This is a genomic window from Ekhidna sp., assembly GCF_964218185.1.
Taxonomy (GTDB): domain Bacteria; phylum Bacteroidota; class Bacteroidia; order Cytophagales; family Cyclobacteriaceae; genus Ekhidna.
In genome coordinates, this window is the sequence record NZ_CAXPLV010000008.1 from 403701 (window position 1) to 519043 (window position 115343).

Genomic DNA, 115343 nt, shown 5'->3' on the forward strand with positions numbered 1-115343 from the left:
TCCAATTACCCATTGATTTGAATGACGGGTCTGAACTTAGACTAACAATCTCACGATATTATACACCAAGTGGTCGTAGCATCCAAAAAACCTACACGGGTGGAAAGCTGGATGATTATTATATGGAAGCCTATGAGCGGTATGAAAATGGTGAATTATATTCATCAGATAGCATCAAATTCAATGATTCTTTAGCTTACAAAACCGACAAAGGACGAATAGTTTATGGCGGGGGAGGTATCACTCCTGATTTCTTTGTCCCTCTGGACACGGCACAAAATACTCGCTACATGAATCGATTGTTTAGTACAAATTCTCTGCAAGAATATACCGTGAGATATGCCCAGGAGAATAGAGTGAAGCTGGCAGATATGGGATTCAAGAAATATGAATCTTCTTTCGTAGTGACAGATCAAATGCTCAATGATTTGATCGAAATTGCAAAGGGAAATGGTTTGAAGCTGAACCAGGGTGAATTCAACCGTTCTAAAAATCTTATCAAGCTTTTGACCAAGGCATATATAGCACGAGGAATTTGGGACAATGAAGGATTCTATCCGATCTTTAACCAGCAAGATGAAATTTTTCAAAAAGCCATTCAGTTAATGGATGAGGCTGACGAACTAGCACAGAAATAACATGACGTACTATCACCGATTAGGGGAGATTCCCCCAAAGAGACATACACAATTCAGACAGCCGGACGGAAGTCTGTACGCAGAAGAGCTTGTTTCCTCACGTGGGTTTTCCGGCATCTATTCCAATCTATACCACACCTATCCCCCTACACGTGTGGAAAAGGTTGGGAAGTCTATTCCATGGAAAGAGGAAATCGCCAAAGACTACACCCTGAAGCAAACACACCTCAATACATCAAAAGTTGAAACAACCGGAGATGATTTTCTTGAAGCAAGAAAGGTGCTACTAAAAAATAAAGATGTTTCCATGTCTATATGCCATCCTACATCAAGGAAGATGGATTATTATTATAAAAATGGACAGGAAGATGAGGTGATCTTCATCCACGATGGAAATGGCTACCTGTATTCACAATTTGGTAAGCTGAGGATCAAACAAGGTGACTATGTTGTGATTCCCCGCACTACAATCTATCGATTGGAGTGGGATGAAGGGCCACTTAAACTTTTGATAATTGAATCGACTAACCCGGTAGAAACGGTTAAAAGATACCGAAATGAATTGGGTCAGTTGCTTGAGCATTCACCTTATTGTGAGCGAGACATCAGGCCACCTTCAGAGCTGGTCACCGAAAGTGAAAAAGGTGATTATTTGATGAAGATCAAGCACTCAGACATGCTGCATGATTATCACTATGCTCACTCACCGTTTGATCTGGTAGGCTGGGACGGGTATTTGTATCCGTATGCTTTGTCCATCCATGATTTTGAGCCGATTACCGGAAGAATCCATCAACCACCTCCGGTTCATCAGACATTTCAGGCTCACGGCTATGTGATCTGCTCTTTCGTTCCAAGACTTTTTGACTATCACCCTCAAGCCATCCCTGCACCATATAATCATTCTAATATTGATTCGGACGAGGTGCTTTACTATGTAGAAGGAAATTTCATGAGTCGAAAAGGAATCGATCGTGGGTCATTCACCTTACATCCTGGAGGATTGCCTCATGGACCGCATCCGGGAACTGTAGAGGCCAGCATCGGAGCGAAAGAAACTGAAGAGCTGGCAGTAATGCTGGATACTTTTGGCCCGCTCTACGTGACAGAGACAGGCCTGCAATATGTCGATGACCAATATCCGATGAGCTGGAAGTAATTCCTTAGTCCTTGTAACCATTCCTGCTTACCGCAGTACTTTCTGTACAATTCGGGTGGTCAAATGCGCCTTATAACATTATTTAACTGCATTTAACATCTGGATTCGTAAATTTTGAGAGGTGATGCAACTTTTAGGGGGTTGTGTTCATCCTTAAAGCAAGGTTAGGTTTTCAAAACAAGAAGTGACAGACGCTCATTTAGAAAAAGGACTAAGACTATGAAACCCAAGCTCAATAAACTCATAACGCTACTGCTGCTACTCGGCACTTTTGCTTTCTTAATGGAAGCTGAGGAAAGATTGGCAGTGGTGGCACACAAAGAGCTTTCCAAGTGGGCGTCTTTACTTCCTGTGAAAGAACAACCTCAAGTAAACACAATCAATCCCTACGCACAAAGCGTTTCCATCCTTGAAGTGATCCTTTCAGAGCCATCGAAAAAAGTTAATTCGGCAAACAATTAGGGGAGCGAAAATTCGTACTGTTTTTAAGAAAGTTGTCGATTTTTTAAATCGTCTTATTTTTGTTGAAACTTGTCACCCTTATGAATAATGATTTTTACCTCGATTTCTTAGCCAAGTGGCAGCAAATCGTTTACATCCTCGTCTTTGTAGTACTAGGTATCGGCATATTAAATTATGTCATCTACAAAATTAGCTTCGCCTCTAAGAGCACCTTCAAGGAAAAATTTGACCTTGCCAGTGAAAAGGAGACTAAAAAGCTCCTATCAGGCCATATTTTGGTAGCAATAGCCCTTTTTCTATTCTGCAATACGCTGGAGTATGAAACAATGAAGCTAGATCCACTGTGGTTCTTTATCAGGCTATTTGTATCCATGTGTATTGGTGTCCTTTATGGATATATAGCTCAGCTGATCCTGAAATTTTACTACCCTGGTGTGCTGGAAAAGAAGTTAAAGAAGCTCAGATACACTCCACGTATCAATCCTGAGAACGGGAACAAGATGAAACTTCTGAGTGAAGACGAAGAAGATGCTTACCTGGATGAAGGGATGCAGGCAGAAGAAAATGTGTTCTCGGTAGATTATGATGTATGGATCGATGAAGCCACGGGATACACTAAAATTGAAAAATATAAAGGCCACTTGAGTGCTCATGAGTGCGATAGATGTGGCTTTCAGACACTCAGACTTCAGAAAGAAGAAATTGTGAAAGAAGCTACCAGCACAGAGGATGGTGAGCTTTTGAAAGAATTTAAGTGCTCTTACTGTAATCGTATCAAACGAAAAACAGTAGTACTATCACATAAAATCAAAGATCAGTCTGACGGTGGAAGACTTATTGACGATCCGCTTTCCCATGATGGTAGAATCACAGTTGTGAAAATTGAGATTCATGGAAGCAGGGGTGAAATCAAGGAGTATGACTTCCAGAACCTGGATCAGGCTAAAAATTTCTTAAATGAGTTTGATTTTGAGAAATTGCAGGAAGACTCAGTTTAACCTTCTATTATGATCAGGAAAAGAATTGGGCTCGTTATCGGGCCCTTTTTATTTTGTATCGTATTTTTCAGCAGTCCTTTTGAAGGACTCACCGCTGAGGCAAATGCAGTCTTAGCTTCTACTCTCTGGATCGCTAGTTGGTGGCTTTCGGAGGCCCTGCCAATTTCAGCTACTGCGCTTTTGCCCATTGTTCTTCTCCCATTGACAGGTGGAGCGCCCATTGGACAAACCACAGCCGCTTTCGGGGATAAAATGTTGTATCTTTTTCTAGGTGGATTCATCATTGCCATCGCCATGCAGAAATGGAATCTACATAGAAGAATCGCTATCAGTATAATTTCTGCTGTCGGGACCAACTCGAGACTGATCGTTTTGGGATTTATGCTAGCTACAGGATTGCTGTCCATGTGGATATCCAATACAGCAACCACCCTGATGATGGTGACTATCGGGACAGCCCTCATCGCTGAAGTAAAAGAGCTGACAGGAAAGTCGGGAAAACTATTTTTCAAGGCACTTTTACTGGGAATTGCTTTTTCAGCATCCATTGGAGGTGTGGCCACACTAGTAGGCACACCAACCAATCCTATTTTTGTTTCTATAGCTTCCAAACTCTACAATCAGGAATTCAGCTTCGCCAGTTGGATGTCTTTTGCACTCCCATTTTCATTAATCATGCTATGGTTTTGCTGGGTCGTGCTCACACGCTTGGTGTTTCCACTTCACAAAGTGCAAATTCCAATAGGAAAAGATTTGATCGAGAGGGAGAAGAAAACTCTAGGCAAAATGTCTCAGGAAGAAAAAGCAGTGGCCTTCGTTTTTGTTTTGACAGCCATTCTCTGGATCACAAGATCGTTCGTATTGAGTCAGTTTATACCTGGAATCAACGATACCGTGATTGCTATAGGTGCGGCTCTGACCATGTTTATCATTCCGTCGAAAAAAAGAAATGGAAAGCCTCTGCTAACATGGAATGAAGCCGAGAAGCTTCCCTGGGGTGTAATCATCCTTTTTGGTGGCGGACTCTCCCTGGCCGCCGCATTCCAAAGTTCAGGACTTGCAGAATGGCTCGGGCTTCAACTTGCAGGAGTAAAGGAATTGCCGCTTTTCCTTACCATTCTCATTATAGCACTGGTGGTAAATTTCCTTACAGAAGTCACCTCAAATGTTGCCACTGCATCTATCATGCTGCCCGTTCTTGCTTCTCTTGCAGATGCAATTGGTGTACACCCATTTTTGCTCATGGTTCCGGCCACAATGGCCGCTTCGTGCGCTTTTATGCTGCCAATTGCCACCGGACCAAACGCAATCGTCTTTAGCTCAGGTGAATTAAAAATGAATGATATGGTAAGAGCCGGAGTATGGCTTAACATTGTCTCGAGCTTGCTGATAAGCCTGCTCGTTTACTTGCTTTTACCTGCTTTTTTATAAGCCGCCCGGTTGGTGTTGGCGATATATACTCCAATTCCGACTGCTACCATTCCGATGTAGTGCCACAAGTAAAGTCGCTCACCATCAAGTACTCCCCACATCACTGCAAAAATGGGAATGATGTAGGTGACAGAAGAAGCAAACAATGCGTCTTTCATTTGCAAAACTTTATTGAAAATGATCAAGGCTATGGCTGTACCTAACACGCCTAACAAACAGATATAAAAAGTAGCTATTCCCGTTCCTTCGACATGATTAAACTTTGACCAAAAGTCTGTGAAGCCAAAGAGGTAAATGGTGGCCAATGGGCCTACCAATAACAGAGAAACGCTGGTCACTGTCACAGCATGAACGTCATTCAACTTCTGTTTAATCAAATTGAGATTGGAGGCATAGCAAATGGTCGCAAGCACCACCAATAAAGCGTATGCATTGATACCTGTTAGCGCATTTCCCTCCCCGGCAGTAATCAAAATAGCCGTCCCAATGAAGCCAATAAAAACCCCAACATAAACCTTACTCGTCTGCTTTTGTTTGAAAACCAATAACGCAATCAGAATGGTGAAAATAGGTACCAGCGCATTTAGCACTCCTGTAATAGCACTTGCCAACTGAGTTTGGGCGATAGCGAACAGAAAAGCAGGCACCAGACTTCCCAGCAATCCTACAGAAACAAAGTATGGAATCTTCTTTTTATCAATTGAATTGAACCTCTTAAGTGCAGACGGAAGGAGAAATAATGAAGCTGCAACAATCCTTAAAGACCCCACTTCCTGGGGTGAAAGACCGATCAATCCTTTCTTGATTAGAATAAACGAACTACCCCAGATAAATGCCAAAATGAGCAAAAGTGCCCAGGCTAATAGTGGTGATTTTTGCATGAAGTTGAGCAAATAATTGAGCTACAAAATTGAATAAACAAATCTCGCAAGAATTGATTCATTTTCTTCCTTCCAGCTAATACCGCAATAAATGTCTGGATTTATTTCTTTTAGATTTTGAATGAAGTCCCTTTCCTTACTTGGTGAGATCAGCACCGAACTTTTCTTGAAATCTATTTTTATCCGTTTTAAGGAAACGGCAGGGGAGCTAAGTGGATTATAGCTTCGGTTTATAGAGATTATCTCACCAATGGAAATCGTATAAATTTTGAAAGGACCAATCTTAATAAGCAGACTACCCTCCTTTATTTCATACCTCAAACCAAACCAGAGGATACTAACAAAAGACAAGATGAAAAAGTCCAATAGGCCTAATCTATCCACACCAACATGATAGTAGGAAAATCCAATAATTCCCCATAAAAAAATACCTAGAACCCAACTTCTTCGCGAATAGTAAACCATGATTCCGTTAAGTTAACCTACTTAACTGAAAACCGCAGCTTCCTCGTACATGGCGGGTATTTGGAGTAGAGTGTCTTTTACCTCTTCATAAGATTCTGACTCTACCAATGTTGTTCGTGTTGGCTTAAAGTTTTGGATTCCTCTGAAGTAATTGGTGTAGTGTCTGCGCATTTCGAAAAGACCTAATTTCTCACCTTTCCACTCAATAGAAAAATCAAGATGTTGTACAGCCACTCTCACGCGCTCTTCCAAACTTGGAGCATCCAGATGTTCACCAGTTTTCATGAAGTGCTTGATTTCATTAAAGATCCAGGGATACCCAATGGCGGCTCGGCCAATCATGATGCCATCAACACCATATCTGTTTTTATATTCCATAGCTTTTTCTGGAGAATCAATATCTCCATTTCCAAAAATAGGAATGTGAATACCCGGATCATTTTTTACTTCGGCGATCGGATCCCAATTTGCTTCGCCCTTGTACATCTGCTTTCTGGTTCGCCCATGGATACTCAAAGCTTGAATGCCCACATCTTGAAGACGATGGGCCACCTCTTGTATTTTGATAGTGGAGTCGTCCCAACCCAGACGAGTCTTGACAGTTACAGGCTTGTTCACCTGCTTCACGATCTCCTCCGTCATTTTTTGCATCTTCGGAAGATCAAGTAAAATACCTGCACCAGCTCCCTTGCAAGCCACTTTCTTTACCGGACAACCATAGTTGATGTCAATAATTTCGGGATTCGCCTCCTCTGCAATAGCAGCAGCCTCACGCATGGACTCGATCTTATCACCGAAAATCTGAATGCCTATCGGGCGTTCATAATCATAGATGTCTAACTTCTGCACGCTCTTCTCCGCATGCCGGATCAGCCCCTCAGAAGAGATGAACTCGGTAAACATCAAATCTGCCCCATTTTGCTTGCACACTGCACGGAATGGCGGATCACTCACATCCTCCATGGGAGCAAGTAGCAATGGAAACTCTCCTATTTCTATGTCACTGATTTTAACCACCTTGAACGGTTATATTTGTCCGCAAAGTTAGCCATATGCAGGACATTCTAAGAAATAACCCGAAAGATAAACAGCGATCGCGCGCCTGGATCTTCAGTATCATGCTCACAGCCTACATCTCCATCATGATGTTGCTAGGTAGTGGCGATGCTGATGTCGATACCGATATGATCCTGAATATGAACCCAATCCTGATGCTGTCTATTCAGGGGGTGGCATCCGTTTTTCTTTTCATTGGACTCCCCGCTATTTTCATAGGAGTGGGTCTTAGGATTCCGTTTACAGACTTTTTCCCTAAAATCTCCTGGCACACTGCTGGGCTCACCATTTTAATTTCCATCAGCTTCATGGTAGTCAATAGTGCGATAGGCGAATGGAATATGAACCTTGATTTTGGGGATTCAGATTTTGCAGCATGGGCAAAAAGGTCTGAAGAGCAGCTGAAGGTTTTAACCGAACATCTAACCAATTTTACTTCAACCACGCATTTTATTTTGGCGCTGGTGGTAGTTGCTGTAATACCGGCTATCGGTGAGGAGCTGTTATTTAGAGGGCTAATTCAAAATCTTTTTTCCAAAGCTTTCGCTAATCATCATGTTGCCATCTGGTTGACGGGCTTCATTTTTGCGGCTATACACATGCAATTTTTTGGGGTGATGCCGCGAATGTTTCTTGGTGTCCTTTTTGGATATCTCTATCACTGGAGTGGCAAGCTCAGTGTGGCTATGCTCGGTCATTTATTGAATAATGGGCTTGCACTCATCGCTCTTTACCTCGCTCAAAAGGAAATTGTGGAGGTAAGTCCCGAGCAAATGGAGCAAGCTGCACCCTGGCCTGCAGTTTTAATTTTTGCAATCATTTCTTTTGTGCTTATCCGAATGTTTTACAAAAAATTTCAAAATGCGTGATTGGCAAGCTGTCTACTCCGATGACCAGGAACATCGAGTAGATATCGTAAAAGCTGTTCTGGATGACAAAGGCATGTCACCCGTGAAAATCAACAAGCAAGTTTCCCAGCATGGTTTCGGAAATTTTGAAATCTTTGTGGCACCTGATCATGTGATCAGGGCAATCCGAATTATAAAAGAAGAAATAAAATTTGAGTAAGTATCCCGATCTAATTCCGAGATTTTTCTCTGCCATCATTGGTGGCATGATCATCATTTTATCACTCCTGTGGAGCGAGTGGGGATTTTTTGCCGTATTCCTATCTATCTCGTGCCTTACCATCTGGGAGTTTTATCGGTTGATGAGGTTGCAGAGTTATCTGCCCATTCGTTTTCTGGGAGTAACGATTGGAGCACTGCTCTTCACCATTACCTTTTTCATTGAGTCGGATTTTTTATCAAATCAGCACTACGTCATGCTCTTCCCGCTGGCATCTTTTGTCTTTCTGATCAAGCTTTACAAGAAGAGCGATGTGCATCCTTTCATAAATATTGCGCTGTTCTATCTTGGCATTATGTACGTGGCAGTTCCCTTTGCACTGACCAATCTTCTTGTTTTTCATAGTGGTGAATACTCCTATGAAATAATTCTTGGACTACTCTTCCTAACCTGGGCTAATGATGTCGGGGCTTATTTCACAGGCATCCTTTTCGGGCGTACGAAGCTTTTTGAACGCATCTCCCCAAAAAAATCCTGGGAAGGCAGTATTGGAGGAGCAGCTACGGCTGTTTTGGTAGCCATTGTTATTGGTTTTTATTTCACCGGACTCAATGAAATAGAGTGGATCAGCGTAGCAATAATCGTGGTAATAGCTGGCACCTACGGTGACCTGGTTGAGTCACATTTTAAGCGATCGATTCAAATAAAAGATTCGGGCACCATCATCCCTGGACATGGTGGATTTCTGGATCGTTTTGACAGCCTTTTAATTGCCGTTCCATTTGTCGTAGTTTTCTTGAAATTATTCTAAAGAGAAGTAGAATTCCCCTTAGCTTTGCGGTCAAAATAACAACAGACCCCATTTTATTTTATTCCTATGGCATATATAGAACCCGCGCCAATAAAGGACAGAGATAACCCTTTCGAATCGATGATGTCTCGCTTCCAGATCGCTGCAGAGCATCTTGGTTTGGATCAGCAAGTTTATGATGTATTGAAGACGCCTGCCAAGCAGGTAATCGTCTCTTTGCCGGTAACGATGGACAATGGCTCCATCAAAGTGTTTGAAGGCTATCGCGTGATTCACTCAACCATCTTAGGACCATCCAAAGGTGGGGTGCGCTATGACATGGACGTGAACATTGATGAGGTGAAAGCACTAGCCGCATGGATGACCTGGAAGTGCGCCGTGGTGGATATCCCTTACGGTGGTGCCAAGGGTGGAATCAAATGTAATCCTCGTGAAATGTCTGCCGGTGAAGTAGAACGACTAACTCGTGCATTCACTCAAGCAATGCACGACGTGTTTGGGAAGGATAGAGATATTCCGGCTCCTGATATGGGAACAGGACCAAGAGAAATGGCCTGGATGATGGACCAGTATTCTCGAAACCATGGCATGACTGTAAACTCTGTGGTGACTGGGAAGCCGCTTGTTCTTGGAGGTTCACTTGGCCGCACGGAAGCAACCGGCAGAGGTGTGATGATCTCCGCACTTGCTGCCATGGAGAAACAAAAAATTAATCCTTTCAAAGCTACCTGTGCTATTCAGGGCTTTGGAAATGTGGGCTCATGGGCCGCTCAGCTCCTTGAGGAGCGTGGTGTAAACATCGTAGCTATTAGCGACCTTTCGGGAGCGTACCACAATGCTGAAGGTATCAACATCAAAAAAGCGATGGAGTATCGAGATGCAAACAATGGTAGCTTGGAGGGCTTTGGTGGAGCAGAAAAAATTGATCCGGAAGAGTTACTTCTTTTGGAGGTAGACGTGCTTGTACCAGCTGCCATTGAGGATGTGATCACCAAGGATAATGCTGATAAGATTAAAGCGAAAATGATCGTAGAGGGCGCCAATGGCCCTACATCTGCGAAAGCTGACGCCATCCTAAATGAAAAAGGGATTTTAGCTGTGCCGGATATTCTAGCGAATGCCGGCGGTGTGACTGTTTCTTACTTTGAGTGGGTGCAAAACAGACTTGGATATGGCTGGACACGTGAGCGAGTTAGCCGACGGTCTGACAGAATCATGAAGACCGCATTTGATAAAGTATATGCGACATCAGAAGAATATGGTGTGAGTATGCGTATTGCAGCTTACATCGTGGCAATCGACAAGGTGGCTAAGACTTACAAATATCGAGGTGGCTTCTAGGCCGTGGGACGGCAACCATTATTTTTGTGTCATTCTGGGCAGAGCGAAGAATCTAACTGATGCTTTACTTCGTTCAGCATGACATTCTAAAAAGCAATTAGAAAATGAGGATACACAAGGAAGGTATAAAAATGATCCCTTTGATGGCTGTGCTGACAGGGGGATTGTATGCGCTACTTTATTGGCTTATCCCGATATTCATCATTCAGCTGATCATTGCAGTGATTGCCATCATCTTTATGATTCTGGTGGTGCGATTCTTCCGAAATCCTAACGTGATCACTCCTCCAAAAGACGGAGTTGTCTATGCCCCTGCAGAGGGAAAAGTAGTGGTGATTGAAAAAACTTACGAAGGAGAATATCACAAAGAAGATCGTATTCAGGTTTCGATCTTCATGTCTCCGCTCAATGTGCACGTAAACAGAAGCCCGATCAAAGGAGTGGTGGATTTCTTTAAATATCATCCCGGTAAATTCCTGGTAGCATGGCATCCAAAATCCAGTACGGATAATGAACGAACCTCTGTAGGATTCAAAACTGAAAATGGCGTCACCATCCTCATGAGACAGATTGCGGGTGCAGTAGCGCGACGGATTGCATTCTATCCGAAAGTAGGAGATGCGGTAGAGCAGGGAACATCCGTAGGTTTCATTCGCTTTGGTAGCCGGGTAGATCTATTCCTCCCTCTAGACGCAGACATCAAAGTAAAGATTGGTGACCTGACTAAAGGTGGCGAGACGGAGGTGGCATATTTAGACAAAAGATAAAAGACTTTAGATTTTAGATTGTATTGTCTTTTGTCTAAAGTCTAGCATCTAAAATCTAAGTTTACTTCCTACTATAATTAGGCGCCTCTCTCGTAATATGAATATCGTGCGGGTGGCTTTCCGCCACACCAGCTCCGGAGATTTTCACAAACTTGGCTTCCTGCAAAGCCTCGATAGTTCCGGCACCACAGTAGCCCATACCTGCCTTCAGTCCCCCTACCATCTGGTAAAGAACTTCCTGAACAGATCCTTTGAATGGTACTCGTCCTACGATTCCCTCTGGAACAAGCTTCTTGATATCGTCTTCCGCATCCTGGAAGTAGCGATCTTTAGAGCCTTCCTCCATTGCCTCTACAGATCCCATTCCTCGGTAAGATTTGAATTTTCTTCCTTCGTACAAAATCACTTCACCCGGTGCTTCTTCGGTACCCGCAAGTAGTGATCCAATCATCACTGTATTTCCTCCTCCTGCAATCGCTTTTACCACATCACCTGAGAATCGGATACCGCCATCGGCTACTATTGGTACACCAGAGCCTTTGATGGCTTGTGAAGATTCATATACTGCAGACAGCTGAGGAACACCTACACCGGCGATAACACGTGTGGTACAAATACTACCAGGTCCGACTCCTACTTTGATAGCGTCTGCTCCGGCCTCCACCAGCGCTTTCGCAGCTTCTGCGGTCGCAATGTTTCCAACAATCGTTTCCAGATCTGGAAATACTTTTTTAATTCGCTTAGCCATATCGATCACCCCCTTTGAATGACCATGCGCCGTATCAATAGAAACCAAATCTACACCGGCCTTTACTAGAGCTACGATTCGATCCTCAATGTCAGGCGTCACACCAACAGCCGCACCTACTCTCAACCTGCCATATTCATCCTTACAAGCATTTGGGCGGTCCTTATTTTTAAGAATGTCTTTGTAGGTAATCAGTCCAGTTAGTTTGCCATTTTTATCTACGATTGGGAGCTTCTCAATTTTGTGCTCCTGCAGGATCGCCTCGGCCTCTGTTAAGCCCACTTCTGCTGTTGCTGTGATCAGATTATCCTTGGTCATGATATCCTTTACCGGCTTCTTAGGCTTCTTTTCGAAGCGAAGATCACGGTTGGTTACTATGCCAATCAGCTTACCATCTTTATCAACAACAGGAATCCCTCCAATCTTATTTTCCTTCATGATTGCCTCTGCATCTCCTACAGCTGCATCAATATTCAGGGTAATTGGGTCGAGGATCATTCCACTTTGGGAACGCTTCACCTTCCGCACCTGAATAGCCTGTTGCTCAATTGACATGTTTTTGTGAATAATTCCGATTCCACCCTCAAGCGCCATAGCAATAGCTAGCTTGGCTTCTGTAACTGTATCCATCGCAGCAGATACCAGTGGGATGTTTAAGCGGATATTTCTCGTGATCTGAGCAGATGTGTCAGTGTCTCGGGGAAGTACTTCAGAATAACCTGGAAGGAGAAGCACATCATCATAGGTGAGCGCTTCGAAGAGGAATTTTTCGTTTGTCGTCATGGCAAATAATACTGAACTGTAATGATTATTTGCCGTGCAAAATTATGCTGGTTCCATAGAATAAGTACTATCACAAGACATATTTTTACCGTATGGAAATTTGGAACTCATTTTACGATCAATTACTTGAAACCACCTGGCTGGAGTTTATCGCTGTGATTTGCGGTATCACTAGTGTTTGGTTTAGTAAACAAGAAAATATTCTTGTCTATCCTTTCGGAATTATTAGCGTTGTAATATTTGTATACCTCACTTACGAATACGGGCTCTATGCAGAAACCGGGATCAATGCCTACTATTTTGTGATGAGTGTATATGGCTGGTGGAATTGGAAAAACACGAAAGATATTGCCAGAAGTCAGATTCCAATCACCAAGAGTTCCGGTTGGGGTCATGTTGTAAACATCTCCACTTTCGTTTTTGCTGCTGTATTCATTTATATCATGTTGATCAAGTTCACGGACAGCACCGTGCCAATCATTGATTCCATTACCACAGGTCTAGCGATTACAGGTATGTATCTGATGGCACTAAAGAAAATCGAGCACTGGCTTTTTTGGATAGCGTGTGACCTGATTTCAATTCCATTGTACATCTATAAGGGATTGCCGTTCACGAGCCTTCAGTTTCTAGTTTTCACTGCACTGGCTATCATGGGTTGGATTTCATGGAAATCCAAGTTAGTCATAGAGGAAAGTGATGATTAAACGGGTTGCTGTTATCGGGCCGGAATCTACTGGCAAAAGTGAACTGTGTCAGCACTTGGCCAGGCATTACGATACGGAATGGGTGCCTGAGTATGCACGATTTTACATCGATAGGCTGGATCGGGATTATGAGCAGCACGACTTGAAATCAATCGCGGAAGGACAAATTTCCTGGGAAGATGAGAAAGCAGAGTACGCAAACAAATACCTCATTTGTGACACTAATTTGATTGTGATCAAAATTTGGAGCGATCACAAATATGGGAATACTGATGCTTGGATTGAAGAGCAACTTGAAGGGAGAAAATTTGATTTCTATCTCCTAAATAACATTGACATTCCCTGGACTCCCGACCCACAGCGCGAGCATCCAAAGTTGAGGAAGCATTTTTTCGAGGTTTACAAAAGCTATTTAGAAAACCATAAGCTTCCTTTCGCCATTGTATCCGGCATTGAAGGCGAGCGCAAGGAATGTGCGGTTAATGCAATGGATAATTTCTTTACTAATTAAGAAAGATGCCGGATCAAGTCCGGCATGACATTCTAGTCGGTTTTCAGAATATCCTTAAACTTCTTAGCCACCTTCTCAATTTTTGGTCGCGATACATTTCGTATGTATGGATTGTCCGGATGATTTACCTCATAATTCTGATGATATTCCTCCGCCAAATAAAATCCATCCAATTTGCTCAATTTGGTAACTATCGGCTGGGAAAACTGAGGTGCAAGTTCCTCCATTTTAGCTTCCGAAAGCCTCTTTTGTTCTTCATTATGATAAAATATTTCGGAACGATACTGAGGTCCCACATCCGGCCCCTGCCTATTGAGCTGGGTAGGATCATGAGCCGTAAAGAAAATTTCTAGTAATGTTTCATAGCTAATGATAGATGGATCATAATAGACCTGAACAGCCTCTGCATGAGCGGTCCTTCCGGAACTAACCAACCCATAATCTGCAGTGGATTTATCACCTCCTGCATACCCGGAGACAGCCTCGACCACTCCCTTGATTTGTTCAAAGGAAGCCTCCACACACCAGAAGCATCCGCCAGCAAAAGTGGCCGTATCTAGTTTTTGATAATCAATGACTGAACTTGAATTTTTTGCCTCACTCCGATTATTTCCCTGAGTCTGACAACTGAAAACAAAAATGCTCGCAATTAAAGTGATGTACTTCATGGTTTTCGATTTTAATCAATGTACGACTATACTATATCAATCGATTTATCAATGGACGGAAATGTAGTCGCTCTTGCAATTTAAATATCAAAATTCTATGCGATAGCTCAGGTTAGGAAAGAAACTGATTTGAGAGTCAGATTCAATCCTCCGCTGACCGACATTATAGTATCTGAAAAATTCGTTTTCACGTTGAGTCAAGTTTTGGATGTCAAGGGAGATCACAGATGTGGTTCTCTTCCTGTTTTTTCGGTAGCTGATTCCAAAATCCATCCGGAAATATCCATCAAGCTTAAGCTCGTAGTTTTCTTGATAATTATAAACAGTGTAGCCTTCATTAATAGAAGCTCCAATATCTATTGGAGCTTGTCTTTTACCTCCCGCAAAAATTAGTTTTCCATTTAGACTAAGTGTGTTGTTTCCACTGCTTCCAATCTTGAATTCTTTTCCAGCCAGGAAGTTATAGATGTAACCACCATCAAACTGCGTACTCCTTTCTACCCCATCTGACCCGGTGTAGGTAGATTTGTAAAGAGACGCAGTACTAAGCATGTAAAATCCATTTGTAAGAAATTTCTCAAGTGTCAGTTCTACTCCGTAATTCTTACCCTTTCCATTATTCGCTAATTCTGAGGTCGTATACCCATCAAAGGTGTTTAACGTGGAGAAGGTTAGCTGGCTATAGTTTGATGTGGTGTCATTTGGCCAAATTGGAACATTGAATAGATGTTGATAATACACTTCAGCCTTGAACCTGAGCTTAGGTTGCAGCATTTTTTCATATCCAAGTGCTGAATGAAATGCCTGAGTAAATCCAAGATCTTTATTGTTTTGCACAAAAGAGCCGTCTTCTTGATACTGACGAGCAGTATATAATGCGATTGTTTCCATTCTGCTATGGAATCCAACCCCTCCAGAAAATGCGTGCGACCCCCTATCCCACCTAAAGCCTAGTCTGGGTTCAACATAGGTTTTCCCATTCAGCGCAAAATGTGAAATATGAAGACCAGAATTCAACGTGAATCGATCGCTGGTTCTAAATTGCCAGTTGCCAAATAGTTGATAGAATCCGGCATGGTCATCTTCATCCAGTGGTGTTACAAACTGATCTGCTCGTCTGTCCCAATAGGTATTGTTGAGATTATATCCTAACCTGCTCAATACCGTACCGATCCTCATGGTATGCCTGGCTGAAAATTTATGGTTGAAATAAGTTGAAAATCTCAGCTGTGATTCTATGAAATCGCTTGATTCCAGCGTTAGTACATCTAGAGAATCATAGACGCTTTTTAACTGATTATAGGAACCAGAAATGATTGTTTCAAAAAAAGAATCTTCACCCACATAATAAACATTCGTTATTCCAGCAGCTCCAGTATTTTGTTTTTCGATATCATTCTCCCAGCTTCCCGAGGATTCATTTGGAATAAATTGATAAGTATTTCTACCTCCTAACCCCCAAAGAGAGAATGACCCAAATTTCTTGGTTGGAATGCGAACTTTATATGATAGATCCTGAAAGGTGATGTCTTCTTCTTCGCCCAGAATATCCAAGCCTAATTCAGTCAAAAGTGCGAGTGTGGAGTATCTATAGTTGAGTAGGTATGATGCTCTCCCGTTTTTAGACAAAGGCCCCTCAGATGCAGCAGCAATTCCTAATAACCCGGCTTGAACAGCATGTTCATGGTTATCGAAATTTCCTTGTCTTAGCTGTAAATCAAAAATTCCAGATGTGGCGTTTCCATATTGAGCGGGAAATGCCCCGGTGAAGAAATCAGAATTGGCCAGCATATTATTGCTAAGCATGCTTATTCCACCTGCCGAGGAACCAATAGCTGTAAAATGATTGGGATTAGGGATTTCAACTCCTTCCAACCTCCACAAAATTCCTTTTGGGGAATTCCCTCGAATCACAATTTCGTTCAGCAGATCGTCTCCGCCAGTTTGAACTCCGGCGTATGTCAGAGCGGCTCTTGCAGGGTCATCAAATGTGGCTGGAAATCGACTAATTTCATCCATCCCTAATGATATAGCCGAGATGGTAGCTAATTCATTCCTTGGTTGCCCTTTTTCCTGATTTTCAGAGGTGACCACTACCTCATCAAGTTGCTGAAGGGATTCGATGAGCTTGGCATTCATGACAACCTCTTTACCTGCGCCTATTAATACATCAGGTATTACAATTGACTCATAGCCAAGGTACGAGATACCTAGTGTTTGCCTCCCGATTGGCACTTTTTCAATCTTGTAAAACCCTTCAACATCAGTTATGCCTCCCATTGGAGGGTCGCTTCCTAAAATCTGAACGGTAGCTCCAATAATTGGAGACCCTGATTGTTCGTCCGTTATTTGTCCTTTGATTGTTTGGGTAAGGGATTGAGAATGGGCGATTGCGGATATGATTAGCAACATGCCCGAAGTAAGTTTTTTCATTAATAATTAGCAGTGTTAGTAGTGTGTGTTTGGGATATAGACGACAAAATTTTCGAAAAGCTTCATCCTCATCGATCTTTTTTTAAATGAAAAAGTCAAGATCAATTTTATTTAACACCATTGTAACTTTGAACGATGCTCAAACCCTACTTTCAAAAGGAAAAAATAGAGGCCGGATGTGATGAAGCTGGGCGTGGATGTCTGGCTGGTCCGGTGGTTGCAGCGGCGGTTATTTTACCGAAAAACTATAAGCATAAAGTACTAAATGACTCCAAGCAACTCACAGAGAAGCAACGGATGGAGCTTAGAAAAGAAATCATTAATGATGCCATTGCGTGGGGTGTAGGTGTGGCCTCTCCTGGCGAGATAGATGAGATAAATATCCTAAATGCCAGCTACCTCGCGATGGAACGGGCAGTAGAAAAATTAAAAGTCACTCCTGAACTTCTCCTCATCGATGGCAATCGATTTAAATCAACCATAGACATTCCGTTTGAATGTATCATAAAAGGGGATGGGAAGTTTTATTCCATTGCCGCTGCATCTGTTTTAGCAAAAACGCATCGTGATGATCTTATGCGCCAGCTTGCGATTGATTTTCCTGGATATGGATGGGAAACGAACGTGGGCTATCCTACACGTGAACATAGAGAAGGACTAAAAGAAATGGGATCAACGCCACATCATCGCATGAGCTTTCAGCTACTGCCGAGTCAGTTGGAGCTGTTTCCTGATTGAGCTAGCGTATTTGCAATTTTCTCTCTGTCTAGCGGCTTTTCCAACATGGAAGTCACGTATGGGTTTTCATCAGCTTTTCGCTGGTCAGATGGATCAATCGATGAAGTGAGGATATAAATCTGGTCTCCCCTGTTTTTCAACTGTGGAAATGCATCCAAAAATTCCCACCCATTCATCACTGGCATATTCAAATCCAAAAAGATGATATCTACTGATTGATTCTTCAGGAATTCAATCGCTTCTTCACCATTCATCGCTTTAAATATTTCTATGGATGTCTGCTCCTTCTTTATGGCAAGTTCTGCCAATGTAAGAAAAATAGGATCATCATCTACTAATAGAATTTTATTAGGATTCTGCATTAAAAAATACCTTAAACTTAGTCCCTTGGTTAATCTCGCTTTCCACTTCTATTCGACCTCCTATGGCTTCCACTTGCTGCTTGGTCATATACAACCCCATACCGTGACCGCTCTCTTCATCGGCGTGGAATCTGGACCCAAGCTGAAACATTTTTCCGCCAAACCGCTCCAAATCAATACCCCTTCCCTGGTCTGCCACTGTTAAAAGTACTTCTTTTGAATCTTTTTTTGCGCAAATTGTGATCTTTTGATGCTTTTCCGTTACGCCGTATTTCATCGCATTGGTAATGAGATTATGCAGGATACTTTGTAAATAGGCGGGAAGAATACGCAATGTTAAATCTTCCGGGATATTCATATCAAATTCGATATTTTTTTCATTTGCCGTCTTTCGGTTGAGCAATATCACATCCTTTATCACCTCTTTCAGATTTATCTCATCCTTCTCCAGCATGGAAATATCCTTTTCGAAATTGAGCAAATCATTGATTGCGTCAATGGCCAGGTTGAGCTTCAACGCGGTGGCCTTTAGCATTTCAAAATATTCCTTGTTCCCGGGATCATCTTCGATGATAGTAAGCAACCCCACCAGATTGGCAACCGAAGATCGGAAATTATGCGAGGTGATGTACGAAAAATCTTTAAGACGTTGATTCTGCTCTATGGTCTTGCTAAACAACTTGTGCAGCTCACGTTCATTGTGAGAGCGAATTCGAATATTGACCAGCATTTCAGAGAATAGCTCCAACAATAAGACTTCTTTCTCGCTGGCTTGATGATACTTTCTCACCCAGTCAAAACCAACAAAGCCTACGCACTCCTTGTTGTGTATCATAGGCATAGTCATCAAACTTCTAATCTTTTGAGATTCCAGTAACTCCTTGAAGTCTGGTTTAGTCAATTTTGAGACATCATTTACAATCATCGGCTCACCTTTCAAGTGGGCATTTACCAGCTCTGGCATTATCTCCAGTGGCAGGTTTTGATTGTTATGAATTTCCGGACTAATCCCATTTGCACACCATTCAAATGTATTGTTGCAAATGCCTAGCTCTTTGTTGAAATCAAAAACGTAGGAACGATCTGCGCCCACAAACACGCCCAATTCCCTCAAAGAGTCATTAATTGCCTGCTCCACCTCCTCAAGTGGTAGGTCTATATATTTTGTGGAAAGATTGATAAGGATACGTTGCATTTCAGCATACTTGATCAGTGCTTGCTCGGCTTCTCTCTCCTTTGTTATATTCCTAACTGCACCATCAAAGTATACTTTCCCGTCTACCCCTTCTATCTTGATAGAGTTTAGGTATCCCCAAAAAGTGCTTCCATCTTTTCGCCTGAACTCTACTTCTTTATTTTCAATCGAGCCTTTCTCAAGGACTTCTTTACCCACCTCATCTCGTTGCTCTGGATTCTTATACAAATCCATCGGATCCATGTCCATTATTTCCTGGATAGAATCATAGCCAAACATCTTCACAAATTCATCATTTACATAAATGATCCCTTTTTTGCTTTCGCTCCGATAAATGGCTTCATTGATATTTCGGTTGATGCTTTCAAGCAGTTGCTCCCTGGATCTAATCTTATCTAGAAATTCACGCTCCTTTGTTACATCTCGTATCGCGCCATCCCAGAAAACATTACCGGTTTCATCCGAGTGCATGATCGTACTCACCAGACCTACAAACTCTGACCCATCCTTTCTTCGAAAGGTCACCTCCTCATTTTCATACGAATGATTTGCGTTGAGCTTATTGATCAACCTCATTCGGTCTTTCGGATCCTTATACATATTAGAAATTGCTTGCTTTCTTACCTCCTCCTCAGATGAAAACCCAAACATCTTCACAAAAGCATTGTTGACGTAAATCAAACCGTCCTTATCGCTCCTAAAGACAGCTTCACTGATGTTCTGGTTGACTGATTCCAGAAGTTGGTTAAAATCCATATACGTGGGCAATTAGCTGGTTTACCCTTTTATTATAGTTTGAAGAAATCAGTTTCTTACCATGGTGAGGTTTTTGACAACTTTGATTTCTTCATGGTTAATCTTAAAAATTTGATGCCCGGAATAGTCTAAGACTCCCCAAGCTCCACCTTTGGAAACCAAAACCTGATTCCCAAAATCTTGTAGATGATCATACTCCGATCTCAAAATGAAACGTCCGGCTCCATTTACTAGTCCAAATTGATCATCCATATTTTGCACAATATAATTACCTGTTGGCAATCGGTTGATAGATTTCCAAATAAGTTCAAGAACTTCCTTTCCTTCGGTGTTTATCAGCCCGTATTTGCCATCTATCTGCACTACTGATACGCCATCGTTAAATTTTGTAACCGATTGATAATAGGGTTGTATCACCAAATGCTCCTCTTTGTTAATAAACCCCCATTTTTCCCTCAGTTTGACTGGCGCCATGCCTTCCTGAAAAGTTCTTACATCATCATATCTATTGCTAATTCTCAACCTTCCATGATCATCTACAAATCCCCATCGATTTTCTTTCTTGACAGAAAAATATTCTTCGCTAAAACCAGATACTTCCTGATAGTTTTCCTCAGGCTTCAGAATTATTCTTCCGGTCTTTTCCGCGAGTGAGACTCCTGTGCTATCCCAAAGAGTGAAGTGATCGCCAACCATCTGAATTCTATCATATGAAGGGTAAATCACCATTTCCCCATAGTCGTTGAGCAATCCCATTTTTAATTCCTCTGAAAGCATGAGCGTGAATTCGCCAATCCTGTCAGTAGGCTTAGCGGTGGTTTTGAACTTGAACTCACCTTTGCTAAATACACTATACCCTCTCCCGCGCCTGCCAATTAGAATATCATTATGCTTGAATATTTCTTGAAATGAAGGGCGAATGATCCACTCGGCATTCGTATTCATGGTTCCCCACATATTCAAATAAGAAACAACATAAGCATCTCCATCAGCTACGATACTGTCATATTTAAAGCTGGAAAGCTCGCTTGCATCGGATGTTAAAATGCCCCAATGATCATTCTTTTTGGCTAGAAATTGTCCCTCCACTCCCGGCTTCAGCTCTTGGAATGGAAACCGATTCATCTGCTGACCAGTAGAGTGATGAAGATTCCATCCGGTATGATTTCTAGCACCAAAAAAATCTCCCATGGCGTGTATGGAATCATATTGCTTTATGATGGCAGTTCCATCCTCCAGCAAGACAGACCACTGGCGCGATTTGCTGTTTTGAACAATCATTTTGTCGGTGGAAACTTCCTTTAAGACTAGCTCATGATTGGAAAGTAATGTCTCATTCTTCAAAAGAAAATGGTGAGCGCCGTTCAGGAAAGCGATCAACATACCATTTTCACTCATAGAAAGTGAATCACATTGCCACGAGAGAAATAATGTATCCTTTTGATAGATCTTCCACTCTGGAAAGCTCACGGGCTTGACCTGGGAGTTCTCCAGCCTGAATTTTTTGTAATCAAAATCATAAACAACAGAGCCACTTGAAAGCAAGTATCCGGCATAACCATCTCTATATGCTGTGACACCATCATAAGTGTTGGTAAGAGAGTCCAAACCCAACTGAATTAACTGACCTCCGTTTTTATAAAGGTCAATTTTGCTTCCAGGCTGCTCAGCAATCAAAAGCGAATTTACCTCGCTTACCCGCTTGTATTTGGTAGGTATGACGACTTCATTATTCATGGATACAACTCCAAAAAGCTGACGGTTTCCATCAAAATCACTAACCAGCCAGTTAACGCCGAATGGATCAATCGTGAAGTAGTTAAAACTTACCAGGGTCTTACCCTTTTTATCTAATATTCCGTGAAAAAGTCTGTTGCTGAATTTTCCCTTTATAGAAGCTTTGAAGTAATTGGCTGAAATTGGAACGATTGTGTAGAATTTCTGCTGTGTCAGCGGTTTGTTTCGAACGGTGATCAGCCCCCAAGAGCCATTTTGCTTATAGCCTATGACTCCATTGCGAACCTCTGAAGAGCCATCTGACCAACCTAGTCTTTCATAAACTGCGGGTACGGTAACAGCACCTGATTGATCCTTAATACCATAATAACCGCCCTTTTCAAAAACGGTAAAATCCTCAGCGAACGCCAACGAAATGGAAATAAAAAGTAAGATGGACGATAGTGCGCGCATACTCCCACTGACAAATATAAAGCGGGGCTATTTCTTTTCTATTTCTGCGGCATCAAGGTTAAACAAGTCATTAAGCACCCCTACTAATGTCTCTGCCTCGCCCCGCTTACAAGCTGCTTTCAGTTGAAGAACTGGCAGCTTTATGACCTTTTGGATCATGTTTTTAGTTACAGTTTCCAAAAGCTCAACTTCCTTATCTGATAATTTCTTATGTCTTGCCAACTCCTCTTTTCGGATCTGATCAAGAGCGTTCTTCAATTTTTGGATTGTAGGAGAAACCTCCATTTCACTCCTCCAGCTTTTGAAACCCTTCAGCTCTTCCTCGATGATTTTTTTTACATCAGGGATGGACTTCTCTCTCACTTTCCTGGCTTTTAATGTTCGCTCAGTGAGCTGATCCACATTGTACAATGAAATGCCAGGAACATTGTCTAAATCTGTATCCATACTTCTGGGTACAGATAGATCGATTAAAAGTTTATGAATTGACTTTGAGCTGAAGTTTGATGCTCCGATGATAGGAGTAGAAGTGGAAACTGCTGAAATGATGACATCATTATTCGCTATCACATTGTCCAGATCTGAATAATCACAAACGGAAATATTTCTTCCCTCGGCTAGCTTAATGGCCTTTGACTTGGTCCTGTTTACAAGTGTGATGGATGCCTCTTCTGCGTTTAGGTTGTCGAGAACATTTTGACCTATCTCGCCTAGTCCAATCAGCGCAATTCTTGGATTGGAAATATTTCCAATGAACCCGCCAATTAAATCAACTGCTACAGACGCCACCGATGCAGTTCCATCTTGAAGTCTGGTTTCTTTAACCACTCGCTTGTTGGCAAAGAAGATTGTGTGCATCAGCCTGTGAAGGTGTGGGCCTGCGAGACTTAAGTCTGCACTTTGCTGATATGCACGCTTTACCTGATTGCTGATCTGAATGTCTCCCAAGACCTGCGACTCAAGACCAAGCGCAACATTAAAGAGATGAAGAGATGCCTCATTAGCATCATATCTTATGATGAAGTCTTCCAACTTTTTTGATTCAATCCCTTTAAAACTGGCCATCAATCCCAAAATATCGTCTGATAAATCAGCACCTGAAGAGAAATAAATTTCAGTTCTGTTGCAGGTAGAAACTAGCAGAGCTTCATCAACAGAGAACATCTCTTTTAGCTTTAGCAAAAAGTTTGTTGATTCAACCTCGCTAAAAGCTATTTTCTCCCGAATCTCAATTGGGGTGTTTTTATATGACAGTCCTAAAGCCTTAAATCCTTCCATCTCAATCAATTAGGATCGCAAAAATAACAGCGGGTTGCGTATATTGGTTGTGATAAAAATCAGCTAACCCTTATTTAGAATCATTTTAAATAATGTTGAAGTTCTTAACAGATGCTATCTCACGTGCTTTGGGGTTCACCAAGACGGAAGCCCGTGGAACATTGGTGTTGATTTTGATAATTTCTATTGCGTTGATTGGATCGAGTTACCGCATATCTCATTTGAAAAACAAATCGGAGTTTGTGCCGGATAGCACTGCGATCGAATGGATCAAGGAGGCACAGGCCTCCATTGAGTTGAAGAAAGAAGAGGAGACCGAATTCGACAAAAGTGTTTTCTATCCAACTAAGAAGAATTTCGAACCTAAAAAGAAATTTGCTGGCAAGTCAAAGCCAAAATTGGAACCTCTGCTTGAAAAAATTGAAGTGCTTGATTTGAACCTGGCCACCGCTGAAGAACTCCAAAAGGTAAGAGGAATTGGTCCGGCATATTCTGAGCGAATAGTCAAGTACCGAGACATATTAGGCGGTTTTAGTGATACCACTCAATTGAGAGAGGTCTATGGTTTAAAAGAGGAGACAATCGCAGAACTACTCACTCATTTTGAGATAAAAGCACCAGTTTCGAAAATTGATATCAACTCTGACTCACTCAAAGTACTAGCAAATCATCCCTACATCAGCTATGACCTTGCCAAGATTATTATCAACTACCGAAGAGAACACGGTGATATAGAAACTGCCGACGATCTAAAGAAAATAAAGGCACTGGATGAGCGTACTTTCTTGAGATTAAAGCCATATTTGGAATAAGGCTATGCAAAAAATTCTCAAGTCATATTTACGAAGACTTAGCAATCTTTCTGGGAACAATCGGTCACTCCTGCTTCTCAGATTGCTCAAGGATCAGTTCATTGATATTCATGATTTTGACTATGCAGAAAATGAAGCAAGCTTCGAAATTGTAAAAAAACTCATCGAACAGCAGCGTCGAATTCCACTCTGTAGTGAGGTAGACAGTAGAAGTAAATCAGCAAACGAACTAAGCAAGCGACTCAAAAAAATCAAGCGCATTGAGAAGTTCATATTTGAGGAACGAGGAGCAAAGGATTTGTACATCGGTTGGCCGTTTATAAAAGGGAAGTTTTCCGACGACACACTGGTAAGGTGTCCACTGCTCTTTTTTCCTGTATCGATCGAAAAAGAAGGAAATGACTGGTATCTCTCGCGGCGCGAAGATGTGAATATCACGCTTAACAAAACATTCCTTCTCGCCTACTCCTATTACAATGAAATTCCGCTGGACGAAGAACTGGTAGAAACGGTAATTGACGACTATGATCGAGATGCCACAGTCTTCAGAACTCAACTATACGAGCTTTTGAAAAACAGTGGTGTAGAGATCAATTTCAATCAGGAAAATTTTGCAGATGAGCTTAAAGATTTCACCGATCTCAAAAAATCCCAGCTTGAATCGAGTGAAAAAACCGGAGCATTAAAAATGTTTCCTCAGGCTGTTTTAGGAATTTTTCCTCAGGCAGGATCGTACCTGGTCCCTGACTATGTGAAGCTGCTGGAAGATCAAGAAGATACCGACCTTGAGGAATTCTTTTTTAAGAAAATCCAGAAGGAAAATGAAAATCAGCTGGCACTTTTTGACCGTGTAAATGAGGAGAATACCTTCACACCATTTCCGCTAGATGCTTATCAGGAACATGCACTCAAAGAAATTAAAAAAGGCAATTCGCTTGTTGTACAAGGGCCCCCTGGCACTGGCAAGTCTCAGCTTATTAGCAACCTAATATGTGACTTTGTTGCACGTGGGAAAAATGTCCTTTTAGTGTGCCAGAAAAAAGCCGCTCTCGATGTGGTTTATCAGCGTCTCAAGGAAAAAGAGATGCATGACTTTGTGGCTCTGGTTCACGATTTTAAAAACGATCGCAAACCTATCTACGAGCAAATAGATCAGCAAATTGAGGCTGTTGAGGTTTACGAAAAGAAAAATAATAGCCTGGATGCCATTCAACTAGAGCGTGGTTTCCTTCAGGCCAGCAGGCGAATTGACCAGATTGTAGAGGAGCTGCAGGAGTTTAGAGAAGCTTTATTTGATGAATCTGAATGTGACAAATCTGCCAAGGAGCTTTATTTGACAAGCAGCCCTGATGACCCTAGCTTCAGCATGAATCTGGAATATCGATCTTTTCGATTTTCGAATCTTGGTGAAACGGAGCGGCGATTTAAAACCTATCTTGAGTATTTCAACAAGTTTGAAAAGCGAACACACTTTTGGGCTAAAGGGCCCTCCTTTGCCAACTTTCAAACCAAAGATCTGGTACAACTCAAAAATGTACTCTATGAGGTGCCCGCTTTTAATGAAAAGCTGCTAACAACCTCCAAAAGTTTTTGCTCGCAACCAATCGATTTTGAGACGGGAGAATACCTCTCCAACAAGTTGCCTGAGCTCATGGAAGTGTATGAGGGGCTGAAAGAAGACCCTGTTTACAAGGTATTTCAGCACTTGCACAACGAAAAACCTACGAAGGATCTAAACTGGATTTCTCAAACGGAGCGAACCATGATGGCTTGTTTTAGAGGAGTGGGTATAGAGAAGAGCTTGAAATCTGAAAATCTAGGTCGATTTCAGGAGGTGTTGAGATCTGCAATGAGAGCCAGAAAAAATCCGTTTAGCTGGATCAAGTGGAGTTTATTTTCGAAAGAAAAGACTTTTCTAAAACGTGTCATTGTGGCCAACGATCTCAAAAGCAATAAGCGAGGCTTCAACATACTTGTTGAGCGAATTGATAACCGCTTGAATTTTGAGCACTCACTCTCTCAGGTAATGGATCATTCCTGGTTACAAAATTTCCCAACAGGATTTCGTAAAATCGATCTTCAGGATTGGTTTTACTGGCAAAAAATGGGGCTAAACATTTATACAGTAGCTCAAACTATTCGCTCACTTAATGAATACATTCCTACAGGGAAGTTAGAACACAAAAACTATCAGAAAAGATTGGATCAACTGATTGGTCTGGTACATGAAGTGCCTCAGCAACTTACACTGTGGAGTCGCTATATCAATATTCACCAGATCAGAGCCATCATACTCAAAAAAGAAGATCCGCACAGACTCGAAAAACTGCTAAAGAAGGATTTTGATGCAATCTGTGAGTATCATAAACTCAAAGCAGATCTAAGTTCTGAAGAGGTTAAAGTGTTGGATGAAATCACTTCCAGCAATTCAGATTCTATTGAGGAAGGACTTTTGCTTTTCAAAAACAGCTTATCGCTGGCATGGATTGACCACATCGAATCCAAGTATCCTAACCTGAGAAATGTAGCGTCTGGAAAGCTAGATGCGCTAGCAGATGAGCTAAGGGATGAGATTGAAGCCAAGCGGCAGGCCAGCAAAGAAATTCTTCTGCTTAAATCCAGAGAGAAGACGTATGAAAATATTGAATACAATCGTCTGAAGAATAGAGTGACTTATCGTGATTTGCAGCATCAGGTCACCAAGAAACGCCGCATCTGGCCCATACGAAAAGTGATTTCTGAATTTTCCGATGAGCTATTCACACTCCTGCCTTGCTGGATGTGTTCACCTGAGAGTGCTTCCGCCATCTTTCCGATGAGAGAAATTTTTGATTTGGTCATTTTTGATGAGGCTTCCCAATGTTTTGCCGAGCGTGGCATCCCTGCCATGTATCGAGGGAAGCAAATTGTGGTTACAGGTGACAGCATGCAGCTTCAGCCAAGCGATTTGTACCGAGTGCGGTGGGATGATGAGGATGACGACACACCTGAACTGGCTATTGATTCCTTGCTAGATCTGACCAAGCATTACCTTCCTGAGGTAAGTCTAGCTGGTCATTACCGAAGCAAGTCTTTGGAGCTTATCGACTTTTCAAATGAACACTTCTACAAAGGAAAGCTTCGTCTCCTCCCAGACTATGGCTATGTGAATAAGCAAGAACCGGGGATAGAATTTGTTCAGACCAAAGGAACATGGGATGATGGAGTAAATGAGATTGAGGCTGGAGAGGTGGTGGCTCAAACCTTGTCTCTTCTTCAAAAACAGCCAGATAAAGAGATCGGAATAGTCACATTCAACTACAAACAGCAGGGATTGATATTGGATTTACTGGAAGAAAAGTCAGCAGAGAAAAATGTGATGATACCTGATTCTCTCTTTGTGAAAAACATTGAGAATGTGCAGGGCGATGAACGTGACATTATCATTTTCAGCATTGGGTATGCACCCGATAAAAAGGGGAAGATTAAACTACAATTTGGGAGTCTGAATGCAGAGGGTGGGGAAAACAGGTTGAATGTGGCTGTGACACGTGCAAGAGAAAAAGTGATCATTGTAAGCAGTATTTTGCCACAACTTCTTAAAACTGACGACACCAAGAACGAAGGCCCGAAACTCCTCAAGAAATACCTGGAGTATGCATGGGAAGTGAGTATTGGCAAGTGGAAACCTCATCTGCCTGAATACGAGGAGCATCATGTGGATTGGTTCTTAAGAAATCGAATTCAGGAAAAATCATTTCATGAATTTGAGGGTTTTGAGCTGGCAAAAGAACTGCCTTTTGCCGATTTATCTGTCAAGAAAAATGGCACCTACACCGGATTGATTTTGACGGATGATGAACGCTACTATCAAGCACTTTCACCCAAGCAGATTTATGCTTTTCAGCACTTTCACCTGATTATGAAAAACTGGCCACACGTAAGATTCCATAGTAGGGAATTTTGGCTAGATCCCGAAGGTGCCAAAGAAAAAATGAGAAAGTTTTTGTACTCGAATTAGTTTTTTGAAAACTCAACCCTCGCCCCTACTGATAGAATAAACGGGAGTGTATCTCGTCGCATGTACTGCTCAAAAGATAGCGAGTATTCGCCTGAAGTGGCAAACTGATAGTTTTCTTCCAACACAAAAGAATGATCGAAGAGATCACCCAAACCACTACCCCGAGGCTCTCCTGTTTTTGAATCAAACAATTCCACTTCCTTTAGTTGCTGCTTCAATACCAGTCCATTGGAGTCTGCTAGTGTATACTGAAAGTAAAGATTATAGAAGGGGTATGAGGAAGCATTTCTGAACGTTCCAATCAAGTTGTAAGCTTTGGTGGTGTCAGCTATTTCAAAAGTGAAAGTCTGCACAGAATCTAAATGCCAGAAGGCATCCTCCATATCGTTAAAATCTTCATAAACTCTACTGGAGTCACAGGAGACTAAGGCTAAACATAATCCAAAAATGATGAGATATCTCATGTTAAGATTGTTCTGGTTTTTGCTTCTTCTTGCCGCGAAATTTATTTCGCTTCTTCTTTTTCTTCTTGCCCTTCCCTCCAAATTTTTTATCCATTGCCTCAAGATCACTATTGATGGATGAGGTATCCAAATTATCAACCGCTACCTCATTTTCCATCAACGAAGATGGCTTCTTCCCTTTTTTGTTGAGTGATTGAATTTCTTTCACCCGATTAACATCCACAGCATGCCAGTTGTTGTCGTCATCATACCCAAACCACATGATCTTGCGGAAAATGTCCGTTTTTTGAAGCTTGGCAGCTCCACGCTGAGTAAGCAACGGTGACTCTACTTCCGGAATGTCCTGCAGTGCCTCCATGTAAGTATCTAACTCATAATTGAGGCAGCACTTTAATCGGCCACATTGACCGGAAAGTTTACCCGGATTGAGTGATAGGTTTTGATAGCGAGCGGCTGAGGTAGATACATTTTTAAAGTCTGTAAGCCAGGTAGAACAGCAAAGCTCCCTACCACATACTCCAAGACCACCAATGCGCCCAGCTTCTTGTCTCACACTGATCTGTCGCATTTCCACACGAATCCTAAACTCCCCTGCTAATAACTTGATCAGCTCTCTAAAATCAACACGTCCTTCGGCAGAATAGAAAAAAGTTGCCTTAGTGCCATCAGCCTGAAACTCTACATCTGTGAGCTTCATTTCCAGCTTGGTCTGCTGGATGATTTCCTTGGTACGGTACATTACCGATTCTTCTCTATTCCGAGCCTCATCCCATCGCTCCAAATCTCTAGCTGTAGCCTTACGGTAAATTTCTCTTACACTATCATCGTCTTTGATTCCTTTTTTGGACATCTGTAACCTCACCAACTCCCCTTGCAACGATACATATCCAATGTGATGTCCATTTGGCACATCTACGACAACAGCATCTCCATTTACGATATCCAGCTTCTTGGCATTCCTGAAGAATTCCTTTCGGCCATTTTTAAATCGGATTTCCACTACGTCAAATCGGTGCATACCAGGTACGTCCATGTTTGAAAGCCAATCAAACACATTCAATTTATTGCAGCCTCCCGTGCTGCAATGACCGTTATTTTGACATCCGGCCGAACCACCTGTACCGCAACTAGCGCATCCCATAATTCTGTAATCTAATAGATATCTTCAGGAATTTGAATTTTGGAAAAGGGTAAATCTTACTGACCTAGCTCTTTCAGGTCAAATCCAATATCCTCTCGGAATCTTTTCCCCTCCCAGTTCACCTCACGCCCTCCAGCGTATGATTTACTGAGCGCTTCCCCAAGGTTTTTGCCTAGCCCGGTAAGAGCTATGACACGCCCGCCATTCGTGACCAGCTTGCCATCCTTTATAGTTGTGCCGGCATGAAATGGCAATACGGTTTTCGTATCACCGAGGGTGATTTCATGGCCTTTTTCGTAAAACTCTGGATAGCCTCGACTTACGTACATCACCGTTGAGGCGGTGAAACGCTCATATTCTATTTCTGTATCAATCAAGTTTTTATCAGCTGCAGCAACTAGTAACTCAAGGAAGTCAGATTTTATTCGAGGTAAAACCACCTCTGTTTCCGGATCGCCCATACGCACATTGTACTCAATTACGTACGGATCTCCACCCACGTTGATGAGTCCAAAAAATATGAATCCACAGTAATCAATCTTCTCCTTTTTCAAGCCCTCAATTGTAGGCTTAATGATCTGCTTATTTACCTTCTCCTTAAAAGCTCTATCGGCAAAAACTACGGGGGATACCGCACCCATCCCACCTGTATTTAGTCCGGTATCTTTTTCGCCGATTCGTTTGTAATCCTTCGCTTCCGGTAAAATTCGGTAGTCCTTGCCATCGGTAATTACAAAAAATGAGACCTCAATGCCTTTCAAAAATTGCTCAAGCAATACTTTTTCACTCGCTGCTCCAAACTTTTTATCCTCAATCAAATTGCGAAGTGCCTTTCTTGCCTCCTCCAACTCTTCAGTGATGATTACCCCCTTACCACCTGCCAAACCATCAGCCTTCAAAACATATGGTGGCTCCAGGCGCTCCATGTATTTTATCGTTTCCTCCAGATTTTCTTTGGTGACCGTTCGGGCATCCGCCGTTGGAATTTTATACTTTTTCATAAACTCCTTGGCGTACTCCTTACTCCCCTCCAGTATGGCGCCTTTTGCCGATGGGCCTATGATTCTAAGCTTCTTGAACTCTTTTTTTGACCGAATGTGATCGACTATTCCATTCACCAATGGATCTTCAGGCCCTACGATTAGCATATCAATTTCATACTCTGTGATAGTCTCGCATACCTTATCAAAGTTTTTAAGATCAATCTCAAGATTGGTTCCTACTTTTCCAGTACCACCATTTCCTGGTGCTATGAAAATCTTACCGCACTTTGGGCTTTGCTTTACTTTCCAGGCCAGGGCATGCTCTCTGCCACCTGACCCAAGTATGAGTATGTTCATTTGTGTTGGGTTTGGAAACGAGCAGCTAAGTTCAGCGTATTCGGCCTTTTTTCAAAGAGAAAGGAGACAGGAAAGCTAGTGAGCGTATTCAGACATGAATTTTACACGCATCAGACGCACTTCATCTTCCGAATAATATTCTCCCAACTCCTCCATGGCCACCGATAATTCATCAGTTTCGGCATTTAAGAAATAGTCATAAATATCATCCTGACGGTCATCGTCGAGCAACTGATCTATGTAGTAATCGATGTTGAGTTTGGTTCCTGAATAGCAGATGTTTTCAACTTCGGTAATTACCTCCTCGTACTTCATCCCGCGTGCCTCAGCTATCTCTTCAAAATCCATCTTCTGATCGATGTGCTGGATGATGTAAATCTTATTTTTTGACTTGGTTCCAGAGGTTTTGATCAAGACATCCGAGGCAGTGATGATGTCATTTTCCTCCACATATTCCTCAATCATATCAAGGAATGGTTGCCCAAATTTCTTTGCTTTGCTTTCTCCCACCCCTACGATCTGCTTCAGATCATCCATTGTGGTAGGATAAACCGTACACATTTCCTCCATGGAAGGATCACTGAAAATCACGTACGGAGGAATATCCTCATGATGGGCAATGTCTTTCCTCAGGGCTTTGAGCATCCCGAAAAGGGTCTTGTCATATGCGCTGACATTCACCGGCACCTTATCCATATCATCCTCATTGTCACCATCAGCGGTGTGCTCATGATCTTTTGACAACATATGAGAGTGCGGTGATTTCAGGAATGCTTCTCCCTTTTTAGATACTTTGAAAATGGCAGGATTTTCAATATCCTTTTTGAGAAACTCGTGAAGCAGGGTCTGTCTGATTACTGAGCGCCAGAAGTTCTCATCATCATTGATGGATTTACCCTTCCCAAAAACATCAAGCTTATCATGGTCATAGCTTTTCACATGTTGCGTAGCTTTCCCTACTATCAAAGCTGCCAGGTGATTGATCTCAAACCGAGCATTGGTTTGCTGTACAGCCTTGATCACCAGCTTAATAATTTCCTTACCCTCAAACTGCTCCTTAGGGTGAACACAATTGTCGCACTGGCCACAGTTTTCTTCTGTGAACTCCTCGCCGAAGTAGTGGAGCAACTGCTTTCTTCTACAAATAGCGGAATCCGCATAAGAGGCCATTTCCTCTAATAGGAATCTTGCGTTTTCCCGCTCAGTTACCGCCTTGTCTTTATTGAATTTTTCAAGCTTCAGGATGTCATTGTATGAGTAGAACATCAAACAATCACTATTGATACCATCCCTGCCTGCTCGTCCAGTTTCCTGATAATAACCCTCGATGGATTTGGGTGCATCGTAGTGAACCACAAAGCGAACGTCAGGCTTATCAATCCCCATACCGAAAGCAATTGTTGCCACAATTACATCCACATCCTCATTTAGGAATCCATCCTGATTTTTCATCCGCTCCTTTGCCTCCATTCCAGCATGATATGGAGCGGCATTGATGTCGTTTACTCTCAGAAACTCGGCAATCTCCTCTACTTTTTTTCTACTCAGGCAATAGATGATCCCGCTGGCACCTTTATGATTCTTGATGAATTTGATGAGCTGCTTTTTAGCGTTCTGCTTTGGACGCACCTCATAATACAGATTTGTCCTGTTGAAGGACGATTTGTATAGCTGCGCTCCATCCATGGAAAGATTTTTCTGGATATCCAGCTGAACCTTTGGTGTGGCGGTTGCTGTGAGGGCAATCATTGGTATGCTTCCAAGTTGCGCAATAATGTCTTTGATCCTTCGATACTCAGGTCTGAAATCATGTCCCCACTCTGAGATACAGTGAGCCTCATCAATGGCAACAAATGAAATTTTCGCTTGCTTTAAAAAGGCTACATTTTCCTCTTTGGTCAGAGATTCAGGAGCAACGTATAAGAGCTTAACAGCTCCAGAAATGGTATCCTTTTTTACCTTATTGCTTTCAGATTTTGTCAGTGTGGAATTCAGGAACCGGGCATTCACACCCACAGCATTCATCTGATCCACTTGATTTTTCATGAGTGCAATGAGCGGTGATATGACAATGGCTGTACCTTCCTGTACGATCGCAGGCAGCTGATAACACAGGGATTTCCCTGCACCAGTGGGCATGATCACGAACGTATTTTCTCCAGCAAGAATATTATTGATGATTTCTTCCTGCCTGCCTCTAAATTTATCATACCCAAAAACACGTTTGAGGCTATCTTTCAGGCTCGCTTCCGCAGCTATCTCCATTTCTCGCGATTGATGTAAAGTAAAAAGTTAATCAAATCCTAGATCGCAAACAAATTGTTCCTTTAGGGGGTGAGGGTGATAACAACGCCTTAGGGATGGGCTATATTTGCAATTGTTAATCTTATGCGAATTTCTCACCAAAATTTTATGAGAACAAATATTTATGTAGTGATTATGGCTGGTGGAAGTGGCACACGCTTTTGGCCATACAGTAGGGATGCTAAGCCTAAACAATTTTTGGATGTATTGGGAACTGGCAGATCCTTGTTGCAAATGACTTTTGACCGATTCAAAGAAATCACTACCGAGGATAAAATTTGGGTGGTTTCCAATGAGAAGTACGAGAAACTCATTCATGATCAATTACCAGAACTGGAAAAACATCAGGTACTACTAGAAACAGAAAAGCGTAATACCGCTCCGTGCATTGCGTATGCAGCATACAAGATTATGAAAAAAGATCCGAATGCTGTACTGGTAGTGAGCCCTTCGGACCATGCCATTTTCAAGGAAAAAGAATTTCAGGAAGTAATCAACACTTCAGTAAAAAGTGCAGCAAGTGATGAAAAGCTGATCACCATTGGCATCAGACCAAACAGGCCAGAAACCGGATACGGATACATTCAATATTTAAGTGATCCAGGGGTTCCTGTAAAAAAAGTGAAAACTTTTACAGAAAAGCCTGAAGCAGACCTGGCAGCAAAATTTATTGAGAGTGGAGATTTCCTATGGAACTCCGGAATTTTTGTTTGGTCTATTGATTCAATCATAAAAGCTTTTGAAAAGCATGAAGAAGAAATTGCGAGCCTTTTTGCAGCAGGACTCAATGAATACTACACAGATGGTGAGCGAGCCTTTATTAAAAGCACCTACAGTCAGTGCAAAAACATATCGATAGACTATGCTATCATGGAAAAAGCCGATAACGTCTATGTGGTACCTGGAGATTTTGGGTGGTCAGATCTTGGATCCTGGAATGCACTACACGAAATAAAGGGCAAAGATGAAAACGAAAATGTGATCGAAGGTGCTGTGATGACCTATGAATCCAGAGACAATTATATCAAAGGGAAGAAAGGAAAGGTAACAGTGGTCCATGGATGTGAGGGTATGCTCATAGCCGACTTTGATGACATACTACTGGTGTGCAAAAAAGAAGACTCCTCTGTTTTCAGGGACTTTATCACGGATGTAAAGACAGAAAAAGGAGAAAAATTTGTTTAGGATTTTCTCTGCCGCTGCACTTCATAGAGTGCCATCCCGGCAGCCACGCTCACATTGAGAGACTCAATCGATCCTGACATAGGCACTTTAGCTATTCCATCTGATAAGTCGAGCAGCTCTGACGATATACCTCGTTCCTCTGATCCCATGATGATCGCTGTAGGAGAGGTAAAGTCCATCTGATCCAGAGTCTTCTTGGTTTTCTCCGAGCAAGAAATAACACTGATTCCCGATTCTTTCAAATATCTCGCAGCATCAAGGAGATTTTTTTCACGACAAACCGGAAGGTAATTAAACGCCCCCGCTGAGGTCTTAACAGCATCTTCATTGATCTGAGCACCACCTCGAGAGGGAATCACAACCCCATCCACCCCCAGGCACTCGGCAGTACGAGCTATTGCTCCAAAATTTCTAACATCAGTGATTTCATCCAGAATCAAAAGCAAAGGGTTTTTACCCTGCTCATAAAGCTGAGGAACCAGGTGCTCTAGGGTGTGATACTGCACTGGCGAAATTAGTGCCACCACTCCCTGATGATTTTTTTTGGTAAACTTGTCGATCCGTTCAGGTGGCACTTTGGAAATAGGCGTAGAAGTGCGATGTAGCTCCAGCATGAGCTCCTTATACAGATCTCCCTTGAGACTTTTTTGAATAAACACACGCTCAAGGTGCTGCCCTGACTTCACGGCCTCAATGACCGTGCGAATTCCATAAATGATATCGGATTTCTTATTCATCTAATTTCTTGCCGAAGTGACGCGATTTTGGTGTACCACTGCTCCTCATATTCTTTGCTTCTTCGCAGGGTATACGTTCGGGGTGCAAAGAACGTAGAGATTACTGTGAACTCAAAGGCCTGTCCATCATCGTAGTACCATTCTTCTGAATTTGCAGTGCGATAAACTTCATCCGGTCTACCAAACACCAAATACATCATCCCCCGGTCTGTTTTCCAGCCAGGCTTAAAATCCGTAAATAAAATATTTACCCGCTCTATCCAGTCATAATAGTTTCGAATAGCAGTGCGTGCCCGTCCTTTCGTTGAATAAGTGTTCATCCAAAATGAATCGAAAGATTGCTTAAGGTTTCTTGATTTCAGCATGGCCTTTTTCTCTTGCTCACTGGTGAGGTATAGCATGGCTCCAATCAGTTCTCCAAGTTGCCGATACTCTGGGAAGTAAGGGGACACACGCAGCATAGTGACACCTACAGTAGCCAGCGAATCCTTACTTACCACGTAAAAATGATTTTCCTTGAATTGAACTGAGTCTCCAAAAATAAATGAAGTGTCCATCGCCACCTGTGGAGCTAGTGGTTTCATGTCCGCCATAGGAGGATCTGCCCCGCCAAACTTTTCCTGGTATTGACGAGCCAAAAATGTATCATTGCCCACCCATGAAAACCCAGACCTGTTGATGTACTTCTCTAGAATGGGAAGGCCTGTTGCATTTACAGGGTAGATTGATGGGAACGATAGGCTTCCAATCATAATCTGGATGTCATAGTAAAAGAATCGCTCAGATTTTGAGGATTTAAGGACCAGCAGATTTTCATCTAACTTGGGCAAAAGAATTGCCACCATGACCTGACTAGGTGTCTGCAGTAAAGTGTCCACATTGACCGGTTGAATAGTTCGATGACTCTCTGACTCGTATCCATCCTGAACAAGAAATTCATATTGCCATGTGCTCAAAGAGTCTGAAGATATTCGCAAGAACACCTTCATCCCCTCATCCATTCGAACCACCCGATGAGCCATCCTCAAGTCAAAAGTGGGGTCATATTGCCAGGCTACATTGACCCTGGAAAAGTTGATGGCATTGGCTGAAAAACCAATTAGTATGACAAATACACTCAATAATGGAACATGCTTTCTCATAGGTATCCAAATTAGCTATATAATTGATTTTCTTTGTGCTCTTTAAACAAAAATCATACGATACTTCATACCATGAGTGTGTATACAACCGAAATAGCCTCAGACAAAATTCCTTCGGATAATGTGATCCATCAGCGGCTGTTATCTGCCTATTATCAGGCCAAGCCCTATATCAAAGGTGATCTATTAGAACTGGGATGCGGAGAAGGACGAGGTGTGGAAATATTGGCTCCTCTAGCACATTCATATATAGGAATTGATAAAATCAAATCTGTCATTGAAAATCTGGAAAAGAAATTTTCTAAATATAAATTCTTGAGTGGTGTGTTTCCTCCACTTCCTTTTGAGGACAATTCTTTCGATACGATTATCACCTTTCAGGTAATCGAACATGTGAAGGATGATGAAAACTTTATCAAAGAAATACACCGGGTGTTGATGCCGGGTGGCACAGCGCTAATCACAACACCAAACATCAAGATGACCCTCTCAAGAAACCCCTGGCACGAGCGCGAATACACAGGGGATGAGCTTAAAGCCCTTTGCAAAAAGTATTTTGAAAAAGTGGAGATGAAAGGCATTGCAGGCAATGAGAAAGTACTTGAGTATCATGAAAGAAACCGAGCTTCTGTGCAGCGCATCATGAGGTATGATTTTTTTGATTTGCAGCATAGACTGCCTGCTGGATTATTGAGAATTCCATACGACATTCTCAACCGAATGAATAGAAACAAGCTAAATGAAACAGGTGACGAATTGGTGAAATCGATCACTGTAGAAGACTTTGATTTGAAGCCTCAGGACGAACAAAACCTTGATTTATTCTGTTTATTAACTAAATAGCCGGAGAATCCGGAATGATTTAATTGACAATTAAACAAAAACAGAATATTCATGTCGGAAAAATTAATCACAGAGCTTAACCAATTACTTTCAGATTTTCACATTTACTATCAAAATACCAGAGGAGCCCACTGGAATATCAAAGGCCCTCGATTCTTCGAATTGCATGCCAAATTTGAAGAACTGTATACAGAGGCTCTCGCTAATATTGATGAAATTGCAGAGCGCATTCTGACTATTGGTGGGCGTCCACACCATGCGCTGGAGACTTACCTGGAGCACTCGAATATCAAATCTGTAAAGGACGAATCCAACGATGAGGCACTGGTGAAAATGATAGTTGATAATTTGTCAACACTGATTGCTCAGGAAAATAAAGTGAAAGAACTGGCCGTTGAAGCAGATGACAATGAAACGGAGGACATGATGATTGGGCTTGTGAATGCACAGGAGAAAACCCAATGGATGTTTAATTCGTGGTTAGGTAAGTGAAAAAATCCACAACAAATTATTTGAAGTACCTGCTGTCTGCCTTATTGATAGCAGGTATTTTTATTTCCGCTCCGGCTCAAAAGAAAAAGAAGCGACGGATGCAAAACATCGAGTCTGTGATTGCCACGGGCAGATCATACATTGGCACACCTTACAAGTGGGGTGGAATGTCTCGCTCTGGCATGGACTGCTCGGGACTTATTTACACTTCCTATAAAACCATCGGTGTGAACCTGCCCCGAACTGCTAAGGAGCAATCCAAAACTGGGAAGAAAAGAGGCTGGGAAGGAATCCGAGAAGGAGACCTTGTTTATTTCAAACTCAAGAAAAAAGGTGACAAGTGGTTTCACAGTGGCATGATCACTTATGTTGGAGAAGATAAAATCCTTTTCGTGCATGCATCCTCATCCCAGGGTGTGGTGGAATCCAACCTACTAGCGGATTACTACAAGAATAGCGTTAGAAATTTTAGGAGGGTGATTAGGTAGCTTAAGCCACTTTAAAGAAGCTAAAACTCTTCCCTGTTAAATCAGGGCATGAAATTGTTGCAATATCAAAATCAACTTTGTATTCTCTTTGTGCCATTTCCAGTATCACATTTAAATGGTAAATACTTTTAGAGAGGTGCTTATCATGAGTCTGGAATATCAATTCAGGCTTTTTTGCAGCTTCTTCAGGTTTTTCATGACACAAATATCTGGCTCTTCTCGAAAGTCCCGATAGCTTCTTGTATGAAGTGTAGATTCTCTCATCAAGTTTGCAAATTGATGTTGCATTAAAAGGATTAATTACATCATCCACCTGTTTATGAGTTCGATAGTGAAGATTTGACTTATTGGCTATGTGGGCATTAATTATATGAACAGCTGTGTAAAAACTTATGGTAACTTGCCAATCCCAACTTTCTTTTGAGTGACTGTTAACTGATTCTAGAAATCGCAGATTTCTTTTCGCTTGTCCAATATGATCATCAAATGAAGCCAGATTTACTTAGCTTTAAACTGTTTGTAGTGAGGAGGTATTGGAATAGAATCACTTGACTCTACTACTGTAGTAGCAATGTCAAATCGATACTTTCGGAACATTGAGTTGATCTTTGCTTCTGCTAGTATTAAGTTATCTTCAACTTCTTCATTGTCATCCTCTATTTCAGCCCAAACCAAAACCTTTGAAAAATCGGATAGTTCAAATGCAAGCTTCTTAGGGAATGCGTTTCGGGTATCAAGTTCCTTAAGGTACAATGCTACCAACTGTTCTATGAAAAATTGTGATGTAGAGGCTCTGACTGAAGAAGCTAGTTTATCAAGTTTTCCCGCCATCATGTCTATGTACATTTCCTTTTTATCAGGGGGAGTTGTATCTGTGAGCATTGTCAACCTATCCGTTTCGAAAGAAGCAACAAGCTCATCAAACCAATTATCAATCTCTTCTTTAGTTAAATCATTAGAAGCTAATAATTCCATAGACTTGATCGTTTGGGTAAGCAAATCTAATATAATTGAACTTATACATTAATTTTTAACGATAAATTGGGTTGAATGTTAGATTAGAGTAAAAAAGTGGAGCATACCGGATTCGAACCGGTGACCTCTACACTGCCAGTGTAGCGCTCTAGCCAACTGAGCTAATGCCCCAAAGGAGGGCAAATATAATCGGATTGTTCATTTAAAGAGTGCTTGAATTTCTTCAGGTACTCTTTTTAGTTTCTGGGTTGCCCGCTCTATCAGGCACCAGTTCGATTTCACCTCCACCAGCAAACTTTCTCCTTTATAAATCTTTACTACCCGATCAGAAAAAGGTCCTCGATAGCCTTTCACATAAGTTTTTATAGTGATCTCATCACCCCGAAAAGCCTGAAGCTTATATTCCACATGGTGTGATCGCACCATCCAGAAGTAGCTTTCATTGATCTCATTACTGATCACAGACAGCCAGTGCTCTCTGGAAATATCCAGTGCCCACTGCATGTACACCAGGTTGTTTACATGGTTATTGAAATCGAGGTGATCTTCAGTAACATTTATTTTCTTTTCGAAAACTTTCATGTGGCAAATCTACCACTCCACAATCACCATGAGATTCGGCGCAAACCCAATAGCCTCACGGTCCACAAATCCGTTCCTGCTTCTATAAACCCGATCGGTCAGATTGGGCTGCCCGAGTGTATTGAGCAAGGATACACCAAATGAAGCACTCCACTTTCGTTGCTCCGTTCGAGGAATCATATAGGATGCTGAAATATCAAGTGAGTGAACGTTTGGGTATCTCTCCGGCACGTCCTCGAAAGGATTTGGTGGCCTTGGTGGAGGTGGCGAACCCGGGGGAGGTGGCGGAGGAGGATTTTGCGGCCCTCGGAGAAAGATTGCCTCCGCATAGGCTATATCAAGTGATTGAGCATTTAGCCCTGAGGTATAACGATATCCCAAGGACACTTTCCATCTGTCTTTTTTGAATGCACCACCCAGATAGTAGATATGTGGTTGGATAAACTTGGACTTATAGGTAGCATTTTCTGTTGTATCCAGCGTGATTTTAGAATCATGGTACGAGTATCCCACCCACAGAGAAGTCGCTTCTGAGACCTGTTTTTTTAACAAAATGTCCGTACCGTATGCCGCCATATCCATGGTAAAGTATCCCCATCTGGGGTCGAGTCTTCGGTCTTCATATACCGTGATATCATCAGCAGTTTTATGAAATAGCTCTACATCCAGAATCCAATCATTTACGCTGGCAATCATTCCAGCCATAGCTTGCGTCCCTCGGATAATGAATCCTGACTCACCATCTGCCAATGACCACAGCTCATTATCAAAGCCACCATTGGTAAACTCTAAATTTTTCACCTGGCTGACAAACTGATTGTACAACCCGTAGGAACCCTTCAGGGTCACGGTGTTGCTCACATCATAATTAGCCAAAATACGTGGTGAAACGCTGTAATCTTCCATATTACTGTAGTAAGTACCTCTCACTCCCAGCTGGAAGTACCAACGATTCCATCCAAAAAATTCATAGTTGGCAAACGGGGAAATGGTATGCGATTTTTCAACATTATCCAGAACATAAATACTGGAATCCCGCAACAAATTCCTATACTCCATAGAAACCTCCTGCCACTTATAATCCAATCCGTACTGTGCCCTTGACTTCTCCCCTTCACGAGAAAACTCCTGTACTACGTTAAAGTCTTTGATTTGATTGTTTGAAAAAAATGGAAGCCCACCCGGACTCATGCCCTCAACCATAAAATCGTATTTGTACTTTGAATAAGTAGTGTTTAGGTCAGAGGCCCAGCCATTTCCCAACTTCATATTCCAACCTACATTTCCTCCTACATTGTCATATCGATTGTCATTCTTAGACCTTGTTCCATGAGGAGCTGGGGGTGGTGAAAAGTCTATTTGAGAGTAGGTATAAATTCCTGAAAATGTGATGTTGTTTTTCTTATTGGGCTGAAAGTTGAATTTGCCGTTGTAGTCTCTAAAAATCACATTCACTTTTTCCGTCAACCCATTTGGGCCATCCAGAGCGGTAGCCGAAAATACCGACTCAGATATGGCCGTCAGTTTTGGGGATTCAAATTTCCTGGAATAGGAATTTCTTATCCCAAACGACCCACTCCATTTTTCATTAAACCTCACTTTTCCATACCCCATTCCAAATAAGGTATTAGCACCAACTCCATATACTGAGCGGTCGCTAACTTTATCAGAATTAATCACAATGGCTCCTCCTACCCGATCACCATATTTTGGATGGAATCCACTTCTAAATACCTCCACATCAGAAACCAACTTTGGGTTGTAAGGAGAAATGGTGCCATAGTAGTGCCCTCGATGATAAATAGGAATATTGTCGAATAGAATCAGTGACTGATCCGTTTCACTACCCCTAATCAACAGGTTACCCGCTCTGCCATCAGGGTTCGAAATTCCAGGTAATGCAGCAATGGAAGCAAAAATATCTCCATCAGTTTCTCCCGGCAGAAGTGGAAGGTCATCCAGATCAATTTGAATTTGCTGCCTGGATGGTAGCATGTTTATTCCCTTGGTTAGGTAATCCTCCACTACGACCGTACTCAATCGTGTGGTGGGCAACCCCAGCCCCATGGTAAGTTCTTTGCGATTTACAAGGTCGCTCACGGAAATTCGCGCATTCTTATATCCCTGACTAAAAACCCTTATGTTATCACCTACTTCCGGCTTGTATTTGAATTGCCATTTTCCCTGACTGTAGATTGTTGCAAGAGTTGCATCGTTCACAATCACTTTCACATCAAATTCTTCAGTCAAAACCGAAGAGTCGATGGAATCCAAAACCACTAAGTGATAGCTGCTCTCAACGGCACTTATAGTAAAGTATGTTTCATCAATTTTTTCAATAGCAAAAGGGAAAGCTGACTCTACTTCCTTCATGAATTGCTCCACGTTACCTGTTGAAAACGTTGCTTCAGAATTCACCAGGCCGATGAGTTCGGCATCATATGAAAAGGTAATGTCAGATTGCTCCTCATAGCTTTTAATGGCTTCAAGGAATGTTGTTTTATCCTGCGCAGGAGCAGAAAGGACGATGGTAATCGCCAAAAATGAAACTAAGGCTCGCATGTGTTTTTTACTAGTTCTCCTGAGTCAGAGTCACAGTCTTCCCTTCTCTCTTGAAGGAAATTTTATAAGGTGAAAAAACCAACCGTAACGCTACTTCTAATTTATCATTTGGAATTGTTCCTGTAAAACGTTTGGCGATATCAATTTTTCCTGACGATATGGTCACTCCGTACACTTTTTCGAGTGTCTTGATAACCTGGCTTAGTGGTGCGTTTTCAAACTTAGTTTGATTTTGGAGCCACGCTGGCTCTGATTCTGTGGTGTTCTCTTTTTTCTCCCATTTTCCATTGAAAAACAGGTATCCCTCGCCTCTGGTCAGCGTCACCACTTTATTAAGTGTCTTTGGTCTAGCCTGTACTTTACCTTCAAAGCAAGTCACGCTCAATCCTTCGTTGAAATCATCTACCTCGAAAATTGTCCCAAGCACATCTACGGTTCCTGTTGGGGATTCTACGCTGAAAGGTGCTCCCTTGGCAACTTTAAGCAATGCCTTTCCTTTGAGCTTTACTTTCCTGCGTACTTTCGTAGACTTTAGTCTGTTTTCCCGGTAAGCTACCGCTTCTTCCCATTTGTCACTTTCCCAGGAAATTTCAGAGTTTGGGGCTAATGTGACGATAGACCCGTCCGGTAGCTCGATCTCTCGAATCTCACCTGCCAATGAAGAATGCGTGACCGTAGTGTCCAACATTTGGAACCATAAGTAGGTGGCCATGGCCAGAAAGACCATAGCCGCCGCGGCATAACTATACCATGGACGCATGGTTCTTACTTTTCCTTTCGGTCGTGAGGTAATCTCTTTAGGGTCAATCAGACGCTCGGAATTGTCCGGCACCCAATTGTCTACTTCCCCAAGAATCTGGATATACTTAAGTGCCTCTTCCGTCCCGATGAGCTTTTTCAGCTCCTCATCAGAAATATCACCATTCAGCCATTTTGATAAATTTTCTTCCATAGTTCTAGTGCTTGAGGGTAAAAAGAGAAAATCTCTTAAAACCCTACCCCTAAATCTTCAAATTATCAAGTTCGTCCAAATTCTCTTTAAGGGATTTCAATGCAGTGCTTACATGCTTCTCTACCGTTTTAATAGAGACATCCATTATTTCGGCAATTTCGCGATTTTTATATTTATCAATCCTGCTCATCAGGAAGATTACTCGCTGCTTCTCAGGAAGACTTGAAACAGCAGCCTCCAGCCTTTGCTTAAACTCCTCTCCTTCATATAAAAATTCAGGATTTTGTTCCATTCTGTCCTCAGACCTATCTTGCCTATGCTCAAATTTCAAGACCACTTTTTGGTGATCATAATGATCAAGAAACAATCGGTTAGCAGTGGTGAAAAGGAATCCCTTGACTTTCTCGATTGCCACCTTGCCACAATTGTTCCACAATCTTACAAAGGCTTCCTGGGTAAAATCCTTTGCCTTCTCGAGATCACCAAGTTTATAAAAAAGAAAATTTCTGACTTTAAGCTCGTGGCTCGTGTACTCCTTATGAAATATACGCTCCTCACACAATGACTCTTTCACTCAATCGCTGTTTTTTTTGTTGCTTAATCTAGCAAGCAAATGTAATTCATGAAGCTAATTCCTTGACTTAGTTGAGGGGATGCCAACCAAATGCTAACCTCTCAAAATCGGATTCTGAGAGAAATGATACAATCATTGCGGAAAACAACTACATCATTAGCAAATTGAAATTCATACTGATTCCCACATTGCGATTCATAATTTTCTTAAGGTGGTAGGGTAAGTGCCCAGCTTCCCGTCATCTATTTAAATCAGGAAAATCACATGATTACTTTTTTCATAGCATTTATTCTAGCAGGCCCTGTCCATGACATTAAAATGGCCATTTTCGAAATCTTTGAAACTGATTCGGGACTGGCAATGACCGTGTCTGTTGATCGGGAGGATTTCTATGAAACGCTAACAAGAGAATTTCCTGAAAAGGTTAAGACCCATAAAATTGAAGACCTGGCCTTTTTGTATTTGGATAGTAAAACCAAGATCACTGTGAATGGAGCGTGTACCTCGTTTGCAATCCATGAAATTGAATTTGGCGAACTAAACATACACCTCACCGGCTCACTCAACCTTCGAGTAGATGGTGTGAAAGAGATACGAGTAACCAACACCTGCATGATCGAGCACTATGAAGGACATGACAATATCATTAAACTAAAGCTCAATGATCGCACTCGGTCATTCAGGCTGAACAGTAAACGAACATCAACCGTCGCAACATATTAGACCATCTAAAAATGAAAAAAATATTAAGTATTCTCACAGTCTCTTTGCTACTATTTTCCCGTTGTGGAAGTGACGCTGCAGATGATGTCATTGACGAGTTTTCTGCCTCGGCAAGTATATCTGCTACATCAAGTTCTGTAAATGAAAACGTCGGCACATTTAGCGTTTCGATTTCGCTTAGTGAGGTAAATACCTCAGGTGCTAGCCTCACGATACCGTTTTCTTTATCTGGTACTGCCACAGAAAATTCTGATTACTCAATCGATGAAACGTCGGTGATCATTGGAACCAATGAACAATCAGCCACTTTAAACATTACTATCACAGACGATTCGGATGTGGAGAGCGCCGAAACAATCATTGTAACGCTAGGGACACTCCCATCTACATTGTCTGCAGGATCAAGTACCGCAGTAACCATCACTATAAACGATAATGATGATCAGAATGGTGGATCAAACTTGAGCATCAACTTTGGTTCGGCTAGCGGAAGTACAATCACAATTGAGGATTGGACTGATATGGGAGCGGATAGCTACCTCGTACTGATCAACACGGAAAACTCATTTAGCGATATTACCTCATCAAGCAATATGCTAGCAAGCACTACCTACCGCGGCTATGGAGAGCAAGTGGTTTATAATGGAAGCAATATTTCTGAGGTCTCCGTTTCGCTGCTTCAGTTTAGTACACCATATTATTTTAAAATTGTTCCGGTTTCCGGTGGCTCATACGACAATAGTCAGGCAGCAGCATCTTCCACCACCGATGTATGCGTGACCACCAGCACTACCGAAAGTCAGGTTTGCTTCGAAATATCCTCTGACCTGAGGACGATTTCTTCGAATCAGCACCCAAATCATACCACTGGAGAATTCCCAAATTATGAAGGTCCAGCTGGAGAGGAGTTTTTACCAACCGAAGTATCGCGAGCGCTTGATTTGACTCCTACCTACACCGGATCGGCTATTTATGTCTATGATGAGACGGGACCACCTACTCCCTCAAATGACAACTTCTGGCAGTTTGGTATAGCAACAAATGGCGTGGAGTTTCATCCAATGGGACTAAAGCCATGGGAAAATCCGGATACAGGAGAGGAAAACTGGGAGTGGCAGGCAAAAGTTACTGTGCAAAATGAGACTCACCTGGATGCATATGGTGCTCATGTCACCTCCAAGGGTGTATATCATTATCACGGTGACATAGTGGGATTGGCAGCTGATGAAGATGGCAGTAAACATTCACTTATCTATGGTTTCGCTGCGGACGGATTCCCCATTTATTATAAATATGGATATTCAGATCCTAACGATCCTACGAGCAGCATTGTGGAGTTGGAGTCAAGCTACCAGCTAAAAAGTGGAACACGTACCGGTACGGGCGTTGCAGGTCAGGACTATCCTGATGGAACTTACGATGGCACCTACATTCAGGACTATGAGTATGCCGCTGAGTTGGGTGACCTAGATGAGTGTAACGGGCGGACGGGTGTTACACCGGAATATCCTGATGGCACCTACTATTATGTGATCACATCAGGTTTCCCGGTAACACCGAATTGCTTCTTCGGAACGCCCGCAGAAGACTGGGAAATAGGAAGCTAAGAAATAAAAGATAATTCATGGTGGTAGTGAATTACTAAGGCGGAGCGTCTGCCTCCCGGCGGATGCACTTGAGCGACTCAGAGGTGAGTCGCTCTTTTTTTATGCATATTCAAGCATATAGCCCCGTATACTATCATCAGGGCCAAGATTGAGCTTTTTCTTTAGTCGGTTTATACCACTCTTGACTGACCCAACTGTGAGGTGTGTCACATTGGCTATTTCCTTATTACTCATCCCTATTTTCAAATAGGCACTAAGCTTGAGGTCATTGATAGTCAGATTAGGGTTTTCAGATTTTAATCGACCAAAAAACTGAGGGTGTACATCTTCAAAGCGATGAATAAAACTATCCCAGGTGTTGTCAAGAGATATACTACTCGATATCGTCTTCCTCATTTCTTTCAAACTGGGCTTCAAATCATCTGACAATCTGGTTTCAAGAAAGCTAACCTTTTGGCTTAGCTCGGCAAGTAAATTGTTTTTCTCCAGGGACGCCATAGCCATGGTTGCCAGCTCTCGCTCTCTGGCTGAAAGTGCCTCCTCTGCAAGATTTTGCTCACTCTCTCTCAATCGCTGTAGCTCAGCATTTTTCAAATTCAACTGCTCATTGGCTGATCGCTTGATTCGATAAGCACGGTAAACAAAAACAGCTATTAATAAAATCAAAACTCCTGCTCCCATAGCCGTGTAGCCAATCCATCTCTCGCGTGCCAACTCCTGAGAGGCTAGCAAATCCTTTTCCGCCTCAGCAACACTTCTCTCCACCTCCTCACGCTCCAACTGATTTTGGTATTCAATCCGCGCCAGCTTGATCATTTGATCATCATCAAAGATTTTATCCTTTTCATCATTGTACTTTTCCAGATACTCCAGTGACTTTTTATGATCACCCAATGCTTTATATGACTTATACAATGTCTCATAAGAGCTTGCCATATTTCCCGGTGAGGCTGAATAGTTTCCTTCATCCAATCCATTGAGCGCAGCACGTATGGCTGCAGGGTAGTTTTTTAGTTCCAGGTAAACCTTGGCCATTCCGTTCAGGGCATTCATGGACATTCCCTTGAAGGCTCCCTTCGAATACTTTAGCGATTCCTCATAGCTTTTTATTGATGAATCAAAATCACCCTTGAGTCTGAAGTACTTCCCTTTAATTACATAAGCCTTTGCCAGACCAACGGCATACCCTGATGGCTTATAGTATTCTATTCCTTTGTTTAAATGAAACAAGGCTGTATCCAGTTGATCCATACTCATAAATATTTCACCTATTGTGACATGCGTACCACCCAGGCCTGTTGAGGAATTTCTCTCCTGATAATAGTCAAATACCCCTTCAATTAAGCCAAGGGCCGTTTCATAATCTTTGATCCGAAGATAAAATGCAGCCATCCGCCTCTTCAAAGCATTGATCATGCGCTCATTTCTCTGTTGCTCAAAGATTTTCAAGCTCTGCTGAAAATGGAATAGTGATTTCACCAGATCATTATTATCAGCATGTAGTATGGCCATGTTTAGATGATTAAAGCCAATACCCATGGTATCATAGGCAAGCTTTGCATACTCCAGACTTTTCTCATGAAAGTAAAGCGCAGAGTCAATCTTTTTGAGCTCTGTGTATATGATGGCTATGTTGTTGTAATTGTATGACCCTCCTATTGGCTCATTGTATCTTTCATAAATCTCCTGGCTTTTTATATGAGCATCAATAGCTTCCCAAGCCTTACCGGTGCGTTGCAGAGCAATGCCCATATCATTGATGGCTTTTGCCAACTTGAGAGAACTCTCACGATCAAGGTCACGTGAGTTGATGGTCAGAAGTTTTTTGTAGGCAGCCGCTGATTCTTTATAAAGTGAGACATTTAGGTAATAGTCTCCAAGTAGTACGTAATAGTTTAGGAAGATTTCGACATCTCGATCCTTATCAGGCTCGACCACATCCAAGTAAACTTTAGCCAAAGAATCCTGATCCGAACTTAGTAAAGAATCAACAAGATTGAGGGTTTGAAATAGTTTATTCCTATCAGCTGTCTGACCCACAAGCAGAGCTGATACAAAACAAAAAAAAGCAATGAAGCCAACACGAATGCTAACCATCCATTTTATCATAAATCAAAATTTAATACTAAAAATCCAATGATGCTAACCATTTACCAACCATAAATATTTCCTATATCTGTGAAGTAACCTCAAATTTGAAATGTTTCATGCATATCACGTGGTGGTGATATTAAGGCGGAGTATTCTCCTCCCCGGAGGATACGAATAGAGCGGTTCAAAAGTGAACCGCTTTTTTTATGCACTTAGTCGGTTCTTTTTTAATCTCCTCTCAGACCACTTCATAGTCATTATATAAGGTATTCATCGATCAAAACAGATGGGCTAACCATTTGCTAACCTCCATAATAACCCAGGTAAGGACATTTAAATAAATATTTGATCATCCATGAGCCGTGTGGGGGGAGCGGGTTTCCGCGGACTTTCCCTTCTTATTCATGAAGAAAAAACCAGTAATTAAAATTATGATTATGAAAGTGAGTGTAAAAAGTGTTTGGAAGATAGCAATGATTTTTGCTGTCGGATTTCTCTATTCATGCAGTGATTCCGATGATCCGGTACCTGAAGTTGAAGAAGAAGAGGTAGTAATAGATACAGAGAAAAAGGTTACAATAAAAGGAGGAGTTACTCCAATTGGATCAACTTCTGGCAGAACAGAATCAATAAGTGTATCTACTTTTTTAGTGAATGTTACTGATGTCGCATTTGTGATTGATGAAACAGACGATAGATCCGCCACAGAAGAAACATATACGTCTGATGACCTAAGTGGTCCATTCCTATTGGATCTACTCTCCGGAGATCTTAACCTGGCAGGTATTGAAGTGCCACTTGGTGTTTATGATGAAATTACGTTCAATGTAAGCCCATCTGCAGATCCATCTTCCAGTCTGGATGGGAAATCCATCTTAATAGAAGGCTCTATTGATGGAACAGCATTCTCCTACTGGACAGATGCTGAGGAAAGCTTTGAAGTAAACTTTTCCAAAAATGGTGGTGACCTTAATGTAAGTGAGAGTGGGTTCGTAGTGACTATCAACTTTGACCTGGACGCTATGTTTGGAGCGAATGGAGCGATAGATCTAACCTCTTCTACAGACGGAAACGAGGATGGAACCATTGAAATAAGTCCAAATGATCAAGATGGTAACCACGCACTTGCATTCAAAATTTTGAGCGAGCTGGAAGAGAACGCTGATGCAAATGAAGATGAAGATCTGGATGAGGATGGTATTGGCAATAGTGAAGATGATGACATAGATGGTGATGGAGTGTCTAACGACGAGGATGATGACGATGATAACGACGGAGTAAGTGATGCTGAGGATGCTGACGCAGATGGTGACGGCATTGATGATGATCTGGAAGGTGATGGTACTGGAGAGACGGATGATGATGGAGAAGAAGAGGATGTCGCTGCTGATATTGTAGCCACGCTCAGTGCAGAAGCATGGGTAATCACAGAATATACAACAGGAGAGTATAACCATTTAGCCCAAGCTGCTGGACTTTATCATGTAACCTTTGGTGATAATGCGGCAGGAGACACCATAAGAATCGAGAACAATGGTCAGTGGGAAGATGGTGACTGGGAAATAATTACCAATACCGACACTCCAATTATCATTTTCGATTTTGATTATTACGGATTCTTCCCTGGCATGGAAGGCGTATGGGAGATTATTTCAGTCTCAGAGGCCAAGCTCGAACTTCAAGGCGACATTCAGATAGAATCTGGAGTGGAAACCAAGATTTGCGTGATGGAGAAACCACAATAAATCTTTTTGACCAACTATCTTTTGAGAGATACCCTTTAAAAGGGTGTCTCTCTTTTCAAATCATATTAACAACCAGCAATGAACGTGATTATAAAATACCTACTGAGACTCATATCACGCCATAGAAACAGTTACAAAAAGAGGTTTCAAAAGCGAAATAGGTCAAGACCAGCGCCCCATATCTACATTACTCGGCTGTAACACGAAGGATTTATTCTAGCTAAATTGCTACATGCAAAAGCAAGAATTGCTTGAATCTACTTTCGGAAAATACATCTCTCTAAGCGAGGAAGCTCTGGAATATCTTGACCACCACTATAAGGTCAAAAAATATGCTGCCAGAGAGATGATTGTAGAAAGTGGCGGCATGGCAAAGTATTTCTACTTCGTTTATTCAGGGGTGCAGGCTATTTACCTGATAAATGAAAAGGGTGAAAAAGTAATCTTCGGATTTTCTTTTCATGGATCACCATCTGGCGCATTCGATTCATTCATCAAGCAGGAGCCGTCCAGCTTTTTCCTGGAAGCACTCACTCCTTCTGTCATGATCGGTATCACCAAGCCTGATTTTGATCAGCTATTCGAAAAGTTTCCTGAATTCTATAAATGGAGAGCCCATTTCATGGAAGATCTTTTAATAGGGAGAATAAGTCGTGAAACAGAGCTTTCGACTTTTTCAGCCAAGCAAAGATTTGATGCCTTTATCAAAAGATGTCCTCCTGAATTGATGGAAATACCACAGAAATATCTGGCTAGTTACCTAAACATGACTCCTGAAACCTTTAGCCGATTGAGGGCCTTACGTGATTAATTGATCCAGATCAATTTTTATCTTATCCGGATCACAGAGCTTTGATTCGTCAAAAACAGTACAAACGATGGAAGCGAACTACGAAAAAATGTTACAGGATTCTAACCGAATCAAAAACTACATCAAAGGTGATATTGCCAATCTGGATGATGCCACCCTCACCAAAAAGGAAAATGAAAAAAAATGGTCGGCCCTGGAGGTGATCGAGCATCTCAACAAGGTGTACGATATATATCTGGATAATTTCACCAGCGCAATAAATGACGCTGATGCGCTAGGAGAAAATGAATCACCTCGAATGAAGAGAACTATAGTGGGCAGGCTATCAATCTTTGCCAACAAGCCAAAAGGGAAAAAGCGAAGATTCAAAATGAAGACATTTGATTTCTTCACGCCAGCAGTTGCACCGGATCAATTGCATGATATCATTGACACCTATTTAAAGAATAAGGAGACTTTCAACGAGCTAATAAAACAGGCCCGCACCAAAGATTTAACAAATGTCAAAGTACCTACTGCTTTGGGGCAGAAAGTGAAGTTTTACATCCCTGAGTGCTTCGAGTTTCTGATTGCACATGAGGAGCGTCATATGGTACAAATTGCTGAGGCTGTGGAGAAATAAAAAAGGCAGTCTATTGACTGCCTTTTCCTTTAACTTAAAAATCTTACTTAAAGCTCAAACTTGATTCCCTGAGCCAATGGCAGCTCAGTAGAATAGTTGATCGTGTTTGTTTGTCTCCTCATGTATGCTTTCCATGCATCAGAGCCAGACTCACGACCACCTCCAGTTTCTTTCTCACCACCGAAAGCTCCTCCGATTTCAGCACCAGAAGTTCCAATATTTACATTGGCTATACCACAATCTGACCCGGCATGAGATAAGAATAGTTCTGACTCGCGGATATTGGTTGTCATAATTGCTGAAGAAAGACCCTGAGGTACAGCATTCTGCATTTCGATTGCCTCTTCGATGGTTGAATACTTGATCAGGTAAAGGATCGGAGCAAATGTTTCATTGCAAACAATCTCAAAATCATTTTCTACCTCATAGATAGCTGGCTTCACGTAGCAACCTGACTCATATCCAGGTCCAGAAAGCACTTCACCTTCGATCACCGTTTTTCCACCCTCAGCTTTTACTTTCTCAATAGCCGCCTGATACATCTTCACAGCATCGGTATCAATCAGTGGCCCAACGTGATTATTCTCATCCAAAGGATCACCAATTCTCAGCTGACCGTATGCATTCTTGATCTTTTCTTTTACTTCCTCATACACGCTTTCGTGAATGATCAGTCTTCGAGTCGAGGTACATCTCTGTCCTGCAGTACCAACTGCTCCAAATACCGCACCTGGGATGACCAGGTTCAAATCAGCATGCTCTGAAATGATAATGGCATTGTTTCCTCCAAGTTCTAATATATGTTTACCCAGACGCGCTCCTACCACTTCGCCTACTGCCTTACCCATTCGTGTTGATCCTGTAGCAGAAATCAACGGAACTCTGGTATCTGCTGCAAGCCTTTTTCCAATCTCAGCATCGCCGATCACCAAGCCACAAACACCCGGATGAATTCCATTTTTCTCAAATACTCTTTCGGCTATTTTCTGACACGCAATGGCAGAGATAGGTGCCTTTTCTGATGGTTTCCACACGCACACATCACCACATACCCAAGCAAGAGCCGCATTCCATGACCAGACTGCCACCGGGAAGTTGAATGCTGAAATAATTCCCACGATTCCTAGCGGATGCCATTGCTCATACATTCGGTGAGACGGTCGCTCAGAGTGCATGGTCAACCCATAAAGCTGACGTGAAAGACCAACAGCAAAATCACAGATGTCGATCATCTCCTGAACCTCTCCCAGTCCTTCCTGAAGAGATTTGCCCATCTCATAAGACACCAAAGAGCCCAGCTCCTGCTTGTATTCTCTCAGCTCATTTCCAAGCTGGCGAACGATTTCTCCACGCTGAGGAGCCGGCAGCAACCTCCACTCTTTAAATGCAGTCTGCGCCTCGGAAATTACCTGATCGTAGGCTTTATCATCAGCAAGTGTCACATTGGCAATAGCCTTTCCATTAACCGGAGAATAGGACGTCAACGTTTTGCCTGTGGAGCTTATCCACTTGTTTCCTACTGCTGCGCCCTTATTGTCAGCATCTACTTTTAGCTTTTGTAAAATCTTTTGAATATCCTGGGACATGTTTGTTGTTTTTAAGAATTGGTGCGCAAAGCTAAGAAATGCGTGCAAGGGTTGAAATTATTTTGTAAATTGTCAATTGATAAAAATGGGGAGCCCTACCACCACACAACCCAAAAGCCCCCGATCAGTTTTTTCTGAAACACAAAAAAGAAAGGTTCATCACCTTTTTAATGTTCTGGATATAGATCGGAATGGGCAACTACAACCGAATGATTTTGTCAATGTCGGGAAGAAGATTGTTGCGCAATTAAAGCTTAACGAAAAGTCTAGAAATGCCCGATTGATCCTCCTGAAATCACACAGGTTATTCGTTCAGCTTTTGGCAGATCTTCACAATCCGGAGTTGAGCCTGACATTGTGGGATTGGATAGCATTTTTCAGAGATCAGATCGAATCGGGTGATGATTCCACCCTCCAGCATTATATACACAGAACTTCACGGCATATTTTTGATTTGTTTGATATGAATAGGGATAAAATGATATCCCGTGAGGAATATGCCAACATGCTGACGATCTATAACATTTCGCAGCGAACTGCCTATCAGGGGTTTGAGGAACTGGACACCAACCATGATAACTATATTACCTCAGACGAAATGATCAATGGATTGAGTAACTTCTTTCTATCCTCAGACACTGATGCCAAGGGCAACCTCATTTTTGGGGAATGGCGATGATCAGAAAGTCAATTTCCAACGGAAAGCCCACTTCCACCTGAGCTTATAGTTTTTGATACCCGCTTCACTCAAAATATGTTTGAGTTCTTTCCTTTTAAAACCTCTGGATACTGAAATAGCTGCGTCATTTTTTACCATGATGGATTTAGAAAAAAGAGATGTCAAAATGGAGATGCTCCAAAAAGCGAGCGGATGCCGATGCAGGTCGTTGATGATCACCCCAATTCTGGCCTGCTGCCGAAATTGACGAAAAAGTAAAATCAACTCCTCGGTAGAAAAATGATGCATAAAAAGGCAACAGTGGATTATGTCAAATGACATTTTTTTAAACTCATTGCTCAGAATATTAAGCGAGCTGTAGCTGATTTCACTATAATTCCTTGTGTTTTCCCTGGCGTATTCTACAATGTTTTGATTTGCATCAAACCCGATAAAAGTTGAATCTAAATTCTTAACCCGGGCCCACTTTGCCATCTCTGCCATTATATCACCCCCTCCGCAACCCAGGTCTGCAAGGATGGCTCCCCTCCGGCCTCTTACCATCTTCTTATAAGCAGAAACACTGATTTGATTACCACCAAGTCTTTTATTGATTGTGTTTAGCTCACGCAAAGTCTGATCCACCACCTCACCAGAAATAGTGAGGTCATCCATGATTTCCGTTTCTTCAGATCTGTACTTAAGCATTGATGTGTGTTTTCAAAACAGCACTTTCCATGGTGAGGCCTGGGCCGAAGGCAAAACTCAACAGGTGCTTTTGGTCATCACTGGAAGTAAGCGAATCCATGATGGATTTGATGACAAAAAGTACAGTAGGAGAAGACATATTGCCATAGGAGCGGAGAATTTCTCTGGCTGCCCCATTCTGCTCTTTGCTTATATTCAGCTTTGCCTCAATAACATCTAAAATTCTTTTCCCGCCCGGGTGTATAGCGAAGAAATCAATATCCGAAATTTGTAGTTCAATTTTTTGTAACAGCCGTTTGGTCAATTCTTCGATTCCATCCTTAATGAAATCTGGCACTTTATGACTCAGGTGCATTTCAAATCCATTGTCCCCAATGTACCAGCCCATTTCATCACGTGCATCAAGTGACAAGTCACTGTAAAAACTTTCCATTTCGAGTGAGCGGTCAGATGGGGTAGATGATATAATCATTGCTGCAGCTCCATCTCCAAAAATTGCATTTGCAAGCAGGTTTTCATCATCTTTTTTGTCCTGAAGGTGAATGCTGCACAGCTCCACACAAACGATTAACACTTTAGCCTCCGGATCAGCTTTGATGATGTTTTGAGCCACTTTCATTGCATTGAACGCGGCATAGCAGCCCATGAAATTGATGGATGTACGCTCAGTGGAAGTTGCCAGGCCTAGTTTGTCCACAAGCTCGATATCCAGACCCGGGGCATACATGCCTGTGCAACTAACTGCGACCAGATGAGTAATTTCTTCTTTGCTTATTTGAGAAGCGTTAAGAGCATTCTCACAGGCATTTTTTGCCAAGTTGATTGCATGCTGCTGATAAATAAGCATCCTGGGCTTTGCGGAGGGAAAGCGAACATCCTCTTTGAAAAAACTTTTTCCATTAAGACTTTCACTGAAATCCCTCAGCACCGAATAGCGCTGCTTGATGCCACTAGCCCGGTATAGAACCCTAAGTCTCTTCTCCTCTTTTCTATCTAGTCGTAGGTGACTTACCATAAAATCCGCGATCTGACTTTGATCTGCCAGATTGGGAGGGAGTGCGGTTCCTATGGTGTGAATGAATGCGGTCATCTGCTAGTAGTTCATTAATATTAACCAACTTTTAGTCGAGAAGATTAATTCCCATTGAAAAAATCCACATTACTTCACCTCCGCATTCCTTTTTCTTTTTTCCTACTGCCGGTCTTTTTGCTAGCAGTGGCTATATCCACAGAGGCACACACGCAAAACCTGGTGCTGGCTTTTCTAACCCTTCATTTTTTGGTTTATCCAGCCAGCAACGGATATAATTCATACTTTGATAAAGACACAGGAAGTATTGGAGGGTTGAAACATCCCCCGCAAGTGAGCAAAGAACTCTATTGGACTTCACTACTCCTTGATTTCGTAGCACTCTGCCTGGGGATGTTTATTTCCCTTGAATTTACCGTGATGATTTTCATCTACGGCGTAATTTCCAAAGCCTACAGCCATCCATCGGTCCGGCTAAAAAAGTACCCGGTTCTGGGCTGGCTGGCAGCTGGGCTTTTCCAGGGGTATTTCACTTTTCTGCTCAGTTTCATTGCAATCAACAATATTTCCATCTCTGAAGTCTGGAATTGGTCTATCCAGCTTCCAGGGGTTTTAAGTACGTTATTGTTGCTAGGTTCTTACCCGATGACCCAAATCTACCAGCACGAGGAAGACACCAGGCGTGGTGATGTCACGATTAGTAAAAAGCTGGGAATTCTGGGAACATTCCATTTTACAGCGATTACATTTCTACTGTCCAGCAGTGGTTTTTTCTACTTTTTCACTGAGTACTATACTCTCATAAAAGGAGTACTTTTTTTAAGCTCGATGCTTCCTGTTTTGGTTTATTTCACCTGGTGGTATTTGCAGGTTAGACAAGATGAACAGAAGGCAGACTTTACCTCAACTATGAGATTGAATTTTGTTTCAGCTACCATGCTCAATGGCTATTTCATCTACCTGTGGATTTCTTAGAGAGGGTCTCCGTGAGTTTGTTTCATGAGGGTTTTGGCAAACGGAGGGAAGGCTTTCCCCAGCGTCACCGCGAACTCCGAAGTAAAAGGCGATCCAAATAGTGTTTGAATTCTTCTTCCTACCCATAGCCTTTTGGCAAAATGAGCATTCCATGATTTGGTATAATCCATCTCCAGTTTTGATCGGTCAAATCCATTTTTGAGATTTTCAATTACTAGCTCACTTAAAATTTTCGCAGAGTGGATAGCCATGGCCATGCCATTTCCACAAAGGGGCGTAATCATCCCTGCAGAGTCTCCCGACATGAGGATGTGATCAAACACCGGCTCTTTTTTTTCAAATGTGATCTCATTAATCACTTCCGGTTTCTCAAAAAGGAAATCTGAATTGCTGAAAATTCTTTTCAGATGTGGATTCTTCATCAAGATGTGTTTCTCCATCTCCTCAATTGATCCGTACTTTTTCAAATTATCTCGGTGAGACAAATAACAAAGGTTATGAACCGAACCTTCGACCTGATTAGCGCCACAGTATCCTCCGGAAAAATTGTGAAGCTCTACCACATCATGCACCACCTCATTTGTTTTGATGTGATACTTCACCCCGATGTACGGATGTCGTTTCTGGGCAAACGATCGGTTCAAGCTTTTGTCCAGCATGCTTCGCTTTCCAAAAGCACCAATCACCACCCGGCTCTCGTACTCTCCCCCATCTCTACTTTTCAAAAGATGCCGATCGCTGGAAAATGACGACTCAACGATGCGCTCATGCTTTATTTCAACCCCACTTTCTAAAGCTTTATTAGCAAGCCAGGAATCAAAAGTGCATCTGCTAATACCGAACCCACCCAAATCCAGGGGCATTTTGAGACTTTTGCCTGTGGTTGAAGTAAGATGGAATTTCGTGATTTTCGTTGGCGACAACTCCCCAGGAAACAGGTGGCTCTCTTTTAAAAATGGAATCACTTCGTTGGAAACATATTCTCCACAAACACGATGAAATGGATATTTCTTTTCTTCGAAAAGCAAGACATCCAAGCCTGCCCTTTTTAATAAAATAGCACTAACCAATCCGGCAAGCCCCCCACCAATAACGATGATATCTTTCACTCTCCGAAAATATGGAATAAAAAAAGTCCGCCTACGAAGACGGACCTATATTTTCAAAATTTGAGTGTTTTATAAACCTAGTCCATAATGGGCTTTACTGCCATCAGGATATACTCCTTCGATCAGAATACCATCTGTCCTTGGTCTCTTGAAATAGTTTTCAAGATCACGAATATTCCTGATCCTCTCATTATCTATTCCTGTGATGATGAATCCTTCTTTCATCCTCACATCGCGCCACTTACCTTCTCCCAGTTCTTTGATCTGAACTCCTCCATCTAAGTCAAGTTTCTTCTTTAAAGCATCGGAAACATCAACAAACGTAGCACCCTCTATTCTGTAATCTGAAGCTAGCTCAACAACGTCAAGCGTACCTTCTTCATTTCTTAGTTTGGCTCTAACGATTTTTTCCTTGCCATCCCGAATAAACTTCACCTCCACTTCATCACCAGGTCGCTTTATAGCCACCTGCTCCTGCAATTGCGCCACGTTGTTCACGGGCTTATCGTCAATGGCAATAATCACATCTCCCTGCTCAATTCCAGCTCTGTCAGCTGCTTTGCCAGCCATCACACCATTCACATAAATGCCTTTCAGCACGCTCAGATTATTTTGCTCTGCTACCTGAGCGTTCACATCATAAATTGAAATTCCCAGCAATGCTCGCTGCACTCTACCATATTCAATCAAATCGCTAACTACCTTTTTCACAAGGCTTACAGGAACTGCAAATGAATAACCTGCAAACGCTCCTGATGGAGAAGCAATAGCAGTATTAATTCCTACCAGTTCACCATTCAGGTTTACCAAAGCTCCTCCACTATTTCCCGGATTTACAGCAGCATCGGTTTGAATGAATGACTCAATACGATAGTCCCCATTCAGGATATTTATATTTCGCCCCTTCGCGCTCACGATTCCTGCAGTGACGGTGGATCTAAATTCATAAGGGTTACCAATTGCCAGCACCCACTCTCCGATGTTGATATTATCAGAGTCTCCATATTTGATAGAAACCAGATTTTTTTCATCCACTTTCAACACGGCCAGATCTGTGCTTGCATCCACCCCCACAACTTTTGCCTGATAACTTCGATTGTCATTCAATACAATCTCAATTTCATCCGCATTTTCTACCACGTGATTGTTTGTTACAATGTATCCGTCAGATGATATCACCACACCGGATCCTGCCCCTCTTGAGGGGCCTCCTCTACGCTCGTATCTCTCGCCAAAGTAGTCTTTGAAGAAATCATTGAAAGGGCTACTGGCGCGCATTCCATCCCTGTATGTTGTTCTGATATGCACCACTGATGGTGTGGCATTCTTGGCAGCAAATACAAAGTTTAGTCCCTCGGGAACTATGAAATCTGCAGAGTCAAACACATAGTTTGTTAGGCTCACAGGGTTTACTCCGCCTTGGCTGGTTTGTATCACCTTTTGCTCCGGAGCAATAACCGAGTAGCCAACCATTGCTACTATGCCGCCAAAGAGGGATGAGAAAACCATAGCCATTATAAAACTTCTTTTGCTCATAGTCTTTTTGTTTTTGAATATGATTATACCGTAAAATTGATCAATTGGTTTTCTAACGATAAATAAATGAGAGGCGATTAACCATTCTTAACAAAAAAGGGCACCCACCAAAACGGCGGATACCCCAATCACCTACTCAAAAACACTACTTAACTGCTATTTGCTTTTTAGCTACTTTTTTCTCGTCCTTAGGAAGAGTAATGGTCAAAATTCCATCCTGATAGGTAGCATCCACCTTATCCTTATTCACCACATCTGGCAAATAGAATGTGCGATTAAATGTTCCATAGTAGCTCTCTACACTGTGAAAGTTTTTCTCTTTCTTTTCGTTTTCAAATTTTCTTTCACCACTAATGGTCATTTGATCCATATTTAGGTCGATATTGAAATCTCCTTTTTTCATTCCAGGTACATGGAGCTGAATCTCGAACTCTTTGTCTGACTCAGCAATGTCCACTTTAGGAGAGAAGGTAGGCATAGAGCCACCTACAAACTCATCATTGAAAAACCTGTCTACAAAGCTTCTAAAGCTTGTTGGTCTGTAATCGTTTGTGTTGTACTTTATAAGTCCCATTTTTTTAAAGTTTTAAGTTTTCAAAATTTTACTAACAATGAATCGAATTCTATACCAACCGCATAAATCATGAATTTTCATGTCATTGTGTCTGAATCAGTGAATTATCGGCCGAATAAACTGCCATAATGTCTTAATTGTAAAGATTTTGCTTCTGAGAAATTTTTTTAATGTGGGGCGTTGAGAATTGTAAATTGGATGCTTACATTTGCACTCCTTTTTAAGGAAACCTTCTCCCTTAGCTCAGCTGGTTAGAGCATCTGACTGTTAATCAGAGGGTCCTTGGTTCGAGCCCAAGAGGGAGAGCAAAGCCTGGCGAAATCGCTAGGCTTTTTTGTTTGTATATCGGGGTTTCGATCGTTGACCATGGGTTCTGACCATTGATCGAATTTTTCAATAAAATGTCTGAGCTGAAATTAGATTTCAAAAAGGCTTTCTTAACTTTATCGGTAAACCATCGCTTAACCATTGGAAACTTTCAAAAAGGTACTGCTTATTGACGATGATGATATCGTCAATTCTATTAACTCGGTAATTATCAAGCACGCAAGGTTTGCCAGCGAGGTAGAATCTGTAAACAATGTGCCAAATGCTATTGAGTTTTTGAGTAAAGCCAAAACTAACAATGAGGTACCAGAGGTGATTTTCCTTGACCTTAATATGCCCGATCTTGACGGATGGGATTTTATGGAAGAGTATCAGAAATTAGGCATCAATGGTAGCGCAAAAGTGATCATGCTGACCTCATCGATATCTTTGAAGGATGAGGAAAGAGCATCTTCATCACAGCAAATTGCAGCGTTTATCTCCAAGCCTCTTTCACCCGAGCTTCTGGAGACTATCTACAATAGCCATCTGATTGAAAATTAATTTAATCTTAGTGCGAAGGTCGCTCCCTTGCGTGCTTCAGCCTCTACCCTGACACCTCCTCGGTGGTAGTCCAGGATCATTTTCACTATGTAAAGTCCAAGGCCAGAACCGTCTACATGAGAATGCAATCTGGTATATGGTCTGAAGATCTCCTCCTTGTGCTTGATAGAATCGAAACCTAACCCATTATCCTTAAAAATGATGGTGGTGTGCCCACTCACCTTCTTGGACTTTACCCTAATTTGAAGTGGTCGCTCTGGATCACGATATGAGAGTGAATTTGCAAGCAAGTGCTTAAAGATCATTTTCAGTTGTGATTTAGGATATTGGATATCCGGACACTCGGAAAAATCCTTTTTTATCACTGCATTAGCTGTTTTGACTTTTCCGATGGAGTCAGCAACAACTTCTTTCAAAACCTCATCAATATCTAAGTCTTCCTTATCTGCGGACAATTCTTCTCTCACTTTGTTGACCTCCACAAGTGAGTTTATGGTCTTCTCAAGCTGTTGATTGGTCTTCCTGGCATTGTTTAGTATAGCCTTAAAGTTGGATGGATTAACACCTTCCTTGCCCAACATATCTAGCAAGGAGCCTAGGTTGGTGACCGGGGCTCGCAGGTCATCTGCTGTGCTATATGAAAAATGAATAAACCGATCTATTTCTTTCTTGGAATAGAGTAGCTGATCAGCCATGGTATTGAAAGAATCCACAATATCACTGGTGATGCTATTGGAACTAAGCTTTATTCGAGCTTCCAGATTTCCTCCACCAATCTTTTCAGCACCGGACCGGATATCTTCCAGCGGTCTCCAGATTTTGTAACTAAAGGTGTAAACCGCGAGAAGTGATAAAATGATAAAAAGCAACGTGAGCGTCACAATCCATTTCATCGACAAGACTTCTTCCTGCTCTACAATCTTAACAAGCGCCTCCGTAAACATTTCATGACGCATCAAAACGCCTTCCACCTGCTTGTTAAACTGATCTTCTTCCGATTCAACCCGTTCTGATGCCAAAACTGCCTCTTTAATTCTGCCAGCTTCTAACAAGTCCATCACCTCAAGTGCATGGTTTTCGTAGCTTGTGTGATCGCTTTCAAGCTTTTTAATGGAAAGCAACAAACCTTTTAGCTTGATTCTTTGAGCTTCCTGGTTGGTCTGTTTGAGAGCATCTGCCACAGCATATTCTGCCTCCACCAAATCAATATCTACCAATTGAGCGAGGTATCTGAAGGTACTGTCAGCCTCAGCAAAACCCAAAATGGCAATATTATTTCCCGGCTCTATTTCCTCGGCATACCGAATAGCTCTTTCAAAAGCAATCGCCTGCTCGAGCTGGTTCGTTTCGATCTGTGTAAGTAGCTCAATTATTGGAAGGTCAATATTGGCAACATCATCAATGTCCTTGTGTGTGGTGACAATTCGAAGCAATCCAAACGCCCCGAGTATCAAAATAAAAAAGATAATAAGGCTGCTTCTCCGGAGGATCACCTCCTTTATTCTGTTAGGTCTTTTGGTCATGGCGTACTTGGGCGCAGTTCAAGTTTAAGACGACTAATCTAATTCAATTTTTGCGGTCATGACTCTGATTGCATCATCCAAATTCATTGTTTCTATTTTCAGCTGTTGCAATAGCTCTTCGTAGGTTTCTCTACTTTCCCAGTTTAGTTTGATTAAATCAATCAGAGCCAGAATGGTGGCAAGTGGGTGTCTGATGCTATGAGAGGTGTAAAATGCGTGATCGGCCAGCTTTTTGGCTAGTTTTTCTTTCTCCTTTTCCTCTCCTTTGAGTGAACTCACCTCATTCCTGTGCAGGAAATCTTCTTTAAGCCTTAGAAGCGCATCGTAGCACTGACTGATCATGGTGGAAGCAGTCAGAAGCATCATTCGGTCCTGATTGCTAAAATCCTTTTTCCCTTTCCACTCGGCAGTTACAATTCCGAAGAGACGGTTATCATTCCAGACCTGCATACCTGCCCAAGATCTCAGCCTATTTCTAAGGAGATAATCTACTACAAATTCCTCCATTTGAGATGAATCGTCACTATTATCCGCGTAGGTAAATTGCTGTGCCTTGAGCGTTTTTATGAATTCAGAAAATGACCCTTTTTCAAATGCTTCTCCCGTTGAAGATTTTTTGGTCTCAGCATCAAAGCTGTGAATACTTTCAAATTCATCCTTCTCTTTTCGAAAAAGCCAAAAAGAAACCTGACTGGCGCTGAGGCAATTGCAAACCGCTGGTAAAAGTTCTGAAATGAAGTCCTTGAATTTTCCCCCTTGCAATGCCTCTGACATTGCAAGCTTCATAATTGAATCAATCCGCTGATCATTTAGCTCACTCATACCAAAATCAAAAAAGAAGTGGAATGTAGGGAAGATTTTATAAAAAAGGAACCTTATCGTCTATTTAACGAAAATTTGAGATTCATCCTTGAATGCCTTAAACTCCAATGCATTTCCAGAAGGATCCATGAAAAACATGGTTGCCTGCTCACCGATTTCGCCTTTAAATCGCACGTATGGTTCGATGACAAATTTTACATTGGCCGCCTTAAGCCTACCTGCTAATTCTTCCCAATCCGACATATCTAAGACGACACCAAAGTGAGGCACAGGAACAGCATGTCCGTCTACCGGATTTGCCTCCAATTCACTCTTGAAGTCTACCATATGTATGACGAACTGATGGCCGTAAAAATTGAAATCAACCCAACGATCGGAAGAGCGGCCCTCCTCAAAGCCCATCGTGTCCCTGTAAAAGCTTCGGGTTTCATCCAAATCTTTTACAGGAACTGCGAGGTGAAATGGCTTCAAATTAGACATTAGCCCAAAAATGGATATCTGTAGTCTGTTGGAGAAACGAACGTTTCTTTGATGGTACGAGCACTCACCCATCTCATAAGGTTCATCATTGCACCGGCTTTATCGTTCGTGCCAGAGCCTCTTGCCCCACCGAATGGCTGCTGACCTACTACTGCACCTGTTGGCTTATCGTTTATATAGAAATTACCTGCAGCATTTCGAAGCTTGTAGGTCGCAAGATCTACTGCGTATCGGTCTTTGCTAAAGATGGCTCCAGTAAGAGCATATGGAGAGGTTTGATCAACCACATCGAGAATCTCTTCGAATTTGTTTTCATCATAGACGTGAACCGTAAGCACCGGACCAAAAATTTCTTCACACATAGTTCTGTATTTTGGATCCTTTGCTTCAATGACAGTTGGTTCAACAAACCATCCTTTTGAATCGTCACAGTTTCCACCAGCTATGATCTCTGCGTCTTTATCATTTTTAGCCTGATCGATGTAACCTGAAATCTTCTTGAATGCCACACCATCAATCACCGCATTCACAAAATTTGAAGGATCTTCCGGAGAACCCATTTTGATCGACTTGAGATCTTCGATCATGTATTTCTTCACATCAGCCCAGATATTTGAAGGGATGTACGCTCTAGATGCCGCGCTACATTTCTGTCCTTGAAACTCGAAGGCACCTCTCACTAACCCAGTAGCTACTTCTTTAGCATCTGCTGACTTGTGAGCCACCACGAAATCCTTACCTCCAGTTTCTCCCACAATTCTTGGGTAAGTTTTGTAAGTATCAAGGTTAGCTCCTATAGTCTTCCAAAGCGTTTTGAACACTCCTGTACTACCAGTGAAATGTAAGCCTGCAAAATCCGCATGATTGAAAACTACATCTCCTGCCACAGGCCCATCCACATAGATCAGGTTGATAACCCCGTCCGGTAATCCAGCTTTTTTAAACACCTCCATGATCACTTGAGCAGAATACACTTGTGTGTAGCTAGGTTTCCACACTACTGTATTTCCAAGCATAGCCGGCGCTGCAGGTAAGTTTCCTGAGATGGCGGTGAAATTGAATGGTGTGATCGCGAAAATGAATCCTTCTAGTGGTCGGTATTCCATTCTATTCCAAATCCCCTCCGAAGAGATTGGCTGCTGCATGTACATCTCCTGCATGAATGAAACATTGAATCGGAGAAAATCAATAAACTCGCACGCTGCATCAATCTCAGCCTGATGAACATTTTTACCCTGCCCAAGCATAGTCGCCGCATTGATTTTAGCTCTGTATGGGCCCGCAAGTAAGTCGGCTGCCTTCAGGAAAATGCTGGCTCTGTTCTCCCAGGTCATTTTCTCCCAATCCTCCTTAGCAGCAAGTGCCGCATTTATAGCGTCTTTTACGTGAGATGCCTCACCTTCTGAAAAATGACCCAGTACATGCTGGTGATCGTGAGGGCAGGTCATAGGAATTTTTTTATCCGTATGTACTTCCTTGCTTCCGATGAACATAGGCGCATCGATTTGCTGGTTGTACATTTCCTTGTACTTGGCTAGAAGCTCTTCTCTGGCTGCAGTGCCCGGAGCGTAGCTAAATACTGGTTCATTGATTGGTTCTGGGACAAAAAAGTTTCCTTTTGGCATCTCTCTAATTTCTTTATTTAATAGGACCGCAAAAGTAAAACGAATAGTTCAAAGATGTACGTAAAGGTCAGTCGCACCCCAATGCTAGGCTAAAGCAATTTTAAAAGTTCCATGTGAGATTGAATGGTGAAATCTGCCATCGATTTTTTTCTGCCTGTTGGGTTGTAAAAAACCGTCTTCATGCCAAATTCTTGTGCTCCATGGATGTCTGTTCTGGGATTGTCTCCAATCATTATGCTGTCAGACTTATATGCTCCTGCTTCTCTCAGGGAGTATTCAAAGATTTCCGGACTTGGTTTGCGTGAATTGGCACACTCTGAAGTGACCATCACTTTGAAAAATTTGGTTAGCCCTGAGCTGCTAAGCTTTCTGTTTTGGGCATCTAAAAATCCATTGGTGATGATGTGGAGCTGGTACTTATTTTCTAAATAGTGAAGTGCTGTGAGCGTGTCCGGCATCAAATAAGGTTTTAATGAGCAGTTGTCCAGAAAATAAGTGGAAGCCATCTTCGATTTAGCAACATCAATACCTGAAGTGAGAAATACTTCATCAAACCGCTCCTTCTTTATGTACTCACGATCGATTAGACCATTATTATACTTTACCCATAGCTTATCGTTCACCTCATAGAAGGTGTTGATAAACTTCTTTTCTGTCAGGCCTGATTTCGAAAGCTCCAGCTTCTCAAAAATTTCCAATAAGGTTTCCTGTGCGCTCCGATCGTAATCCCAAAGCGTGTGATCCAGATCGAAGAAAATGTGCTTAATTCCTTTCACCTATTATAATTTTTCGCCTCTATCTTATTCTTTGCTAGAGCAAGGTTGGCATTCATGGTTTTGTAGACCTCCAAATCTTTTCGCAAGATGGGGTCTTTGCTAAGGAACTCAAAAATCTGACTCACCATATCATACCCCTCTTCCTTTATACTGTAAAAAACCCACTGATCATATTTACGAAAGGTGACCAAACCTGCATTTTTTAAGTACGTTATATGACGAGAGGTCTTAGTTTGGGTAAAATCAAGGATAGCCTCAAGATCAGAGATGCAAAGTTCCTCCTGACGATAGAGAAGGTGGATAATGCGGGTTCGAGACTCATCTGAGAATGACTTGAAAATCTGGGTGCCGTAAGACAAGTTGAAATTCTTGAGCCTCATTTTTTCACTACTTTTACCGAAGTTAAACTTTTATTACTAAAAGTCTTTTCCTATTCAAAAGAACTTGATTTGAGATATATACTGATATTTTCACTTTTTGTTTTCTCATTGGGGACCGTGATTGCGCAGGATTCTTCCAAAAAAGTCATTCAGTTTACAGGGGTGGTTTTTGGAGCTGATAGCACATCGGTAGTGCCGGGCACTCACGTGTATATCCCAAAATCAGGCCGTGGTACCACCACCAATCCGTATGGATTTTTTTCCCTTCCGGTGCTGGAAGGTGATAGCGTGCTGTTTAGTGCGGTAGGATATAAAAGGGCTTACTTCATTATTCCTAAGCATGAAAAAGAGTCTAGCCTAAGAGTGATAATCTCACTTCAGGATGACATTACCTTCCTTGAAGAGGTGGAGATCAGACCGTACCCAACAGAGAGTATGTTTAAGGAAGCATTGATTACAATGGAGCTTCCGGAGCGAAAAGAGTATGCAAATATTTATCAATGGCTGAATAGCGAGATGATGACGCAGGCTTATCATAACCTCCCTGCGTCACCAAATGCTAATCATCAATACTATATGCAGCAGCAGCGGCAAGCTTACATCAACAAATACTCACCACCGCAAAATCAGCTGCTCAATCCTTTTGCATGGTCCAACTTTATCAATTCGCTCAAGCGAAAGAATTAATAAATCAATTTCCCTGTAGCTCTTGTGCTACCTCCTGCACTCTCTCCCAAACTCGGAATGTGTTTTTATAGCAGATTTTTTCAATTTCCGCTGGCGTATAACCTCTTTTCAAAAGTTCGAAAATCAGGTTTGGGTAGGTAGATACGTCCTTCAACCCTTTTGGTAAGCTATCACCAACTCCATCATAGTCTGATCCAAGCGCCACGTAATCAATGCCTACAAGGTTCACTACGTGATCAATGTGATCAGCTACTTTTTGTACATCTTCATAAACATCATTGTCAATGGCATACTGCTTCACATAAGCTGTATATGTAGAATCATCTGATGCTAATCCATTCTCTGCTCGGTAGTTTGTTAGATCTTCTCGCATCTTATCAAACTTATCCTGAGATTCTTTGGACAGGAAGGTTGACCCGAAATTGATATGAATCACTCCGCCATTTTTAGCCATTGCCTTTATCAAGGTGTCAGGCATGTTTCTTTCAAACCCAGGAGTAAATTTTCTGCAAGAAGAATGTGAAGCAATCACAGGAGCTTTGGTGAGTTTTAGCGCATCAAAAGCAGCACTATCTGTCACATGAGATATATCTACCATGATACCCCACTTGTTCATTTCAGCAATCACCTGCTCCCCAAAAGGGCTGATGCCATTCCAGGTGTACGCAGTATCGTAAGAAGAATCACTGATCTGATTGTCCTTAGAGTGGGTCAGAGTGATGTATCGGATGCCTCGATCAAAAAAGTATTTTACATTGTTGATGTCATCCTCAATCGGTGCACCATTTTCCATTCCCATTGGTAAAGAGATCAGGCCCTGCTCAAAGTTTACTTTGATATCTGCAGGTGTATTAGCCATAGCAAATTTTCCAGGAAAAACTTCTGGCAACCTAGAAACCATATCTATAAGTGAATCAGCAAAATCCTTTGCTCCACCAGTCTCCTGATATCTGGAAGGCACGTAGATAGACATAAAAGGTGCGTCCAGGCCTCCCTTTTTTGCTTTCGGATAATCAAAGTTTCCAGTCGTCTCCACCGAAACATCTTCTACCGTTTTAGTGATCATGAATCCTTTGACGTTCATTCGATAAGGTAAATCCACATGCCCGTCTACAATAATGAATTCCTTGGCTAGCGAATCGGCAATTGCCATTAGCTCATCGTCTGACTTACCTTCAATACTCCACGGTTGTTCTTTTTCCGAAACGGTACAGGCAGCTACAATAGACGCGATAACTATAAATGACAATAATTTTTTGAGTGAAAAATCCATAGTTCGTTTTTGAATTAATTTGATTTCAACAAAAATACCGAAACCAAGGGAACACATGACAAGATGTAAAATAGGATTGCCACTGTTACATTTTTTTGATATTTTACAGGGAAATTAGAAGAAATAACGGGCTTCTTATTTTACATTTGATACGTTGAGTTTTTAAAAAAATGTGACATTTTTGTATACGGAGGATTTTCCGATTAATAAACAGACGCTATGACTGACCCTATTTCACCTGAATTAATGAACAACTGGAACACTTACGGAGGCTATCTTGCTATGGCAGTGGCTGGTGTTGGAGTGTTGATTTTGCTTGGCCACTATCTAAAGTTGCTGGCAACCAGTGATTATAAAACCAGATACGACTACATCAACATGCATGAGATCAACATGCTGTGGAATGGAGCCTTGCTTATCATCATTGGTGGTACGCTTTATTTCAATACCATTTTTGGTGAATCTACCTGGTTATGGTTTTTCGTTAGGCTCTTCATGAGTTCGATGTTTGCCGTGATTCTTGGTGTAATCATCCAAAACGTCTTGAAGTTTTACTATCCGTTTTTCATTGAAAAGCGTCTTAAGAAATTGAGATTCACTCCTAGAACATCTCCTGATGGAAGAAAAATGAAGCTTTTGAGTGAAGAGGAAGAGGATGTTTACCTTGATGAAGGTATGCAGGCGGAAGAGGATGCTTTCTCAGTAGATTACGATGTGTGGATTGATGAAGAGTCTGGGTTTACAAAAATCGAAAAATACAATGGTCGTCTTCATGCACTTCAGTGCAATAACTGTAACTATCAGACTTTGAAAGTGGACAGAGAAGAAGTGATCCAAACTGCTTCTGAAACTGAAGAAGGTGAACTAATGAAATATTATGCTTGCGGATACTGTGGACACAAAGAAAGAAAGTCCTTCAAGATCGCAAGATTGAAAGCAGGAGAGGCTGCACAATAAACAAGATTGAACCGAATAGAAAGAGACCCTGACAGATGTCAGGGTTTTTTTATGCCTAAAGTTTGATACAAACGTTTTGTGGTTCAGAGAAAAATTTAAGAGCTGCATTTCCTCCCTCTCTTCCAATACCAGAATCCTTCATTCCCCCAAATGGAGTTCTGAGATCCCTAACCAGCCAACAATTCACCCATATGATTCCAGACTGAACAGCATGAGAAACTCTGTGAGCTCGCTTAAGATTGGATGTCCAAATGGTGCATGAGAGACCATACCTGGTTGAGTTGGCGACATTTATTGCCTCATCCTCTGACTTGAACTTACTCAAGGTCACCACCGGCCCAAATATTTCCTCCTGATTTGTTCGGCAATTTTCATCCAAACCTTCGATCACGGTAGGCTGATAATAGAATCCTTCTTTATGGACACGCTCTCCCCCGTAGAGCACTACTCCTCCCTCTTCTTTTGCAAGCTGAACATAAGAATCTACTTTGTTCAGATGTGCTTCCGACACCAACGCCCCTAGGTTTGATTTTGGATCCATAGGATCTCCTACCACAAGCTTTGAACACTCTCCCAGAAACCTTTCCTTAAATTCATCATAAATAGACTCTTCAATTAAGATTCTAGACCCGCAGAGGCAAATCTCTCCCTGATTGGTAAATGAACTCTTCATACTGGTTTTTACCGCTTCTTCCAAATCACAATCTGCAAAAATGATGTTCGGGTTTTTTCCCCCCAGCTCTAGCGAGACCTTCTTAAACTGCTGAGAAGCCGTTACTCCTACAATTTTTCCAGTGGCTGTTCCGCCTGTAAATGAAATTGCGTTGGTTGCCTCATGCTCCACGATTGCTTGTCCAATGCCCTTGCCTTCTCCATGAAGGATATTAAGTACACCGTCCGGCATGCCCGCTTCCTTGGTAAGCTTGCCCAACAGAAAAGCCGTCATTGGTGTCAGCTCTGAAGGTTTGGCAATCACACAATTCCCCATCGCAAGGGCCGGAGCTATTTTCCAGGAGAAAAGATAAAGGGGCAGGTTCCAAGGAGATATACATCCAACCACGCCGATAGGTGCCAAGCGAGTATAGTTTACCATAAAGCCTTCAGACACCTGAGCTTCAGATGAGAAGTTTATAATAGCTGAGGCATAAAATCGAAAATTTGTGCTTGCTCTGGGGATGTCCACAGCTTTTGCCAGCCAAAGAGGTTTTCCATTGTCCCGGCTCTCCATCAAAGCCAAATCATCCAGGTTCTCTTCAATTAAGTCTGCGAGTTTGTGAAGAATCTTACTCCGCTTATCTACCGACATATTGCTCCAGACTGGGAAAGCCACTTTAGCTGCTTCTACTGCATTTTCTAAATCCTCTTCTGTGGAGTTGGGAATTTGGGCAAAAACTTTTCCTGTGCCTGGCTCCACATTGTCAATATATTGACCCTTTATAGGGTCTAAATATTCACCATTTATAAAATTTTGAATCTTCTGCATTTTCTTAAATTGAGCCTGTTCTTCCACCATCGATTCTTAAGCTGGTTCCATTTATATAAGCACCACTTGGGCTACAAAGTAGTCCAGCATAGGCGGCAATTTCAGTCGGCTCTCCAAACCTACCGGCCGGGATCGTCTTTTTCATCTCTTCCTCAACTTCGGTTTCTGATTTACCTAGAGATTTAGATTTTCCTTTGACCAGACTCTCTATCCTAGCCGTATTGATAAATCCTGGTAAAATGTTGTTTACAGTAATTCCATATTGTCCCAGCTCGTTAGCCAACGTTTTAGACCAGGAAGCCATGGCTCCTCTCACCGTATTACTCACCCCCAACCCTACTATTGGAACTTTAACAGAGGTGGAAATCACATTCACTATTCGCCCATAGCCAGCCTTTTTCATTCCTTCCAATAGCATTTGCACCAGGCTATGACTCACATGCAGGTGCCGATTCATAGCCACTTCAAATTCGCTCAAGCTGGCATTTGCTAATGGGCCTGGAGCTGGCCCCCCTGAATTGTTGATTAAAATTTCATATGACCCTTTTTCTAATCCCTTTTCAACTTGCTTCTTCACATTTTCCAGATTATCAAAATCGGCAACCAAATAATCATGATCTCCGGGTGCTAATTCCTTCAATGCTGCTTGAAGAGAAGTTTCATTTCTAGCAAAAAGCGTCACGCTTGCTCCCATCTCGCTCAACTCCTTCGCAATGGCCAATCCCATTCCCTGGGAACTCCCACACACCAAAGCTCTTCGTCCTTTCAGGTCTAAATCCATAAATTTTTTCTAACTTTTCTTCAAAAATAAACATCTCTGACATGGCGATAAAAAGACCTTTCAACCTTCAAAAATGGATTGAGGAAAATCGAGACCTGCTAAAGCCTCCAGTTGGCAATAAAAATCTCTACGCTGAGGCTGGAGACTATATTGTGATGATCGTCGGTGGCCCCAATGCAAGAAAAGATTATCACTATAATGAAACAGAAGAGCTGTTCTATCAGTTGGAGGGAGACATTGAAGTGACCATTCAGGAGGACGGGAAAGCTGTGAAAATACCTATTAAAGAGGGTGAAATGTACTTACACCCAGCCAAAGTACCTCACTCTCCTGCTCGCCCTGCAAATTCTGTAGGATTGGTGATTGAAAGGAAAAGGCAGTCGGATCATACAGATGGATTGCTATGGTTTTGTGACCACTGCAATCACAAACTGCACGAGACGTATTTTCCGTTGACGAATATTGAAAAGGATTTTCTCCCAAGATTTAAAGAGTTTTTCAATTCGGAAGAACTCAGAACTTGCGATAATTGCGGTGAAACCATGGAGACGGATCCACGGTTTACAGACTAAGAAATCGTTTTGAAGGAAGAAGCACTACAGCGAGCCAAAACGCTCGATTCATCAGACCCGCTTGCGGCATTTAGAACTCAGTTCCACTTTCCTCAAAGAGATGGGAAGGATTGCATTTATCTATGCGGCAACTCACTTGGACTTCAGCCCAAGACTACCCAGGAGTTTATTGATAGTGAATTGAGACAATGGAGAGAGCATGGAGTAGAAGGTCACTTCACCGGAGAAAAGCCTTGGGTGAGCTATCACAAAAATTCCAAAGCATCGCTTGCTAAAATTGTAGGAGCAGGCGAGCATGAAGTGGTGGCAATGAACAACCTCACCACCAACCTCCATCTGGCTATGGCTTCTTTCTACCAACCGAAAGGAAAGAGATCAAAGATTTTAATTGAAAGAGGTGCATTCCCTTCTGATTTTTATGCAGTTCACTCAAGGATAGAGTTGAGCGGTGGAAATCCGGAAACAGATCTTATTGAATTGGAAGCTGCCGATGGGTCTGATTATTTGTCAACCAATGAGATAGTTGCAAAAATTGAATCATTAGGTGACAAATTAGCCCTGGTGATGTTTCCTGGTGTCCAGTATTACACAGGGCAATTTTTTGACATAAAAAGTATAGCTGAGGCCGCTCATAAAGTTGGGGCTTACGCAGGATTTGATTTGGCACACGCTGTAGGCAATGTTTCTTTAAACCTACATAATGACGATGCGGATTTTGCAGTTTGGTGTACTTACAAATATTTAAACTCAGGACCTGGTGGAGTGGGCGGATTGTTTATTCATGAAAAACACGGAAAAAATAAATCTACCCCTCGTCTTTCCGGATGGTGGGGACATGACTCAGAAGCGCGCTTCAAAATGAACAATCAGATCAACCCGATTCCGACCGTAGATGGGTGGCAACTCAGCAATGTGAATATTTTATCACATGCCTCTCATCTTGCCTCGCTCCAATTATTTGATGAGGCTGGTATAGAAAATTTGCGTGAGAAAAGTTTGAAACTTACCGACCTGATGGAGGAATTAATCCTTAATTCAGAGGCTTTAAAAAATCAGATAAAAATCATTACACCCTCAAATCAACATGAAAGAGGAGCTCAGCTTTCGCTTTACTTAATGAATCATGGAAAAAGCGTATTTCAATACCTGATTGATCACGGAGTGATTCTGGACTGGAGGGAGCCGAATGTCATCCGTGTAGCACCTGTACCGCTCTACAATTCTTTCCAGGATGTGGTGAATTTTGTATCCATTTTAGAAGAAGCGATACGTAATGAAGGATAAAATAAGCATTGTTGGTGCTGGACTTGTGGGGTCACTTTTAGCAGTGATTCTCAAGAAAAAAGGTTTTCAGGTTCAGATTTTTGAAAAGCGTTCTGATCCTCGAAAATCCAATGTAGATGCTGGACGCTCAATCAACCTTGCTCTCAGCCATCGAGGCATTCGTCCCTTAAAACTTGCCGGAGTATTTGAGTCAATTGAGCCGTATCTAATCCCCATGAATGGACGGATGATGCATGATGAATCAGGGAACTTAACTTTTCAGCCCTACGGAAAAGAGGGGCAGTTCATAAATTCTGTTTCAAGGGCACAGCTAAATCAACTACTGGTTGAAAGCGCAGAGGAAGCCGGTGTAGAGGTTCTCTTTGATCATAAATGCATCGATGTTGATTTTGATGAAAACATTATCGAATTTGAAAATGGCTCAAAGGTAGCGTCTGATCTGATCATTGGAACAGATGGGGCCTTTTCGGCCATCCGGAAAAAACTTCAGTTTACCGATCGATTCAATTTTTCTCAGCACTACATTGAGCATGGATATAAGGAGTTGTGCATTGAACCAAATAACAATGATTTTGGGCTGGAGCCCAACTACCTCCACATCTGGCCCAGAGGCAATTTTATGCTAATTGCTCTCCCCAACAATGACAAAACATTTACCTGCACATTGTTTTTCCCATTTGAAGGAAGCCCTTCTTTTGAGAGCTTATCTTCAAAAACAGACGTTGACTCGTTCTTCGAAAAGTATTTCAAAGATGCCAAAGAGCTAATGCCGGATATTGCTGAGCAATTTTTCAGCAATCCTACCTCCTCACTTATCACAACTAAATGTGAACCATGGCATAAAAACCGAAGCATCCTTCTTGGCGATGCGGCTCATGCGATAGTGCCATTTTATGGTCAGGGGATGAATTCTGGCTTTGAGGATGTAAGGATTTTCATTGAAATGTCTGAGGAGCTTAATTGGAATTGGGATGAAATACTTCCAAAATATTCAGCAGAAAGAAAAAAAGATGCGGACGCTATTTCTGAGTTAGCACTTCACAATTTCATTGAAATGCGGGATCACGTTGGAGACCCAACCTTTTTGAAAAGAAAGAAACTAGAAGCTCAAATTCAGGAAAAATACCCTAAGGAATGGATTCCACTCTACAGTATGGTTACCTTCTCAGATTTACCCTACTCTGAAGCTCTTCGCTTGGGAAAAATTCAAAAACGGGTAATGGATGAATTTCTAAGTACGGACGATCAGAACATCGATTTTCAAAAAATCATTGACCGATTTAATACTCTAAAGAAAGGCGGCTAGAAAGCATATCGATTGTTCGCTGCTCCTCATGGGCGATTCCATCTGCCGCATTGGCAAAAAGGTACATGGCTTCATAGACAAACTCTTTTTCATCCGGATGTTCTTCGAGGTAGCTTTTGAGCGTATTTAGGAATTTCTTTTCCCACTTGTCTATGTTCTCAAGCAGGTATCTAAACTCCGTCCTAAATAATGTCTCTACCTTCTCAGCACTACTATTGGGCATTTGATCTAAATAAAGTAGAGCTAGACCCTTGGAAATATTGAGAACCCCGTCCCACTCCTCTTTGTCTAACTTTCCATCACTCATACACACGAGCAAGGAGGGGTATATTTTCAGTATATAAGTAAACTGATCAAGCGACAAATCAGATTTTCTAGTCTTGTGATATTCTTCCAGTAGTGTTTCGTGCTGGTTCTTCATAGTATCCAGGGTGATATTTAAACCTAAAGATAGGATTGTTTCAATATATACCCCATGGATGTGGGAAGTAACTTGCTGGATTTTTTCAAAGGTGGTCTATCACTGAACCAATGTTTGTTCCGACTGGCTCTCCCGATCCAGAATTTCCTTATAGTTTTGGTAGATATCTAAAATGCGCTCCACATAGCCCACAGGCTCTGATCCTCGGCAGTAGCCAAACTCCACAACAGGATCATTGAAGTATTTTGATTGTGATTTTTTAAGCAAAAATCCACTTACATCTTCCCATTTCTCAGGATCTCCACCATATTTCTCGGTCAGTCGGACAGCATCTTGCAGATGACCCAACCCTACGTTATAGGAGGCCAATACAAATCTCAGCTTTTCGTCCTCATCCTCGATTCTTTTCGACCACTGAATCTGAAGCCATTCCAGGTGCTTCATGCCCGCATAAATATTTTGTTCAGGATCATACAAGTCCGTGACACCATAATCTCTACCTGTTCTAGGCATCACCTGCATCAGGCCGATAGCACCCGCCCACGACTCTGCACTGGGGTCGAACTTTGATTCTCTAAAAACCTGGGCAGCTAGCAAGAGCCAATCCCACCCAAGCTCATCTGCAGCATTTTGAATCAAAGAATCATATGGTGAAATGGCTCCAACACCACTTATCGAGGAATATTTACTCCTTGACCTTCTCAGCGCTGATTTGGAGCTTCGAAAGTATTTGTCATAAATCACGTAATAATCGGTGGTCTTACGCATGCGTTCTATCCAGTCATTGAGTGCTGCAAGAAGCTCATCAGCATTCTTCCTTACGCCCCATGCTATCTGAGTAGAAAAGCTCACAGGAGTTTTGATGTCAAGATTTTGATAGTAAGTGGAATTTACCAGGGCAATGTCTTCCTCAGCAACCGTGTAATCAATTTTCCCCTCTGCAACCTGCCTGATCAGCTGCTCAGTTTCAGTGTTGGTGTCACCAGGCACTATTAAAATGTCTCCCCCTATCTCCTCTGAAAGATTCACCATTCTGTCATAATAAGAAGAATGGGGCCTTACTACCACTTCTTTTCCGATAAGATCGACAGGATTTCTAATTAGCTGAGCCTCTATTTCATGAAGTTTCATTTGGCGCCAATTATCTGGCTTCCGCTGAATGAGAACTTGACGCTGTAGGTTGTGATAATGTGTGAATGCAATTCGTTTTTTCCGCTCTTTAGTGACAGTAAGATTGTATGCAAGTATGTCACCCTCACCAGTATTTAGTTTGTTGAATCCTTCCCCTATGTTTTGAGTTATGTTGATGCGTAGTTGAAGTCCTTGCTCTTTACAGAATAGTTTTAAAAGCTCGTATTCATATCCCATCGTTTTGCCTTTATAAACAAACAAGCCCGTAGAGCTATTATCCATAATGGCGGTGATATATCCTCGTTCTTTGATCTTGTCCAGATCCAAATCAACGATGAATTCCTCACGATCAGGGTATTGATCCTTTGCCTGACTTGAACTGGATTGTCTACAAGATGAAACAACCATTAGAAAGGCGATAAACAGGGTGGTGGTTTTAATATGAACCTTCATATTCATCACTCAAAATACGCAAAATATCTGTGAATGATATCTTTATTTGCGATGGATGACCTACAGTTTTAGACGATTGTCTCCTTATTTGAGGCGAACTGATAAACAGCGTTTTTTATCGCCAATGCATCGTATTCGCACTCTCTGTGCAATTGTGGCTGCTCACCATGCTCAATGATTCGATCCGGTATTCCCAATCTCTTTATGGATGCATGATAATCGTGATCTGCAGCAAACTCAAGAACGGCGGAACCAAATCCCCCCATGATGCATCCATCTTCAACTGTGATGACAAACTTGTGATTTTGCAAAATCTCATGAAGTAATTCCTCATCCAAAGGCTTCACAAATCTCATATCGTAAACAGATGGTTTCAGGCCTTCTTCCCTCAATTCATTGGCGGCATCTACGGCGTAGTTCCCAACCTGACCAATGGATAAAATAGCGATATCTTCTCCTTCTATCAGCTTTCTCCCCCTACCAATTTCAACCTTTTTAAGTGGTGTTCTCCACTCCGGCATCACTCCTGCCCCTCTGGGGTATCTAATGGAAAAAGGTCCATTGTGCTCACTTGCCGTAAACATGAGGTTTCTAAGCTCCTCCTCGTTCATAGGTGCGGACACAACCATATTAGGGATACATCTCATGTAAGCAATGTCATAAGCCCCGTGATGTGTAGGGCCGTCTGCTCCAGCCACTCCAGCTCGGTCCATGCAGAAGATCACAGGCAGATTTTGAATACACACATCATGGATCACCTGATCGTAAGCACGCTGCATGAATGTGCTGTAGATATTGCAAAATGGAACTAGTCCTTGAGTAGCCAATCCAGCCGAAAAAGTAACCGCATGCTGCTCGGCAATTCCCACATCATACGATCGATCAGGGAATGCATCCATCATAATTTTCATGGAAGAACCCGATGGCATAGCTGGCGTAATTCCTACAATTTTTTCATTTTTCTCAGCCAGTTCCACCAGTGTATGTCCAAAGACATCCTGAAATTTTGGAGGCTGAGGGGTATCAAATTTCTTTTTATTTATCGCTCCGGTGATTTTATCGAAAGTTCCGGGTGCGTGCCACAAGGTTTGATCTTTCTCTGCTAAATCATAGCCCTTTCCTTTGACAGTAAGACAATGAAGAATTTTCGGGCCTGGGATTTTCTTTAGATCCTCCATGACATCTACAAGATGATTTACATCATGGCCATCAATTGGCCCAAAATATCGAAGGTTTAGCGACTCAAACAGGTTGCTTTGCTTAAGGAAAAAGCTTTTCATGGAATTTTCAACCTTGCCAGCAATCTCCTGTGCATTAGGTCCAAACTTGCTGATTTTTCCTAGCAGCTTCCAGATTTCATCCCTGAATTTGTTGTAAGTCTGGCTTGTAGTTATATCTGTCAAATAATCCTTGAGTGCACCAACATTGGGATCAATGGACATGCAATTGTCATTTAAGACAATCAAAAGATTTGAATTGGAAACCCCAGCGTGGTTCATAGCCTCAAAGGCCAAACCTCCAGTCATGGCTCCATCACCAATCACCGCTATATGCTGCTTATCCTTTTCATTTTGTAAGCGGGAGCCTTCCGCCATACCAAGGGCTGCAGAAATTGATGTAGAAGAATGACCTACGCCAAACGTGTCGTACTCACTTTCACCTCTCTTCGGAAACCCCGAGATACCTTTGTATTTTCTATTCGTGTGGAAAGATTCTCTTCTGCCGGTCAAAATCTTGTGACCGTATGCCTGATGCCCCACATCCCATACCAGTTGATCAGTTGGGGTGTTGAAAACGTAGTGAAGTGCGACAGTGAGCTCAGTAACTCCCAGGCTTGCCCCAAAATGTCCTCCATACACGGAGACATTATCGATAATAAAATCCCTCAACTCCTGACATACCTGCGTCAATTGCCTGACATCAAGTTTTTTTAAGTCATCCGGTGAGTTAATTTCAGCTAAAAGGGGTCCTGGTTTTATCTCCATTTTCATCCGTATTTCTTCCAAACATCACTGAGTACAGATTTGTTTGGAATGACTACTTACGTAAAAAGCAGTCTGCAAAACTAAGCATAAGACAGAAAGGTAAATTAATCAAAGTGAAATTCCATATTGTCGGTAATTTTGGAACGTGGCAACAGATCAAACATTTGAAATTAAACTCCCGCTCTTTGAAGGACCCTTCGACCTTCTACTCTTCTTTATAGAAAGGGATGAGTTGGATATTTATGACATCCCAATCGCGAAGATTACAGATGATTTCCTCTCATACGTGGAGAACCTCGAGCAATTGAACGTCGAGGTTGCTAGCGAGTTTATTTTAGTCGCTGCTACATTGATGCGGATAAAAGCCAAAATGCTACTCCCTCGTCCGGTCATTGACGAAGATGGAAACGAAATAGACCCACGTGAGGAGCTGGTGAAGCACTTGCTTGAATACAAGAAGTATAAATCAGTGGTATCTACTCTATCCAAAATGGAGGCCGATCGGATGGATCGGGAAAAGCGTGGAAATCTTAAGAAAGAAATCAGAAAGCTTTCTGAAAGTATAAATGTAGAAGCTGAGATGCAGGATCTGGATTTATACAAAATGATGAAAGTGTTTCAGAAAGTGATGAAGCGCTACGAGTTTGAGCAAAACAAGCCTGTTCACCAAGTAGTGCAGTATCCCTACACCATCGAAAAGCAAAAATCCAAATTGATGGAGCGCCTGGTTTATGGGAAAAAGCTGTCGTTCACTGAGATGATTGAGGAGAAGCCAGAAAAAATCCTAGTAATCTTCAACTTCCTCTCAATTCTGGAACTTTTGCAGCTCAAACAGATTGTAATTTCATTGGGAGAGGGCTTCAATAATTTTTGGATTGAACGAAGAGATGAGTCTGCAGTGGCCGAGACGAAATAAAAAAAGCCTGTGGTCTCACAGGCTTAGTAATGTTTTTTTTTGCAATTCAGATTAAAACCGCTCAGTAGCCGAAAAGAAAAAGCTAGCTTCGATAGCTGCATTCTCATCTGAATCAGAACCATGGATGGCATTCGCCTCAATAGAAGTTGCGAATTGCTTTCTGATTGTGCCTTCGGCAGCTTCTGCAGGGTTTGTTGCCCCAATCAAGTTTCTGAAATCCTCCACTGCATTGTCCTTCTCAAGCACCATAGCAATGATAGGTCCTGATGACATGTAAGAAACCAAGTCATTGTAAAAAGGACGCTCCTTATGTACTTCATAAAATTGTCCAGCTCTCTCAGCAGACAGTTTTGTCAACTTCGCAGCTTCTATTCTAAATCCTGCTTCTTCAATGATTTTAATGATTGCACCAGAATTACCTGCTCCAAAAGCATCTGGTTTGATCATAGTAAAAGTCTTTTTTCCAGCCATTATTAATTTTTTTATTTACGCTTCTAAAATTGGGCGCAAAAATAAGGGAATCATAAAGAGATTACTCAGCTTTATTCTGTTTTATAAATGTTACTAATTTTGCGGTTCACATTTGCCCGATTCGGGCATTTTTTATGAAGGACACTCAGGCGCTAAAGGACTTCTTACAATCCCCGCGAAAAATTGTGATAACAACCCATGCCAATCCGGATGCTGATGCACTGGGTTCATCGTTGGGCCTACACCACTTCCTGGTTCGCTTGGGTCACGAGGTGAATACAATTGTCCCTAACAGCTACCCTGACTTTTTAGAATGGATGCCTGGCAATCCTCTAGTCATCAATTATGAAAAGTCAACCGAAGCAGCGAATAAGCTCCTCAAGGAAGCAGAGTTACTATGCTGCCTGGATTATTCTGGCTTTGGCCGTATAAAAGAAATGAAGCAAGCAGCTGAAAGTACATCTGCCAAAACCATGCTTGTGGATCATCACTTAAACCCCGAGATCAAACCTGACTTTAATTTTTGGAATGACAGATCTGCCGCTACGGCGGAATTGATCTACGATCTGATAGTAGACTACAGTGGAAAAGAGGTGATTGACAAAGGTATTGCGGAATGTCTTTATGCTGGAGTCATGACCGATACGGGCTCTTTTAAGCATCCTTCTACCACATCAAAAGTTCATAGAATGGTAGCAGAGCTGATTGACTTAGGTGCCGATGTGAATAAGGTGAGTAGGTTGATTTATGATACAAATTCCTTGCACCGCTTGAAATTTTTAGGTCATGCATTAGCTGAGAAATTGAAAGTTGACGAAGCTGCAAGAGTTGCTTATTTTGTTATTGGTGAGGAAGACTTCAAGGATTTCAGATTGAAGCAAGGAGATACGGAAGGGCTGGTCAATTATGCCCTTTCAATAAAAGGTATAGTAGTTGCTGCGATAATTATCCAAAGGGAAAATGAAATAAAACTCTCTTTCCGCAGTATTGGTGACTTTGCTGTTAATAAATTCGCGGAAGAATATTTTGGTGGAGGTGGGCACAAAAATGCCTCAGGAGGAATGTCTGAGCTTTCACTAGAAGAAACAGAAAAAAAATTCAAAGAATTAATCGAAAAAGATATTTTAAAAACACGTATTAAATGAAAAACTTAGGATACATCATATTAGCTCTTGCTTTAGTTGCATGCGGCACAAATTCATTTCAAACTGAGGGTGGTACGCAAGTTACCTATCTAACAAAAGGTGAAGGTGAAGCACCTGTAGATAGCCTCGTTTCGATGTTTAGAATCAAATATACCACTGAAGAAGGTGAGGTGATGATGGACGCGGATGAGCCTATGCCTTTAAAGATCGATCCAAATAATAAAATCGATCAAGGTGAACTTTTCGAAATCCTTACAATGCTAAGAACAGGTGATAGTGTGAGTTTTGATTTAGTAGCTTCAGAGCTATTCCAAAAGACATTTAGAGCTCCGCTTCCAGACTCAATTGCTCCTGAGAGTAAAATCAAGTTCCAAATTGCCTATATCGATCAGCTTACGGAACAAGGCTACTTTGATATGGTTGCTAAAAAAGCAGAAGAGGCAGCAGCAAAACAAATCGTTATCGATAATGAGATTCTGGACAACTATATGGCAGAGAACAATATCGAGGCTGAAAAAACCGAAAGTGGCTTGCGATATGTCATTACAGAAGAAGGGTCAGGACCAAATGCAGAAGTGGGGCAAACAGTAAGTGTCGCTTATGCTGGTCGCATTCTTGATGGTCCGTATTTTGATACAAGTGATGAATCTCTTGCTAAGGAACAAGGTATTTTCAATGCAAACAGACCTGCATATGAGCCCTATACTTTCCCACTAGGACGCGGACAGGTAATCAAAGGCTGGGATGAAGGAATTGCCTTATTGAATGAAGGTGCCAAAGCAACGCTTTACATACCTAGCCCACTTGGCTATGGCAACCGAGGGAGTGGAACCATCAAGCCTAACTCAATCCTTGTCTTTGACGTAGAGTTGGTTGATATAAAATAACAATATGAATAAGGGATTTTTAGCAATAGTAGTAGCCTTTCTGGTATTGTCGTGTGGCGAAGGGAATATTAGGGTAGAAGTTGATCCTCAGATTCAATATGAAAAGGATAGCCTTAAGATTTTAGAATTCCTAGAGGAGAAAGGGTACAGTGAAGATCAAATTGGCAGCACTATAACCGGAGTGAGATATGTGATATTAGACTCAGGTTCTATGGAAAAAATTGATGAGAGCGATTTAGTTGAATTTGATTACACAGGCATTACTCTTGGGGATACCATCTTCGATACGTCCATTAAAGAGGTTGGCGACTCTCTAAAGGCTTACTATGAAGAAAACCCTTACGTAGTGGATGGTGACACATTATCGGTCTTTACTGGAACTACATATAATCCACTATTCATTACCTACTCCGCCTCTGGATGGACGATCCCTACTGGTCAAGGAGGCTATATCACTGGCTTTGCGCAGGGCATAAGTGCGACATTTAAGCATATCAGTGTAGGAGGAAAAGCCCTTATTTTAATTCCTTCAAGGCTTGCTTATGGGACAGCAGGATCAGGTGTGTTTATTGGGCCTAATACAGTAATCACTTTTGTTTTAGAACCTGTAGAAGTAACCAAACAGTAATGCAGATATGCTTTGCCTCACATAATGATAACAAGGTAAAGGAGATGAATGAAATCATACCAGAGGGGTTTTCAATAGTGGGATTGAATGAGCTTGGAATACAAGAGGACATAGCAGAAACCGGAGATACGCTTGAAGAAAATTCGAAGATTAAAGCATCATATGTTTACAGTAGACATAAGATGCCTGTTTTTGCTGACGACAGTGGTTTACTTGTCGATTCCTTAAATGGAGAGCCCGGGGTGGTTTCTGCACGCTATGCCGGCCCAGAAAGGGATGATCATAAAAACATGGATTTATTGCTTCAGAAGCTTGGAGATAATGCTGACCGTTCTGCAGAGTTCCAAACTGTTATTTCTTTCATCGACGAAAGAGGCGAACTAAAGCAGTTTAAGGGATCAATTTCTGGTACAATCCTAAAAGAAAAAAGAGGATCAGGAGGCTTTGGATATGACCCAATATTCCAGCCCAATGGATATGAGCAAACATTTGCAGAATTGCCTTCAGACGTAAAAAATAGAATTTCTCACAGAGCTAAAGCCGTACAAAGCTTTCTAGAATATCTGCATCAAAAAAATGGCTAAACCAATCATAGTAGGTGTAACCGGCGGCAGTGGATCGGGTAAAACTAAATTCGTTCACGATCTGAAAGCGGAATTAAAAGATGCATCCATTCATTCAATGGATAACTACTACCGCCCTCTCAAAGAACAATTTGTAGACACAAACGGTGTAGAGGATTTTGACAGGCTAGACTCTATTGATCATAAAAAATTTCTTGAAGACCTCATCTCGCTAAGCAAAGGGGAAACCATCGAGTTGGATGAATACACCTTTAATAACTCTAAAGACAAAGCAAAAAAAATCATTACTAAGAGTGCTCCAGTTATTCTGGTAGAAGGAATTTTTGTTCTTTTTCATGAAGAAATACGCAAGCATCTGGATCTGAAAATATTTATAGAAGCTCCAACACATCTCAAAATGTCAAGAAGGATCATTCGGGATGCTAAGGAAAGAGGTTACGATCTGGACGATGTTTTATACCGCTATCAAAATCACATCACACCAGCTTTTGAGAAATACATAAAGCCATCCAAAAGATGGGCTGACATTGTCATTCCGAATCACGAAAACTTTGATACTGCACTAAAAGTGGTAACTGCTTTTCTTAATCAGTGATTTTACTACATTTGCCGCACTTTGAAACTTTCTAAGTTCATATCGACAAAATTTTTGCAAGCCTTGTTTGGCGTAATGATAGCCTTGTTTGTGCTAACACAGGCCACTATTGTTCCACAGCCAATTGAGGACAAGCAAGAACAATCCGATACCGAACAAGAAGAAAAGCAGCAGGTTACCAAATCAGCTGCGGTACCTTCCAGTTCACTTCAAATAAACCTAGACTATCAATCATATCTACTTACAGAGGTTTTTTATCAGGATCTGGAAAAAGAGAAAGCTCCGGATGCCAAAGTGGTATTACCATCGGCACAAAAGGCTTTGAAGGTACTCTTTAGGAGAATTATATCTCCAAATGCTCCCTGAGATTACTTGACCCAAGCAAGTAATTACATCAATCAAAACATTTAGAAAAATCGCTGTTTCAAACAGCAAAACCTTAATACAAAATGAAAAACAAAGGATTTATAGTTTTCCTAACGATACTGATCTCATTGCTCTGTATCTATTATTTGTCATTTACTTACATCTCACAAAACATCCAAAAACAGGCTATTGAAGCTACACAGGATAGTGATGGCAGCACAAACGTAGTGGAGAAACAACGGTATCTTGATTCCATCTGGAACGAACCCGTTTACAATCTCCTTGGTATTGACTACACATTTAAAGAAATCAAGGAAACCGAGCTCAATCTTGGTCTTGATTTGCAAGGTGGAATGCACGTTACCCTTGAAGTTTCACCTATCGATATAGTGAAAGGTTTGAGCGGAAACAGCGGAGATGCTGATTTCCTAGCTGCACTAGATCAAGCTAAACAGAATGTAAGAGGCACTCAGCTAAATTTTGTTTCAGAATTCTATCGAGTGTTTAAAGAGCGAGCACCTGGAAAAGAGCTTGCTCAGATTTTTGCTACAGCAGCTAATAGAGGAAGGATAAGCCTTCAAAGCACCGATGCTGAAATTCTTGATATCATCAATACAGAGGTAGAAAGTGCAATCGATCGTTCATTCAATATCTTAAGAACAAGAATTGATCGATTTGGTACTTCACAGCCAAACATCCAAAGGCTTCAGGGTACAGGCAGAATCCAAATAGAGTTGCCGGGGGTGGACAATCCACAGCGAGTAAGAAAGTTACTTCAGGGAGTGGCTAAGCTTGAATTCTGGGAAGTGCACCAGCAACAAGAGGTAGCACCTGTTCTTGTCTCTATTAACTCTTTGATTGTTGAGGAGATGAAGAAAAATCCATCTCAGTCAATCACAGAAGAAGAGCAGCAAACAAAAGATGACATCACGGCTTTATTAGGAGGTGATCCAGCTGATTCATTGGTAACTGATGAGTCTGACTCGCTTCAAAAAGCACAACTAGATTCTTTAATCAGCACCAGAAATTCTCCCCTTTTCGATCTTATGGTCAATGCCCCTCAATTCGGAGGGTTGATTTACAATGTGAAAGACACTGCCCAGATCAACCGTATTCTTGAGCGCGAAGATGTGCAAGCAGTGATTCCTGCAACAATGAAATTTCTATGGGATGTGCAGCCAAAGGATAAAGGAGAAGACCTTACTGGCCCAGACCTTTTGGAACTGTATCCTATCAGAACCAACAGAAGTGGTAAGGCTACATTGACTGGGGAGACCATTTCAAGTGCGACTGCATCCTTGAATGAGCGAGCTGAGCCAGAGGTTTCTATGCAAATGAATGCAACTGGCTCCAGAGTTTGGGGTAAAATGACACGAGAAAATATCGGCCAGCGAATTGCCATTGTATTGGACAATTATGTGTTCTCTGCACCGTATGTAAGAGGTGAAATTCCGAACGGTAGTTCATCAATTTCAGGCGGATTCCAAACTATTGAAGAAGCTAAAGACCTTGCTAACATCCTAAAAGCAGGATCACTACCAGCTCCTACAACAATCGTTGAGGATGTAGTAGTAGGACCGACCTTGGGTAAGGTGGCACAGGATCAGGGACTGAACTCGATTATTCTTGGTTTGGTCATCGTGATCATCTTCATGGTGGTTTACTACGCTAAAGGAGGCTTGATTGCCAATCTGGCTCTATTCTTCAACGTCTTCTTCATCATGGGTATTCTCGCACAGTTCGGAACCTCGCTTACACTACCAGGTATTGCAGGTATTGTTCTTACCATCGGTATGGCCATTGATGCCAACGTACTTATCTTCGAAAGAATCAAAGAAGAGCTTAGAAATGGCTCTGGACTAAAAGCAGCGATTTCTTCGGGATATTCAAAAGCATACTGGTCGATTTTTGATGCGAATGTGACAACACTAATCGTTGGACTTATTCTGTTCACATTGGGTCAGGGGCCTGTAAAAGGATTTGCGATTACACTAATGATCGGTATAGTATGTTCATTCTTCAGTGCCGTATTCATCACAAGAGTTATCGTAGAAGCATTCTCCAAAAAAGGAGATAACTCTAAGCTGACCTTTGCGAATGCTTTTTCTAAAAATGCGCTTACGAATCTGAATTTTGACTTTCTAAGCAAGCGAAAATTTGCTTACCTATTCAGCACTATTTTCATTGGAATTGGAATAGTGGCAATGATTACGAAAGGCATAACGCTGGGTGTTGATTTCAAAGGTGGTAGATCTTATGTGATCACATTCGATGAGGCTAAGAGCCCTACCGAAATCAAAACATCCCTAAATAATTATTTCGAAAATGCGGGTACTGAGGTAAAAACCTTTGGTGCACCAAATATTCTAAAAGTGACAACTTCATTTAAAATAGATGATGAAAGTGATGATGCGGATGCTCAGGTTAGAGACGAGCTAATCAAAGGTCTATCTGAGAGCACCGGACTTACTTACATAGCTGATGGAGCACAGTTGAGCGATGGCAACTTTACTATTTCAAGCTCATCCAAGGTTGGAGCAACGATTGCTGATGATATTAAAAACTCATCGTACAAATCTGCTGTATTTGCACTGATTTGTATCTTCATCTACATCGTATTCCGATTTAGAAAGTGGCAGTTTGGACTTGGGGCAATCATCGCATTGTTCCACGATACGCTGTTTGTGCTTTCAGCCTTTGCCATTGCAAATATGTTCGGCGTTTCATTTGAGGCAGATCAAGTGTTTGTGGCCGCAATATTGACCATCATCGGTTACTCTATCAATGATACGGTGGTAGTATTCGATAGAATCAGGGAAAATATGGGTATCAAATCTGGATCAGAGCTTATCCCTGTTTTCAACGAATCACTTAACAATACAATCAGCAGAACATTTATTACTTCAATCACAACATTGATTGTGGTAATCATCCTGTTCTTGTTCGGTGGTGCGGTACTTCAGGGCTTTTCTTTCGCCTTGCTAGTAGGTATCATCGTGGGTACTTATTCTTCCATTTTCATTGCTACACCAATCGTAGTTGACCTGAACAAGAAGAAGAACTAGGTATTTAGTACGATCCTGTAGATCGGTAAAAGCCCCCATTTTCACATATTGTGGATGGGGGCTTTTTTGTGCCACATTAGTATTTTCTTTAAATTCATGGAACCAATCACAATTAATCAATGGGCAAGTATCCAGTCTATGCCATTTTGGCGCTGATTTTCATCGGAATAATCAAACTCCTTCAGGTTACAGCTTTCGATGCAGAGAAGTATACTAAAAACAAAAAAGCCAGCTTTTCTAAACCTATTGAAACCAAAGTAGCCAAGGCTACTGAACAAACTGCAAAACCTGTTTTGAGCGCTGCTGATGACAAAAAGGAAGACTCAAAAACCACTCCTCTTGTAGTTGAAGAGACAAAAACGGATTCTACCAAGGATGCTGCGCCAATTGTGGAGAGCGCTGGTTTTGAGGAAGAAAAACCAGTAGAAAAGAAATCCAGGGCAGTTAACTCTGACGAATCATTGGCCTTTTTAAAGAATAATTATCTCGCTCCAATTATTGCAAAACTTCCAGCAGGACAGCTTAGGGAAGACGTGGTAATTAGGTACTACAGGCATGATCAGGATGGAGACAAAGTATATGCTTTAAAAGAGCTTGGCTACTACATCCACGAAAAAGAAGCCAATGAAACGGCAGGGCTTGGCAGTAATGTTCTCTATTACGGCAATGACGTAAGAATCGAGGATATTAAAATCGTGGCACTCACGCTGCTCGAAAAAGGACTACCTCTAAAATCCATTGAGCCTACTCGATTTGACTGGAAATCAACATCTATTGAAATAGGAACCGATGTGAATCTGGTAGACGCTAATAACTTATCCTCTGCTCAAGTAACGAATTTCACAAAATAATTACCCCTTTCTGGGTATTGTCTTTCAAAGAGGTATTGGTGAACTTTAATCAAACATTCACCAATCATGCATACTCACTACATTTCCTGGTGGAACCTTGAAAATCTATTTGATGAAAAGGACGCACCTCTTTCACGAAGACCAGATGATCTGAAAAGAAAAATTCAGGCAGATCTTAAAAACTGGACCCCTGAGGTACTCTCGAGAAAAATTACACAATTAGCCTCAGTCATCAATCAGATGAACAATGGCTTGGGGCCGGACATTCTCGGGGTATGTGAGGTTGAAAATGCTCATGTTTTAAATCTCCTGATCAATAGCCTCCAAAGTGGGAGAAATTATGGCATCATTCATCACGACATGGGAGATAAGCGTGGTATTGATGTGGCGTTTATCTATGACCAGAACAGGTACACTTTCAACTCAAATGAGTTCTTCCATCATACTGTAGTGAAAAGATATCCAACCAGAGAAATAGTTCAGGCCACTGTCGTGAGTCAGGCTACTGGAAACGAAATCATACTTGTAGGCAATCACTGGCCGTCACGTTCGGCTGGCCAATATGAATCTGAGCCATATAGAATCATTACAGGAGAAACACTGAGCTATTTTATAGAAAGGATACAGGAGGTGAAAGGTAATGATGCTGCCATAGTGGTGATGGGTGACTTTAATGACGAGCCATTTAATAGGTCCCTCACGGATTATGCTCAAAGTGTAATGGATCGGGATAAGGTGGTTTACGGAAGAAATCCCTATCTGTATAATCTAATGTGGCCTTTGCTTGGCCAACGAAAAGCAAGCTATGTCTATAGCGGTTCACCCATGATGATAGATCAGTTTATGGTTGGGAAAGGAATTGCAAAAAAATCAGGAAAATATGTTCTGGAGGAGTCTTCTGTAAAACTCGAAATCTTTGATGGGATGGTGTCAGGAAGGTACGACACTCCCGTTCGTTTTGGTCAGGAAAAACCAAATCTGAATGGATATAGTGATCACCTCCCCATCTCTTTTATGCTAGGAGAAAAGTAAATCAATAGGTTATTCGGAAACCCTGAAAGTTTTCAGTTGTGACTTCCTCACAATGCACTTTTTCAACCCTTGCAAACTGAGGCCCATGTTCACACCACTCCTTAAAAATCTCAAGCTTCTCCCTTGAGCCTTCCGCAACTATCAACACACTTCCATCAGGCTCATTCCTGACCCAACCTTTTAATCCCAGATCATCAGCTTTTCCTTTTGTAGAAGCTCTGAAGAACACACCCTGCACCTTCCCAACGACCTGTATACGATAAGCAATCATATCGACTTTTTGGCCAGCTTTGCATGCATCTCTCCTGCTTTCATCAGCGCAGCACTTCCATACCATGGGTGAAGCTCCATCACCAACCTACCTGCCTGAATCGCCGGATCTGTTTTGGTCAATTCTTCCGCTTCCTCTATGGTTTCGACAGCAAAAATGTAGATTCCCTTCACCTCCCAATTATCAAAAAAGGGCCCAGCCATCACCAGTTTTCCTTCTTCTGCCATGCGAGTAATATTATCCAAATGCGCTCTTTGGAGCTGAGCTGCTTCAGTAGAATCCTGATCTCGGTTTGGGCCCTCTTTCAGAAGAGCCATCACATATCTTCGCATGCCATAGTCATCCGCACCAGTTTCCATAGCAAGTAAGGAGTCGTATCCTCCAAGCTCACCTGATTCTGTTGTCGCTTCATCCATCATAGCAGCATTAGGCGAATTATCGCATGCTACAATACCTAAAACAATTAATGAAAGTAGAATGATGTTTTTCATGGGAAATAAGTTTTTCCCAATTTCAACAAATCAGCCCTCTTCTGCAACCACTTCTTTTACTTCGGGTACCATCCGCTTCAGCAGATTTTCAATGCCGTTCTTAAGCGTTATAGTTGAAGAAGGGCAGCCACTGCATGATCCCTGCAGCGTTACAGTAACAACCCCATCCTTGTATGAGGCTAGCTTTATCGCTCCGCCATCCATCTCTACAGCCGGTTTGATGTATTCTTCAAGTACACCCTTGATCTTGGCCTCAGCATCATCACCCGTAAGTTCTTCATCAATATTATCCTTAATTTCTTCAGTGATAATATCATTCCCTTTAGTAAGAAAATCTTTGATGAACTGCTGAACACCAGCTTTCACTTCAAACCAATCTGTTTCTTCCTTTTTCGTAACGGTGATGAAGTTGCTCATATAGAAAACTCCGGTAACGAAATCAAAATTTTCAAACAGTGCCTTAGCTAAAGGCGCCTCCTTTGTAGCCTCTACATTTGGATAGTCTCTGCTGATCCCTTCCGGCATCAACATAAAATTCACCACAAACTTGAGAGAGTTGGGGTTGGGGTTTGATTCTGTATAAATATTCACCACTCTGGGTTCCTGAGTCGTCTGCATAGTCTCCATGTTTAGCAATACAATTGCAAAGTTCGTAGAAAAGTTCGAAAGTGAAGTGAGGGTTATTCGTTAGATAGTTACCATACTTCTATAATCGTTATTTATCACCCTAAATCAGACAAGTTATGGTTACTAAAAAATCACACATTACAATTTACCTTGGAGCCCTTACAGCAGTCGTGTTAGGCTTATCCATTTTGATATCAATGCTGATACTTGCTTAGTCTACAGGAGTCAATTCTCCTTCTGACTTAGCAATGAGTGTAGATACTGTGGCATCACCAGTAACATTCACCACCGTTCTGCACATATCCAGAAATCTGTCAACCGGAAATATAATTGCGACCCAAGCTGGGTTTAATCCTACAGACTGTAGAACCACGATCATCATAATCAGTCCTGCGCTAGGAACTGCCGCCGCTCCAATAGAAGCTAGCGAAGCTGTGAGTACAATGGTCAACTGCTGTCCGATGGTCAGGTCGATGAAGTGAAGCTGAGCCATGAAAATTACCGCAACAGCCTGATGAAGGCTGGTACCGTCCATATTCACCGTGGCACCAATTGGAAGGACGAAACTTGATATTTTCCTAGGCACCCCTAGTCCTTTTTCCACACACTCCATGGTCACCGGAAGTGTAGCCGCACTGGAACTGGTAGAAAAAGCCAGGAACTGTGCCGGACTCATCTTCTTGAAAAATCCTGTGTAAGAGAAATCTTTAGTTAAAATTTTAAGAATGAGCGGGTACATCACGAATACCACAAAAAACAATCCGCCCAGCAGGGTTAGAGAATAAGATCCAAGGCCTAAGAAGATTTCAAAAACCTCCGCAGGAGTATCGGCCATCTTGGCTACCACACCCGCCAATAGTGCGAAAACGAAGAAAGGTGCTGCCTTCATCACAATATCCACCATTTTCAGAAAGACGGAATTGACCGCATCAACAAAACCAACCACAGGCGCCACCGTTTCCTTTGGTAACAACACGATGGTAACGCCGAAAAAGATAGCAAAGAAAATTACCTGCAGCATTAGCTGATTATTGGATATGGAGAGAATGATATTCTCCGGTACCATATCCACAACAAATTGCAGTGGCGAGCTTTCTTTAGTCTCTTCAGCTTTTGCCATCTTGTCTTCCAGATTTTTACGCTCCTGCTCAGACATCTCTCGCTCGGATTGAGCTTCTGTCAAAAACTTATTGTATTCCGGATCAGACAAAAAGGACTTACCATCCTGTGAAAGCCCCATGTTGTTGTCTTGCAACCATATCTCGTAAGAAAGCCTGTTTTTTATTCGCTGTGTCTCATCTACATGTGAGCCCGGCTTTATCACATTTACAAAAAGAAGTCCTACTCCAATCGCTAAAAAAGTAGTGATCATGTAGGCAAATATAGTTTTAGCTCCAAGTCTACCAAGGCTTGAGACATCACTCAATCCTGAGATGCCATTGATGATGGAAAATAGAACCAGAGGTACCGCAATGAACTTCAACAGCCTAATAAATATGGTACCGAAGGGGTCAATCCAATTAATCGTAAATTCATTCCAGCCCAGAGAACTTGATGCAAACGCCCAAATAACTCCCAACACTAAGCCTATAACAATTTTGGTATGTAGAGGTAATTTCTTCATTGAATATTTAGTCATTTACGTGCTCTTTAATCACTTCTTTATCAATGGCATTTTCCGATGACGCCACAACAACCGACACTGCTGCATCCCCACTGATATTGATCATCGTTCTGATCATGTCTAATATTCGCTCAGGTGCCATGATCAATGCAATTCCGGCTGCTGGTATGCCAACAGCTTCAAGCACGATTACGAGCATAACTAAACCTGCTCCCGGAACCCCAGCGGTACCGACAGCTGCCAATGTGGCCGTTAGGACAATCATCAATTGTGAACCAAGTGATAAATCCAAGCCCAATGCCTGTGCAATGAAGATCGCTGAAACGCCCTGATAAAGGCTTGTACCATTCATATTTATGGTCGCTCCGAGCGGCAAAACAAAACTCGCTACCTCCTCGGAAACGCCTAAGTGTTTTTCCACTCTTTCCATTGTCACCGGGAGTGTGGCAGTACTGGAGCTGGTACTAAATCCCAGGAGCATGGCAGGGCGCATCCCTTTGAAAAAATCTAAAACATTTACGGTTGAAAACATTTTAAGCAACAATGGATAGATGGCTACCATCATGATAAGCATCCCTGCGATCACAGTCAAGGAATACCACAGAAGTGCGTAAAGTAGCTCCCATGCTTTGCTCGGGTCATCGCCAGCTATTTCAATCATCAAGGATGCAATCAAACCAAATACTCCATATGGAGCAATGAGCATGATAAACTCCACTACTTTGACAATGACGTCATTGAGGCCATCGAAAAATGCTATAACCGGAGCACCTTTTTCTTTCGGCACTTTCAAAAGCGCTATTCCAATAATAATCGCAAAGAACACGACCTGTAGCATAGCGCTATTGCTGGTGGTGGCGAGAAAAATATTATCAGGAACCATGTCCACAAGCGGCTGCAGTGGGCCTCTGGATTTCACCTGCTCTGCAAAATCTATCTTACCTGCTGCGTTGGTATCGTAAAGTTCCATCAGGTTGGTGCGGGTCTCTTCTGGCAGCTTGTGCCCAGGCTTTACAATCGCAACAATTGATAGCCCAATAGTGATGGAAATGATAGTGGTTACGATAAATATCAGAAGTGTCTTACCTCCCATTCTCGTAAGTTTTGATATGTCGCCAATGTTGGCAACACCGATAATCAGAGAAGCCAAAACAAGTGGAACGGCAATCATTTTCAATCCTCGAATGAAGATGGTTCCTATAGGTTTGATATAATCGATTGTGAATCCTGATAGGCTTGGAAATTGGATACAAATCATTCCAAAAACCAACCCAAGTGTCATTCCTATCAAGATCTTGGTGTGCAGGGGTAACCTTTTAATCATCTGATATTTTCAAGTTAGGTACTTGTAGCTAATGTGTTAGCCTCGCAATTTATTGGTTTGAGCCAATAAATAGAAATCTATCATGACAAGAGCCGACATTGCCTCCACAATTGGCACGGCGCGGGGTACTACACATGGGTCATGACGTCCTTTGCCAGTCGCTGTAGCTTCATTTCCGTCTTTATCAATGGACGGTTGATCTTGCATGATGGTCGCCACTGGCTTGAAAGCCACATTGAAAAAGATGTCTTCTCCGTTTGTGATCCCTCCCTGGATGCCTCCGGAATGGTTTGTGGCTGTTTGAATTTTTCCTTCTTTATTTTGGATGATGTCATTGTGCGCTGAGCCACTCATCTTCACTCCTTCAAACCCACTGCCCAGTTCAAACCCTTTGACAGCATTGATGGAAAGCATAGCATGACCTAGAGCAGCGTTTAGCTTATCGAAAAGAGGCTCACCCAAACCCTTCGGAACACCCTGGACAACACCTGTTACCACTCCGCCAATCGTATCTCTTTCCTTTCTCACCTGATCAATAAGATCAAACATCTGCTCTGCCATTTTCTCATCCGGACATCTAACTGCATTGGTTTCTGTTTTTGATAGATCGAGTTCTTTGTGGCCTTTTCCAAGTTTCAACTCTCCCACCTGAGAGACGTATGCATGGCATGAAATGTCAACTTGATTGAGTATCAACTTTGCAATAGCTCCTGCGGCAACCCACCCTGCTGTAATCCTTGCAGAGCTTCGTCCTCCACCTCGATAGTCTCTGATTCCATATTTCTCCTGATAAGTGAAATCAGCATGGGATGGTCGATAAATATCTTTTATATGATCGTAATCCTTACTTTTCTGATCTTGGTTTTTGATCAAAATGGTAATGGGCGCTCCTGTGGACTTGCCTTCAAAGACTCCTGACAGAAATTCGAAACCATCTGGTTCTTTTCGTTGCGTTGTGATTTTTGATTGGCCCGGCTTCCTTCGATCAAGCTCTGACTGAATGTAATCAGCGTCAAGCTCTATTCCGGCAGGGCAACCATCGATAACGACACCAACGCCTGTCCCATGAGACTCACCAAAAGAGGTAATCTTGAAAATGTTTCCTAAAGTATTGCTCATGCGACTATGCTGTCTTTTTAAACAGCAGATAGGTTGTGAAGCCCAGAGTTAAAACGATAAAGATATTAACTAAGATGGTAACCCAATCATTTCCGTCCAGAGCTTTCAGGTCATTGTCTGCTCTGGAAATCTCATCATAGAAATCCCCAAGGTCATTCGAGGCAATGGATAAGTTCTTTCGACTTTCACCAGTGACATTAAGTGTGTATTTAGACTTTAATGTATCGTAGGAGTCTGTGGTTGGATTGAAAAACACCCATGAAAAAAAATCTGAAAGCTTGTACTCACCGGGCTCACTTGGTATCCCATAAAAATCATAGCTTTTCACACCCTTTACTTTGCCCCCTGCTCTATTGACCTGCTGAGTTACGTTTGGAGCGTAAAAGTCAAACTCATCACCTCCGTTTGGATTCGGTGCTTCGATGGCGCTAATGTTGCCTTCACCCATAATATTAAAAGAGTAATTGAAGCTTTGACCGGTAGCTAAACTTTGTGTGCTCAGTTTTTCATCCAGCTGATAATTCCCCACCGCTACCTGATCTCTCAATGGGTGAGGAGGAAGCTGTTTCACCTTCACGCTCTTCTCTTTCGAATAAAATGTCTGATAGTCTTCCTGGCGGTTTCTTCCAAAAAAAGATGGGTTCTTGGCTACCTTATATTTTATCATTTTTAGTCCAATGGAAGGGAATTGAATATCCTGAAGTGTCAGAGGATAATAGGCTGTTTGATAGATTTTATATCGGGTGTACTTTCTGTTAGCAATCGTCACCGGATCACCGGAAATTTGATCGATGCTAAAATTCTCCTCCCAGCAATTGCCGGGCTTTACTGTTTTTACAATTTCAGTAATCTGGTTTGCCAAATCATAGAATCGCATCTCCGCTCTGTTCGATTCAGCCACATAGAAGGCGAGCGTTGCAGTAAATCCTTCGCCTACATAAACTTCGTCTTTATCAAGCGAAAGTGCAACGAAAGCATCTGCTTTAATATCCACAAACTCTTCCGGTTCTGACCTGCTGCCAAACATATCCTCGAAAGGATCTCTCCCAAACGGTGACTGGCGAGCCTGGCGCTGGACAGCTTCACCTACAACAATCTGAGTACCCTCGGATTTTATTTCTTTCCCATTGATGGTCATGAAAAATGGTTCCAGAAGGAAAGTGCCCTTATCACTTGCCTGATAGTTTTGTGTCAGGCTCTGCGTTGAGGACATTCGTCCGTTTACGTAGTTTGTGGTTGTTGACGAAGAAGTACCTCTTTTTATAAATCCTTCAATATTTGGGAAGTCACTATACTGCTTCAACCGATCATTTTCTACCTGAATAGTTACGGTAAAATACTGATTGACACCTATCTCATTTTCGCCTAACTTGATGGAAACATCCTGGGCGAAAATATTTGTAGCAGATACTAAGACGATAGCACAACCTATCAAAAACTTGTTCGTTAATTTCATAGCAGCCGCAAATTTTTTACTCAAACTAAATGTTATAATTAATCACTTGTCAGTCCCAACGCCAAATTTAAGGTGTGGGTTTGATCATTAACAATTATTCACATGCTAGAGTACTTTAAAACTATTTTATCGAAAGTGAGCTTTGATAAACGGCTATTTGAGAAAGAGCTGAGGAAGGCGATCAAATCTCTGGTTCCTGACGAAGTGTATCAACTCAAAGAGTGGTGTTATCAACAATTTGGAAGGCAGTATCAACCTATACTGGCCAAATGCTTTGCCTAAATAAAAAAAGCCCCGACTTAGATTAAGTCGGGGCTTTCCTTTTCTATGTCAAATTTTTATTTCTTCTTACTCTGAAATTTCTTTAGAATTTGCTCCATATGCTTTCCGGCAGCTTCACGTCCACCAAGCCCATACGACAAAGCGACAGCAACTGCTATAGCACCTAGTGTGAGTCCGAAAGCCAGTTCTACGATACTGTTTGCAATGCCCATGGTTCGCAAGGCGATGGCAAGAAATAAACCAATGATTGCCACCCGGGCAATTCCTGCTACGAATGAATTTTCTCCGTTGTTATTCATGGATTTGAAAATGATCGATGCAAGGAAATTCCCCATTACCAAAATGATCAACCCGAAAAGAACATTACCGGAAAGATTTAGGATAGTATGAAGTACCTCAGCCAATCGATCCAGTCCAAGCATCTCAACACCAGAGATCACTCCAAAGAAAACCATGAAGAAAAAGATGATGTTTGCAACGATAGTTGAAAGCTTCTGCTTACCAAGCACTGATTTCAACTGAAGCTTTTCAATAAGCTTATCTATTCCAACATTAGCCAGCAAATCCTTTACAAAAGAGGTGATAAAGCGACCTCCTACCACGAAAATTGAAATGATCAATATTGCTCCGATGATATTCGGAACAGAATCGAGCATTTGATGCAACACGTTATTGGCGGGGTTGGTAATTGCCTCCAGATGAAGCGCATTCAGCCCCTGGATGATGAATGGAATGAAGATAACAATGAAAACAACCTGTTGAATAAAATGAACTAGTTTGTCAGTCTCCTTGAAGCCCATATTGTTGGCCAGGCGATCAAAGAAACTTCCGGCCATTTTCACCAGATTCGAAATGAACTTTGCAATGATGTAACCAATGAATATGATCGCACAACCAGCAAGAATATTTGGAATGAATCCCAAGAACTCATTCAGCATATTTCTGATAGGATCCAGCACATAGCTTACGCCGAGCATCTCCAACACAATCAAGAGTATGATTAGCATCAGGATGTAATACACCAGATTGGCAATAAACTTATTGGTGTCTAGAATGGTATTCCCCAGAAGGCGCTCATCCCATTCTGTTTTCTTCATTAGGCCGTGCACTACTTTTCTGATAAGTATTGCAAATAGCCAACCTACAATTAATACAACAATAGCGCCTACTACTCCCGGTAGTGAGTCACTAATGGTGTGTATCAATCGCTCAACGTAATCAGGCATATTCATGGTTAAATTGGTTTTGTTAAAAATAATCTTCTCTTAATCCAAAGATAGACATTTTGGTAACCAACTGTAATACCTGATGTATTTGATTAATCCATCACTCTGCCATCCTCCAGCTGAATGATTCTGGAGCCATATTCAGCAAATTTCTCATTATGTGTTACCTGAACGATCGTCATGCCTTCTTTGTGAAGCTGCTTTAGCACATCCATCACCTCTTCACCTTGAGAAGAATGAAGATTTCCGGTAGGTTCATCAGCCAGAAGTAGTTGGGGTTTTCCAATGATGGCTCTGACCACACCAACCAGCTGCTGCTGACCACCGGAAAGTTGCTCAGGAAAAAGATCTTTTTTAGCTACCATGTTGAATCGGTCGAGCATTTCTGCAATCATGCTTGCCCGCTCTTTTCCTTTTACGCCACGGTAGATTAAAGGTGTTTCGATGTTTTCGTAAACAGTGAGTTCGTCAATCAGGTGGTAGGCCTGGAAAATGAATCCTATGTGCTCTTTATGAATTCGTGAAATGCGCTTTTCTCTGAGCTTATGCACAGGTTCATCCATGAAGTAATATTCACCCTCGGATGGTTTATCCAGCATGCCAATGATATTTAACAAAGTGGACTTTCCTGATCCGGAAGGCCCCATTATACTTACGAATTCTCCCTGCTTGATTTCCAAGTCCACGCCCTTCAAAATAAAGGTTCTTTGGTACTTAGATTCAATGAATTTACTTACGTCTTTTAGGTTGATCATTTATTTGAGTTTTTTGACAAACTAAACCTAACGAAATCATTTGAATTTGGATGCACTATCCGCATCAAAGCAGCTCATTTGCCAGATTGGCCAACTCTGATCGCTCACCTTTTTCAAGGGTGATGTGAGCAAACATTGGATGATCTTTTATCCGGTCAATCAAATAGGAAAGCCCATTGGATTGGGAATCCAGATATGGTGTATCAATCTGGTAAATGTCTCCTGTGAAAATAATCTTGGTATTTTCTCCTGCTCTTGTGATAATGGTTTTTACCTCATGTGGCGTCAGGTTTTGAGCTTCATCCACAATAAAGAAAATATTGGATAAACTACGCCCTCTGATATATGCCAGTGGTGTAATCATCAATTTTTCCTGATTTACCATGTCGGTGATCCGGGTAAATTCTTTGTCGTTTTCCCGGAATTGGTGCTGGATAAACTTCAGGTTATCCCAAAGTGGCTCCATATAGGGATTCAATTTTGATTTGATATCTCCTGGCAAATAACCAATGTCTTTATTGCTCAATGGCACAATCGGTCGTGCCAGATATATCTGCTTGAAATTTCTTCGCTGCTCCAGAGCAGAGGCCAGAGCCAAAAGTGTCTTTCCTGTTCCAGCTACACCATTGATACTAACCAGCTTTATTTCAGGGTTTAGCATAGCGTGCATGGCGAATGTTTGCTCAGCATTTTTAGGCTTTATCCCATACACCATTTGCTTTTCCACCTTCTCCACCGTATCCTCCGTTGGATTGTAATAGCCTAGCACCGAGTTTTTCTCGCTCTTGAGAATGAAGTAATTATTAGCAGGGAATTTCTTCCTCACCAAGATCTTCTTTCGGTCAATCACATTCTTTTTGAACAGCTCATCGATGTGCTCTGAGTTGATATCCTCCAGCTCTGTCTTTCCAGTGGTGAGCGTATTTACGTTCTTGATTTTGCCAGTCTCATAATCTTCTGCTGGAAGTTCGAGTGATTTTGCCTTCAGTCTCAAGTTGATGTCCTTGGAAACCAGAATTACTTTCCGCTTTGGTTCCTGCTCTTTTACGGTAAGTGCCGCATTTAAAATACGGTGGTCATTCTTTCCATCATTGAAGATTTGAGTGGCATCAATGGTGCTGTCAGAGTCCATGATAACTTTGAAGCAGCCCTTAGTTTTTCCGTTCAGGGGAATCCAGTCTTGCAAGCTATGATCCTTGGCCAACCGATCAAGCAATCGAATAAACTCTCGTGCCTCGAAGTTTTTGGTATCGTTTCCTTTTTTAAACTGATCCAGCTCTTCTAACACTGTGATGGGGAGCCCAACATCATGCTCTGCGAAATTTAAGATGGAATCATGTGAATAAAGGATGACCGAAGTGTCGAGTACGAAAATCTTCTTCTGCTTGGTGGTTTTTGCCATGCGAATGTGTGGTTTACATTTCCAAAAAGGATCATCCGTAATATTGGAGTTTCACCTGAAAAAAAGAAGTGAAACCTCAGGAATTTGAATAAAATTATTCGGTCGGCAGGAAAATATCGCCACCTTCTTTTGGCTCAATTTTTAAAGCACCGGATAAAGCCAGATGAATTAACTTGTTAGAAGCAAGCTTTTTATTTAGCCCACTTAATTGAGTGTATTCGTTAAGGGTAATGCCCGGGTGACTTTCAAAATACTTGAACAATTCCATTGTTTTTTCTTCAATCTCAATGGGCCTATTTATTCTCTTACTTTTTTTCAAAATCTGCCGTACCTCGTAGCTGGCTTGTATTGAGTGATCGGCTACACGAACGAACGCCTTACCATATCTGTGCTTCTTTTCTAAAAAAGCAAAATGTGGTTTGTTCTCACTTTCAGAGATGTGGTAATGCAGAATTTCTACGTCCTTTATCTGAAGCAATTCCACTTTAAATGATACAGCAGGTCTACAAAGTTCTTGGATAGCTTTTGTGAGGACATACTCTTCATCTTCTGGATATTTTAATCCTGCCAGTGTGCCATCATCATTCACACCGATAAAAAGGTGTCCGCCGTTTGCATTGGCAAAAGCCACCACCTCCCTGATGATTTTTTCAGGGTGTGCTGCCTTCTTTTTAAATTCTACAAATTGGCTTTCTCCTCCTCGGATTAGCTTGAGTACCTCTTTAGCTCTCTCATTCATCATCCCCCATTTCTGGCATGGAAAACATGCTTGTAAACAAATCTTTGAATTGCATCCCCTGCTCCAGCTGATGCTTGCTGAGCATACTGTATTCTGCCAATCCGAATAACGCGAATTCCATCAGAAAGTACTTGAATCCTTCGTGGGATGTTTTCTGATATTTATTTACAAGCTCCTCCAGCCCAGGAATGTTTTTCAGCTCTTTATGATATTCCTTCTGCTTAGCATCAAAGGTCAAATCTACCATGTTCCCTTTTTCAAACCACTCTTTAATTGGCTCATACGGATTTCCTTTTTCCTTTTTCCGTTCTTTTTCAGGATCTGGGAAGTAATTGATGAATTGTGAGCGGATGGCTTTACCAACGAGGTTATTGGCTACAATGCCCGGCCCCTCTTGCTCTCCTTCGTAGACAAGCTCCACTTTACCTGTAATAGCCGGAATGACTCCAATAAAATCGGTGACACGTACACTGGTCTTTTCTTCACCGCTCATCAACATTCTTCGCTCACAAGCACTCACCAGATTCTCATAAGCTGAAATAGTTAGTCTGGCAGACACCCCACTTTTAGCATCCACATATTCGCTTTCCCTTGCTTCCATGGCAATCTGCTCAATCAAATCTTTAGCAAGGTCGAACACCTCCACACCTTCTTGCTGTTCCTTGGCTAGCACGGCCTCCTGGCCGGTAATTTTCTTGCCAATCTCGATAGAGGACGGGTAGTGAGTGATAATCTGACTGTCAATTCGATCTTTAAGAGGAGTCACTATTGACCCTCTGTTTGTATAATCTTCTGGATTGGCCGTGAATATAAATTGAACATCCAGCGGCATTCTGAGTTTAAATCCCCGAATCTGAATATCGCCTTCCTGTAGAATATTGAAAAGGGCCACCTGAATTCTAGCCTGTAGATCAGGCAGTTCATTGATAACGAAAATACCCCGATGAGATCGAGGCACAAGTCCAAAGTGAATTACTCGCTCGTCTGAATAGGGTAGTTTCAAACTCGCAGCTTTGATTGGATCTACATCTCCAATCAAGTCCGCAATGGTCACATCTGGAGTTGCCAGCTTTTCCGTGTAACGTTCGTCCCTATGCATCCAGCCTATTGTGGTGTCATCGCCAAATTCTGCTACTTTATCCCTTGCTAGCTTTGAGATTGGGTTGAGTGGATCGTCATTTAATGGCGCTCCTTCTATGACAGGAATGTATTCATCAAGCAAGCGGGTCATCATTCTGGCCATCCTGGTTTTAGCTTGCCCTCTTAGTCCCAGAAAGTTGATATTGTGTCTGGAAAGAATAGCTCGCTCCACGTCCGGGATAACTGTGTCTTCATATCCCCAGATTCCCTCAAAGATGTTCTTGCCTTCTTTCTTTGATTTAATCAGATTGGCTCTAAGTTCTTCTTTTATGGATTGTGACTTATACCCACTCTTTTTAAGTTGGCCAAGGGTACGAATGGCAAGCTGTTGTTCGGTGCTAATGTCTTTGTATTGCATTAAAGATTCTTTCTTCTGTTTCGTCTATAGTCTTCAAAAATGAGATTACCCAAGCCCTGCAAGCTGCTGTAGTAGGCATTGCCATTGTTTACTTCTGTAAACTCTCTGACAAATTCCTGCAAGTATGGGTCTGAAGCAATCATAAAGGTGGTGATAGGGATATTGATCCTGCGACACTGGGCTGCAAGGTTCAATGTCTTATTTAGAATTTTGGGATCCAACCCAAAGCTATTCTTGTAGTATTTGATGCCTTCTTTCAAGCAGGTCGGTTTACCATCTGTGATCATGAAAATCTGCTTGTTTTTATTCTTCCGTCTGCGAAGCAAATCCATCGCCAACTCCAATCCTGCAACTGTATTGGTGTGATAAGGGCCAACATTCAGGTAGGGCAAATCCTTCACTTCTATCTGCCAGGCATCATTCCCAAACACTATTACATCCAGAGTGTCTTTAGGATATTTTCGTTTGACCAACTCTGCCAATGCCATAGCCACCTTCTTGGCCGGGGTAATCCGATCCTCCCCGTACAGAATCATCGAGTGGCTTATATCGATCATAAGTACCGTGGATGTTTGCGTCTTGAATTCACGCTCACGTATTTCCAGATCGTTTTCCGTAAGAGTTAAATCATTAAGACCATGATTGATTTGCGCATTTCGTATGCTTTCAGTCATTTCAATTTGCTCCAAAGAATCGCCAAACTGAAACTCACGAAAGTCTGAGGTGATCTCATCACCTGACCCAGTATGATTTGTTTTGTGATTGCCTTTCCCAGACTTTTTCAGTTTACCGAAAATTTCCTCCAGCGCACTTTTTCTAATTTCCTGCTCACTTTTAGAAGTAATTCGCAGCTCACCTCTTTCGTTTTTATCATCGATGTAGCCTTTGTTTCTCAGATCATCAATAAAATCTCCAATTCCATAATCTGAAGTGGAGATTCCGTGCTCACGATCCAGGTTGGTGAGCCAACTCAATGCTTCATTGACATCTCCAGAGGTAATGACCAAGAGCTGTAGAAAAATATTGAGCAAATTGTCAAATGCATTTTGCTCTGGATTCTTCTCCGGAATGAATTCAGTAAATCGGTATCCGATCATAGCATTAACTTAACTAAAAACCGAGAAGAATGATTTCCAAACTGCTGGGAATAATGAAATGAGAATTTTTTCCGTTAAATTAACGTTAGATATTCATCAGTAATGCCCGGCAGAAGACCCATATTCGCTTCATTAATCTCCAATCTTTTTTGGGGCACTAGGGATTTTTTATTCAAAGCCACACTAGAACCCGCATCGCCAGAAAAACGAAAAGCAAAAGAAGCTAAGGAAAAAGCTAAGAAGAAAAAGAAAGAATAATCACTATTTCTTAGGCATGGTGCCAAAAACCATGTCCCAAAATGGAGATGAAACTCCAAATGCATTTCCCGGATCTTTATAATGATGGATGCCATGATGCACCCATAGAACCTTCCAGAAATTTTTAGGTGGCTGAAATGCATGCACCATATAGTGTACCCATAGATATGCCGAATAACCCATCAAAAATCCTGGCAAGAATCCAAATACATTGGTTCCCATGATTAGCTGGAAAAGGAAGAAGAATCCAGTAGAAAGAGTCAGACTAAGTGGAATGGGCATAGCCAGACGATCCTTATCCTTCGGATAGTCGTGATGAACACCGTGTACCGTATAAGCAAATTTTTCTCTTTTTTCAGTAGTGGGGGTTAGGTGAAAAACAAATCGGTGCATTACATACTCCACCAAAGTGAAAGACATAAACCCTCCTACAAATAGAAGGATTGCATTGGTTGTGGTGAGAAATGATTCCTGAAAACCATAAATCATCAGGCCTGTAGATATCACTGAGAACACAACCAGCGGAATTGCAATATGCGTTCTAGTAAGCCTCTCCATAAATTTATTCTTGAAGAGAGCTTTAGTTCCTTTAGTATGTGGTTTATTCTTAAGTTCCATCGCTTTGTTTAATTGACGGCAAAATTAGGGAAAAGAAACCCTAATTTTTCACAAACTCTTTGATAATGAATTTTTATGTTTCTCTAAAACGGATTGATAGTAATCCTCGTATTTCGGCAATATGTTATTTACATCAAACTCCTGAGCTCTGGCAAGCGCTCCCTTTTTGAAAGTTTCAAGATTGCCATTGTCCAAAATGTGGATGGCTCGCTCCACCATCGCATCAATATCCCCAACATCACAGACGTATCCCGATACTCCCTCATTGTTTAGCTCAGGGAGACCTCCCGCATTTGATGATATAACCGGCACTTCACAGGCCATAGCTTCCAATGCAGCCAGGCCGAAACTTTCCTTTTCTGATGTCATCAGAAATAAATCACTGACAGACAATACCTCCTCCACTGCTTCCAGCTTTCCTAAAAACCGGATGTCCTCGGTGCAGATTTCGCGAGCCATGTCTTCCATTTTCTTTCTTTCCGGACCATCCCCGATCAATAGTAACTTGGATGGCACCACCTTTCGAAGCTCGCAAAACACTTTCAGCACATCATCCACTCGCTTCACTTTTCTGAAGTTGGAAGTATGAACCACCAGCTTTTCATCATTTGGACAAATTGCTTTTTTAAAGTGCTCTTTAGGTTGCTTTTTAAATCGCTCCAGATCAATGAAGTTTGGGATAACCTCTATTGGTACAGTTACATCAAAATGTTCAAGTGTGTCGTTTTTGAGATCATCGGAAACGGCCGTAACTCCATCAGACTGGTTGATTGAAAAAGTCACTACAGGCTCGTTTGTAGCATCTTTCCCTACAATTGTGATATCCGTACCGTGGAGTGTTGTGATAAAAGGAATTTCATATCCCTTTGTTTTCAAAATCTGCTGGGCCATGTAGGCAGCCGAAGCATGGGGAACCGCATAATGCACATGCAGCAAATCCAGCTTCTCATTAATAACCACATCTACCATTTTGCTGGCTAGCGCAAGCTCATACGGTGGATACTGAAAAAGGGGATAAGACTTTACGCTTACTTCATGATAGTAAAGATTTGGATTGAAGAAATCGAGTCTGGTAGGCTGTGAATAGGTGATGAAATGAATTTCATGACCCTTTTTAGCCAGTGCTTTGCCTAATTCTGTGGCTACCACTCCACTTCCCCCATACGTGGGATAACATACAATTCCTACCTTCATTTAATTAGGTTATTTTCTTCAAGGGTTTTAAACCAATGCAAGAAAGAATAAGTTTCGGTTATGGTGAATTTTTGAGCGATTGATAAATCACATCGTGCATTTGGGTTCGGGTATTGAGCTCTCCTAATTTCCAGTTGTTAGCGTCAGGATAGATTCTGTTTGATAGAAACACGAAGATTAAATCCTCGTCTGGATCTGCCCATACCATCGTACCAGTAAATCCTGTGTGGCCGAAGCTTCGATCACTTGTCAGCGAAGATGCCGAGTCCTTTTTGCCGTCTTTCTTATCCCATCCAAGCCCTCTGCGATTGTTTTCAAAGTGCCTGAAGTTAAATTGATCAAGGGTTTCTTTTGATAAATAACTCTTTCCTCCATAGTAGCCACCGTTCATAAACATGGACATCATTTTAGCCAGATCTGTGGCATTGGAAAAAAGCCCGGCATGACCGGCCACCCCTCCAAAAACCAACGCATTTCGATCGTGTACTTCGCCCCATACCTGATAGTTTCTGTATCGCATATCATACTCAGTAGGAGCGATATTTCTGAAACTTATTCCAGCAGATTTTGGATTGAAGTAAGTGTTTGTCAGGCCCATAGGTTGATAGAAGTTAAGAGCCAAAAATTGATCAAACGACATCCCTGAAACTTTCTCTACAAGCAAATGAAGGATCATAAACCCCAAATCACTGTAGTTGTATTCTCCAGGGTTTTTAATAAGCTTCGATCTTACAATGAAACTCTTCAATGAATCCAGCATACTTGGGTGCGGCTCCAATCCATAGGTTCGGATATCATTGGCCTCATCTTCAGGAGTTTTGTAATAAAATGCATCCAATCGATCCCCATCCATCATCATACTCCAAAAAGGCACATACGACAGCAACCCTGCATTGTGGGCAAGCAACTGCCGAATGGTTACTTGTGATTTGTTGGATTTGCTAAACTCCGGCAGGTACATACTTACTGAGTCATCAAGGTGAATTCGTCCCTGATCAACTAATAAAGCAACTGCAGGCAATGTTCCAACCACTTTGGTAATGGAGGCAATGTCGTAAATCGTGTTGGTAGTGACTGGCTGAAGGCTGTCATAGGTGAAATGTCCGTATGCTTTTTCTATGACCAATGAGCCATTTTTTACCACTGCCAGCTGCATCCCCGGAGTAGCAAATTTTCGAATGGCAACAGTAGCCAGTGAATCGACCCATTGAAGGTGAAGGTCATCCATTCCTTCCCAAAAGGGATCAGTATATCCAATGAATTTTTGATTTGGGATTTGTCTCGCATTGGGGTGTTCTACTCTCCCGCTTATCCCTTCCGCCCCAAAGAGCATCTTTGCGATGATGGCATCCTGACCGATCAAATCTATATCCGGAATAATCAGAGCAGATAGATCCTCCGAACTCATCCTTTTTTTGATGACTATATCACCACTCTCAGTTGCACTATGTCCATGCCTTTGATCCACGATGGCGATCACACCATCCACCCGGTGCTCTAAAACCTGAGCATATTTTTGAAGTCTGGCTTTAAGGTTGTGATCTGTGCCCAGATAAGAAATCACCTTGGATCTAATTGGTAGCCTTTGATCGCCATCAATCGCTGCAATGCTTGAGGTATAAAGTGAACGAGCTAGCGAAAAAGGGAGCTCATAAGCTGGGATAAACTCCACTTTCTTAGATTCCCTGAGCTGTGCATAAAATGAAAACCGACTATCGTCACTCAGCTTATTTCCCCATCTGTTCAGCTTTTTTGTGCTCTCATCCTGGTCTGCAATCCAAATGGTTGGTTTTTCTTCGGCTTCATTTTCAAACTCCCGCTTTGATTCGGGTAGAGAGTGAGATAAAAATGAGTGACTTAAAAAATAGAACGGGGAATGTGATCCGGCTTCACGAATTACCTCTCGTTCATACTTTGAAAAGCCTGTGGAATCCGGTAGCACCATGTGATGAATGCCATTCGCCCGTCCAAAACTTTCAAGAAATCGATAGTAATCCTTTCTTAAATCCTGATCACCAATTGCGGCCAGGGTTCGTAAACTTGGAAGGGTAATACCATCTGTAGGCAGAGGATCGAAGGTCTCGCTCAATTGAAGCGCCACATAGTAGTCTTCATCTTCCAAAAACTGGGTGATAAAATCAGACCATCTTTCAAAATAAAGCGTGGATTGTTTTTGATGCTTGATCGATTTGTAAAAAGAATTGCCGTCTATCCATACCTCCTCCCTGTTTTCTACATCATTTGCAAAAACAGGCACGAACAGAAGTACAAATACTATTCGGATATAAACTCTCATAAACAGCAATTAATCTTAAATTTGAACAATTTTTAATTGATGTCGTGTTCAATTAAGACAACATTCGACCAATAACTATACCCAATGCGATTTCCTTCACTTTTTCGTCTACCAAAACATCAGCAGTTTCGAATACAGCCACGCTACTATGATCCGGTGAAGGAGGAAATCAAGGAGCGAACCGAGCGCATAAAAGAGCAGATGGAAGGGAAAGAAACCGGCGAATATCGAGCTACCAAGATCAACTTTAAAAGAAAAGCTAAATCTGCTCCAGCCACTTCTATGATCCAGCTGGGAATAGCAGCCTTACTGGGTTTGATGGTGTTGGGATGGCTTCAGTTTGGTAATGAAGTTTTCTACTACCTACTTTGGATCATGCTCCCGATATACCTAATCTATCGCCTCAAAACATTGAAAAGAAAAAGATGAGTGATGTCATTCACTTATTACCGGATAGCATAGCCAATCAGATAGCAGCGGGTGAGGTGGTGCAGCGGCCTGCCTCAGTGGTAAAGGAGATGCTGGAAAATAGTGTAGATGCCGGAGCAACCTCCATCAAGCTCATAGTAAAAGATGCAGGGAAAGCGCTTATCCAGGTGGTGGATAATGGCTGTGGAATGAGTGGAACCGATGCTCGCATGAGTTTTGAGCGGCATGCTACTTCCAAAATCCGAACCTCCGAAGATTTATTTAAAATTCGTACGCTGGGTTTCCGCGGAGAAGCTATGGCTTCAATAGCAGCAGTTGCCCAGGTGGAGTTAAAAACCAAACATCAGGATGATGAGCTCGGAACCCAACTCATCATTGAATCCTCAGAAGTAAAAAGCCAGGAACCGATTGCTTACAATCAGGGCACTTCTATTTCCGTAAAGAATTTGTTTTACAATGTACCCGCCCGAAGAAATTTCCTAAAGTCCAATCCTGTGGAGCTTCGTCACATCAATGACGAGTTTCAGCGCGTGGCTCTGGCCAATCCGGAGGTAGCTTTTACGATGGTTCAAAATGATCTTGAAACTTACAAACTGGATGCCGGGAAGCTCAGCAAACGAATCGTGCAGCTTTTTGGAAAAAACTATCAGCAGCAGCTTGTGCCCTGTGCCGAGGAAACGGATCTGGTAAAAATCACTGGATACATTGGTAAGCCTGAAAATGCCAAGAAAACGAGAGGCGAGCAATTCTTTTTTATCAACAATCGATTCATTAAAAACAGCTATCTGAATCATGCTGTGGTTCGAGCATATGAGGGCTTGCTCAAAGAAGACTATTTCCCCTTCTATGTGCTTTTCATTGACATTGATCCTGTACATGTAGATATCAATGTGCACCCGACGAAAACGGAGGTGAAGTTTGATGATGATCGAATGCTGTATGGGGTTATCAATTCTGCTGTAAGGCAGGCACTGGCTTCTTTTAATGTCACCCCCTCATTGGATTTTTCAGCAGATGTCAGCTTTGAGCACTTGAATATTCAAAGAGAAAGCCAATCGATTAAATCTCAAAAAGATAGAGATTATGGGTCGTTCAGGTCATTGGAAAGTAATCAGGAGCGTCTGGATAAATTGAATGAACTATACGCCTCAGCAACTCAGGAGGAGATTGCCACGATCGAGGAAGCAGAGAAAGAGCGCGTGGTGCAAACCACCTTTTCCAGCTCCATGAACCAGCCCGTGGAAACGGAAGAAAAAAAACCAACATATCACCTCCACGGACGTTATTTGCTTCGGCAGGTGAAGAGCGGAATGGTCGTGCTGGATAAGGTCTCAGCTCTGGAAAGGATCTTGTTTGAGCAGTATCAGCGATCGATGAAATCGGGATCAGGTACTTCACAATCGTGCATGTTTCCTCAACAGGTCGCGCTTAATCCTTCAGATTTTGCATTGACCATGGGGCTGAAGCAGGAGATCAATCAGCTGGGCTTTGAATTCGAACAGATGGGTGAAAGTATGATTGTGATACAAGGAATCCCCTCTGAGCTGGCACCATGCAACGAAAAGGAGGTCTTTGAAGGTCTAATAGAGCAGTATAAGTTTAATGCCGAAAAACTGGACCTTCCGAAGAATGAAAGCCTGGCTCGTGCACTAGCTAAACGTACAGCGGGAAATCGGTGTGGTAAACTGAAGGAAGAAGAGATGGATCACCTGATGGATCGGTTGTTTGCATGTGCTCAGCCAAATTATACCCCGGATGGCAATCCCACGTATGTTTTGGTTAGCTTAGAGCAAATAAATGAGTGGTTTAGGAAGTAGGGCTAAAAAAATAAATAGAAAATAAAAAAGTTAATTCGCAGTGTTTAGGAGACTCACCCCGGTAGCAAAAAATATTTTGATCATCAATGTGGCAATATTGCTACTCTCGTCTGTGCTAAGACTACCGCTCAACGATTGGTTTGGGCTAAGGGTAGTTTACTCTTCCGAGTTTGCTCCCTACCAGTTCCTGACTTACATGTGGCTTCATGGTGGCATGTGGCACCTGTTTGGCAATATGATAGCGGTACTTGTTTTTGCTCCAATGCTGGAGATGGTATGGGGATCTAAGCGTTTTCTGATATTCTATCTGGTCTGCGGGATAGGTGCTGGTATACTTTATGGTGCTGCTGATGCTATCGAAAAGTTGCCGCTAAAGAATGCTGCCGAGGCATACATGGAAAATCCAAGCCCTGAAGCCTTTGAGAGATTTATTTTGGATAATAAATCATTTATTAATGTAGCGAGAGGTGCAGAGTTGCTAGACCTGTATTATGACAATCCTGCATATGAACAGGAAACGATTGCTGCTGTTAGAAGTATTTATAACGGGGTAGTTACCAATGGCAACATGGTGGGTGCCTCCGGAGCTGTGTTTGGGATTTTGTTTGCGTTTGCCTTCCTATTCCCCAATACCGAGCTGTTTTTACTCTTTCCGCCCATCCCCATAAAAGCTAAGTATCTGGTCTTTTTCTATGCGATGTATGAGCTCTATGCAGAGTTTAACCGAACGCCTGGAGACAATGTGGCTCACCTTGCTCACCTGAGTGGAATGCTAATTGCTTTTATTTTGTTGAAATTCTGGAAAAATGATACCCGAAAGTTTTATTAAGTGATGAACGGAGGAATTAAAGAGGAATTCAAAAATGCCTGGAGCAAGCCAAACAATGCGGTAGTTCAGATTATTCTGATCAATCTCATTGTTTTTGTATCCGCTCGGGTGATCAAGGTATTCTTTGATTTGAGTGGAGCGACAGACACATTTTATTTCATTTTCAGAAAGCTACAATTACCCGCTGATGTTGGGAGTTTTCTACTCCAACCCTGGTCATTGGTCACCTACTTCTTTACTCACTTCGATTTCTTCCATATCCTTTTCAATATGCTGTTCCTCTTTTGGTTTGGACGAATCATTCAGGAGTTTTTGAATAGCAAACGGGTCATTTCTCTATATGTCCTGGGTGGACTGGCAGGAGGGATTCTCTACATGTTCATCTATAATTTCATGCCGTTTTATGCTGATCGGGTGGCAGAATCAATGATGCTTGGAGCTTCTGCAGGGGTTTTTGCGATTGTGGTTGGAGCGGCAGTTTTCATGCCCAACTATACGTTCTTCCTGCTTTTCATTGGGCCGGTTAAGATCAAGTATATCGCCATATTTTATGTTTTCATGTCATTCATAGGAACAACTGGAGCCAATGCCGGAGGTGAAATTGCCCACCTTGGGGGTGCGCTGGTTGGTTGGATGTACATTTCTCAGCTCAATAAAGGCTCAGATATGGGTGGCTGGGTGATCTCATTTATTCAGTTTATCAAAAGCATGTTTAAACCTCAGCCCAAAATCAAGGTGACGCATCGCTCGGGTAACAGAAGACCAACCAAAAAAGAAGCAGCTAAAGCAGCCGATTCTTCGAATACCCCGCAAGCTGAGATTGATGCTATTCTGGATAAAATATCTGAGAAGGGGTATGAAAGCCTGACCAAAGACGAGAAGCAAAAGCTTTTCAATGCCAGCAAAAAATAGCATAGAATTTGCTACTCATAGTTTAAAATAAAACAAGCTATGAGTAAATACATTTTCACCCTCGCTTTAATCGCTTTTCTAGGATGCAAAGAAGAGTCTCTAAGCCCTGACACCCTGCTACAACAGATGCAAGAGGTATACACCCAGATTGAGGATCACATTGAAACGTCATGCGATTCTTCTGATCAATGTGTGGCAACAGCTATTGGAGTAAAACCTTGTGGGGGACCAACAAAATTTATTATTCACTCTAACGCGACGGATCAGACAAAGCTTGATGAATTGGTAGCCGATTACAACGAACTGAACAAACAATACAATGAAGCCACGAAAGCCGGATCAGATTGTTCAGTGGTTACTGCCCCAGCTGTTGAGTGTGTTTCAGGGAATTGTCAGGAAGCTGAAACAAGATAGTTCAGCTTGCTTTCGACTTGTTAGCTAGCTGGCCACAAGCGGCATCAATGTCTTTACCTCTACTCCTCCTCACACTTGTGTGGATGCCTCCTTTGATCAAGTGATTGGCAAAACGATCGATGGTTTCAGGATCAGCTTTAGTGAATGATGCTTCTGAAATGGGGTTGTATTCAATGATATTTATTCGCACACCAGGTACTTTTCGTGCGTACTTGAGAAGCTTTTCCGCATCATCGATGGAGTCATTGAAATCATAAAACAGGATGTATTCAAAGGTGATTCTGTTGCCGGTTTTGTCATAGAAATATTGCAATGCCTTGGACAAAGCTGCCAGCGTATTCGTTTCGTTAATCGGCATAATGGTATCACGCTTCTTATCATCCGCAGCATGGAGTGAGAGCGCAAGATTGAATTTCACTTCATCGTCCGCCAGCTTGTTGATCATCTTGGCAATACCCGCGGTAGAAACGGTGATCCGCTTGGGAGACATATTGAGTCCATCCTCAGAGGTGATTCTGTCTATGCCATCCATCATGCCTTTATAGTTGAGCAATGGCTCGCCCATTCCCATAAATACGATATTGGAAAGTGGTTTTTGATAGTGTTCCTCAGCCTGATCACGAATAGCCACTACCTGATCATACACCTCCGCTCCATCAAGATTTCTCTCACGCTTCATATAGCCGGTAGCACAAAATTTACAGCTTAGCGAACATCCTACCTGCGAAGAAACACAAGCCGTCATACGGTCATCTGCTGGGATCAACACTCCTTCAATCAAGTGGTTATCGTGCAAACGAAAAGCAGACTTTATGGTGCCATCGTTGGAAAGCTGAGAATTATCGATTGTTATGTGATTAATCACAAATTCAGATTTCAACTTGTCTCTAAGAGGTTTGGACAAGTTGGACATCTCATCAAAAGATTTGGCTGATTTTGCCCACAGCCACTCCCAGACCTGTTTCGCCCTGAATTTTTTTTCTCCATTTGCCTCAAACCAACTCGTCAGGCTCTCCAACGACTCTTTTCGGATGTCCTTCATTTTGCAAAGGTATGAAGATGGTTTCGGTTCTTTTACTATTTTCGTCGGGTGACCCTTATCGACAAACTGAATAGTGCTATTGGCAAGGCTGTTTCATGGCTTACCTTCACGCTGGTGCTCGTGATCGTGGTGGACGTAATTCTCCGCTATACGCTCAGTATTACATCGGCAGCCTCGTTCGAGTTGGAGTGGCATCTATTTGCTGTGATATTTTTGTTGGGCGCTGCATACACTCTCCAGCAAGACAAGCATGTTCGAGTAGATGTATTCTATCATAGCTTTTCTGATAAGACCAAGGCCTGGGTCAACCTTTTGGGAACAATATTCTTACTTCTTCCTTTTTGCATAGTTGCCTGCTGGGAGTCTATTTCATTTGTGTACAGTTCGTATCTCATGAATGAAACAAGCCCCCAGCCAGGAGGACTGCCGGCAAGATGGATTATTAAGTCAACCATTCCTGTAGGTTTTCTGCTGCTTGGTTTACAGGGTGCCTCGCTTATTTTGACTTCACTCAAAACCATCAGAGGTAATGCTTGAATACTTACCTCTCATCCTTTTTGGAGCCATTTTCCTCCTAATCCTACTGGGTTACCCGGTGGCTTTCACTCTTGGTGGGCTTTCCATTGTAGTAGGGTTACTCGTCTTTGACATGGACTTTTTCTACCTGCTTTCCTTGCGGGTATATGGCACCATGCAAAATTTCGTCCTTCTGGCTGTCCCACTATTCATTTTCATGGGCATGATGCTGGAAAAATCTGGTATTGCTGAGCGTCTGCTTCATACCATGAGTATGCTTTTCGGTAATATACGTGGTGGACTTGCTATTGCCGTAGTTGTTGTGGGGGCCATGCTGGCAGCATCAACTGGAATTGTTGGTGCCACGGTAGTTACTATGGGATTAATCAGTTTGCCCACCATGCTTAAAAATGGCTATGGTCCCAGAATAAGTACGGGAGTTATTGCTTCCTCCGGAACATTAGGACAAATCATTCCCCCATCAGTGGTCTTGGTATTGCTGGGTAGTGTGCTCAATGTATCCGTAGGTGATTTGTTTCTGGCGGCCATTGTGCCCGGTGTGTGCCTGGTGGTTATTTACCTGCTATATATTATCGTTTACGGTCAAATTTATCCTGAACGGGTACCTAAAGTATCGAAGGAGAAACTTCAGGAGTTTCGAGATGAGGGCTTTTCGATGGATGTGGTGAAGTCATTTCTTTTTCCATTTGTTTTGATTCTGATCGTTCTTGGTTCCATTTTCGCTGGAATCGCTTCGCCTACAGAAGCAGCCGGTGTAGGTGCTTTTGGTGCTATGATACTTGCTATCGTCAGTAAGAAATTGAACTTAACAGTTCTAAAGGAAGTGATGAAAGAAACAACCATGCTCACATCCATGGTATTCATGATTTTGGTGGGAGCAACTGCCTTCTCCTTAGTCTTTAGAGGGCTGGAAGGAGATAAGTTTTTGCTGGGACTCATAGAAAGTGCCAATCTGGATGCAACGAGCTTTTTGATCTTGGTGATGGTCATAGTGTTCATTACAGGTTTCTTCATTGACTTCATTGAAATCGTTTTCATCATTGTGCCCGTGGTAGCTCCCATTTTTGTTTCTCTTGGTGTGGATTTGATATGGATAGGTATCCTCTTGGCAGTCAACTTACAGACCTCCTTTCTCACACCTCCTTTTGGTTTTGCGCTGTTTTATTTGAAAGGGGTAGCACCGCCCGAAGTAAAGACTAAACACATTTACCAGGGGATCATCCCTTTTGTAATTATTCAGTTAATCTTTTTGACTTTACTAATAATTTTCCCTGAGTTGGTTAATTTGGGTAGATGAAAGCCTTAGTCCTGTCCATACTAATTGCATGTACACTTACAGCATTTGGCCAAACAGCAAATGAGCTGAAATTGGAAATCGAAGAAACTAAAAATGACTCTCTGAGAGCTATGCTTTATGGAAAGCTGGCCATGCAATATAGAAGGTCAAACCCCGATTCTGCGTTCCATTTTATAGGTAAGGGGCTGACAGTTGCTAAAAGAATCGATAATCCTACCTGCCTGGCTTCCATGTACAATGGGTTTGGAAACATTCATTTTTTTCAATCCAATTATGACTCTTGCATCCATTACTATTCGACCTGTTTAAGAATTTCTCAAGAGCTTGCCGACAGTGCCAGAATGGGGGCCATGTACAATAATATAGGTCTTGTCTATTCCTATAAAACAGAATATGATACTGCAATAGAAATTTTGCATAAAGCCTATAGAATCAGGGAACAGCTTGCTGATGAGAGCATCACCAGCACTGTAAACAACCTTGGCATTGTCTACCAGAAAATGGATGCCTGGGAAAAGGCACTGGAATACTATAAAGAAGCGGCAGTTTTAAAGGAAAAGTATAATCAGCGACTCTCACTAAGCAATACTTTAAACAATATTGGGATAGCATTAAAACATTTAGGA

General features: G+C 42.0%; 110 protein-coding genes and 2 tRNA genes (2 of these 112 cut by a window edge). 52 read left to right on the forward strand and 60 right to left on the reverse strand.

Annotation, left to right across the window (positions count from 1 at the left end; all coding sequences use genetic code 11):
• The 5 genes from ACEQZT_RS14570 to ACEQZT_RS14590 all read left to right on the forward strand — a co-directional run.
• Positions 1–638 carry the end of a S41 family peptidase gene (locus ACEQZT_RS14570; RefSeq protein WP_370090186.1) on the forward strand. Its footprint begins 994 nt before the window's first position, so the window shows 638 of its 1632 coding nt (coding positions 995–1632); its start codon lies beyond the left edge, outside the window; its stop codon occupies positions 636–638.
• A 1-nt stretch (position 639) separates the two neighbouring features.
• Positions 640–1797, forward strand: coding sequence for a homogentisate 1,2-dioxygenase (locus ACEQZT_RS14575; protein WP_370090187.1), 1158 nt, complete (start codon positions 640–642; stop codon positions 1795–1797).
• Positions 1798–2016: 219 nt separating this feature from the next.
• A complete protein-coding gene (locus ACEQZT_RS14580) occupies positions 2017–2259 on the forward strand; it encodes a hypothetical protein (protein ID WP_370090188.1) in 243 nt (80 codons plus the stop codon).
• 80 nt (positions 2260–2339) lie between these two features.
• Positions 2340–3257: a hypothetical protein gene (locus ACEQZT_RS14585; RefSeq protein ID WP_370090189.1), complete on the forward strand. Its 918-nt coding sequence runs from the start codon at positions 2340–2342 to the stop codon at positions 3255–3257.
• A 9-nt stretch (positions 3258–3266) separates the two neighbouring features.
• Positions 3267–4688 (forward strand): DASS family sodium-coupled anion symporter, encoded by a 1422-nt coding sequence (locus tag ACEQZT_RS14590; protein WP_370090190.1) that lies wholly within the window; start codon positions 3267–3269, stop codon positions 4686–4688.
• Here ACEQZT_RS14590 and ACEQZT_RS14595 read toward each other — a convergent pair.
• The 3 genes from ACEQZT_RS14595 to dusB are packed head-to-tail and all read right to left on the reverse strand — an operon-like array spanning position 4661 to position 7051.
• A complete protein-coding gene (locus ACEQZT_RS14595; protein ID WP_370090191.1) occupies positions 4661–5569 on the reverse strand; it encodes a DMT family transporter in 909 nt (302 codons plus the stop codon). The two genes, ACEQZT_RS14590 and ACEQZT_RS14595, sit on opposite strands and share 28 nt — an antisense overlap.
• Before the next feature lie 21 nt (positions 5570–5590).
• Positions 5591–6034: a PH domain-containing protein gene (locus ACEQZT_RS14600; protein WP_370090192.1), complete on the reverse strand. Its 444-nt coding sequence runs from the start codon at positions 6032–6034 to the stop codon at positions 5591–5593.
• Between the two features lie 21 nt (positions 6035–6055).
• The gene (dusB, locus tag ACEQZT_RS14605) at positions 6056–7051 is read right to left on the reverse strand and encodes a tRNA dihydrouridine synthase DusB (RefSeq protein ID WP_370090193.1); all 996 of its coding nucleotides are present in this window, start codon (positions 7049–7051) and stop codon (positions 6056–6058) included.
• 35 nt (positions 7052–7086) lie between these two features.
• Between dusB and ACEQZT_RS14610 the strand changes: the two genes are divergently transcribed.
• The 5 genes from ACEQZT_RS14610 to ACEQZT_RS14630 all read left to right on the forward strand — a co-directional run bounded on the left by ACEQZT_RS14610 (position 7087) and on the right by ACEQZT_RS14630 (position 11077).
• Entirely contained in the window at positions 7087–7959 is an 873-nt protein-coding gene (locus ACEQZT_RS14610) for a lysostaphin resistance A-like protein (protein ID WP_370090194.1), read from the forward strand.
• Positions 7952–8158, forward strand: a complete 207-nt coding sequence (locus ACEQZT_RS14615; protein ID WP_370090195.1) for a hypothetical protein — start codon at positions 7952–7954, stop codon at positions 8156–8158. The genes ACEQZT_RS14610 and ACEQZT_RS14615 overlap by 8 nt, the downstream gene beginning before the upstream one ends.
• A complete protein-coding gene (locus ACEQZT_RS14620) occupies positions 8151–8969 on the forward strand; it encodes a phosphatidate cytidylyltransferase (protein WP_370090196.1) in 819 nt (272 codons plus the stop codon). Before ACEQZT_RS14615 ends, ACEQZT_RS14620 begins: the two co-directional genes overlap by 8 nt.
• A 66-nt stretch (positions 8970–9035) precedes the next feature.
• The gene (locus ACEQZT_RS14625; protein WP_370090197.1) at positions 9036–10310 is read left to right on the forward strand and encodes a Glu/Leu/Phe/Val dehydrogenase; all 1275 of its coding nucleotides are present in this window, start codon (positions 9036–9038) and stop codon (positions 10308–10310) included.
• Between the two features lie 104 nt (positions 10311–10414).
• Entirely contained in the window at positions 10415–11077 is a 663-nt protein-coding gene (locus ACEQZT_RS14630; protein ID WP_370090198.1) for a phosphatidylserine decarboxylase family protein, read from the forward strand.
• 61 nt (positions 11078–11138) lie between these two features.
• On the opposite strand, the gene guaB is transcribed toward ACEQZT_RS14630, so the two are convergent.
• Positions 11139–12608 carry an IMP dehydrogenase gene (gene guaB, locus ACEQZT_RS14635; protein ID WP_370090199.1) on the reverse strand — a complete coding sequence of 490 codons (1470 nt, stop codon included), beginning with the start codon at positions 12606–12608 and terminating at the stop codon, positions 11139–11141.
• Between the two features lie 92 nt (positions 12609–12700).
• Between guaB and pnuC the strand changes: the two genes are divergently transcribed.
• Complete coding sequence (gene pnuC, locus ACEQZT_RS14640) at positions 12701–13315, forward strand: nicotinamide riboside transporter PnuC (RefSeq protein ID WP_370090200.1); 615 nt, start codon at positions 12701–12703, stop codon at positions 13313–13315.
• A complete protein-coding gene (locus tag ACEQZT_RS14645) occupies positions 13308–13826 on the forward strand; it encodes an AAA family ATPase (protein WP_370090201.1) in 519 nt (172 codons plus the stop codon). The genes pnuC and ACEQZT_RS14645 overlap by 8 nt, the downstream gene beginning before the upstream one ends.
• Positions 13827–13858: 32 nt before the next feature.
• On the opposite strand, the gene msrA is transcribed toward ACEQZT_RS14645, so the two are convergent.
• Entirely contained in the window at positions 13859–14494 is a 636-nt protein-coding gene (gene msrA / locus ACEQZT_RS14650) for a peptide-methionine (S)-S-oxide reductase MsrA (protein WP_370090202.1), read from the reverse strand.
• Positions 14495–14581: 87 nt separating this feature from the next.
• Positions 14582–16927 carry a carboxypeptidase-like regulatory domain-containing protein gene (locus tag ACEQZT_RS14655; RefSeq protein WP_370090203.1) on the reverse strand — a complete coding sequence of 782 codons (2346 nt, stop codon included), beginning with the start codon at positions 16925–16927 and terminating at the stop codon, positions 14582–14584.
• Between the two features lie 135 nt (positions 16928–17062).
• On the opposite strand from ACEQZT_RS14655, the gene ACEQZT_RS14660 reads away from it, so the two are divergent.
• Positions 17063–17665, forward strand: a complete 603-nt coding sequence (locus ACEQZT_RS14660) for a ribonuclease HII (protein ID WP_370090204.1) — start codon at positions 17063–17065, stop codon at positions 17663–17665.
• Here the strand turns inward: ACEQZT_RS14660 and ACEQZT_RS14665 are convergent.
• From ACEQZT_RS14665 to hemA, 4 genes are read right to left on the reverse strand one after another with little or no spacing between them, the layout of a single operon-like run.
• Positions 17641–18027, reverse strand: coding sequence for a response regulator (locus ACEQZT_RS14665; protein ID WP_370090205.1), 387 nt, complete (start codon positions 18025–18027; stop codon positions 17641–17643). The two genes, ACEQZT_RS14660 and ACEQZT_RS14665, sit on opposite strands and share 25 nt — an antisense overlap.
• Positions 18014–19978, reverse strand: coding sequence for a PAS domain S-box protein (locus ACEQZT_RS14670; protein WP_370090206.1), 1965 nt, complete (start codon positions 19976–19978; stop codon positions 18014–18016). Before ACEQZT_RS14670 ends, ACEQZT_RS14665 begins: the two co-directional genes overlap by 14 nt.
• 48 nt (positions 19979–20026) lie before the next feature.
• The gene (locus ACEQZT_RS14675; RefSeq protein ID WP_370090207.1) at positions 20027–22168 is read right to left on the reverse strand and encodes a WG repeat-containing protein; all 2142 of its coding nucleotides are present in this window, start codon (positions 22166–22168) and stop codon (positions 20027–20029) included.
• Between the two features lie 27 nt (positions 22169–22195).
• Entirely contained in the window at positions 22196–23446 is a 1251-nt protein-coding gene (gene hemA, locus ACEQZT_RS14680) for a glutamyl-tRNA reductase (protein ID WP_370090208.1), read from the reverse strand.
• 92 nt (positions 23447–23538) lie between these two features.
• Between hemA and ACEQZT_RS14685 the strand changes: the two genes are divergently transcribed.
• Together ACEQZT_RS14685 and ACEQZT_RS14690 are read left to right on the forward strand one after the other, a co-directional pair.
• Positions 23539–24258: a ComEA family DNA-binding protein gene (locus ACEQZT_RS14685; RefSeq protein ID WP_370090209.1), complete on the forward strand. Its 720-nt coding sequence runs from the start codon at positions 23539–23541 to the stop codon at positions 24256–24258.
• 4 nt (positions 24259–24262) lie between these two features.
• Positions 24263–28258 carry an AAA domain-containing protein gene (locus ACEQZT_RS14690; protein ID WP_370090210.1) on the forward strand — a complete coding sequence of 1332 codons (3996 nt, stop codon included), beginning with the start codon at positions 24263–24265 and terminating at the stop codon, positions 28256–28258.
• Here ACEQZT_RS14690 and ACEQZT_RS14695 read toward each other — a convergent pair.
• The 4 genes from ACEQZT_RS14695 to recQ all read right to left on the reverse strand — a co-directional run bounded on the left by ACEQZT_RS14695 (position 28255) and on the right by recQ (position 33468).
• Entirely contained in the window at positions 28255–28722 is a 468-nt protein-coding gene (locus ACEQZT_RS14695) for a gliding motility lipoprotein GldH (RefSeq protein ID WP_370090211.1), read from the reverse strand. The two genes, ACEQZT_RS14690 and ACEQZT_RS14695, sit on opposite strands and share 4 nt — an antisense overlap.
• 1 nt (position 28723) lies before the next feature.
• Entirely contained in the window at positions 28724–29863 is a 1140-nt protein-coding gene (locus ACEQZT_RS14700; protein WP_370090212.1) for a stage 0 sporulation family protein, read from the reverse strand.
• Positions 29864–29919: 56 nt separating this feature from the next.
• Positions 29920–31203 (reverse strand): phosphoribosylamine--glycine ligase, encoded by a 1284-nt coding sequence (gene purD / locus ACEQZT_RS14705; RefSeq protein ID WP_370090213.1) that lies wholly within the window; start codon positions 31201–31203, stop codon positions 29920–29922.
• Positions 31204–31278: 75 nt separating this feature from the next.
• Positions 31279–33468, reverse strand: a complete 2190-nt coding sequence (gene recQ / locus ACEQZT_RS14710) for a DNA helicase RecQ (RefSeq protein ID WP_370090214.1) — start codon at positions 33466–33468, stop codon at positions 31279–31281.
• A 147-nt stretch (positions 33469–33615) separates the two neighbouring features.
• On the opposite strand from recQ, the gene ACEQZT_RS14715 reads away from it, so the two are divergent.
• A complete protein-coding gene (locus ACEQZT_RS14715; protein WP_370090215.1) occupies positions 33616–34692 on the forward strand; it encodes a mannose-1-phosphate guanylyltransferase in 1077 nt (358 codons plus the stop codon).
• Here ACEQZT_RS14715 and rlmB read toward each other — a convergent pair.
• Complete coding sequence (gene rlmB, locus ACEQZT_RS14720) at positions 34689–35429, reverse strand: 23S rRNA (guanosine(2251)-2'-O)-methyltransferase RlmB (RefSeq protein WP_370090216.1); 741 nt, start codon at positions 35427–35429, stop codon at positions 34689–34691. The genes ACEQZT_RS14715 and rlmB overlap by 4 nt on opposite strands.
• Entirely contained in the window at positions 35426–36571 is a 1146-nt protein-coding gene (locus ACEQZT_RS14725; RefSeq protein ID WP_370090217.1) for a GWxTD domain-containing protein, read from the reverse strand. The genes rlmB and ACEQZT_RS14725 overlap by 4 nt, the downstream gene beginning before the upstream one ends.
• Positions 36572–36643: 72 nt before the next feature.
• Here ACEQZT_RS14725 and ACEQZT_RS14730 point away from each other — a divergent pair, with 72 nt between their 5' ends.
• Genes ACEQZT_RS14730 through ACEQZT_RS14740 form a run of 3 tightly spaced genes read left to right on the forward strand, consistent with a single transcriptional unit; the run spans position 36644 to position 38394 of the window.
• On the forward strand, positions 36644–37414 hold the full coding sequence (locus tag ACEQZT_RS14730; protein WP_370090218.1) for a class I SAM-dependent methyltransferase: 771 nt from the start codon (positions 36644–36646) through the stop codon (positions 37412–37414).
• Between the two features lie 51 nt (positions 37415–37465).
• The gene (locus ACEQZT_RS14735; RefSeq protein ID WP_370090219.1) at positions 37466–37906 is read left to right on the forward strand and encodes a Dps family protein; all 441 of its coding nucleotides are present in this window, start codon (positions 37466–37468) and stop codon (positions 37904–37906) included.
• Entirely contained in the window at positions 37903–38394 is a 492-nt protein-coding gene (locus ACEQZT_RS14740) for a C40 family peptidase (RefSeq protein ID WP_370090220.1), read from the forward strand. The genes ACEQZT_RS14735 and ACEQZT_RS14740 overlap by 4 nt, the downstream gene beginning before the upstream one ends.
• A gap of 1 nt (position 38395) precedes the next feature.
• Here ACEQZT_RS14740 and ACEQZT_RS14745 read toward each other — a convergent pair whose 3' ends face one another.
• The 7 genes from ACEQZT_RS14745 to ACEQZT_RS14775 all read right to left on the reverse strand — a co-directional run bounded on the left by ACEQZT_RS14745 (position 38396) and on the right by ACEQZT_RS14775 (position 44039).
• Entirely contained in the window at positions 38396–38707 is a 312-nt protein-coding gene (locus ACEQZT_RS14745; protein ID WP_370090221.1) for a hypothetical protein, read from the reverse strand.
• 185 nt (positions 38708–38892) lie between these two features.
• The gene (locus ACEQZT_RS14750) at positions 38893–39369 is read right to left on the reverse strand and encodes a hypothetical protein (protein ID WP_370090222.1); all 477 of its coding nucleotides are present in this window, start codon (positions 39367–39369) and stop codon (positions 38893–38895) included.
• Between the two features lie 97 nt (positions 39370–39466).
• Positions 39467–39540: transfer RNA gene (locus ACEQZT_RS14755), tRNA-Ala, on the reverse strand.
• Positions 39541–39567: 27 nt separating this feature from the next.
• Positions 39568–39951 carry an acyl-CoA thioesterase gene (locus ACEQZT_RS14760; RefSeq protein ID WP_370090223.1) on the reverse strand — a complete coding sequence of 128 codons (384 nt, stop codon included), beginning with the start codon at positions 39949–39951 and terminating at the stop codon, positions 39568–39570.
• A gap of 9 nt (positions 39952–39960) precedes the next feature.
• Entirely contained in the window at positions 39961–42513 is a 2553-nt protein-coding gene (locus ACEQZT_RS14765) for a TonB-dependent receptor plug domain-containing protein (protein WP_370090224.1), read from the reverse strand.
• A gap of 10 nt (positions 42514–42523) precedes the next feature.
• The gene (locus tag ACEQZT_RS14770; protein ID WP_370090225.1) at positions 42524–43465 is read right to left on the reverse strand and encodes a FecR family protein; all 942 of its coding nucleotides are present in this window, start codon (positions 43463–43465) and stop codon (positions 42524–42526) included.
• 49 nt (positions 43466–43514) lie between these two features.
• On the reverse strand, positions 43515–44039 hold the full coding sequence (locus tag ACEQZT_RS14775) for an RNA polymerase sigma factor (RefSeq protein WP_370090226.1): 525 nt from the start codon (positions 44037–44039) through the stop codon (positions 43515–43517).
• Between the two features lie 264 nt (positions 44040–44303).
• Between ACEQZT_RS14775 and ACEQZT_RS14780 the strand changes: the two genes are divergently transcribed.
• Together ACEQZT_RS14780 and ACEQZT_RS14785 are read left to right on the forward strand one after the other, a co-directional pair.
• Positions 44304–44762 carry a DUF6702 family protein gene (locus ACEQZT_RS14780; RefSeq protein ID WP_370090227.1) on the forward strand — a complete coding sequence of 153 codons (459 nt, stop codon included), beginning with the start codon at positions 44304–44306 and terminating at the stop codon, positions 44760–44762.
• Positions 44763–44773: 11 nt separating this feature from the next.
• Positions 44774–46369: a YHYH protein gene (locus ACEQZT_RS14785; RefSeq protein ID WP_370090228.1), complete on the forward strand. Its 1596-nt coding sequence runs from the start codon at positions 44774–44776 to the stop codon at positions 46367–46369.
• A 99-nt stretch (positions 46370–46468) separates the two neighbouring features.
• Here the strand turns inward: ACEQZT_RS14785 and ACEQZT_RS14790 are convergent, their stop codons facing one another.
• Positions 46469–48478, reverse strand: coding sequence for a hypothetical protein (locus tag ACEQZT_RS14790; RefSeq protein ID WP_370090229.1), 2010 nt, complete (start codon positions 48476–48478; stop codon positions 46469–46471).
• A gap of 419 nt (positions 48479–48897) precedes the next feature.
• Between ACEQZT_RS14790 and ACEQZT_RS14795 the strand changes: the two genes are divergently transcribed.
• The 3 genes from ACEQZT_RS14795 (at position 48898) to ACEQZT_RS14805 (ending at position 51638) form a co-directional block, all read left to right on the forward strand.
• On the forward strand, positions 48898–50205 hold the full coding sequence (locus ACEQZT_RS14795) for a hypothetical protein (RefSeq protein WP_370090230.1): 1308 nt from the start codon (positions 48898–48900) through the stop codon (positions 50203–50205).
• A gap of 232 nt (positions 50206–50437) precedes the next feature.
• Positions 50438–51016, forward strand: a complete 579-nt coding sequence (locus tag ACEQZT_RS14800) for a Crp/Fnr family transcriptional regulator (RefSeq protein ID WP_370090231.1) — start codon at positions 50438–50440, stop codon at positions 51014–51016.
• 67 nt (positions 51017–51083) lie between these two features.
• Positions 51084–51638, forward strand: coding sequence for a DinB family protein (locus ACEQZT_RS14805; protein ID WP_370090232.1), 555 nt, complete (start codon positions 51084–51086; stop codon positions 51636–51638).
• A gap of 47 nt (positions 51639–51685) precedes the next feature.
• Here the strand turns inward: ACEQZT_RS14805 and ACEQZT_RS14810 are convergent, their stop codons facing one another.
• Complete coding sequence (locus ACEQZT_RS14810) at positions 51686–53224, reverse strand: aldehyde dehydrogenase family protein (protein WP_370090233.1); 1539 nt, start codon at positions 53222–53224, stop codon at positions 51686–51688.
• Between the two features lie 85 nt (positions 53225–53309).
• Here ACEQZT_RS14810 and ACEQZT_RS14815 point away from each other — a divergent pair, with 85 nt between their 5' ends.
• Positions 53310–53903 (forward strand): EF-hand domain-containing protein, encoded by a 594-nt coding sequence (locus ACEQZT_RS14815; protein ID WP_370090234.1) that lies wholly within the window; start codon positions 53310–53312, stop codon positions 53901–53903.
• Here ACEQZT_RS14815 and ACEQZT_RS14820 read toward each other — a convergent pair whose 3' ends face one another.
• Both ACEQZT_RS14820 and ACEQZT_RS14825 read right to left on the reverse strand, forming a co-directional pair.
• The gene (locus ACEQZT_RS14820; protein WP_370090235.1) at positions 53904–54590 is read right to left on the reverse strand and encodes a methyltransferase domain-containing protein; all 687 of its coding nucleotides are present in this window, start codon (positions 54588–54590) and stop codon (positions 53904–53906) included.
• On the reverse strand, positions 54583–55680 hold the full coding sequence (locus ACEQZT_RS14825; RefSeq protein ID WP_370090236.1) for a type III polyketide synthase: 1098 nt from the start codon (positions 55678–55680) through the stop codon (positions 54583–54585). Before ACEQZT_RS14825 ends, ACEQZT_RS14820 begins: the two co-directional genes overlap by 8 nt.
• A gap of 54 nt (positions 55681–55734) precedes the next feature.
• On the opposite strand from ACEQZT_RS14825, the gene ACEQZT_RS14830 reads away from it, so the two are divergent.
• A complete protein-coding gene (locus tag ACEQZT_RS14830) occupies positions 55735–56595 on the forward strand; it encodes a UbiA family prenyltransferase (RefSeq protein ID WP_370090237.1) in 861 nt (286 codons plus the stop codon).
• Here the strand turns inward: ACEQZT_RS14830 and ACEQZT_RS14835 are convergent.
• The 3 genes from ACEQZT_RS14835 to ACEQZT_RS14845 all read right to left on the reverse strand — a co-directional run bounded on the left by ACEQZT_RS14835 (position 56592) and on the right by ACEQZT_RS14845 (position 59814).
• On the reverse strand, positions 56592–57704 hold the full coding sequence (locus ACEQZT_RS14835; RefSeq protein WP_370090238.1) for an NAD(P)/FAD-dependent oxidoreductase: 1113 nt from the start codon (positions 57702–57704) through the stop codon (positions 56592–56594). The genes ACEQZT_RS14830 and ACEQZT_RS14835 overlap by 4 nt on opposite strands.
• Before the next feature lie 69 nt (positions 57705–57773).
• Positions 57774–59240, reverse strand: coding sequence for a S1C family serine protease (locus tag ACEQZT_RS14840; protein WP_370090239.1), 1467 nt, complete (start codon positions 59238–59240; stop codon positions 57774–57776).
• A 145-nt stretch (positions 59241–59385) separates the two neighbouring features.
• Complete coding sequence (locus tag ACEQZT_RS14845; RefSeq protein ID WP_370090240.1) at positions 59386–59814, reverse strand: Hsp20/alpha crystallin family protein; 429 nt, start codon at positions 59812–59814, stop codon at positions 59386–59388.
• 232 nt (positions 59815–60046) lie between these two features.
• On the opposite strand from ACEQZT_RS14845, the gene ACEQZT_RS14850 reads away from it, so the two are divergent.
• Positions 60047–60120 (forward strand) — tRNA-Asn (locus ACEQZT_RS14850).
• 162 nt (positions 60121–60282) lie between these two features.
• The gene (locus ACEQZT_RS14855) at positions 60283–60684 is read left to right on the forward strand and encodes a response regulator (RefSeq protein WP_370090241.1); all 402 of its coding nucleotides are present in this window, start codon (positions 60283–60285) and stop codon (positions 60682–60684) included.
• Here ACEQZT_RS14855 and ACEQZT_RS14860 read toward each other — a convergent pair.
• The 6 genes from ACEQZT_RS14860 to ACEQZT_RS14885 all read right to left on the reverse strand — a co-directional run bounded on the left by ACEQZT_RS14860 (position 60681) and on the right by ACEQZT_RS14885 (position 66290).
• A complete protein-coding gene (locus ACEQZT_RS14860; protein WP_370090242.1) occupies positions 60681–62207 on the reverse strand; it encodes an ATP-binding protein in 1527 nt (508 codons plus the stop codon). The genes ACEQZT_RS14855 and ACEQZT_RS14860 overlap by 4 nt on opposite strands.
• Before the next feature lie 33 nt (positions 62208–62240).
• Positions 62241–63029: a hypothetical protein gene (locus ACEQZT_RS14865; protein ID WP_370090243.1), complete on the reverse strand. Its 789-nt coding sequence runs from the start codon at positions 63027–63029 to the stop codon at positions 62241–62243.
• Between the two features lie 60 nt (positions 63030–63089).
• Positions 63090–63509: a VOC family protein gene (locus ACEQZT_RS14870; RefSeq protein ID WP_370090244.1), complete on the reverse strand. Its 420-nt coding sequence runs from the start codon at positions 63507–63509 to the stop codon at positions 63090–63092.
• A complete protein-coding gene (gene pruA / locus ACEQZT_RS14875; protein ID WP_370090245.1) occupies positions 63509–65134 on the reverse strand; it encodes an L-glutamate gamma-semialdehyde dehydrogenase in 1626 nt (541 codons plus the stop codon). The genes ACEQZT_RS14870 and pruA overlap by 1 nt, the downstream gene beginning before the upstream one ends.
• A gap of 89 nt (positions 65135–65223) precedes the next feature.
• The gene (locus ACEQZT_RS14880) at positions 65224–65910 is read right to left on the reverse strand and encodes a YjjG family noncanonical pyrimidine nucleotidase (RefSeq protein ID WP_370090246.1); all 687 of its coding nucleotides are present in this window, start codon (positions 65908–65910) and stop codon (positions 65224–65226) included.
• Entirely contained in the window at positions 65907–66290 is a 384-nt protein-coding gene (locus ACEQZT_RS14885; protein ID WP_370090247.1) for an ArsR/SmtB family transcription factor, read from the reverse strand. Before ACEQZT_RS14885 ends, ACEQZT_RS14880 begins: the two co-directional genes overlap by 4 nt.
• 69 nt (positions 66291–66359) lie before the next feature.
• Here ACEQZT_RS14885 and ACEQZT_RS14890 point away from each other — a divergent pair, with 69 nt between their 5' ends.
• Positions 66360–66977 (forward strand): carboxypeptidase-like regulatory domain-containing protein, encoded by a 618-nt coding sequence (locus ACEQZT_RS14890; protein WP_370090248.1) that lies wholly within the window; start codon positions 66360–66362, stop codon positions 66975–66977.
• Between the two features lie 4 nt (positions 66978–66981).
• Here the strand turns inward: ACEQZT_RS14890 and ACEQZT_RS14895 are convergent, their stop codons facing one another.
• Entirely contained in the window at positions 66982–68250 is a 1269-nt protein-coding gene (locus ACEQZT_RS14895; protein WP_370090249.1) for a dipeptidase, read from the reverse strand.
• A 219-nt stretch (positions 68251–68469) separates the two neighbouring features.
• Here ACEQZT_RS14895 and ACEQZT_RS14900 point away from each other — a divergent pair, with 219 nt between their 5' ends.
• Positions 68470–69207, forward strand: a complete 738-nt coding sequence (locus ACEQZT_RS14900) for a hypothetical protein (RefSeq protein WP_370090250.1) — start codon at positions 68470–68472, stop codon at positions 69205–69207.
• A gap of 55 nt (positions 69208–69262) precedes the next feature.
• Here the strand turns inward: ACEQZT_RS14900 and ACEQZT_RS14905 are convergent, their stop codons facing one another.
• Positions 69263–70690, reverse strand: a complete 1428-nt coding sequence (locus tag ACEQZT_RS14905) for an aldehyde dehydrogenase (RefSeq protein WP_370090251.1) — start codon at positions 70688–70690, stop codon at positions 69263–69265.
• 4 nt (positions 70691–70694) lie between these two features.
• The gene (locus tag ACEQZT_RS14910) at positions 70695–71471 is read right to left on the reverse strand and encodes an SDR family oxidoreductase (RefSeq protein WP_370090252.1); all 777 of its coding nucleotides are present in this window, start codon (positions 71469–71471) and stop codon (positions 70695–70697) included.
• A 41-nt stretch (positions 71472–71512) separates the two neighbouring features.
• Between ACEQZT_RS14910 and ACEQZT_RS14915 the strand changes: the two genes are divergently transcribed.
• The 3 genes from ACEQZT_RS14915 to ACEQZT_RS14925 are packed head-to-tail and all read left to right on the forward strand — an operon-like array spanning position 71513 to position 74633.
• On the forward strand, positions 71513–72043 hold the full coding sequence (locus tag ACEQZT_RS14915) for a 3-hydroxyanthranilate 3,4-dioxygenase (protein WP_370090253.1): 531 nt from the start codon (positions 71513–71515) through the stop codon (positions 72041–72043).
• A 9-nt stretch (positions 72044–72052) separates the two neighbouring features.
• Positions 72053–73327, forward strand: coding sequence for a kynureninase (gene kynU / locus ACEQZT_RS14920; protein ID WP_370090254.1), 1275 nt, complete (start codon positions 72053–72055; stop codon positions 73325–73327).
• Positions 73317–74633 (forward strand): FAD-dependent oxidoreductase, encoded by a 1317-nt coding sequence (locus tag ACEQZT_RS14925; protein ID WP_370090255.1) that lies wholly within the window; start codon positions 73317–73319, stop codon positions 74631–74633. Before kynU ends, ACEQZT_RS14925 begins: the two co-directional genes overlap by 11 nt.
• On the opposite strand, the gene ACEQZT_RS14930 is transcribed toward ACEQZT_RS14925, so the two are convergent.
• From ACEQZT_RS14930 to dxs, 3 genes are all read right to left on the reverse strand, one after another.
• Positions 74608–75054: a hypothetical protein gene (locus ACEQZT_RS14930; protein ID WP_370090256.1), complete on the reverse strand. Its 447-nt coding sequence runs from the start codon at positions 75052–75054 to the stop codon at positions 74608–74610. The genes ACEQZT_RS14925 and ACEQZT_RS14930 overlap by 26 nt on opposite strands.
• Positions 75055–75153: 99 nt before the next feature.
• On the reverse strand, positions 75154–76638 hold the full coding sequence (locus tag ACEQZT_RS14935) for a transglycosylase SLT domain-containing protein (RefSeq protein ID WP_370090257.1): 1485 nt from the start codon (positions 76636–76638) through the stop codon (positions 75154–75156).
• 68 nt (positions 76639–76706) lie between these two features.
• Positions 76707–78623 carry a 1-deoxy-D-xylulose-5-phosphate synthase gene (gene dxs, locus ACEQZT_RS14940; RefSeq protein WP_370090258.1) on the reverse strand — a complete coding sequence of 639 codons (1917 nt, stop codon included), beginning with the start codon at positions 78621–78623 and terminating at the stop codon, positions 76707–76709.
• A 145-nt stretch (positions 78624–78768) separates the two neighbouring features.
• Between dxs and ACEQZT_RS14945 the strand changes: the two genes are divergently transcribed.
• On the forward strand, positions 78769–79539 hold the full coding sequence (locus ACEQZT_RS14945) for a ScpA family protein (RefSeq protein WP_370090259.1): 771 nt from the start codon (positions 78769–78771) through the stop codon (positions 79537–79539).
• Between the two features lie 51 nt (positions 79540–79590).
• Here ACEQZT_RS14945 and ACEQZT_RS14950 read toward each other — a convergent pair whose 3' ends face one another.
• Entirely contained in the window at positions 79591–80010 is a 420-nt protein-coding gene (locus ACEQZT_RS14950; RefSeq protein ID WP_370090260.1) for a nucleoside-diphosphate kinase, read from the reverse strand.
• A gap of 134 nt (positions 80011–80144) precedes the next feature.
• Between ACEQZT_RS14950 and ACEQZT_RS14955 the strand changes: the two genes are divergently transcribed.
• From ACEQZT_RS14955 to ACEQZT_RS14995, 9 genes are all read left to right on the forward strand, one after another.
• On the forward strand, positions 80145–81155 hold the full coding sequence (locus tag ACEQZT_RS14955; protein WP_370090261.1) for a bifunctional oligoribonuclease/PAP phosphatase NrnA: 1011 nt from the start codon (positions 80145–80147) through the stop codon (positions 81153–81155).
• On the forward strand, positions 81152–82042 hold the full coding sequence (locus ACEQZT_RS14960) for an FKBP-type peptidyl-prolyl cis-trans isomerase (protein ID WP_370090262.1): 891 nt from the start codon (positions 81152–81154) through the stop codon (positions 82040–82042). Before ACEQZT_RS14955 ends, ACEQZT_RS14960 begins: the two co-directional genes overlap by 4 nt.
• Before the next feature lie 4 nt (positions 82043–82046).
• A complete protein-coding gene (locus tag ACEQZT_RS14965) occupies positions 82047–82670 on the forward strand; it encodes an FKBP-type peptidyl-prolyl cis-trans isomerase (protein WP_370090263.1) in 624 nt (207 codons plus the stop codon).
• Positions 82670–83254, forward strand: a complete 585-nt coding sequence (gene rdgB / locus ACEQZT_RS14970; protein WP_370090264.1) for an RdgB/HAM1 family non-canonical purine NTP pyrophosphatase — start codon at positions 82670–82672, stop codon at positions 83252–83254. The genes ACEQZT_RS14965 and rdgB overlap by 1 nt, the downstream gene beginning before the upstream one ends.
• Positions 83247–83849 (forward strand): uridine kinase, encoded by a 603-nt coding sequence (locus ACEQZT_RS14975; RefSeq protein ID WP_370090265.1) that lies wholly within the window; start codon positions 83247–83249, stop codon positions 83847–83849. Before rdgB ends, ACEQZT_RS14975 begins: the two co-directional genes overlap by 8 nt.
• A 75-nt stretch (positions 83850–83924) precedes the next feature.
• Positions 83925–84215, forward strand: coding sequence for a hypothetical protein (locus ACEQZT_RS14980; RefSeq protein ID WP_370090266.1), 291 nt, complete (start codon positions 83925–83927; stop codon positions 84213–84215).
• 83 nt (positions 84216–84298) lie between these two features.
• Entirely contained in the window at positions 84299–87280 is a 2982-nt protein-coding gene (gene secDF, locus ACEQZT_RS14985) for a protein translocase subunit SecDF (RefSeq protein ID WP_370090267.1), read from the forward strand.
• A 119-nt stretch (positions 87281–87399) separates the two neighbouring features.
• Positions 87400–88131: a hypothetical protein gene (locus ACEQZT_RS14990; protein ID WP_370090268.1), complete on the forward strand. Its 732-nt coding sequence runs from the start codon at positions 87400–87402 to the stop codon at positions 88129–88131.
• Between the two features lie 66 nt (positions 88132–88197).
• Complete coding sequence (locus ACEQZT_RS14995; protein WP_370090269.1) at positions 88198–89163, forward strand: endonuclease/exonuclease/phosphatase family protein; 966 nt, start codon at positions 88198–88200, stop codon at positions 89161–89163.
• 1 nt (position 89164) lies between these two features.
• Here ACEQZT_RS14995 and ACEQZT_RS15000 read toward each other — a convergent pair whose 3' ends face one another.
• The 7 genes from ACEQZT_RS15000 to ACEQZT_RS15030 form a co-directional block, all read right to left on the reverse strand.
• The gene (locus tag ACEQZT_RS15000) at positions 89165–89434 is read right to left on the reverse strand and encodes an acylphosphatase (protein ID WP_370090270.1); all 270 of its coding nucleotides are present in this window, start codon (positions 89432–89434) and stop codon (positions 89165–89167) included.
• Entirely contained in the window at positions 89431–89925 is a 495-nt protein-coding gene (locus tag ACEQZT_RS15005; RefSeq protein ID WP_370090271.1) for a YciI family protein, read from the reverse strand. Before ACEQZT_RS15005 ends, ACEQZT_RS15000 begins: the two co-directional genes overlap by 4 nt.
• Before the next feature lie 30 nt (positions 89926–89955).
• Positions 89956–90543 carry a NifU family protein gene (locus ACEQZT_RS15010; RefSeq protein ID WP_370090272.1) on the reverse strand — a complete coding sequence of 196 codons (588 nt, stop codon included), beginning with the start codon at positions 90541–90543 and terminating at the stop codon, positions 89956–89958.
• Positions 90544–90763: 220 nt separating this feature from the next.
• On the reverse strand, positions 90764–92176 hold the full coding sequence (locus tag ACEQZT_RS15015; protein ID WP_370090273.1) for a dicarboxylate/amino acid:cation symporter: 1413 nt from the start codon (positions 92174–92176) through the stop codon (positions 90764–90766).
• A gap of 7 nt (positions 92177–92183) precedes the next feature.
• A complete protein-coding gene (locus ACEQZT_RS15020; RefSeq protein ID WP_370090274.1) occupies positions 92184–93500 on the reverse strand; it encodes a dicarboxylate/amino acid:cation symporter in 1317 nt (438 codons plus the stop codon).
• A gap of 36 nt (positions 93501–93536) precedes the next feature.
• A complete protein-coding gene (gene aroC, locus ACEQZT_RS15025) occupies positions 93537–94619 on the reverse strand; it encodes a chorismate synthase (protein ID WP_370090275.1) in 1083 nt (360 codons plus the stop codon).
• Positions 94620–94623: 4 nt separating this feature from the next.
• Positions 94624–96075 carry a BatD family protein gene (locus ACEQZT_RS15030; protein ID WP_370090276.1) on the reverse strand — a complete coding sequence of 484 codons (1452 nt, stop codon included), beginning with the start codon at positions 96073–96075 and terminating at the stop codon, positions 94624–94626.
• Between the two features lie 102 nt (positions 96076–96177).
• Between ACEQZT_RS15030 and ACEQZT_RS15035 the strand changes: the two genes are divergently transcribed.
• Positions 96178–96357 (forward strand): hypothetical protein, encoded by a 180-nt coding sequence (locus ACEQZT_RS15035; protein ID WP_370090277.1) that lies wholly within the window; start codon positions 96178–96180, stop codon positions 96355–96357.
• 56 nt (positions 96358–96413) lie between these two features.
• Here the strand turns inward: ACEQZT_RS15035 and ACEQZT_RS15040 are convergent, their stop codons facing one another.
• From ACEQZT_RS15040 to ACEQZT_RS15080, 9 genes are all read right to left on the reverse strand, one after another.
• A complete protein-coding gene (locus ACEQZT_RS15040; RefSeq protein ID WP_370090278.1) occupies positions 96414–97583 on the reverse strand; it encodes a mechanosensitive ion channel in 1170 nt (389 codons plus the stop codon).
• Between the two features lie 92 nt (positions 97584–97675).
• Complete coding sequence (locus ACEQZT_RS15045; RefSeq protein ID WP_370090279.1) at positions 97676–98338, reverse strand: ABC transporter ATP-binding protein; 663 nt, start codon at positions 98336–98338, stop codon at positions 97676–97678.
• A gap of 64 nt (positions 98339–98402) precedes the next feature.
• On the reverse strand, positions 98403–99740 hold the full coding sequence (locus tag ACEQZT_RS15050; protein WP_370090280.1) for a PhoH family protein: 1338 nt from the start codon (positions 99738–99740) through the stop codon (positions 98403–98405).
• 94 nt (positions 99741–99834) lie between these two features.
• Complete coding sequence (locus tag ACEQZT_RS15055; RefSeq protein ID WP_370090281.1) at positions 99835–100482, reverse strand: helix-turn-helix domain-containing protein; 648 nt, start codon at positions 100480–100482, stop codon at positions 99835–99837.
• Entirely contained in the window at positions 100472–101977 is a 1506-nt protein-coding gene (locus tag ACEQZT_RS15060; RefSeq protein ID WP_370090282.1) for a sigma 54-interacting transcriptional regulator, read from the reverse strand. Before ACEQZT_RS15060 ends, ACEQZT_RS15055 begins: the two co-directional genes overlap by 11 nt.
• Positions 101977–103074 (reverse strand): VWA domain-containing protein, encoded by a 1098-nt coding sequence (locus tag ACEQZT_RS15065; protein ID WP_370090283.1) that lies wholly within the window; start codon positions 103072–103074, stop codon positions 101977–101979. Before ACEQZT_RS15065 ends, ACEQZT_RS15060 begins: the two co-directional genes overlap by 1 nt.
• A gap of 261 nt (positions 103075–103335) precedes the next feature.
• Positions 103336–103890 carry a sterol desaturase family protein gene (locus ACEQZT_RS15070; protein ID WP_370090284.1) on the reverse strand — a complete coding sequence of 185 codons (555 nt, stop codon included), beginning with the start codon at positions 103888–103890 and terminating at the stop codon, positions 103336–103338.
• Between the two features lie 108 nt (positions 103891–103998).
• Positions 103999–105144 (reverse strand): N-acetyl-alpha-D-glucosaminyl L-malate synthase BshA, encoded by a 1146-nt coding sequence (gene bshA / locus ACEQZT_RS15075; RefSeq protein WP_370090285.1) that lies wholly within the window; start codon positions 105142–105144, stop codon positions 103999–104001.
• Positions 105145–105202: 58 nt separating this feature from the next.
• Positions 105203–107440, reverse strand: coding sequence for a serine hydrolase domain-containing protein (locus tag ACEQZT_RS15080; protein ID WP_370090286.1), 2238 nt, complete (start codon positions 107438–107440; stop codon positions 105203–105205).
• Between the two features lie 84 nt (positions 107441–107524).
• Here ACEQZT_RS15080 and ACEQZT_RS15085 point away from each other — a divergent pair, with 84 nt between their 5' ends.
• From ACEQZT_RS15085 to ACEQZT_RS15105, 5 genes are read left to right on the forward strand one after another with little or no spacing between them, the layout of a single operon-like run.
• Positions 107525–107869 (forward strand): hypothetical protein, encoded by a 345-nt coding sequence (locus ACEQZT_RS15085; protein WP_370090287.1) that lies wholly within the window; start codon positions 107525–107527, stop codon positions 107867–107869.
• Positions 107866–109686, forward strand: a complete 1821-nt coding sequence (gene mutL, locus ACEQZT_RS15090) for a DNA mismatch repair endonuclease MutL (RefSeq protein ID WP_370090288.1) — start codon at positions 107866–107868, stop codon at positions 109684–109686. Before ACEQZT_RS15085 ends, mutL begins: the two co-directional genes overlap by 4 nt.
• A gap of 40 nt (positions 109687–109726) precedes the next feature.
• Entirely contained in the window at positions 109727–110515 is a 789-nt protein-coding gene (locus ACEQZT_RS15095) for a rhomboid family intramembrane serine protease (protein ID WP_370090289.1), read from the forward strand.
• Between the two features lie 3 nt (positions 110516–110518).
• Positions 110519–111427, forward strand: a complete 909-nt coding sequence (locus ACEQZT_RS15100) for a rhomboid family intramembrane serine protease (RefSeq protein WP_370090290.1) — start codon at positions 110519–110521, stop codon at positions 111425–111427.
• A 39-nt stretch (positions 111428–111466) separates the two neighbouring features.
• A complete protein-coding gene (locus ACEQZT_RS15105) occupies positions 111467–111841 on the forward strand; it encodes a hypothetical protein (RefSeq protein WP_370090291.1) in 375 nt (124 codons plus the stop codon).
• Position 111842: 1 nt separating this feature from the next.
• Here the strand turns inward: ACEQZT_RS15105 and rlmN are convergent, their stop codons facing one another.
• On the reverse strand, positions 111843–112883 hold the full coding sequence (gene rlmN, locus ACEQZT_RS15110) for a 23S rRNA (adenine(2503)-C(2))-methyltransferase RlmN (RefSeq protein WP_370090292.1): 1041 nt from the start codon (positions 112881–112883) through the stop codon (positions 111843–111845).
• 48 nt (positions 112884–112931) lie between these two features.
• Here rlmN and ACEQZT_RS15115 point away from each other — a divergent pair, with 48 nt between their 5' ends.
• The 3 genes in view from ACEQZT_RS15115 to ACEQZT_RS15125 are tightly spaced (each overlapping or abutting the next) and all read left to right on the forward strand, a layout consistent with a single transcriptional unit that may run on beyond the window.
• Entirely contained in the window at positions 112932–113420 is a 489-nt protein-coding gene (locus ACEQZT_RS15115) for a TRAP transporter small permease subunit (protein ID WP_370090293.1), read from the forward strand.
• A complete protein-coding gene (locus ACEQZT_RS15120) occupies positions 113413–114717 on the forward strand; it encodes a TRAP transporter large permease subunit (protein ID WP_370090294.1) in 1305 nt (434 codons plus the stop codon). The genes ACEQZT_RS15115 and ACEQZT_RS15120 overlap by 8 nt, the downstream gene beginning before the upstream one ends.
• A protein-coding gene (locus ACEQZT_RS15125) for a tetratricopeptide repeat protein (protein ID WP_370090295.1) crosses the window boundary here: on the forward strand, positions 114714–115343 show its beginning. The gene runs 939 nt beyond the window's last position; 630 of the gene's 1569 nt are visible here — the first part of the coding sequence; its start codon is at positions 114714–114716; its stop codon lies off the right edge, out of view. Before ACEQZT_RS15120 ends, ACEQZT_RS15125 begins: the two co-directional genes overlap by 4 nt.

Bases quoted from the DNA above. Each gene is read 5' to 3' on its own strand.
- ACEQZT_RS14660 (WP_370090204.1), top strand. From the start codon at position 17,063: ATGCTCAAACCCTACTTTCAAAAGGAAAAAATAGAGGCCGGATGTGAT.
- ACEQZT_RS15040 (WP_370090278.1), bottom strand. From the start codon at position 97,583: ATGCCTGATTACGTTGAGCGATTGATACACACCATTAGTGACTCACTA.
- ACEQZT_RS15010 (WP_370090272.1), bottom strand. From the start codon at position 90,543: ATGCAGACGACTCAGGAACCCAGAGTGGTGAATATTTATACAGAATCA.
- ACEQZT_RS14790 (WP_370090229.1), bottom strand. From the start codon at position 48,478: ATGATAAAATGGATGGTTAGCATTCGTGTTGGCTTCATTGCTTTTTTT.
- secDF (WP_370090267.1), top strand. From the start codon at position 84,299: ATGAAAAACAAAGGATTTATAGTTTTCCTAACGATACTGATCTCATTG.
- ACEQZT_RS14590 (WP_370090190.1), top strand. From the start codon at position 3,267: ATGATCAGGAAAAGAATTGGGCTCGTTATCGGGCCCTTTTTATTTTGT.
- ACEQZT_RS14725 (WP_370090217.1), bottom strand. From the start codon at position 36,571: ATGAGAAAGCATGTTCCATTATTGAGTGTATTTGTCATACTAATTGGT.
- ACEQZT_RS15030 (WP_370090276.1), bottom strand. From the start codon at position 96,075: ATGAAATTAACGAACAAGTTTTTGATAGGTTGTGCTATCGTCTTAGTA.
- ACEQZT_RS14645 (WP_370090201.1), top strand. From the start codon at position 13,308: ATGATTAAACGGGTTGCTGTTATCGGGCCGGAATCTACTGGCAAAAGT.
- pnuC (WP_370090200.1), top strand. From the start codon at position 12,701: ATGGAAATTTGGAACTCATTTTACGATCAATTACTTGAAACCACCTGG.
- ACEQZT_RS14870 (WP_370090244.1), bottom strand. From the start codon at position 63,509: ATGTCTAATTTGAAGCCATTTCACCTCGCAGTTCCTGTAAAAGATTTG.
- ACEQZT_RS14810 (WP_370090233.1), bottom strand. From the start codon at position 53,224: ATGTCCCAGGATATTCAAAAGATTTTACAAAAGCTAAAAGTAGATGCT.
- ACEQZT_RS15060 (WP_370090282.1), bottom strand. From the start codon at position 101,977: ATGCAATACAAAGACATTAGCACCGAACAACAGCTTGCCATTCGTACC.
- hemA (WP_370090208.1), bottom strand. From the start codon at position 23,446: ATGGAAGGATTTAAGGCTTTAGGACTGTCATATAAAAACACCCCAATT.
- ACEQZT_RS14730 (WP_370090218.1), top strand. From the start codon at position 36,644: ATGAGTGTGTATACAACCGAAATAGCCTCAGACAAAATTCCTTCGGAT.
- ACEQZT_RS14795 (WP_370090230.1), top strand. From the start codon at position 48,898: ATGAAAGTGAGTGTAAAAAGTGTTTGGAAGATAGCAATGATTTTTGCT.
- ACEQZT_RS14690 (WP_370090210.1), top strand. From the start codon at position 24,263: ATGCAAAAAATTCTCAAGTCATATTTACGAAGACTTAGCAATCTTTCT.
- ACEQZT_RS14760 (WP_370090223.1), bottom strand. From the start codon at position 39,951: ATGAAAGTTTTCGAAAAGAAAATAAATGTTACTGAAGATCACCTCGAT.
- ACEQZT_RS14820 (WP_370090235.1), bottom strand. From the start codon at position 54,590: ATGCTTAAGTACAGATCTGAAGAAACGGAAATCATGGATGACCTCACT.
- ACEQZT_RS14735 (WP_370090219.1), top strand. From the start codon at position 37,466: ATGTCGGAAAAATTAATCACAGAGCTTAACCAATTACTTTCAGATTTT.
- ACEQZT_RS15085 (WP_370090287.1), top strand. From the start codon at position 107,525: ATGCGATTTCCTTCACTTTTTCGTCTACCAAAACATCAGCAGTTTCGA.
- ACEQZT_RS14800 (WP_370090231.1), top strand. From the start codon at position 50,438: ATGCAAAAGCAAGAATTGCTTGAATCTACTTTCGGAAAATACATCTCT.
- ACEQZT_RS14615 (WP_370090195.1), top strand. From the start codon at position 7,952: ATGCGTGATTGGCAAGCTGTCTACTCCGATGACCAGGAACATCGAGTA.
- ACEQZT_RS14575 (WP_370090187.1), top strand. From the start codon at position 640: ATGACGTACTATCACCGATTAGGGGAGATTCCCCCAAAGAGACATACA.
- ACEQZT_RS14995 (WP_370090269.1), top strand. From the start codon at position 88,198: ATGCATACTCACTACATTTCCTGGTGGAACCTTGAAAATCTATTTGAT.
- ACEQZT_RS14655 (WP_370090203.1), bottom strand. From the start codon at position 16,927: ATGAAAAAACTTACTTCGGGCATGTTGCTAATCATATCCGCAATCGCC.
- ACEQZT_RS14980 (WP_370090266.1), top strand. From the start codon at position 83,925: ATGATAGCCTTGTTTGTGCTAACACAGGCCACTATTGTTCCACAGCCA.
- ACEQZT_RS14930 (WP_370090256.1), bottom strand. From the start codon at position 75,054: ATGAAGAACCAGCACGAAACACTACTGGAAGAATATCACAAGACTAGA.
- ACEQZT_RS14695 (WP_370090211.1), bottom strand. From the start codon at position 28,722: ATGAGATATCTCATCATTTTTGGATTATGTTTAGCCTTAGTCTCCTGT.
- ACEQZT_RS14845 (WP_370090240.1), bottom strand. From the start codon at position 59,814: ATGGGACTTATAAAGTACAACACAAACGATTACAGACCAACAAGCTTT.
- ACEQZT_RS15080 (WP_370090286.1), bottom strand. From the start codon at position 107,440: ATGAGAGTTTATATCCGAATAGTATTTGTACTTCTGTTCGTGCCTGTT.
- pruA (WP_370090245.1), bottom strand. From the start codon at position 65,134: ATGCCAAAAGGAAACTTTTTTGTCCCAGAACCAATCAATGAACCAGTA.
- ACEQZT_RS14885 (WP_370090247.1), bottom strand. From the start codon at position 66,290: ATGAGGCTCAAGAATTTCAACTTGTCTTACGGCACCCAGATTTTCAAG.
- ACEQZT_RS14765 (WP_370090224.1), bottom strand. From the start codon at position 42,513: ATGCGAGCCTTAGTTTCATTTTTGGCGATTACCATCGTCCTTTCTGCT.
- ACEQZT_RS14805 (WP_370090232.1), top strand. From the start codon at position 51,084: ATGGAAGCGAACTACGAAAAAATGTTACAGGATTCTAACCGAATCAAA.
- ACEQZT_RS14950 (WP_370090260.1), bottom strand. From the start codon at position 80,010: ATGGCTGGAAAAAAGACTTTTACTATGATCAAACCAGATGCTTTTGGA.
- ACEQZT_RS14675 (WP_370090207.1), bottom strand. From the start codon at position 22,168: ATGCGCGCACTATCGTCCATCTTACTTTTTATTTCCATTTCGTTGGCG.
- ACEQZT_RS14865 (WP_370090243.1), bottom strand. From the start codon at position 63,029: ATGAGTGAGCTAAATGATCAGCGGATTGATTCAATTATGAAGCTTGCA.
- ACEQZT_RS14895 (WP_370090249.1), bottom strand. From the start codon at position 68,250: ATGGATTTTTCACTCAAAAAATTATTGTCATTTATAGTTATCGCGTCT.
- mutL (WP_370090288.1), top strand. From the start codon at position 107,866: ATGAGTGATGTCATTCACTTATTACCGGATAGCATAGCCAATCAGATA.
- recQ (WP_370090214.1), bottom strand. From the start codon at position 33,468: ATGGAGATAGCTGCGGAAGCGAGCCTGAAAGATAGCCTCAAACGTGTT.
- ACEQZT_RS15120 (WP_370090294.1), top strand. From the start codon at position 113,413: ATGCTTGAATACTTACCTCTCATCCTTTTTGGAGCCATTTTCCTCCTA.
- bshA (WP_370090285.1), bottom strand. From the start codon at position 105,144: ATGAAGGTAGGAATTGTATGTTATCCCACGTATGGGGGAAGTGGAGTG.
- ACEQZT_RS14670 (WP_370090206.1), bottom strand. From the start codon at position 19,978: ATGGATTTTAACCAACTTCTGGAATCAGTCAACCAGAACATCAGTGAA.
- ACEQZT_RS14610 (WP_370090194.1), top strand. From the start codon at position 7,087: ATGCAGGACATTCTAAGAAATAACCCGAAAGATAAACAGCGATCGCGC.
- ACEQZT_RS15050 (WP_370090280.1), bottom strand. From the start codon at position 99,740: ATGGCAAAAACCACCAAGCAGAAGAAGATTTTCGTACTCGACACTTCG.
- rlmB (WP_370090216.1), bottom strand. From the start codon at position 35,429: ATGAATAAGAAATCCGATATCATTTATGGAATTCGCACGGTCATTGAG.
- ACEQZT_RS15070 (WP_370090284.1), bottom strand. From the start codon at position 103,890: ATGGAGAGGCTTACTAGAACGCATATTGCAATTCCGCTGGTTGTGTTC.
- dxs (WP_370090258.1), bottom strand. From the start codon at position 78,623: ATGGAGATAAAACCAGGACCCCTTTTAGCTGAAATTAACTCACCGGAT.
- ACEQZT_RS14900 (WP_370090250.1), top strand. From the start codon at position 68,470: ATGACTGACCCTATTTCACCTGAATTAATGAACAACTGGAACACTTAC.
- ACEQZT_RS15035 (WP_370090277.1), top strand. From the start codon at position 96,178: ATGCTAGAGTACTTTAAAACTATTTTATCGAAAGTGAGCTTTGATAAA.
- ACEQZT_RS15055 (WP_370090281.1), bottom strand. From the start codon at position 100,482: ATGATGAATGAGAGAGCTAAAGAGGTACTCAAGCTAATCCGAGGAGGA.
- ACEQZT_RS15045 (WP_370090279.1), bottom strand. From the start codon at position 98,338: ATGATCAACCTAAAAGACGTAAGTAAATTCATTGAATCTAAGTACCAA.
- rlmN (WP_370090292.1), bottom strand. From the start codon at position 112,883: ATGAAGGACATCCGAAAAGAGTCGTTGGAGAGCCTGACGAGTTGGTTT.
- ACEQZT_RS14825 (WP_370090236.1), bottom strand. From the start codon at position 55,680: ATGACCGCATTCATTCACACCATAGGAACCGCACTCCCTCCCAATCTG.
- ACEQZT_RS14625 (WP_370090197.1), top strand. From the start codon at position 9,036: ATGGCATATATAGAACCCGCGCCAATAAAGGACAGAGATAACCCTTTC.
- ACEQZT_RS15005 (WP_370090271.1), bottom strand. From the start codon at position 89,925: ATGAAAAACATCATTCTACTTTCATTAATTGTTTTAGGTATTGTAGCA.
- ACEQZT_RS14910 (WP_370090252.1), bottom strand. From the start codon at position 71,471: ATGGATTTAGACCTGAAAGGACGAAGAGCTTTGGTGTGTGGGAGTTCC.
- ACEQZT_RS14975 (WP_370090265.1), top strand. From the start codon at position 83,247: ATGGCTAAACCAATCATAGTAGGTGTAACCGGCGGCAGTGGATCGGGT.
- ACEQZT_RS14770 (WP_370090225.1), bottom strand. From the start codon at position 43,465: ATGGAAGAAAATTTATCAAAATGGCTGAATGGTGATATTTCTGATGAG.
- ACEQZT_RS15100 (WP_370090290.1), top strand. From the start codon at position 110,519: ATGAACGGAGGAATTAAAGAGGAATTCAAAAATGCCTGGAGCAAGCCA.
- guaB (WP_370090199.1), bottom strand. From the start codon at position 12,608: ATGACGACAAACGAAAAATTCCTCTTCGAAGCGCTCACCTATGATGAT.
- ACEQZT_RS14960 (WP_370090262.1), top strand. From the start codon at position 81,152: ATGAAAAACTTAGGATACATCATATTAGCTCTTGCTTTAGTTGCATGC.
- msrA (WP_370090202.1), bottom strand. From the start codon at position 14,494: ATGAAGTACATCACTTTAATTGCGAGCATTTTTGTTTTCAGTTGTCAG.
- rdgB (WP_370090264.1), top strand. From the start codon at position 82,670: ATGCAGATATGCTTTGCCTCACATAATGATAACAAGGTAAAGGAGATG.
- ACEQZT_RS15000 (WP_370090270.1), bottom strand. From the start codon at position 89,434: ATGATTGCTTATCGTATACAGGTCGTTGGGAAGGTGCAGGGTGTGTTC.
- ACEQZT_RS14965 (WP_370090263.1), top strand. From the start codon at position 82,047: ATGAATAAGGGATTTTTAGCAATAGTAGTAGCCTTTCTGGTATTGTCG.
- ACEQZT_RS14905 (WP_370090251.1), bottom strand. From the start codon at position 70,690: ATGCAGAAGATTCAAAATTTTATAAATGGTGAATATTTAGACCCTATA.
- ACEQZT_RS15020 (WP_370090274.1), bottom strand. From the start codon at position 93,500: ATGATTAAAAGGTTACCCCTGCACACCAAGATCTTGATAGGAATGACA.
- ACEQZT_RS15105 (WP_370090291.1), top strand. From the start codon at position 111,467: ATGAGTAAATACATTTTCACCCTCGCTTTAATCGCTTTTCTAGGATGC.
- ACEQZT_RS14915 (WP_370090253.1), top strand. From the start codon at position 71,513: ATGGCGATAAAAAGACCTTTCAACCTTCAAAAATGGATTGAGGAAAAT.
- ACEQZT_RS14600 (WP_370090192.1), bottom strand. From the start codon at position 6,034: ATGGTTTACTATTCGCGAAGAAGTTGGGTTCTAGGTATTTTTTTATGG.
- ACEQZT_RS14585 (WP_370090189.1), top strand. From the start codon at position 2,340: ATGAATAATGATTTTTACCTCGATTTCTTAGCCAAGTGGCAGCAAATC.
- ACEQZT_RS14860 (WP_370090242.1), bottom strand. From the start codon at position 62,207: ATGACCAAAAGACCTAACAGAATAAAGGAGGTGATCCTCCGGAGAAGC.
- ACEQZT_RS14700 (WP_370090212.1), bottom strand. From the start codon at position 29,863: ATGGGATGCGCTAGTTGCGGTACAGGTGGTTCGGCCGGATGTCAAAAT.
- ACEQZT_RS14715 (WP_370090215.1), top strand. From the start codon at position 33,616: ATGAGAACAAATATTTATGTAGTGATTATGGCTGGTGGAAGTGGCACA.
- ACEQZT_RS14630 (WP_370090198.1), top strand. From the start codon at position 10,415: ATGAGGATACACAAGGAAGGTATAAAAATGATCCCTTTGATGGCTGTG.
- ACEQZT_RS14990 (WP_370090268.1), top strand. From the start codon at position 87,400: ATGGGCAAGTATCCAGTCTATGCCATTTTGGCGCTGATTTTCATCGGA.
- ACEQZT_RS14595 (WP_370090191.1), bottom strand. From the start codon at position 5,569: ATGCAAAAATCACCACTATTAGCCTGGGCACTTTTGCTCATTTTGGCA.
- ACEQZT_RS14780 (WP_370090227.1), top strand. From the start codon at position 44,304: ATGATTACTTTTTTCATAGCATTTATTCTAGCAGGCCCTGTCCATGAC.
- ACEQZT_RS14815 (WP_370090234.1), top strand. From the start codon at position 53,310: ATGGGGAGCCCTACCACCACACAACCCAAAAGCCCCCGATCAGTTTTT.
- ACEQZT_RS14580 (WP_370090188.1), top strand. From the start codon at position 2,017: ATGAAACCCAAGCTCAATAAACTCATAACGCTACTGCTGCTACTCGGC.
- ACEQZT_RS14935 (WP_370090257.1), bottom strand. From the start codon at position 76,638: ATGAAGGTTCATATTAAAACCACCACCCTGTTTATCGCCTTTCTAATG.
- ACEQZT_RS14925 (WP_370090255.1), top strand. From the start codon at position 73,317: ATGAAGGATAAAATAAGCATTGTTGGTGCTGGACTTGTGGGGTCACTT.
- ACEQZT_RS14785 (WP_370090228.1), top strand. From the start codon at position 44,774: ATGAAAAAAATATTAAGTATTCTCACAGTCTCTTTGCTACTATTTTCC.
- ACEQZT_RS15065 (WP_370090283.1), bottom strand. From the start codon at position 103,074: ATGATCGGATACCGATTTACTGAATTCATTCCGGAGAAGAATCCAGAG.
- ACEQZT_RS15015 (WP_370090273.1), bottom strand. From the start codon at position 92,176: ATGAAGAAATTACCTCTACATACCAAAATTGTTATAGGCTTAGTGTTG.
- ACEQZT_RS14840 (WP_370090239.1), bottom strand. From the start codon at position 59,240: ATGAGCAAAAGAAGTTTTATAATGGCTATGGTTTTCTCATCCCTCTTT.
- aroC (WP_370090275.1), bottom strand. From the start codon at position 94,619: ATGAGCAATACTTTAGGAAACATTTTCAAGATTACCTCTTTTGGTGAG.
- ACEQZT_RS14685 (WP_370090209.1), top strand. From the start codon at position 23,539: ATGTTGAAGTTCTTAACAGATGCTATCTCACGTGCTTTGGGGTTCACC.
- ACEQZT_RS14665 (WP_370090205.1), bottom strand. From the start codon at position 18,027: ATGCAGAATCCTAATAAAATTCTATTAGTAGATGATGATCCTATTTTT.
- purD (WP_370090213.1), bottom strand. From the start codon at position 31,203: ATGAACATACTCATACTTGGGTCAGGTGGCAGAGAGCATGCCCTGGCC.
- ACEQZT_RS14750 (WP_370090222.1), bottom strand. From the start codon at position 39,369: ATGGAATTATTAGCTTCTAATGATTTAACTAAAGAAGAGATTGATAAT.
- ACEQZT_RS14955 (WP_370090261.1), top strand. From the start codon at position 80,145: ATGAAGGACACTCAGGCGCTAAAGGACTTCTTACAATCCCCGCGAAAA.